At 63.4% G+C, this 115,343-nt stretch carries 99 protein-coding genes, 2 pseudogenes and 1 riboswitch (2 of these 102 cut by a window edge); of the genes and pseudogenes, 55 read left to right on the top strand and 46 right to left on the bottom strand.

All coding sequences use genetic code 11. The annotated features are described in order from the left end of the window. Window positions 1–1,755, bottom strand: partial view of a DUF2339 domain-containing protein gene (locus tag GV002_RS14390; RefSeq protein ID WP_160019069.1) — the start only. The gene continues 1,839 nt to the left of window position 1, outside the view; only the first 1,755 of its 3,594 coding nucleotides appear in the window; the start codon lies at window positions 1,753–1,755; its stop codon lies beyond the left edge, outside the window. 232 nt (window positions 1,756–1,987) lie between these two features. Here GV002_RS14390 and GV002_RS14385 point away from each other — a divergent pair, with 232 nt between their 5' ends. Then, entirely contained in the window at window positions 1,988–2,383 is a 396-nt protein-coding gene (locus GV002_RS14385; protein ID WP_160019068.1) for a YkgJ family cysteine cluster protein, read from the top strand. 31 nt (window positions 2,384–2,414) lie between these two features. Here the strand turns inward: GV002_RS14385 and GV002_RS14380 are convergent, their stop codons facing one another. From GV002_RS14380 to choX, 4 genes are all read right to left on the bottom strand, one after another. Then, entirely contained in the window at window positions 2,415–2,897 is a 483-nt protein-coding gene (locus GV002_RS14380; protein ID WP_160019067.1) for a thioesterase family protein, read from the bottom strand. A gap of 63 nt (window positions 2,898–2,960) precedes the next feature. Continuing rightward, entirely contained in the window at window positions 2,961–3,926 is a 966-nt protein-coding gene (locus GV002_RS14375; protein WP_160019066.1) for an L-carnitine dehydrogenase, read from the bottom strand. 148 nt (window positions 3,927–4,074) lie between these two features. Continuing rightward, window positions 4,075–4,962, bottom strand: a complete 888-nt coding sequence (locus GV002_RS14370; protein WP_160019065.1) for a 3-keto-5-aminohexanoate cleavage protein — start codon at window positions 4,960–4,962, stop codon at window positions 4,075–4,077. Window positions 4,963–5,061: 99 nt separating this feature from the next. Beyond that, entirely contained in the window at window positions 5,062–5,994 is a 933-nt protein-coding gene (choX, locus tag GV002_RS14365; RefSeq protein ID WP_160019064.1) for a choline ABC transporter substrate-binding protein, read from the bottom strand. Window positions 5,995–6,291: 297 nt separating this feature from the next. Here choX and GV002_RS14360 point away from each other — a divergent pair, with 297 nt between their 5' ends. The 8 genes from GV002_RS14360 to GV002_RS14320 all read left to right on the top strand — a co-directional run bounded on the left by GV002_RS14360 (window position 6,292) and on the right by GV002_RS14320 (window position 16,067). Then, entirely contained in the window at window positions 6,292–7,239 is a 948-nt protein-coding gene (locus GV002_RS14360) for a GlxA family transcriptional regulator (protein WP_160019063.1), read from the top strand. Window positions 7,240–7,627: 388 nt separating this feature from the next. Further along, on the top strand, window positions 7,628–8,605 hold the full coding sequence (locus tag GV002_RS14355) for a dipeptidase (protein WP_160019062.1): 978 nt from the start codon (window positions 7,628–7,630) through the stop codon (window positions 8,603–8,605). 152 nt (window positions 8,606–8,757) lie between these two features. Then, window positions 8,758–9,288: a DUF5943 domain-containing protein gene (locus tag GV002_RS14345; RefSeq protein ID WP_160019061.1), complete on the top strand. Its 531-nt coding sequence runs from the start codon at window positions 8,758–8,760 to the stop codon at window positions 9,286–9,288. Between the two features lie 74 nt (window positions 9,289–9,362). Continuing rightward, on the top strand, window positions 9,363–11,423 hold the full coding sequence (dgcA, locus tag GV002_RS14340; protein ID WP_160019060.1) for a dimethylglycine demethylation protein DgcA: 2,061 nt from the start codon (window positions 9,363–9,365) through the stop codon (window positions 11,421–11,423). A 158-nt stretch (window positions 11,424–11,581) separates the two neighbouring features. Beyond that, window positions 11,582–13,543, top strand: coding sequence for a dimethylglycine demethylation protein DgcB (gene dgcB, locus GV002_RS14335; protein ID WP_160019059.1), 1,962 nt, complete (start codon window positions 11,582–11,584; stop codon window positions 13,541–13,543). A 139-nt stretch (window positions 13,544–13,682) separates the two neighbouring features. Next, entirely contained in the window at window positions 13,683–14,915 is a 1,233-nt protein-coding gene (locus GV002_RS14330; RefSeq protein ID WP_160019058.1) for an electron transfer flavoprotein subunit alpha/FixB family protein, read from the top strand. A 101-nt stretch (window positions 14,916–15,016) separates the two neighbouring features. After that, window positions 15,017–15,790, top strand: coding sequence for an electron transfer flavoprotein subunit beta (locus GV002_RS14325; RefSeq protein ID WP_160019057.1), 774 nt, complete (start codon window positions 15,017–15,019; stop codon window positions 15,788–15,790). Between the two features lie 25 nt (window positions 15,791–15,815). Beyond that, complete coding sequence (locus GV002_RS14320) at window positions 15,816–16,067, top strand: hypothetical protein (protein WP_160019056.1); 252 nt, start codon at window positions 15,816–15,818, stop codon at window positions 16,065–16,067. A 194-nt stretch (window positions 16,068–16,261) separates the two neighbouring features. On the opposite strand, the gene GV002_RS14315 is transcribed toward GV002_RS14320, so the two are convergent. Beyond that, a complete protein-coding gene (locus GV002_RS14315; protein ID WP_100547499.1) occupies window positions 16,262–17,356 on the bottom strand; it encodes a GlxA family transcriptional regulator in 1,095 nt (364 codons plus the stop codon). A 667-nt stretch (window positions 17,357–18,023) separates the two neighbouring features. Here GV002_RS14315 and GV002_RS24340 point away from each other — a divergent pair. The 10 genes from GV002_RS24340 to betA all read left to right on the top strand — a co-directional run bounded on the left by GV002_RS24340 (window position 18,024) and on the right by betA (window position 28,503). After that, window positions 18,024–18,197 carry a glycine betaine ABC transporter substrate-binding protein gene (locus GV002_RS24340; protein WP_256667095.1) on the top strand — a complete coding sequence of 58 codons (174 nt, stop codon included), beginning with the start codon at window positions 18,024–18,026 and terminating at the stop codon, window positions 18,195–18,197. Further along, window positions 18,197–18,358: a hypothetical protein gene (locus GV002_RS24335; protein WP_256667094.1), complete on the top strand. Its 162-nt coding sequence runs from the start codon at window positions 18,197–18,199 to the stop codon at window positions 18,356–18,358. Before GV002_RS24340 ends, GV002_RS24335 begins: the two co-directional genes overlap by 1 nt. 959 nt (window positions 18,359–19,317) lie before the next feature. Continuing rightward, window positions 19,318–20,523, top strand: coding sequence for a quaternary amine ABC transporter ATP-binding protein (locus GV002_RS14305; RefSeq protein WP_160019055.1), 1,206 nt, complete (start codon window positions 19,318–19,320; stop codon window positions 20,521–20,523). Then, complete coding sequence (locus tag GV002_RS14300) at window positions 20,516–21,394, top strand: ABC transporter permease (protein ID WP_100547501.1); 879 nt, start codon at window positions 20,516–20,518, stop codon at window positions 21,392–21,394. The genes GV002_RS14305 and GV002_RS14300 overlap by 8 nt, the downstream gene beginning before the upstream one ends. A gap of 29 nt (window positions 21,395–21,423) precedes the next feature. Then, entirely contained in the window at window positions 21,424–22,368 is a 945-nt protein-coding gene (locus tag GV002_RS14295; protein WP_160019054.1) for a choline ABC transporter substrate-binding protein, read from the top strand. A gap of 208 nt (window positions 22,369–22,576) precedes the next feature. Then, entirely contained in the window at window positions 22,577–23,428 is an 852-nt protein-coding gene (locus GV002_RS14290) for a glycine betaine ABC transporter substrate-binding protein (protein WP_160019053.1), read from the top strand. 146 nt (window positions 23,429–23,574) lie between these two features. Further along, a complete protein-coding gene (locus GV002_RS14285; RefSeq protein ID WP_160019052.1) occupies window positions 23,575–24,045 on the top strand; it encodes a hypothetical protein in 471 nt (156 codons plus the stop codon). Between the two features lie 130 nt (window positions 24,046–24,175). Continuing rightward, window positions 24,176–24,766, top strand: coding sequence for a transcriptional regulator BetI (gene betI / locus GV002_RS14280; protein WP_160019051.1), 591 nt, complete (start codon window positions 24,176–24,178; stop codon window positions 24,764–24,766). Window positions 24,767–25,158: 392 nt separating this feature from the next. After that, window positions 25,159–26,631 carry a betaine-aldehyde dehydrogenase gene (gene betB, locus GV002_RS14275; protein ID WP_160019050.1) on the top strand — a complete coding sequence of 491 codons (1,473 nt, stop codon included), beginning with the start codon at window positions 25,159–25,161 and terminating at the stop codon, window positions 26,629–26,631. 165 nt (window positions 26,632–26,796) lie between these two features. Beyond that, window positions 26,797–28,503 carry a choline dehydrogenase gene (betA, locus tag GV002_RS14270; protein WP_160019049.1) on the top strand — a complete coding sequence of 569 codons (1,707 nt, stop codon included), beginning with the start codon at window positions 26,797–26,799 and terminating at the stop codon, window positions 28,501–28,503. Here the strand turns inward: betA and torT are convergent. Continuing rightward, window positions 28,492–29,511 carry a TMAO reductase system periplasmic protein TorT gene (torT, locus tag GV002_RS14265; RefSeq protein ID WP_160019048.1) on the bottom strand — a complete coding sequence of 340 codons (1,020 nt, stop codon included), beginning with the start codon at window positions 29,509–29,511 and terminating at the stop codon, window positions 28,492–28,494. The two genes, betA and torT, sit on opposite strands and share 12 nt — an antisense overlap. A gap of 144 nt (window positions 29,512–29,655) precedes the next feature. Here torT and mdtD point away from each other — a divergent pair, with 144 nt between their 5' ends. The 3 genes from mdtD (at window position 29,656) to GV002_RS14250 (ending at window position 33,951) form a co-directional block, all read left to right on the top strand. Continuing rightward, a complete protein-coding gene (gene mdtD, locus GV002_RS14260) occupies window positions 29,656–31,077 on the top strand; it encodes a multidrug transporter subunit MdtD (protein ID WP_160019047.1) in 1,422 nt (473 codons plus the stop codon). Window positions 31,078–31,126: 49 nt separating this feature from the next. Further along, window positions 31,127–32,503: an ATP-dependent RNA helicase DbpA gene (gene dbpA, locus GV002_RS14255; RefSeq protein ID WP_160019046.1), complete on the top strand. Its 1,377-nt coding sequence runs from the start codon at window positions 31,127–31,129 to the stop codon at window positions 32,501–32,503. 212 nt (window positions 32,504–32,715) lie between these two features. After that, window positions 32,716–33,951, top strand: a complete 1,236-nt coding sequence (locus GV002_RS14250; protein WP_160019045.1) for a diguanylate cyclase domain-containing protein — start codon at window positions 32,716–32,718, stop codon at window positions 33,949–33,951. Here the strand turns inward: GV002_RS14250 and GV002_RS14245 are convergent, their stop codons facing one another. Further along, window positions 33,952–34,683 carry a substrate-binding periplasmic protein gene (locus GV002_RS14245; protein ID WP_160019044.1) on the bottom strand — a complete coding sequence of 244 codons (732 nt, stop codon included), beginning with the start codon at window positions 34,681–34,683 and terminating at the stop codon, window positions 33,952–33,954. It lies immediately after the preceding gene. 206 nt (window positions 34,684–34,889) lie between these two features. On the opposite strand from GV002_RS14245, the gene GV002_RS14240 reads away from it, so the two are divergent. Both GV002_RS14240 and GV002_RS14235 read left to right on the top strand, forming a co-directional pair. Continuing rightward, entirely contained in the window at window positions 34,890–36,074 is a 1,185-nt protein-coding gene (locus tag GV002_RS14240; RefSeq protein ID WP_160019043.1) for an NAD(P)/FAD-dependent oxidoreductase, read from the top strand. A gap of 111 nt (window positions 36,075–36,185) precedes the next feature. Beyond that, window positions 36,186–37,997 (top strand): SLC13 family permease, encoded by a 1,812-nt coding sequence (locus GV002_RS14235; RefSeq protein ID WP_160019042.1) that lies wholly within the window; start codon window positions 36,186–36,188, stop codon window positions 37,995–37,997. Between the two features lie 8 nt (window positions 37,998–38,005). Here the strand turns inward: GV002_RS14235 and GV002_RS14230 are convergent, their stop codons facing one another. From GV002_RS14230 to GV002_RS14200, 7 genes are all read right to left on the bottom strand, one after another. After that, entirely contained in the window at window positions 38,006–38,641 is a 636-nt protein-coding gene (locus GV002_RS14230) for a protocatechuate 3,4-dioxygenase (protein WP_160019041.1), read from the bottom strand. Between the two features lie 36 nt (window positions 38,642–38,677). Continuing rightward, window positions 38,678–39,802, bottom strand: a complete 1,125-nt coding sequence (gene ald / locus GV002_RS14225) for an alanine dehydrogenase (protein WP_160019040.1) — start codon at window positions 39,800–39,802, stop codon at window positions 38,678–38,680. A 91-nt stretch (window positions 39,803–39,893) separates the two neighbouring features. Then, on the bottom strand, window positions 39,894–40,577 hold the full coding sequence (locus GV002_RS14220) for a glutathione S-transferase N-terminal domain-containing protein (RefSeq protein ID WP_160019039.1): 684 nt from the start codon (window positions 40,575–40,577) through the stop codon (window positions 39,894–39,896). Then, window positions 40,574–41,275, bottom strand: coding sequence for a glutathione S-transferase N-terminal domain-containing protein (locus tag GV002_RS14215; RefSeq protein ID WP_160019038.1), 702 nt, complete (start codon window positions 41,273–41,275; stop codon window positions 40,574–40,576). Before GV002_RS14215 ends, GV002_RS14220 begins: the two co-directional genes overlap by 4 nt. A 63-nt stretch (window positions 41,276–41,338) precedes the next feature. Then, a complete protein-coding gene (locus GV002_RS14210) occupies window positions 41,339–41,878 on the bottom strand; it encodes a TetR/AcrR family transcriptional regulator (RefSeq protein ID WP_160019037.1) in 540 nt (179 codons plus the stop codon). Window positions 41,879–41,966: 88 nt separating this feature from the next. Next, the gene (locus GV002_RS14205; RefSeq protein WP_160019036.1) at window positions 41,967–42,728 is read right to left on the bottom strand and encodes a slipin family protein; all 762 of its coding nucleotides are present in this window, start codon (window positions 42,726–42,728) and stop codon (window positions 41,967–41,969) included. Next, window positions 42,728–44,173 carry an NfeD family protein gene (locus GV002_RS14200; protein WP_256667093.1) on the bottom strand — a complete coding sequence of 482 codons (1,446 nt, stop codon included), beginning with the start codon at window positions 44,171–44,173 and terminating at the stop codon, window positions 42,728–42,730. Before GV002_RS14200 ends, GV002_RS14205 begins: the two co-directional genes overlap by 1 nt. A 217-nt stretch (window positions 44,174–44,390) precedes the next feature. Between GV002_RS14200 and yccS the strand changes: the two genes are divergently transcribed. The 4 genes from yccS to GV002_RS14180 all read left to right on the top strand — a co-directional run bounded on the left by yccS (window position 44,391) and on the right by GV002_RS14180 (window position 49,252). Next, a complete protein-coding gene (yccS, locus tag GV002_RS14195; protein WP_160019034.1) occupies window positions 44,391–46,562 on the top strand; it encodes a YccS family putative transporter in 2,172 nt (723 codons plus the stop codon). A gap of 57 nt (window positions 46,563–46,619) precedes the next feature. Continuing rightward, window positions 46,620–48,419: a diguanylate cyclase gene (locus GV002_RS14190; RefSeq protein ID WP_160019033.1), complete on the top strand. Its 1,800-nt coding sequence runs from the start codon at window positions 46,620–46,622 to the stop codon at window positions 48,417–48,419. A 51-nt stretch (window positions 48,420–48,470) separates the two neighbouring features. Next, entirely contained in the window at window positions 48,471–48,953 is a 483-nt protein-coding gene (locus tag GV002_RS14185) for a GreA/GreB family elongation factor (RefSeq protein ID WP_160019032.1), read from the top strand. A 65-nt stretch (window positions 48,954–49,018) separates the two neighbouring features. Then, window positions 49,019–49,252, top strand: a complete 234-nt coding sequence (locus GV002_RS14180) for a DUF2789 domain-containing protein (RefSeq protein WP_160019031.1) — start codon at window positions 49,019–49,021, stop codon at window positions 49,250–49,252. A gap of 66 nt (window positions 49,253–49,318) precedes the next feature. Here the strand turns inward: GV002_RS14180 and GV002_RS14175 are convergent, their stop codons facing one another. Genes GV002_RS14175 through GV002_RS14165 form a run of 3 tightly spaced genes read right to left on the bottom strand, consistent with a single transcriptional unit; the run spans window position 49,319 to window position 51,449 of the window. Beyond that, complete coding sequence (locus GV002_RS14175; protein ID WP_178094749.1) at window positions 49,319–49,819, bottom strand: YgjP-like metallopeptidase domain-containing protein; 501 nt, start codon at window positions 49,817–49,819, stop codon at window positions 49,319–49,321. A gap of 39 nt (window positions 49,820–49,858) precedes the next feature. Then, window positions 49,859–50,959, bottom strand: a complete 1,101-nt coding sequence (locus GV002_RS14170; RefSeq protein WP_160019029.1) for a PQQ-dependent sugar dehydrogenase — start codon at window positions 50,957–50,959, stop codon at window positions 49,859–49,861. A gap of 13 nt (window positions 50,960–50,972) precedes the next feature. Continuing rightward, window positions 50,973–51,449, bottom strand: coding sequence for a hypothetical protein (locus tag GV002_RS14165; protein WP_160019028.1), 477 nt, complete (start codon window positions 51,447–51,449; stop codon window positions 50,973–50,975). Window positions 51,450–51,813: 364 nt separating this feature from the next. On the opposite strand from GV002_RS14165, the gene GV002_RS14160 reads away from it, so the two are divergent. Continuing rightward, the gene (locus GV002_RS14160; protein ID WP_160019027.1) at window positions 51,814–52,497 is read left to right on the top strand and encodes a polysaccharide lyase family 7 protein; all 684 of its coding nucleotides are present in this window, start codon (window positions 51,814–51,816) and stop codon (window positions 52,495–52,497) included. An 89-nt stretch (window positions 52,498–52,586) separates the two neighbouring features. Here the strand turns inward: GV002_RS14160 and fba are convergent, their stop codons facing one another. The 7 genes from fba to GV002_RS14125 form a co-directional block, all read right to left on the bottom strand. Continuing rightward, window positions 52,587–53,651, bottom strand: coding sequence for a class II fructose-bisphosphate aldolase (gene fba / locus GV002_RS14155; protein WP_160019026.1), 1,065 nt, complete (start codon window positions 53,649–53,651; stop codon window positions 52,587–52,589). Between the two features lie 123 nt (window positions 53,652–53,774). Next, window positions 53,775–54,101: an MliC family protein gene (locus GV002_RS14150; RefSeq protein ID WP_160019025.1), complete on the bottom strand. Its 327-nt coding sequence runs from the start codon at window positions 54,099–54,101 to the stop codon at window positions 53,775–53,777. Window positions 54,102–54,113: 12 nt separating this feature from the next. Continuing rightward, complete coding sequence (locus GV002_RS14145; protein WP_160019024.1) at window positions 54,114–54,299, bottom strand: hypothetical protein; 186 nt, start codon at window positions 54,297–54,299, stop codon at window positions 54,114–54,116. A gap of 103 nt (window positions 54,300–54,402) precedes the next feature. Further along, window positions 54,403–55,563 (bottom strand): phosphoglycerate kinase, encoded by a 1,161-nt coding sequence (locus GV002_RS14140; protein WP_160019023.1) that lies wholly within the window; start codon window positions 55,561–55,563, stop codon window positions 54,403–54,405. Between the two features lie 3 nt (window positions 55,564–55,566). Continuing rightward, window positions 55,567–56,634, bottom strand: coding sequence for an erythrose-4-phosphate dehydrogenase (gene epd, locus GV002_RS14135; RefSeq protein ID WP_160019022.1), 1,068 nt, complete (start codon window positions 56,632–56,634; stop codon window positions 55,567–55,569). A 119-nt stretch (window positions 56,635–56,753) separates the two neighbouring features. Beyond that, window positions 56,754–58,754 (bottom strand): transketolase, encoded by a 2,001-nt coding sequence (gene tkt / locus GV002_RS14130; RefSeq protein ID WP_160019021.1) that lies wholly within the window; start codon window positions 58,752–58,754, stop codon window positions 56,754–56,756. Window positions 58,755–58,863: 109 nt separating this feature from the next. Beyond that, window positions 58,864–60,018, bottom strand: a complete 1,155-nt coding sequence (locus tag GV002_RS14125) for a TDT family transporter (RefSeq protein ID WP_160019020.1) — start codon at window positions 60,016–60,018, stop codon at window positions 58,864–58,866. 110 nt (window positions 60,019–60,128) lie between these two features. Between GV002_RS14125 and GV002_RS14120 the strand changes: the two genes are divergently transcribed. The 3 genes from GV002_RS14120 (at window position 60,129) to metK (ending at window position 63,276) form a co-directional block, all read left to right on the top strand. Then, window positions 60,129–61,010 carry a LysR family transcriptional regulator gene (locus GV002_RS14120; protein ID WP_160019019.1) on the top strand — a complete coding sequence of 294 codons (882 nt, stop codon included), beginning with the start codon at window positions 60,129–60,131 and terminating at the stop codon, window positions 61,008–61,010. 73 nt (window positions 61,011–61,083) lie between these two features. Next, complete coding sequence (locus GV002_RS14115; RefSeq protein ID WP_160019018.1) at window positions 61,084–62,085, top strand: ArsR/SmtB family transcription factor; 1,002 nt, start codon at window positions 61,084–61,086, stop codon at window positions 62,083–62,085. Beyond that, a complete protein-coding gene (metK, locus tag GV002_RS14110; protein ID WP_160019017.1) occupies window positions 62,086–63,276 on the top strand; it encodes a methionine adenosyltransferase in 1,191 nt (396 codons plus the stop codon). A gap of 62 nt (window positions 63,277–63,338) precedes the next feature. On the opposite strand, the gene GV002_RS14105 is transcribed toward metK, so the two are convergent. Next, a complete protein-coding gene (locus GV002_RS14105; RefSeq protein ID WP_160019016.1) occupies window positions 63,339–63,650 on the bottom strand; it encodes a hypothetical protein in 312 nt (103 codons plus the stop codon). A 215-nt stretch (window positions 63,651–63,865) separates the two neighbouring features. Between GV002_RS14105 and ligB the strand changes: the two genes are divergently transcribed. Together ligB and GV002_RS14095 are read left to right on the top strand one after the other, a co-directional pair. Further along, window positions 63,866–65,557, top strand: coding sequence for an NAD-dependent DNA ligase LigB (gene ligB / locus GV002_RS14100; RefSeq protein ID WP_160019015.1), 1,692 nt, complete (start codon window positions 63,866–63,868; stop codon window positions 65,555–65,557). Between the two features lie 84 nt (window positions 65,558–65,641). Continuing rightward, window positions 65,642–66,037 carry a DUF1090 domain-containing protein gene (locus GV002_RS14095; protein WP_160019014.1) on the top strand — a complete coding sequence of 132 codons (396 nt, stop codon included), beginning with the start codon at window positions 65,642–65,644 and terminating at the stop codon, window positions 66,035–66,037. Here GV002_RS14095 and GV002_RS14090 read toward each other — a convergent pair. The 6 genes and pseudogenes from GV002_RS14090 to GV002_RS14070 all read right to left on the bottom strand — a co-directional run bounded on the left by GV002_RS14090 (window position 66,031) and on the right by GV002_RS14070 (window position 71,697). Then, entirely contained in the window at window positions 66,031–66,480 is a 450-nt protein-coding gene (locus GV002_RS14090; RefSeq protein ID WP_160019013.1) for a c-type cytochrome, read from the bottom strand. The two genes, GV002_RS14095 and GV002_RS14090, sit on opposite strands and share 7 nt — an antisense overlap. A 110-nt stretch (window positions 66,481–66,590) precedes the next feature. Beyond that, window positions 66,591–67,187 (bottom strand): annotated as a pseudogene (locus tag GV002_RS24630) (methyl-accepting chemotaxis protein); the annotation flags it as partial. A gap of 261 nt (window positions 67,188–67,448) precedes the next feature. After that, window positions 67,449–68,048, bottom strand: a pseudogene (locus tag GV002_RS24625) (type IV pili methyl-accepting chemotaxis transducer N-terminal domain-containing protein); the annotation flags it as partial. Window positions 68,049–68,360: 312 nt separating this feature from the next. Then, window positions 68,361–68,747, bottom strand: coding sequence for an MAPEG family protein (locus GV002_RS14080; RefSeq protein WP_160019011.1), 387 nt, complete (start codon window positions 68,745–68,747; stop codon window positions 68,361–68,363). Between the two features lie 97 nt (window positions 68,748–68,844). Then, a complete protein-coding gene (locus GV002_RS14075) occupies window positions 68,845–70,128 on the bottom strand; it encodes a Zn-dependent hydrolase (RefSeq protein WP_160019010.1) in 1,284 nt (427 codons plus the stop codon). 81 nt (window positions 70,129–70,209) lie between these two features. Beyond that, window positions 70,210–71,697 (bottom strand): NCS1 family nucleobase:cation symporter-1, encoded by a 1,488-nt coding sequence (locus GV002_RS14070; RefSeq protein WP_160019009.1) that lies wholly within the window; start codon window positions 71,695–71,697, stop codon window positions 70,210–70,212. Between the two features lie 576 nt (window positions 71,698–72,273). Here GV002_RS14070 and hydA point away from each other — a divergent pair. The 3 genes from hydA (at window position 72,274) to preA (ending at window position 76,557) form a co-directional block, all read left to right on the top strand. Continuing rightward, window positions 72,274–73,713: a dihydropyrimidinase gene (hydA, locus tag GV002_RS14065; RefSeq protein ID WP_160019008.1), complete on the top strand. Its 1,440-nt coding sequence runs from the start codon at window positions 72,274–72,276 to the stop codon at window positions 73,711–73,713. A gap of 201 nt (window positions 73,714–73,914) precedes the next feature. Beyond that, complete coding sequence (locus tag GV002_RS14060) at window positions 73,915–75,282, top strand: NAD(P)-dependent oxidoreductase (RefSeq protein ID WP_160019007.1); 1,368 nt, start codon at window positions 73,915–73,917, stop codon at window positions 75,280–75,282. After that, the gene (gene preA / locus GV002_RS14055; protein WP_160019006.1) at window positions 75,283–76,557 is read left to right on the top strand and encodes an NAD-dependent dihydropyrimidine dehydrogenase subunit PreA; all 1,275 of its coding nucleotides are present in this window, start codon (window positions 75,283–75,285) and stop codon (window positions 76,555–76,557) included. It begins immediately after the preceding gene. Between the two features lie 173 nt (window positions 76,558–76,730). Here preA and GV002_RS14050 read toward each other — a convergent pair whose 3' ends face one another. Beyond that, entirely contained in the window at window positions 76,731–77,351 is a 621-nt protein-coding gene (locus tag GV002_RS14050; RefSeq protein ID WP_160019005.1) for a TetR/AcrR family transcriptional regulator, read from the bottom strand. A 141-nt stretch (window positions 77,352–77,492) separates the two neighbouring features. Further along, window positions 77,493–77,584, top strand: a riboswitch (S-adenosyl-L-homocysteine riboswitch). A 21-nt stretch (window positions 77,585–77,605) separates the two neighbouring features. Here GV002_RS14050 and ahcY point away from each other — a divergent pair. The 5 genes from ahcY (at window position 77,606) to GV002_RS14025 (ending at window position 84,292) form a co-directional block, all read left to right on the top strand. Continuing rightward, complete coding sequence (gene ahcY, locus GV002_RS14045; protein ID WP_160019004.1) at window positions 77,606–79,000, top strand: adenosylhomocysteinase; 1,395 nt, start codon at window positions 77,606–77,608, stop codon at window positions 78,998–79,000. A gap of 99 nt (window positions 79,001–79,099) precedes the next feature. Further along, complete coding sequence (gene metF, locus GV002_RS14040; protein ID WP_160019003.1) at window positions 79,100–79,945, top strand: methylenetetrahydrofolate reductase [NAD(P)H]; 846 nt, start codon at window positions 79,100–79,102, stop codon at window positions 79,943–79,945. Between the two features lie 82 nt (window positions 79,946–80,027). Then, a complete protein-coding gene (gene ppnN, locus GV002_RS14035) occupies window positions 80,028–81,401 on the top strand; it encodes a nucleotide 5'-monophosphate nucleosidase PpnN (RefSeq protein ID WP_160019002.1) in 1,374 nt (457 codons plus the stop codon). 52 nt (window positions 81,402–81,453) lie between these two features. After that, window positions 81,454–82,212 (top strand): substrate-binding periplasmic protein, encoded by a 759-nt coding sequence (locus GV002_RS14030; protein ID WP_160019001.1) that lies wholly within the window; start codon window positions 81,454–81,456, stop codon window positions 82,210–82,212. 187 nt (window positions 82,213–82,399) lie between these two features. Further along, entirely contained in the window at window positions 82,400–84,292 is a 1,893-nt protein-coding gene (locus GV002_RS14025) for a DEAD/DEAH box helicase (protein ID WP_160019000.1), read from the top strand. A 112-nt stretch (window positions 84,293–84,404) separates the two neighbouring features. On the opposite strand, the gene GV002_RS14020 is transcribed toward GV002_RS14025, so the two are convergent. Together GV002_RS14020 and GV002_RS14015 are read right to left on the bottom strand one after the other, a co-directional pair. Next, on the bottom strand, window positions 84,405–84,980 hold the full coding sequence (locus tag GV002_RS14020) for a YceI family protein (RefSeq protein WP_090336017.1): 576 nt from the start codon (window positions 84,978–84,980) through the stop codon (window positions 84,405–84,407). Window positions 84,981–85,040: 60 nt separating this feature from the next. After that, complete coding sequence (locus tag GV002_RS14015) at window positions 85,041–85,586, bottom strand: cytochrome b (protein WP_160018999.1); 546 nt, start codon at window positions 85,584–85,586, stop codon at window positions 85,041–85,043. Between the two features lie 259 nt (window positions 85,587–85,845). Here GV002_RS14015 and GV002_RS14010 point away from each other — a divergent pair, with 259 nt between their 5' ends. The 3 genes from GV002_RS14010 (at window position 85,846) to GV002_RS14000 (ending at window position 89,792) form a co-directional block, all read left to right on the top strand. Next, window positions 85,846–87,249, top strand: a complete 1,404-nt coding sequence (locus tag GV002_RS14010; RefSeq protein WP_160018998.1) for an adenosylmethionine--8-amino-7-oxononanoate transaminase — start codon at window positions 85,846–85,848, stop codon at window positions 87,247–87,249. A gap of 129 nt (window positions 87,250–87,378) precedes the next feature. Continuing rightward, window positions 87,379–88,104, top strand: coding sequence for a 16S rRNA (uracil(1498)-N(3))-methyltransferase (locus GV002_RS14005; RefSeq protein WP_160018997.1), 726 nt, complete (start codon window positions 87,379–87,381; stop codon window positions 88,102–88,104). Between the two features lie 206 nt (window positions 88,105–88,310). Then, window positions 88,311–89,792, top strand: coding sequence for an alanine/glycine:cation symporter family protein (locus tag GV002_RS14000; protein WP_160018996.1), 1,482 nt, complete (start codon window positions 88,311–88,313; stop codon window positions 89,790–89,792). A 78-nt stretch (window positions 89,793–89,870) separates the two neighbouring features. Here GV002_RS14000 and GV002_RS13995 read toward each other — a convergent pair whose 3' ends face one another. From GV002_RS13995 to pilG, 8 genes are all read right to left on the bottom strand, one after another. Further along, complete coding sequence (locus GV002_RS13995) at window positions 89,871–90,341, bottom strand: chemotaxis protein CheW (protein ID WP_160018995.1); 471 nt, start codon at window positions 90,339–90,341, stop codon at window positions 89,871–89,873. 10 nt (window positions 90,342–90,351) lie between these two features. After that, window positions 90,352–91,371, bottom strand: a complete 1,020-nt coding sequence (locus GV002_RS13990; RefSeq protein ID WP_160018994.1) for a chemotaxis protein CheB — start codon at window positions 91,369–91,371, stop codon at window positions 90,352–90,354. Then, window positions 91,368–98,609 (bottom strand): Hpt domain-containing protein, encoded by a 7,242-nt coding sequence (locus GV002_RS13985; RefSeq protein WP_160018993.1) that lies wholly within the window; start codon window positions 98,607–98,609, stop codon window positions 91,368–91,370. Before GV002_RS13985 ends, GV002_RS13990 begins: the two co-directional genes overlap by 4 nt. A gap of 25 nt (window positions 98,610–98,634) precedes the next feature. After that, window positions 98,635–99,495 carry a protein-glutamate O-methyltransferase gene (locus GV002_RS13980; protein ID WP_160018992.1) on the bottom strand — a complete coding sequence of 287 codons (861 nt, stop codon included), beginning with the start codon at window positions 99,493–99,495 and terminating at the stop codon, window positions 98,635–98,637. Between the two features lie 60 nt (window positions 99,496–99,555). Next, window positions 99,556–101,592 carry a methyl-accepting chemotaxis protein gene (locus GV002_RS13975; protein ID WP_160018991.1) on the bottom strand — a complete coding sequence of 679 codons (2,037 nt, stop codon included), beginning with the start codon at window positions 101,590–101,592 and terminating at the stop codon, window positions 99,556–99,558. A 272-nt stretch (window positions 101,593–101,864) separates the two neighbouring features. After that, complete coding sequence (locus GV002_RS13970) at window positions 101,865–102,398, bottom strand: chemotaxis protein CheW (protein WP_160018990.1); 534 nt, start codon at window positions 102,396–102,398, stop codon at window positions 101,865–101,867. 45 nt (window positions 102,399–102,443) lie between these two features. Further along, entirely contained in the window at window positions 102,444–102,809 is a 366-nt protein-coding gene (gene pilH / locus GV002_RS13965) for a twitching motility response regulator PilH (RefSeq protein ID WP_160018989.1), read from the bottom strand. A 46-nt stretch (window positions 102,810–102,855) separates the two neighbouring features. Then, window positions 102,856–103,263, bottom strand: coding sequence for a twitching motility response regulator PilG (pilG, locus tag GV002_RS13960; protein WP_017678433.1), 408 nt, complete (start codon window positions 103,261–103,263; stop codon window positions 102,856–102,858). A gap of 241 nt (window positions 103,264–103,504) precedes the next feature. Between pilG and gshB the strand changes: the two genes are divergently transcribed. From gshB to GV002_RS13920, 8 genes are all read left to right on the top strand, one after another. After that, window positions 103,505–104,461 (top strand): glutathione synthase, encoded by a 957-nt coding sequence (gshB, locus tag GV002_RS13955; RefSeq protein ID WP_160018988.1) that lies wholly within the window; start codon window positions 103,505–103,507, stop codon window positions 104,459–104,461. 88 nt (window positions 104,462–104,549) lie between these two features. Next, on the top strand, window positions 104,550–105,446 hold the full coding sequence (locus GV002_RS13950; protein WP_160018987.1) for an energy transducer TonB: 897 nt from the start codon (window positions 104,550–104,552) through the stop codon (window positions 105,444–105,446). A gap of 188 nt (window positions 105,447–105,634) precedes the next feature. Continuing rightward, window positions 105,635–106,204, top strand: a complete 570-nt coding sequence (locus GV002_RS13945; RefSeq protein WP_160018986.1) for a YqgE/AlgH family protein — start codon at window positions 105,635–105,637, stop codon at window positions 106,202–106,204. Beyond that, a complete protein-coding gene (gene ruvX, locus GV002_RS13940) occupies window positions 106,201–106,638 on the top strand; it encodes a Holliday junction resolvase RuvX (RefSeq protein WP_026088722.1) in 438 nt (145 codons plus the stop codon). The genes GV002_RS13945 and ruvX overlap by 4 nt, the downstream gene beginning before the upstream one ends. A gap of 30 nt (window positions 106,639–106,668) precedes the next feature. Continuing rightward, window positions 106,669–107,172, top strand: coding sequence for a bifunctional pyr operon transcriptional regulator/uracil phosphoribosyltransferase PyrR (gene pyrR, locus GV002_RS13935; RefSeq protein ID WP_160018985.1), 504 nt, complete (start codon window positions 106,669–106,671; stop codon window positions 107,170–107,172). Window positions 107,173–107,183: 11 nt separating this feature from the next. Then, complete coding sequence (locus GV002_RS13930; RefSeq protein WP_017678427.1) at window positions 107,184–108,191, top strand: aspartate carbamoyltransferase catalytic subunit; 1,008 nt, start codon at window positions 107,184–107,186, stop codon at window positions 108,189–108,191. Beyond that, window positions 108,191–109,462, top strand: coding sequence for a dihydroorotase (locus GV002_RS13925; RefSeq protein ID WP_160018984.1), 1,272 nt, complete (start codon window positions 108,191–108,193; stop codon window positions 109,460–109,462). Before GV002_RS13930 ends, GV002_RS13925 begins: the two co-directional genes overlap by 1 nt. A 286-nt stretch (window positions 109,463–109,748) precedes the next feature. Then, window positions 109,749–111,656: a beta-ketoacyl synthase gene (locus tag GV002_RS13920; protein WP_160018983.1), complete on the top strand. Its 1,908-nt coding sequence runs from the start codon at window positions 109,749–109,751 to the stop codon at window positions 111,654–111,656. A gap of 58 nt (window positions 111,657–111,714) precedes the next feature. Here GV002_RS13920 and cysQ read toward each other — a convergent pair whose 3' ends face one another. Both cysQ and nudE read right to left on the bottom strand, forming a co-directional pair. Further along, entirely contained in the window at window positions 111,715–112,539 is an 825-nt protein-coding gene (gene cysQ / locus GV002_RS13915; protein WP_160018982.1) for a 3'(2'),5'-bisphosphate nucleotidase CysQ, read from the bottom strand. Beyond that, the gene (nudE, locus tag GV002_RS13910; protein ID WP_160018981.1) at window positions 112,536–113,102 is read right to left on the bottom strand and encodes an ADP compounds hydrolase NudE; all 567 of its coding nucleotides are present in this window, start codon (window positions 113,100–113,102) and stop codon (window positions 112,536–112,538) included. The genes cysQ and nudE overlap by 4 nt, the downstream gene beginning before the upstream one ends. Before the next feature lie 312 nt (window positions 113,103–113,414). On the opposite strand from nudE, the gene yrfG reads away from it, so the two are divergent. Further along, window positions 113,415–114,095: a GMP/IMP nucleotidase gene (gene yrfG / locus GV002_RS13905; protein WP_160018980.1), complete on the top strand. Its 681-nt coding sequence runs from the start codon at window positions 113,415–113,417 to the stop codon at window positions 114,093–114,095. Window positions 114,096–114,172: 77 nt separating this feature from the next. Here the strand turns inward: yrfG and lysM are convergent, their stop codons facing one another. Next, the gene (gene lysM, locus GV002_RS13900; protein WP_160018979.1) at window positions 114,173–114,610 is read right to left on the bottom strand and encodes a peptidoglycan-binding protein LysM; all 438 of its coding nucleotides are present in this window, start codon (window positions 114,608–114,610) and stop codon (window positions 114,173–114,175) included. A 119-nt stretch (window positions 114,611–114,729) separates the two neighbouring features. Between lysM and GV002_RS13895 the strand changes: the two genes are divergently transcribed. Beyond that, window positions 114,730–115,343, top strand: partial view of a LysR family transcriptional regulator gene (locus tag GV002_RS13895; protein ID WP_160018978.1) — the 5' portion only. Its footprint extends 274 nt past the window's final position; the window shows 614 of its 888 coding nt (coding positions 1–614); the start codon lies at window positions 114,730–114,732; its stop codon lies off the right edge, out of view.

The raw sequence follows: 115,343 nt of genomic DNA, 5'->3' as shown, positions 1-115,343 counted from the left end.
GAATGCCAACCCGGCCAGGCCCAGCCAGGGCAGCAGACGATTTTCCCAGGCATTGGCCGCCTGCGGCGCCTGGCGCAGCTGCCAGTAACTGAACAGCAGCGCCGCACCGAGCATCAGCGCGCCCAGCGGCGAGCCGTCGAGCAGGCTTTCGTAACCATGATCCAGGCCACTGACGAACGCCATTGCCGCGCCCACCTGCAACAACAGCGCGAACGCACGCGCCAGCGGCCGCCCCTGACGCAGGCCCAACCAGAAGATGCCGGCGCCTTCCACGGCCCAGGCCGCTGCCGTCCAGCGCGCATCCAGCCCGAGCGGGATGGCCAGGCTGGCGAAGACCACGCCGAGCGCCAGGCAGGTTTCCACCAGCAACAGTGCGCGGTCGCCAGCACGCGCCTTGAGCACCCGTGCCAGTAATAGATAGAACAGGCCCAGACCCAGGGCGCTGAAGGCCGCAGCGAACTCGATATGTCGCACCAATGCGACTTGCAGACCGAAGCCGATCAACGGCGGGCCGAACAACGTGGTGGCATCGACGTAGTCGCCACGGCGCAGCGACCAGCGCAGCAATTCGTCACGCGCCTCAGGCGCATCCGCTGCATCGCGCAGGGTGCGGCGGGCGAACAGCAGGCCGATGGCCACGTACATCAGGAAGAACAGGATCAGGAATGGCTGAGTGCTGCCCAGCAGTTCGGGCGTGTAGGAACGCAGCCCCCAGGCGAAACCGATGCCGAAGGTGCCGACGAAGCCGATCAGATTGAGCAGGCGCCAGGCCTTGAACCAGGCGATGGCGAAGATGCCGGCATTGAGCAGGGCGAAGTAGGAAAACAGCGCGATATGATTGCCGCTACCGGTGGAAGTCAGGATTGGCGCAGCGAAGCCGCCCAGCGCCGCAGCAGCCGCCAGGCCAAGCGCGTTCTGCTGCACGGCAAGGATGGCCGAGAACAGCGTCACCGCCACCAGCAGGCCGAGGGCCAGGCCAGGGTCCAGCAGGGGGTGCAGGCGCATGGCAGCGAATACCGTCAGATACAGCACGGCGATGCCGGTGCCCTGCAGCACCAGGGCGTAATTGCGATTGCGTCGGCGCAACCACCAGCCCAGGCCGAGCAGCGCCAGTGCACTGGCCGCAACGCCTATGTAGCGCAGCTCTACCGGCACCTCGACACCTTCGGTGGCGTAACGCAGGAGGAAGGCCAAGCCGAGGAACAGCAGCACCACGCCAACCCGCAGCACGGTGTTACCGCCAAACAGCCAGGCCTTGGCGGCAGCGATACCACGCTCGATCAGATTCGGCTCGCGCGGCGGTTGCTCGCGCCAGGGGCTTTGTTGCGGTGCCGGTTGGGGCTGGTGGGCGACCTGCGCGGCCAGTGGCACAGGTTCCTCGACAGGCTGCGATGTTTCGACTTCCGGCAGCGGATCAAGCGTCCAGTCCAGTTCGGGCTGCGGCTGCTGTTCTTCGGCAGCAGCCGGCTCGGGCACTGGGCTGGAGAGGGGTTCGACGGAGGCCGGCTCCGGCTCGCTGCGCTCACCCTGCTCGACCTTGACCAGGCGCTCGTGGATGGCGCGAGTTCCGTGATCGAAGCGTTCAGCGAAGTCCTTGAGCTGCGCAGCCAGTTGCGCATTGTGCGTCTCCAGCCCCTGCAGACGCAGCGCCTGGCCCAGACTGAGGCCGATCAGACCGCCCAGAAGCGCACCCGTGACCGATTCGCTAGCGCCCACACCGAGCACCAAACCGACCAGCATGAAGATCCATTGCATGCGTTATGTCCCAACCCTGAGAAAGAGGTCGCCTCGCGTTCCTAGCAGGCCGCCCGAGACGAGCCACAGTATAGAAGTCGCGCCGACCCACACCCATAGAGACGACTGCCAAGCTGTTCACAGGCACAACGGAAAACGATCAGCCGCCAGCCGGTGCTTCACAAACGCCCCGCGCCCGCTATTATCGCCGCCCCGTGACAGCAGCGGCGCAGACCGCACGATAGCCAAAACCATGATAAAGCCCCGCCTGATAGCCGCTGCAGAAATCGACCGCCTGGAAACCTGGGCCAAATACACCAGCGACATGTGCCACAGCTGCATGTCCACCTGCTGCACCATGCCGGTTGAGGTGCGCCTGAACGACCTGATCCGCCTGGAGCTGGTGGACGAGTTCGAGCGCAGCGAGCCGCCGAAGAATATCGCCAAGCGCTTGCAGAAGGACGGCATCGTCGAGCGCTTCAACCAGAAGTCGGGCATCTTCACCCTGATCCGCATGTCCAACAACGACTGCCTGTTCCTCGACCGCAAGACACGCCTATGCACGGTCTACGAGAAGCGCCCGGACACCTGCCGCCATCACCCCAAGGTCGGCCCACGGCCTGGGTATTGCGCGTACAAGCCGAAGTAAGGCTGGTCACGCGGGCACTGCACAGCGCACCCTACGAAACCCGGCGCAGGCCGATAACACGCCCGACGCAGGCTGGGCGTTGCAGGTTCTGCTGTTCGGCTGCCAGGTGCGCCACCCGCTCGGCCACCTGTTCGTCGAACAGCGCCGCACGGCCAACGGCACTGTCGATATTCATCAGCATCTGCTCGCTTTCCGCCAGGCTGGCGTCTTCGCCCGGCCGATAAAGGCCATGGTGGATATGCAGGCGCTTGGCGTCGTGCGCCAGCAGTTGCGTGCGCACCTCGACCTCTTCGCCCTCCTTCACCTCCGCCAGGAAGTTGAGATGGCACTCCAGGGTGTACAGGGTGTGCCCGGTGCGGGCGCGACCCGCTTCGTCGAGGCCCAGCACGTCCATCAGCGCATCGGTGGCGTGGCTGAAGATCAGCAGATAGAAGGCATCGCGCAGGTGGCCGTTGTAGTCGACCCAGTCGGGGGAAATGATGGTTTGGTAGCTGGTCAGCGGCTTGGCGGACATGACACTACTCCAGAAGTGGCCCCGGTGCGTAGGGTGCGCCGTGCGCACCGGGAAGGACTCGGTTTACTCGGCGAACGCGAACCCATGCTTGGCCTTGGTCTGGCGGATCGCCTCCAGCACCGCCAGCAGGCAATCATCGCGATAGCGCTCCAGGGCATCCAGGCTGCGTTCGCCTTGCTGCTCGGCGGTGCCTTCGACCACGGCATCGATCAACCCCTCGGTCAGTTCCGGCGCCTCCAGATAGGTCCAGGGCAGCTTCAGCGCCGGGCCGAACTGAGCCATGAAGTGGCGCATACCGGCCGGGCCGCCGGCCAGGGTGTAGGTCAGAAAGCTACCCATGAACGACCAGCGCAGGCCGGCACCGAAGCGGATCGCGTCGTCGATTTCGCCGGTAGTGGCCACCCCGTCGTTGACCAGGTGCAGCGCCTCGCGCCATAGCGCTTCGAGCAGACGGTCGGCGATAAATCCTGGGACTTCCTTGCGCACGTGCAGCGGGCGCATACCCAGCGACTCGTACACGCCGATCGCCGCCTGTACTGCCTCGGGCGCCGTCTTCGCACCGCCCACCACTTCCACCAACGGCAGCAGATAAACCGGGTTGAAGGGGTGACCGACCACGCAGCGCTCAGGATGTGCGGCGTCTGCATAGAACTCACTGGGCAGCAGACCCGAGGTGCTGGAACCGATCAGTACATCCGGACGCGCCGCAGCGCTGATCTTCGCGTGCAGCTCGCACTTGAGGTCGAGGCGTTCGGGCGCACTTTCCTGGATGAAATCGGCATCGCACACGCAGTCTTCGATGCTGTCGACGAAACGCAGACGATTCAGCGAAGCGCCAGGTGCCAGGCCCTGCTTTTCCAGCGCCGGCCAGGCGTTGGCCAGACGCGTGCGCAGTACCGCCTCGGCGCCAGGCGCCGGGTCCCAGGCGATCACGTCGAGGCCGTGGGCCAGGGCGCGGGCGATCCAGCCGGCGCCGATCACACCGGTGCCCAGGGCGGCGAAGGTCTTGATGTCGGTGACGAAGGTCATGGTTGAACTCCGGTAGCCCGGATGCAATCCGGGAAATTGGCGTTAGGGAATGCTCCCGGGTTGAATCCGGGCTACGGGACTGTCGCGGCTAAAGCCCCTCCCACAAGAGCAGCGCAAACCTGTGGGACGGGGCGGGCGGCGTTGCGCTTTAGCCGCGACGCTTGAGCTTCATCTTCTCGCGGCCTTCGCCCGGGGTCAGGGCGCGGCCGCCGAGGCGTTCGATGATCTCGATGGCGCGCTCGACCAGTTGGCCGTTGCTCGCATGCACGCCACGGTCCAGCCAGATGTTGTCCTCCAGCCCTACCCGCACGTGGCCGCCGAGCAGCATGGCCTGGGCGACCATGGGCATCTGCATGCGGCCGATGCCAAAGCCGGCCCAGGTGATGCCCGGCGGCAGGTTGTCGGCCATGGCCTTCATGGTCGTGGTGTCGGCCGGCGCGCCCCAGGGAATGCCCAGGCACAGCTGGATCAGCGGGTCGTCCAGCAGCCCTTCCTTGATCATCTGCTTGGCGAACCACAGGTGGCCGGTGTCGAAGATTTCCAGCTCGGCCTTCACGCCCAGTTCGGTGATGCGCTTGGCGCCGGCACGCAGTTGCGCCGGAGTGGAGACGTAGATGAAGTCGCCGTCGCCGAAATTCAGGGTGCCGCAGTCCAGGGTGCAGATTTCCGGCAGCAACTCCTCCACATGCGCCAGGCGGGTGATCGGCCCGACCAGATCGGTACCGGCACCGAACTCCAGCGGCTGCTCGCCCCGGCCGATCTCCAGATCACCGCCCATGCCAGCGGTGAGGTTGATGATCACATCGGTGTCGCTTTCGCGGATGCGCTCGACCAACTCGCGGTACAGCGCCACGTCGCGGCTTGGCTTGCCGGTCTGCGGGTCGCGCACATGGCAATGGGCGACGGTGGCGCCGGCCTTGGCCGCCTCGATGGCGGCGGCAGCGATCTCCTTGGGGGTGACCGGGATCGCCGGGTGCTTGCCGACGGTGTCGCCAGCGCCGGTCACCGCGCAGGTGACGATAACCTCGTAGTTCATTTTCGACTGTCCTTTCCAGGGGCGAACGAGTGCCGACGGCAGGGCCGCAGACGTTTTGCAATAAGGGGAATCGGCGCCGGCTCACCCGGCGCCTCGGTATCAGTTGCCGGCGACCAGCGCGGCGTTGGCGGGTTTGCCGTCCAGCGTGGTGACGCCCTCGAGCCAGGCCTCGACCACCTGCGGATTGGCCTTGATCCAGTCACGCGCCACCTGCGCCGGCGCCTTGCGATCCATGATCGGCTGCATCAGTGCCGCCTCCTGTTCGCTGGTGAAACGCAGACTGGTGAGCAAGCGGTTGGCGTTGGGGCAACGTTCGGCGTAATCCGGCGCGGTAACGGTGGACACCGTAGCGGCACCGTCATTGGGGCCGAACACGTCCTCGGTGCCGGTGAGATAGGTGATCTGCATCGACAGGTTCATCGGGTGCGGTTTCCAGCCGAAGAACACCACCGGTTTCTCGTTACGCGCAGCGCGGCCGACGGCAGCGAGCATGCCAGCCTCGCTGGACTCCACCAGCTTGAAGCCGCCCAGGCCGAACTGGTTGGAGTCGATCATCTTCTGGATCGCCGTATTGGCGCCGGAGCCGGCCTCGATGCCGTAGATCTTGCCGTCCAGCTCGTCCTTGAATTTGGCAATGTCAGCCAGGGTCTTGAGGCCCTTGTCAGCGGTGTAGCTGGGTACGGCGAGCACAGCCACGGCGTCATCCAGCGACGGCTCTGCCGCGACCTTGACCGCACCGGCATCGAGGAAGGGTTTGATGTTGTCGTCCATGATCGGCTTCCAGTAGCCAAGGAAGGCGTCGATCTGCCCTTTCTGGATACCGGCAAAGATGATTTGTTGCGACGCCTGGGTCTGCTTGGTTTCGTAGCCAAGGCCCTGCAGCAGTTCGCTGGCGACGGCCGTGGTAGCGACCACGTCGGTCCAGCCGACGGCACCGATTCGAACGTTCTTGCAACTGGCATCGTCGGCCAGCAGGGAGGTACTGAACAGGCTCAGGGTGCAGCACGCGGCCAGCGCGGTAAGACCTTTCATCTGGGTGCTCCTCATCGTGTCACAGCGGTTCTATTTCGTTTTTCTAGAGGTCTGCCAACGGACAGAGCCCCCACCGTGCTCGGGGAATCTCGTCTCCCGATGAAAGCACCTTACGCTTCGGCTTCACGCATAACTCGCACTTTAGCGACTATTCATTGACCTATACCGACTTATGCTTGTATGAAAGCCATGCTGGCCCATTAATCTTTCGCCATGTCCGTAGCCCGGATGCAATCTGGAATTCCCCCCGGATTGCATCCGGGCTACCAGCCACCCTGCACCTGCACCATGATTTGTATGCCTCAAACATTCTGCTTCCTGCTGCTGCCCGGCTTTTCCATGATGGGCCTGATGTCCGCCATCGAGCCGCTGCGCGTGGCCAATCGCTTTCGCGGCGAGCTGTATCGCTGGCGCCTGCTCAGCCAGAACGGCAATGCCGTGCAGGCCAGCAACGGCATGTCGCTCAACGTCGACGGCGGCCTGGAACTGCCAGAGGAAAGTCGAGCACTGTTCGTGGTCGCCGGCTTCGAGCCGCTGGCCCATTACGACCACACTCTGGCGCATTGGCTGCAACGCCACGAACCCGAGCTGGCCGTGCTCGGCGGTATCGACACCGGCAGCTTCGTGCTGGCCGAGGCCGGGCTATTCCAACACCAGCGCCTGACCCTGCACTGGGAAGCCATCGACGCCTTTCGCGAGCGCTACCCGGCATTGCGGGTCACCCAGGAGCTGTTCGAGATCGATGGCAAACGCATCACCAGCGCCGGCGGCACCAGCAGCCTCGATCTGATGCTCGGCCTGATCGGCCAGGAACACGGCGAGCCGTTGGCGATGCAGGTATCCGAACAGTTCGTGGTCAGCCGCATTCGCACTCGCCTGGATCACCAGCGCATGCAGGTGGCCAGTCGCTACGACCTGCACAACAAGAAGCTGGTGCGGGTTATCGGCGAAATGGAGCGCCAGTGCGAGCAGCCCCTGCCCAGCGAAGCGCTGGCCGAGCGGGTCGGCATCACCGTGCGTCAGTTGGAGCGGCTGTTCCGTCATCATCTGGCGAGTACGCCGTCGGCCTTCTATCTGGGCCTGCGCCTGGACAAGGCGCGCCAACTGCTGCGCCAGAGCGACCTCAGCGTGCTGGAGGTGAGCCTGGCGTGCGGCTTCGATTCGGCCTCGTACTTCTCGCGCTGTTACCGCAAGCGCTTCGCCGCCAGCCCCAGCCAGGATCGCCACGAGCGACCAGGCAGCTAGCAGGCTGTTGAAAAACTACCTGCGTTGCCATTGCTGCGTTAAAAACAGGCTCGTGCGCGAGTCCGATCAAAATGCTCATTTACAACTCGTAAACTCCGCTTTTTCGCCTGTTTTTGCCTTGCACTGGCTGCCTCGCCTACGTTTTTCAACGGCCTGCTACGCCAACCGTAGCCCGGATGCAATCCGGGGCCAGGCGCCACAGATTCCCCGGCTTGCATCCGGGCTACGCGCAATAGGCGAAACGATGACATATCCGTTCGCGACCTCGGCTTGACGCTTTCGGCAAACCCCCAGTCGTTTTTGCATCGGGTCGCCCTGCCCCCCAGGGATAAGCTCTCCCCAAAGCGCCGACGACCGACTCGGCGCATACGTTTAGGGGACAAGCCTGATGAGCCCAGCCGAATTGCACGCCGACAGCATCGTCATCGACGGTCTGATCATCGCCAAGTGGAACCGCGACCTGTTCGAGGACATGCGCAAGGGCGGCCTGACTGCGGCCAACTGCACCGTGTCCGTGTGGGAGGGTTTCCAGGCCACGGTGAACAATATCGTTGCCAGCAGCAATCTGATTCGTGACAACAGCGACCTGGTCATGCCGGTGCGCACCACCGCCGACATCCGCAAGGCCAAGGAACAGGGCAAGACCGGCATCCTATACGGCTTCCAGAACGCCCATGCCTTCGAGGACCAGATCGGCTACGTCGAGGTGTTCAAGCAGCTCGGCGTGGGCATCGTGCAGCTGTGCTACAACACCCAGAATCTGGTCGGCACCGGCTGCTACGAGCGCGACGGTGGCCTGTCCGGCTTCGGCCGCGAGATCGTCGCCGAGATGAACCGCGTCGGCATCATGTGCGACCTGTCCCACGTCGGCTCCAAGACCAGCGAGGAAGTCATCCTCGAATCGAAGAAACCAGTCTGCTACTCCCACTGCCTGCCTTCCGGCCTGAAAGAACACCCACGCAACAAGTCCGATGAAGAGCTGAAGTTCATCGCCAACCACGGCGGCTTCGTCGGCGTGACCATGTTCGCGCCGTTCCTGGCCAAGGGCATCGACTCGACCATCGACGACTACGCCGAAGCCATCGAGTACGTGATGAACCTGGTCGGCGAAGACGCCATCGGCATCGGCACCGACTTCACTCAGGGCCACGGCCAGGACTTCTTCGAGTACCTGACTCACGACAAGGGCTACGCACGGCGCCTGACCAACTTCGGCAAGATCGTCAACCCGCTGGGCATCCGCACCGTCGGCGAGTTCCCCAATCTGACTGAAACGCTACTCAAGCGAGGCATGTCCGAGCGCGTGGTGCGCAAGGTCATGGGCGAGAACTGGGTGCGCGTATTGAAGGACGTCTGGGGCGAGTAAGCCCCTCCCTATCCCATGATCATTCCCACGCTCAGCGTGGGAATGCAGCCCGTGACGCTCTGCGTCACAGAAGCGGACGCAGAGCGTCCAATGAGGCGTTACCACGCAAAGCGTGGGAACGATCAGACAACGAATTCTGGAGCTGAAAACACATGGCCACCCACGCCCCCGAAATGCCCATCGCCGTAGACGACGAAACCGGCGTCTGGACCACAGACGCCCTGCCGATGCTCTACGTGCCGCGCCATTTCTTCGTCAACAACCACATGGGCATCGAGGAAGTGCTCGGCGCCGACAAATACGCCGAGATTCTCTACAAGGCCGGCTACAAGTCCGCCTGGCACTGGTGCGAGAAGGAAGCCGAGTGCCACAGCATCTCAGGCGCTGCGGTGTTCGAGCACTACATGAAACGCCTGTCGCAGCGCGGCTGGGGCCTGTTCGAAACGCAGAAGCTCGACCTGGAAACCGGCCATGCCGAGGTCAAGCTCAAGCATTCGGCCTTCGTCTACGTGTACGGCAAGGTCAATCGAAAAGTCGACTACATGTTCACCGGCTGGTTCTCCGGTGCCATCGACCAGATCCTGGCCGCCAAGGGCAGCCCGATCCGCACGGTCACCGTGCAGGAATACAGCGGCGCCGAAGACGACCACGACGACGGCCTGTTCGTCACCCGGCCACTCTGAGTCACCCATAAGAAATCCGTGGGGGCGGCCAGCGCCTCCCACAACGCTAGAGCGCTTACCGTGAGGATGCCGTAATGGCCTTCGAAGCAATGTTCCAGCCGATCCAGATCGGCAAGCTGACCATCCGCAACCGTGTGCTCAGCACCGCGCACGCCGAGGTCTACGCCACCGACGGCGGCATGACCACCGAGCGCTACGTGAAGTACTACGAAGAGAAGGCCAAGGGCGGCATCGGCCTGGCCATCTGTGGCGGCTCCTCGGTGGTGGCCATCGACAGCCCGCAGCAGTGGTGGAGTTCGGTCAACCTGTCAACCGACCGTATCATCCCGCACTTCCAGAATCTCGCCGACGCCATGCACAAGCACGGCGCCAAGATCATGATCCAGATTACCCACATGGGCCGCCGCTCGCGCTGGGATGGTTTCCACTGGCCGACCCTGATGTCGCCGTCCGGCATCCGCGAGCCGGTGCACCGCGCCACCTGCAAGACCATCGAGGTCGAGGAGATCTGGCGCGTCATCGGCAACTACGCCCAGGCCGCGCGCCGCGCCAAGGAAGGTGGCCTGGATGGCGTCGAGCTGTCCGCCGTGCACCAGCACATGATCGACCAGTTCTGGTCGCCGCGCGTCAACAAGCGTACCGACGAATGGGGCGGAACCTTCGAGGGCCGCATGAAATTCGGCCTGGAAGTATTGAAGGCAGTGCGCGCCGAGGTCGGTGACGACTTCTGCGTCGGCATGCGCATCTGCGGCGACGAATTCCACCCGGACGGCCTGTCCCACGAGGACATGAAGCAGATTGCTGCCTATTACGACGCCACCGGCATGCTCGACTTCATCGGCGTCGTCGGCTCGGGCTGCGACACCCACAACACCCTGGCCAACGTCATTCCGAACATGAGCTACCCGCCGGAGCCCTTCCTGCACCTGGCGGCTGGCATCAAGGAAGTGGTCAAGGTGCCGGTGCTGCACGCGCAGAACATCAAGGACCCGAACCAGGCCACGCGCATCCTCGAAGGCGGTTACGTGGACATGGTCGGCATGACCCGCGCGCACATCGCCGACCCGCACCTGATCGCCAAGATCAAAATGGGCCAGATCGACCAGATCAAACAGTGCGTCGGTGCCAACTACTGCATCGACCGTCAGTACCAGGGCCTGGACGTGTTGTGCATCCAGAACGCCGCGACCAGCCGCGAATACATGGGCGTGCCGCACATCATCGAGAAGACCACCGGCGTCAAACGCAAGGTAGTGATCGTCGGCGGCGGCCCGGCTGGCATGGAAGCAGCGCGCGTAGCCGCTGAGCGTGGTCACGATGTCACCCTGTTCGAAAAGCAGGAACAACTGGGCGGGCAGATCACCTTGGCGTCGAAAGCGCCGCAGCGTGACCAGATCGCCGGTATCACCCGCTGGTATCAACTGGAGCTGGCGCGCTTGGGCATCGACCTGCGTCTGGGCACCGGCGCCGACGCAGCGAGCATCCTCGACCTGCGTCCGGACATCGTGGTGCTGGCCAACGGCGGCCATCCGTTCCTCGAACAGAACGAGCACTGGGGCGCTGCCGAAGGGCTGGTGGTGAGCAGTTGGGACGTGCTCGCAGGCAAGGTCGCACCGGGCAAGAACGTGCTGGTGTACGACACCATCTGCGAATTCACCGGCATGTCGGTGGCCGATTTCCTCGCCGACAAGGGTGCGCAGGTGGAGATCGTCACCGACGACATCAAGCCGGGCGTGGCCATCGGCGGCACCAGCTTCCCGACCTATTACCGCAGCCTGTACCCCAAGGAAGTGATCATGACCGGCGACATGATGCTGGAAAAGGTCTACCGCGAGGGCGACAAGCTGGTGGCCGTGCTGGAGAACGAATACACCGGCGCCAAGGAAGAGCGGGTGATCGACCAGGTGGTGGTGGAGAACGGCGTACGGCCGGACGAGTCGCTGTACTACGCGCTGAAGGAAGGCTCGCGCAACAAGGGCCAGATCGACGTCGAAGCACTGTTCGCGATCAAGCCGCAACCCTGTTTATCCGAGTCGGGCGAAGGCTACCTGCTATTTCGCATCGGCGACTGCGTGGCCCAGCGTAACACCCACGCGGCGATCTACGACGCCTTGCGCCTGTGCAAGGACTTTTAAGCTTGTCTCCCCTCTCCCTCCGGGAGAGGGGCCGGGGGTGAGGGATTGTTGGCGCGACTGGATTACCCGTCGCCGGACATCCCCCTCACCCCAGCCCTCTCCCAAAGGGAGAGGGGGCTGACCGGATCGCCTTGAGGTCCCCCTAAGGAGACCAACGAATGTTGAATACCCTACTCCCCATTCTGCTCTTCGCTGCGCTCAGCCTCGCTGTGCTGGGCGCGTTGAAGCGCTTCTTCATGTGGCGCCGTGGTCGACCATCGAAGGTCGACTGGCTTGGCGGTCTGCTGCAGATGCCGCGCCGCTATCTGGTAGATCTGCACCACGTGGTCGAGCGCGACAAGTACATGTCCAGGACCCACGTGGCCACTGCCGGTGGCTTCGTTCTGGCAGCGGTGCTGGCCATCGTCGTGCACGGTTTCGGCCTGCACAACCGCATCCTCGGCTTCGCCCTGCTGGGCGCCACGTTGCTGATGTTCGTCGGCGCTCTGTTCGTCGCCAAGCGCCGCCTCGACCCACCATCGCGCCTGTCAAAAGGCCCATGGATGCGCCTGCCAAAAAGCCTGCTGATGTTCGCCGCCAGCTTCTTTATCGCCACGCTGCCGGTGGCCGGTATCCTCCCCGAAAACTTCGGTGGCTGGATTCTGGCTGTCATCCTCGCCGTCGGCGTTGCCTGGGGCGTGTCCGAGCTGTTCTTCGGCATGACCTGGGGCGGGCCAATGAAGCACGCCTTCGCCGGCGCCTTGCATCTGGCCTGGCACCGCCGTGCCGAGCGCTTCGGCGGCGGTCGTTCCACCGGCCTGAAAGCCCTGGATCTGGACGACCCGAAAGCCCCGCTGGGCGTGGAGAAACCCACAGACTTCACCTGGAACCAGTTGCTCGGTTTCGACGCCTGTGTGCAGTGCGGCAAGTGCGAAGCCATGTGCCCGGCCTTCGCCGCCGGCCAGCCGCTGAACCCGAAGAAGCTGATTCAGGACATGGTCATCGGCCTCGCCGGTGGCAACGACGCCAAGTTCGCTGGCAGCCCCTACCCTGGCATACCACTGGGCGAACACAGCGGGGGCCCGCATCAGCCGATCGTGAACCTCAACGGCAAGGCGCTGGTGGATGCCGAGACCCTGTGGTCGTGCACCACCTGCCGCGCCTGCGTCGAGGAATGCCCGATGATGATCGAGCACGTCGATGCCATCGTCGACATGCGCCGTCATCTGACCCTCGAGAAGGGGGCGACCCCGAACAAGGGTGCCGAGGTGCTGGACAACCTGATCGCCACCGACAACCCGGGCGGTTTCAATCCGGGTGGGCGCCTGAACTGGGCGGCCGACCTGAACCTGCCACTGCTCGCCGACAAGGGTGAAACCGACGTGCTGTTCTGGGTCGGTGATGGTGCCTTCGACATGCGCAATCAACGCACCCTGCGTGCCTTCGTGAAGATCCTCAAGGCTGCCGCCGTCGACTTCGCCGTGCTCGGCCTGGAAGAGCGCGACAGCGGCGACATAGCCCGCCGCCTGGGCGATGAAGCGACCTTCCAGCACCTGGCCAAACGCAACATCGCCACAATGGCCAAGTACCGCTTCAAGCGCATCGTCAGCTGCGACCCGCACAGCTTCCACGTACTGAAGAACGAATACGGCGCACTCGGCGGCAACTATCAGGTACTGCACCACAGCACCTTCATCGACGAACTGCTGCGCAAGGGCTCGCTGAATCTCGGCCAGAGCAAGGCCACCAGCGTGACCTACCACGACCCCTGCTACCTCGGCCGCTATAACGGCGAGTACGAGGCACCGCGCGCCGTGCTCAAGGCCATCGGCATCGAGGTCAGGGAAATGGAGCGTTCGGGCTTTCGCTCGCGCTGCTGCGGTGGTGGTGGCGGCGCACCGATCACCGACATCCCCGGCAAGCAGCGCATCCCCGACATGCGCATGATCGACATCAAGGAAACGGGCGCAGAACTGGTGGCTGTCGGTTGCCCGCAATGCACCGCGATGCTCGAAGGCGTGGTCGCGCCGCGCCCGGAAATCAAGGACATCGCCGAGCTGGTGGCCGAGGTGCTGATCGAAGCCACCGAAGTGGCGGCAAAAAAGCCGCTCGCCAAGCGTGAACTGGTAGAGGTGCAGTGATGAAGCAACTGGCGCTCCCCTCTCCCTCCGGGAGAGGGGCTGGGGGTGAGGGTCTGAACCCGAGCCGCCCATCCCACCCTCACCCCAACCCTCTCCCAAGGGGAGAGGGGGTTGTCCGTGCAGCCCAGGAGATCACCTTATGAGCGACATCATCCGCCGCGACCCTCGCGCCGAGTGGATCGCCCGCAACCGCCTGCACCCGCTGCATGCGGCCATGCAGAGTCAGAACCAAACCAGCTGGATGGGCCCCAACGGCATCATCCGCAAGAACCCACATGCCATCGCCGCCGGTTTCGTCGGCCCGGCCGGGCTCAAGCGGATCGATCGCAGCGGCGCCCAGCACGGCACCGCCGGCAAGCGCAGCAGCGCCAGCGTCGAGGTGCAATTGCCACTGCATGTCATCGAGCAACCGGCCTTCCACATCTGCGTGGTGCCGGACATGGTCGGCGGCCGCCTGTCCAGCCACGACAAGGACCTGCTCGGCCTGGCCCGCAAGCTGGCCGGTGACAGCGGTGCGGTGGTCGCCGTAGTGTTCGGCGAGGACAAGGAAAACGCATTCGACACGGCCGGAGTCGACCGCCTGCTGCGCGTCCAGGGTGACACCTTCGACGGCTATGCACCGGAAACCCGCGTGCTCGCCCTGAGCGCCGTGGAAAGCCAACTGGCGCCGCGCCACTGGCTGCTGCCCGACAGTCGCACCGGTGGCGGCGAGCTGGGTCGGCGCCTGGCCGCCAAGCTCGGCGAACGTCCGGCCACGCGCGTCTGGCAAGTCGCTGGCGAACAGGCCATCGGCCGTGCCGGCAGTGGCCAGCAGGACATCCAGCGCGCGCTGCCACGGCTGATTCTGGCCGCCGCCGAATGCGCCGAGCCGGTCAGCGAAACCCGCCATGAAGCTCGTCCGCTGGAACTGGCTGAAAAGGTCGCCCACAGCCTGCCGCGCATCGCAGATCTCGGCGCGGTGGCCGTGGACCCGGCGCAAATCCCCATGGCCGAAGCCGAGTTCATCCTCTCCGGCGGCAACGGCGTGAAAGACTGGAATCTGTTCCACCAGGCCGCCATCGCCATCGGCGCCACCGAAGGCGCTTCGCGCGTGGCGGTGGACGACGGCTTCATGCCGCGCAACCGCCAGGTCGGCGCCACCGGTACCTGGGTCACTGCCCGCGTCTACCTGGCCGTGGGTATCTCCGGCGCCATCCAGCACCTACAGGGCATCGGTGCCTGCGACAAGGTGGTGGCGGTGAACATGGACCCCGGCTGCGACATGATCAAACGCGCCGACCTGTCGGTGATCGGCGATTCGGCGGCGATCCTCCAGGCCCTGATAGCACGCGTCGCCGCCTGGCGTCAGGAGGGCAAACGTGATGCGGCCTGATCCTCACGAATACGCCCTCGTGGGAGGGGCTTCAGCCGCGACAGATTGCGCGTATGGCCATATCGCGGCTAAAGCCGCTCCCACGGTTCGAGGTTGCCCAAATGACTGACCTGAATATCATCGCCCTGGTCTCGGTCGGCGCCCACCCCACCTCCGGTCGCCCACGCCGCGCCGAGCAGGACGCCCGCGCGGTGGAACTGGGCTTGCGCCTGGCTGGGCAGAATCTGCAACTGCTGCATGCTGGCGACCCACAAGCCGAAGCCCTGCGCGGCTACCTGGGCATGGGCCTGGAACAGCTCGATGTACTGGAACAGCCCGAAAGCGCCGACGCCCTGCCGCTGCTGGTCGATTACCTGCAAGGCAGCCGAACCCAGCTGGTGCTCACTGGCAGTCAGGCGGAAACAGGCGAAGGCTCGGGCATGCTGCCGTTCCTGCTGGCCGAGCGCCTGGGCTGGCCGATGGTGGTCGGCCTGGCCGAAGTGGAAAAGGTCGAGAACGGCGTGGCCCAGGTGCTGCAAGCGCTGCCACGTGGTCAGCGGCGTCGCCTCAAGGTACGCCTGCCGTGCGTGGCCAGCGTCGATAACGCGGCCCCGGTCGCGCGCCAGAGCGCCTTCGGCCCGGCCCGACGCGGGCAGATCGAAGCGCATGAGGTCACGGTGATAGACGATCCGTTACTGGCCGAGGCCAGCCTGCAGCCAGCCAAACCACGGCCCAAACGTCTCAAGGTGATCAAGGCCAAAACTGGCGCCGAACGGATGAAGGCGGCGACTGCCAAAGCCAGCGGAGGTGGCGGCCAGGTGCTCAAGGATGTCTCGCCACAAGACGGCGCGGAGGCTATCTTCAAGCTGTTGATCGAAGAAGGCGTCCTGCGTTGACGCCCCAAGCCAAGGAGCCACGACCATGATGCATGCCGATCTGATCGACCAGGAAGACTTCCGTGAGCGCCTGATCGCGCTGGGCCTGAGCATTCCACCAGGCGTCACGCCCGAGCAGGCTTGCGAACTGGCCGTCAGCGGCCTCAGCGCCGACCGCGCCGTGGCCCTGCGTCATCTGGTGGAGGAATTGCTCGGCGGCAGCGCCACCCTGCTGCCCAACGTGCGCGAAGCCATCAGCCGGCATCTGCTGCCGGCGCTGGTGCCGAAGCCGGCCTGATTTCCGGTGCGCACGGCGCACCCTACGGACGGGCGCCATTGGCGTAGGGTGGGCTTTAGCCCACCAAAAGCAGACAGGGATGGGGTCAACCTAAAATTGGACCACTGACAGAGTGGTGGGCTAAAGCCCACCCTACAGCAACGACACAATGAAAACGGGGCGCCACTGGCGCCCCGTTTTCATTGCGGCTCGACTCAGATCCGCACGCTAGCGAAGGTCGACTCGCCTTGCGCACGGTTGAGCGCCAGCACCGCGCTGGAGTTGACCTGATGCTCGGGAATCGGCAACAGCATCACCAGGTTGTTGCCCTGCTGACCGGCACGTTCATCGCGCGGCGGAATGCCGAAGTATTCGCGGTAGCACTTGGAGAAATGCGGGGTGGAGACGAAACCACAGACCGAGGCCACTTCGATGATCGACATGCTGGTCTGCTTGAGCAACTGCCGCGCGCGGATCAGGCGCAGCTTCAGGTAGTAGCGCGACGGCGAGCAGTGCAGGTACTTCTGGAACAGGCGCTCGAGCTGACGACGGGAGATGTCGACGAAACAGGCCAGCTCGTCGAGGTCGATCGGCTCCTCCAGGTTGGCTTCCATCAGCGCGACGATTTCCTGCAGCTTCGGCTGGTTGCTGCCAAGCATGTGCTTGAGCGGCACACGCTGGTGATCCTGCTCGTTGCGGATGCGCTCGTAGATGAACATTTCGGAGATGCCGGCGGCCAGTTCGCGGCCGTGCTGCTGGCCAATCAGGTGCAGCATCATGTCCATCGGCGCGGTACCGCCGGAGGAGGTGTGGCGATTGCGGTCGATGGAGAACAGGCGAGTGGTGATGGCCGCACGCGGGAAGGCTTCCTGCATTGAGGCCAGGCACTCCCAATGCACGCTGCAATCGTAGCCGTCGAGCAGACCAGCCTTGGCCAGCGCCCAACTGCCGGTGCACACCGCACCGAGCAAGCGCCCCTGGCGCGCCTGCAGTTGCAGCCAACTGACATGTTCACGCTTGACGCTGTGCTGAATATCCACACCGCCACAGACGATCACCGCATCCAACGCCGGGGCGCTTTGCATGGTGGCGTCCGGAGTGATCTTCAAACCGTCGCTGGCGCAGACCGGCAGGCCATCATGAGTCAGGGTATGCCAGCGAAACAGCTCCTTGCCGGAAAGCTGGTTGGCCATGCGCAGGGGCTCTACCGCCGAAGCGAGAGAAATCAGGGTGAAGTTATCCAGGAGCAGGAAGCCGATGGACTGGGCGACACGGTTCTGGGGTTGCGCCCCTTGGCTGAACTGCGACATTGATGGAACCCTCTCACGCTAAGCACGGTATGAGCCCAATTGAAGTGGGCCTCTGTTTTATCCTGGCCAGGTTTGAAAACCGGGCGGCTATGCATCTCTACGCAAAGGCCATGCCTAAATTGATCAAGCGTTCAATAAAAACTGAAACGTTGATGAATGGCGCGCTGGACGGGCTTCCTGACCCTGTTTTCAGAGTTTACGAAATGCTCTCAAAGCCTCTTTCTACAAGGCTTTGAGCATTTTGGTAGCACGGCCTGAGTGACCTGCTACGGCATCTCTGGCTGCCAGTAACGGACAGACGGTAACAACATCGACCGACCGGTCACGCTTGATGGCATCGACGCCGGCAAGCGTCGCACCAAAAGCTCGCGAAACGCGGGCTTCTGCCAGAATCGCTGCACCAGCAAAGGTCAACGCTCGCCGGCGTGTCATCCGCCGGGACCTCCATGGAGAGGTGCATCCTGATGAATCTGCAACGGGTTCGCGATGATCCAACTTTCGCCAGCGCACCCAGATACCCAACCGACTCACGCATATCCAATCGCGCCGCGGCGGCCGTCCGTGTCTGAGTCTTTTCTCGGCATGCCAGCGCGGCTTCTCCCCCGAAGAGCGGCCCACCTCCTTAACGCCCGGGCAAATGGACTTTCTCGGCTGGGAACCGCATCCGATGAACGAGCGTCTGAAGATGAGCTATCTGGCCGGTGGCGATGAATATTTCGGTGCCAATCACGGAGCGGCACAGGTCAACACGGTGGCACGCGGCGGGTTGAGCGAGCAGTGTCCCAACCTGGCTCGGCTTTTGCGCAATATGACCTTCACCATCAGCGCAAAAACCAGTTGATGAGTGCCGTACCGGAAGACAATACCAACCGCCGCCGCGTGGCCAAGCAGTGGATCGAAGACAACCCGCAGATGATTACGACCTGGCTGGAAGGCGTGACCCGCTATCAAGGTGGCCCTGCCAGCAAGGTCCTCGACGTATCACTGACAGTAAATGACTGATAAATTCGACGAAATGGCCGAGAAAAACCAATAAAATGGCAAAAAGCAAAGGTCGCCTCACAGTCCGAAAGGGCCTTCCCTCATCTCGCAGAGAATCACGCTCAGGCGCGCGACCTGCACTAGGCGCGACCAATTGGTCACATTGCGCCGCCTTTCGCTTTTCCAGCGATTTTCGGCACTACACCACCCTTCTCTGTAAATTTTTTTCAACATCGCCACAGCCCCCGCGCTACGCCGCCTGCGCCTCGCTTGAAGAGCTGAAAACCAGCACCGGCGCGGCTTTCAGCCTTGGCCAAGGGACGAAAAAGTCTGTTAAGGTTTTTAAAGCACGTTCTCGAAAGCGCTTCTCGATGCTTACATCGAGCGCTATTCAAAACGGCATCACGCAGTGCTTTCAGGAGCCCGGAAAACGGCGAAAACATGGAAAAATACAGGGTGTGACGGGCCATGTCGTCGCCCAACACGTCAGGGTCGCAAACCGATAATTGCGCAGAGCCCAAGACTATATCGTTGAGTCAGCCGATGACGTCGCTGCCGCCTCCCAAGGGGAACGGCAGACTGGGGCCCACCGCCCCGGACCGAAGAACATACAAGCGCTGGCCCACCATCGACAGGGCGCCAGCCCAACAAGAAATTTCGGATGTACGCATGCGCCAGGACGACGCATGAACCCCCAAGGGAATGGGCTTCGAAACACTGCCAGAGGGTTTGGAAAGCGGTTTGCAGCACGGCAAGACAGTGGTCACTCATCAACAGGTTGCAACTACGATGCGGTCAGGCGTGCGCTGCAGCGTGCCCGAGCGCCACAGTCGATGCCCGCAGCGAAACGCTCGCCAACCTCGAAACTCAGCAAACACCCACACAGGTATCAGAGGCCTGACACAGCTGATCTACGCTTCGACGATGCGTGCCCAGCCGTGCCAGCGTGAACTGGATGCCGATTGAAGGGGAAACGTCCCATGCAGTCTGGAAAGATCGTGGTCGAACACCTGTACAAGGTGTTCGGCTCCAACCCACAAGAAGCCATCGACCTGCTCAAGGAAGGCTGGAGCAAGGAGAGGATTCTGGCCGAGAAAGGCGCCGTGATCGGCGTCAGCGATGTGTCATTCAGTGTCGAAGAGGGCGAGATTTTCGTTCTCATGGGCCTGTCCGGCTCCGGCAAGTCCACCCTGATCCGTCTGATCAATCGCCTGGTCGAACCCAGCGCCGGTGATGTCTACATCGATGGCCAGAACGTGGCCAAGCTGCCGCAATCGCAACTGATCGACCTGCGCCGGCGCGACATGAGCATGGTCTTCCAGTCCTTCGCCCTGATGCCTTCGCGCAGCGTGCTGGACAACGCCGCCTTCGGTCTGGAAGTTGCCGGCACCGGCCGTAAGGAGCGCGAGAAACGCGCCATGGAAGTGCTCAAGCAGGTCGGCCTGGACACCTTCGCCCACAAGTACCCGCACGAGCTCTCCGGCGGCATGCAGCAGCGCGTCGGCCTGGCTCGCGCGCTGACGGTGAACCCGTCGATGATCATCATGGACGAGGCCTTCTCCGCCCTCGACCCGCTCAAGCGCCGTGAGATGCAGGACGTGCTGCTGGAGCTGCAGAAGACCCACCGGCGCACCATCATCTTCGTCTCCCACGACATCGAAGAAGCCATGCGCATCGGCACCCGCATCGGCATCATGGAAGGTGGCAAGCTGATCCAGGTCGGTACCCCGCAGGAGCTGATCGAAAAGCCGGCCAACGAGTACGTGCGCAACTTCTTCGACACCGTCGACACCAGCCGCTACCTCACCGCCGGCCAGCTCAAGGCCGACAGCGTGCCGACCTATGTCTACAACGGCAGGGCACCGGATGCGGCAATGATCTGCAAGGAGTTGCAGGCGCTGGACAAACACTACGCCTTCATCGTCGACGAGCAGAACAACTTCCAGGGCTCCATCAGCCTGGAAAAGATCGCCCTGATGGTCGACGGCGACGAACCCAGGCCACTCGAGGCGGATGCGCTCAAGCACGTGGTACCGGTACCCGAAGACATGCCGCTGGAACACGTCATCACGCGCCTGGTGGATAACGAAGGTCCGATCCCTGTGGTGGACGCCGAAGGCCACTACTGCGGTGCCATCAGCAAGGGCCGTCTGCTGACCCGACTGCAGGGGGAATCCCATGAGTGACAAGAAACTCGACCTGGGTAGCTGGGTCAACGACGTCGTCCAGCACCTGCTGGACAACTACAGCGGTGCCTTCGACAGCATTGGCAAGGTGGTCAGCGGTTTCTCCGAAGGCATCGAAGCCTTGCTGATGCTGCCGCCGGCCTGGCTGCTGATCGCCATCTTCGTCGCCCTCGGCCTGTGGCGCATCGGCGCACGTTTCGCGGTATTCACCGCAGTGGCCTTCATCCTCATCGTCATGACCGGCTTCTGGGAACAGACCGTGGTAACCCTGGGCCTGACCTTCTCCTCGACGCTGATCAGCCTGCTGCTGGGTATTCCGCTGGGCATCTGGGCCGCCAAGAGCGAGCGCGTGGCGACCATCATCCGGCCGATCCTCGACTTCATGCAGACCATGCCGGCGTTCGTCTACCTGATTCCGGCAGCGATGCTCTTTGGCCTCGGCCGCGTGCCCGGCATCATCGCCACGGTGATCTTCGCCATGCCGCCGGCGGTGCGCCTGACCAGCCTGGGCATTCGCCAGGTGAACAAGGAAATCGTCGAGGCCGGCCAGTCCTTCGGCTGCACCAGCCGCCAGCTGTTGTTCAAGGTACAACTGCCCAACGCCATGCCGTCGATCATGGCCGGGGTCAACCAGACCATCATGATGGCCCTGTCGATGGTAATCATCGCCTCGATGGTCGGCGCTGGTGGCCTGGGCAACGATGTGCTGGCGAGTATCCAGCGCCTGGACATCGGGCTAGGCTTCGAAAGCGGCATGGCCGTGGTGCTGCTGGCAATCATTCTCGACCGCATCACTGAAAGCTTCGGCACCAAGCAGACCGCCCGCGGCGGCATCTTTGCCTGGTTCAGCGGCAAGCTGCAGCGCCAGTAAACATTTTTTCACTTCACAGGGAACCGCAGATGAAAATGATCAAGACCACTGCCGCCATCGGCCTGCTGTCCTGCGCACTGATGCAGGGCGCCATGGCCGCAGAGCCGGCGAGCTGCAAGCAGGTGCGTTTCGCCGAGATTGGCTGGGCCGACATCGCCGCCACCACGGGTGTGGCCATGACCCTGGTCGAAGGTCTGGGCTATCAGCCGCGCAAGATCATGGCTTCGGTACCCATCGCCTTCACCGGCGTGAAGAGCGGCCAGGTCGATGTCTTCCTTGGCTATTGGGCGCCGTCAATGGACTCGGTGATCGAGCCGTTCCTCAAGGACGATGGCGTCAAGGTACTGCCCAAGGCCAACCTCGAGGGTGCCAAGTACACCCTGGCCGTGCCGACCTACGCGGCCGAAGCCGGCCTGAAGAGCTTCCAGGACATCGCCAAGTTCAAGGACCAGCTGGGCGGCAAGATCTACGGCATCGAGCCGGGTAACGACGGCAACCTGCTGATCGACGGCATGATCAAGAACAACCAGTTCGACCTCGGCGACTTCCGCATGGTCGAGTCCAGCGAAGCCGGCATGCTGGTGCAGGTATCGCGCGCCATCAAGAAGAAAGAGCCGGTGGTCTTCCTCGGCTGGGCGCCGCACCCGATGAATACCCAGCACGACATCACCTATCTTTCCGGCGGTGACGACGTGTTCGGCCCCGATTACGGCGCGGCCAAGGTTTACACCGTTGTGCCGCCGGATTACGAGGCGCGCTGCGAGAACGTCGGCAAGCTGCTGAACAACCTGCAGTTCACCGTCGATATCGAAAGCCAACTGATGGAAAAGGTCCTGGAAAAGGAAAACCCGCAGAACGTCGCCAAGGAGTGGATCAAGGCCAACCCTGCGATCCTCGATCAGTGGCTGAGCGGCGTGACCACCTTTGACGGTCAGGACGGCGTTGCCGCCGTGAAGAAATACGTAGGGCTGTAACAAGCCACAACCTGATTCGGGCTCGAACCTCAGGGGTCGAGCCCGGAAACCTCCTCGTAAACCACTAGCGGCTGCTTTCTGGCCGTGATGGGGAGGCTTTGCCCGCGAACCGGCAATCTGCTGCGCAACACGGATTCGCAAGGCCCGCAATGAGAACGAGCCAGTCAACGATCTTGCAACTGCCACTCACTGATGGAGCACAACAAACATGCGCGTAATCAAGCACCTCTGCCTCGGCGCTGCCGCCCTGGCCATCGGCATGGGCAGCGCCCTGGCCGCCGACAAGCCCACTCTGAAGATCGGCTACGTCAACGGCTGGGATGACAGCGTCGCCGTCACCCATGTCGCCGGTGAAATCCTGCAAAGCAAACTCGGCTACACGGTCGAACTGAAGCCGGTCGAACCCGCCATCATGTGGCAGGGTGTGGCCCGTGGCGACCTCGATGCCACCCTCTCTGCCTGGCTGCCAGCCACCCACGGCGAGTACTTCGAGAAGCTCAAGGACAAGGTGGAAATCCTCGGCACCAATTACTCCGGCGCCAAGATCGGCCTGATCGTACCGGACTATGTACAAGCCAAGAGCATCGAGGACCTGGAGAAATACGCCAAGGACTTCGACGGCAAGATCACTGGCATCGACGCTGGCGCCGGCGTGATGCGTCGCACCGAAGACGCCATCAAGGAATACAACCTGGCCAGCATCAAGCTGATGCCGAGCTCGGGCCCGGCCATGGCCACCGCCCTGACCCGCGCCGAGAAAGCGCAGAAGCCGATCGTGGTCACCGGCTGGATTCCGCACTGGATGTTCGCCAAGTGGAAACTGCGCTTCCTCGAAGATCCGAAGAAAGTCTTTGGTGACGACGAGCGCGTCGATACCGTGGCCAACCCGGAACTGAAGGGCAAGGCTGCCGACGCTGCCGCCTTCCTCAGCAAGATTTCCTGGAGCGGTGAAGAAGTCGGCGCGGTGATGCTGGCCATCCGCGAAGGCGCCAAGCCGGACCAGGCCGCCAAGGACTGGATCGCCGCCAACCCGGAGCGCGTGGAGAGTTGGTTGAAGTAAGCCCTCCTCCAGTCACATCACAAAGCGGGCTTCGGCCCGCTTTTTTCTCTCCGCTACAAAGTCGACTTTACCTTCTGAAATCCTGAGTGCTTTCTGCAGATCACCTCGATAAGCTGGAGATCAATTCAAGTTCAAGGACGACCTGCATGCGCCTGCTATCCCTAGCCATCATTCCGCTGCTTGCCGGATGCGCAACCCAGTCAGTTCCAGCCAATCGCGCAATACCGGTGTCCCCCGAACGATTGTTTAATTATCAGGAAATACCATCCGAGCCCTTTCAATACCTGGTGATCAACCGGGATAAAGGATTTAGCGGAAGTAGCTGTGATGTCGCAATTTACATTGATGGCCAGCTGAGCGTGCGGCTCAAACCTGAAGAATCAGCCATATTCAAACTGCCCTTGGGCGACTACGCCTTATCCGTAGATGCTGGTGATTGCGGGAAGGATCAGTTGCAGGCTTCAGTATTGAGTACTGCAGCTGCGAGATTCCGCATCGCCTTCGACTCGAAAGCCCAAGCAAGTATTCAACCGACAGAAGCAGGCCTCAATCGACTCTGCTCCATCGGAATGTGCGGCCAGTCTCCAGGAACGCCTGTTCCATGGTGGCTCTACTAATCAAAGGCGATATGCACAGTGCACTCTAGGCTCATCCTTGTGCCACACGGCATCTCGTTGTTCCATGTAATTGATCGAACGATCAAAATCCGCCTAGACTCCGGCCCAACTTCACCCGCTGGAGATCCCCATGCCCAAGGTCGGCATGCAGCCCATTCGTCGTTCGCAGTTGATTGCCGCCACCCTGGAAGCCGTCGACCAGGTCGGTATGGCCGATGCCAGCATCGCCTATATCGCCCGCCTGGCCGGGGTATCCAATGGCATCATCAGCCACTACTTCAGTGACAAGAACGGCCTGCTCGACGCCACCATGCGTCACCTGATGCAGGCGCTCAGCAATGCAGTGGGACAACGCCGTCGTGCATTGCGCGAGGACAGCCCACGCGCGCATTTGAAGGCAATGATCGATGGCAACTTCGATGAAAGTCAGGTCAGCGGCCCGGCGATGAAAACCTGGCTGGCGTTCTGGGCCAGCAGCATGCATCAGCCGGCCCTGCGCCGCTTGCAGCGGGTCAATGATCACCGCCTGTACTCAAATCTGTGCGGTCAATTCCATCGCGCGCTGCCGAAGGATCAGGCCCGCTTCGCAGCTCGCGGCCTGGCCTCGCTGATCGATGGCCTGTGGCTGCGCGGCGCGCTTTCCGGCGAAGCCTTCGACACCGAACAGGCACGCCGCATTGCCTACGACTATCTCGACCTGCAGTTGGCCAAGGCTTCGTAGGGTGCGCTGTGCGCACCGCGTACTACCCCTTTCTCTGATCATTTGGGTCGCTCGGTGCGCACGGCGCACCCTACGCCCTGTGGCTGGCAACACCCCGTAGGGTGTCGCGGGACCACCTTGGCTGTGCGCACCAGTCTCAAGCGAATACCAAAGCGTCCCGAACAGCTTCGTAGGGTGCGCTGTGCGCACCGCGTACAACCCCTTTCTCTGATCATTTGGATCGCTCGGTGCGCACGGCGCACCCTACGCCCTGCGGCTGGCAGTATCCAACCTCCACGCACCTGACAAGCATGTCGCGTTTGGCTGCGCCTTGTCGTTTTTATTGATTGATCGTTCAATTTAAATAAAATAGGCTGTTCTCCAAGCAGATTGCCAAGTGCAGAGGACAGCCCATGCCCCGTTTCGCCGAACAGCAGCTCTACATCGGTGGTCAGTACGTCGCCGCCAGCAGTGGAGAAACCTTCGACAGCATCAACCCGGCCACCGGCGAGGTGCTGGCCAAGGTGCAGCGCGCCAGCCAGGCCGACGTCGACCGTGCTGTGGCCAGCGCAGCCGAAGGGCAGAAGGTGTGGGCGGCGATGACCGCCATGCAGCGTTCGCGCATTCTGCGCAAGGCCGTGGACATCCTGCGTGAGCGCAACGATGAACTAGCCGAGCTGGAAACCCTCGACACCGGCAAGCCACTGTCCGAAACCCGCTACGTCGACATCGTCACCGGTGCCGACGTGCTGGAGTACTACGCCGGCCTGATCCCGGCGATAGAAGGCGAGCAGATCCCGCTGCGCGAAACCTCCTTCGTCTACACCCGCCGCGAGCCGCTGGGCGTGGTCGCCGGCATCGGCGCGTGGAACTACCCGATCCAGATCGCCCTGTGGAAGTCCGCACCAGCCCTGGCCGCCGGCAACGCGATGATTTTCAAGCCCAGCGAAGTAACCTCGCTGACCGCGCTGAAACTGGCCGAGATCTACACCGAGGCCGGCCTGCCCGCCGGCGTGTTCAACGTGCTTACCGGCAGCGGCCGCGAAGTCGGCCAATGGCTGACCGAGCACCCAGGCATCGAGAAGATTTCCTTCACTGGCGGCACCGTCACCGGCAAGAAGGTGATGGCCAGCGCCTCCAGTTCCAGCCTCAAGGAAGTGACCATGGAGCTGGGCGGCAAGTCGCCGCTGATCGTATTCGAGGACGCCGACCTGGACCGCGCCGCCGACATCGCGGTGATGGCCAACTTCTACAGCTCCGGCCAGGTGTGCACCAACGGCACCCGCGTGTTCGTGCCGCGCATGCTGCAGGCGTGCTTCGAGGCCAAGGTGCTGGAGCGGGTGGGGCGTATCCGTCTCGGCGATCCGCTCAGCGACACCACCAACTTCGGCCCGCTGGTGAGCTACGCGCACATGGAAAGCGTGCTCGGCTACATCGAGCAAGGCCGCCGTGAGGGCGCACGCCTGCTGATCGGTGGTTCGCGCGTCACCGATGGCGACTATGCCAAGGGCGCCTACGTCGCCCCCACCGTATTCACCGACTGCCGGGACGACATGACCATCGTGCGCGAGGAAATCTTCGGCCCGGTGATGAGCATCCTCATCTACGACAGCGAAGAGGAAGTGATCCGCCGCGCCAACGACACCGACTACGGCCTGGCTGCCGGCGTGGTGACCCGCGACCTCAATCGCGCACACCGAGTGATCCACAAGCTGGAAGCTGGCATCTGCTGGATCAACACCTGGGGCGAGTCGCCGGCCGAGATGCCGGTGGGCGGCTACAAGCAGTCCGGTGTCGGCCGCGAGAACGGCCTGGTCACCCTTGGCCACTACACCCGTATCAAGTCGGTGCAACTGGAAATGGGCGATTACACCTCGGTGTTCTGAACCCCATCGCAGCGTAGGAGCGGCCGGGCGGCGCACCGCTTCAGCCGCGAAAAACATCGCGGATAAATCCGCTCCTACCCAAAAGCCGCCGCCCCGTAGCCCGGATGCCATCCGGGGACATTCATCCAGGTTTTCCCGGATCACAGCCGGGCAACAGGAGGAGCCATGACCCAGGAATTCGACTACATCATCATCGGCGCCGGTTCGGCCGGTAACGTGCTGGCCACCCGTCTGACCGAGGACGCCGACGTCAGCGTGCTGCTGCTGGAAGCCGGCGGGCCGGACTATCGCCTCGACTTTCGTACCCAGATGCCCGCCGCCCTGGCCTTCCCGCTGCAGGGCCGGCGCTACAACTGGGCCTACGAGACCGACCCCGAGCCGTACATGAACAACCGCCGCATGGAATGCGGACGCGGCAAGGGCCTGGGCGGCTCATCGCTGATCAACGGCATGTGCTACATCCGCGGCAACGCGTTGGACTTCGACAACTGGGCCACGGCCAAAGGCCTGGAAGACTGGAGCTATCTCGACTGCCTGCCGTACTTCCGCAAGGCAGAAACCCGCGACATCGGCCCCAACGATTACCACGGCGGTGACGGCCCGGTCAGCGTGACCACGCCCAAGGCCGGCAACAACCCGTTGTTCCACGCCATGGTCGAGGCCGGCGTGCAGGCCGGCTATCCGCGCACCGATGATCTCAACGGCTATCAGCAGGAAGGCTTCGGCCCGATGGATCGCACCGTGACCCCGGAAGGTCGCCGCGCCAGCACTGCGCGCGGCTACCTGGACCAGGCACGGGCGCGTCCCAACCTGACCATCGTCACCCACGCCACCACCGACCGCATTCTGTTCGACGGCAAGCGTGCCAGCGGCGTCAACTATCTGATCGGCAACTCGAACAACGCCACCGAAGCCCGTGCACGTCGTGAAGTGCTGCTGTGCGCCGGTGCCATCGCCTCGCCGCAGATTCTGCAACGCTCTGGCGTCGGCCCCGCCGCGCTGCTGCGCGAGCTGGATATCCCGCTGGTACATGAACTGCCCGGCGTCGGCCAGAACCTGCAGGATCACCTGGAGATGTACCTGCAGTACGCATGCACCGAACCGGTGTCGCTGTACCCGGCGCTCAAGCTGCTCAACCAGCCTGGCATCGGCGCGCAATGGCTGTTCGCCGGCAACGGCATCGGCGCCAGCAACCAGTTCGAGGCCGGCGGTTTCATCCGCACGCGCCCGGAGTTCGCCTGGCCCAACATCCAGTTCCATTTTCTGCCGGTGGCGATCAACTACAACGGCAGCAACGCGGTGAACGAGCACGGTTTCCAGGCTCACGTCGGCTCGATGCGCTCGCCCAGCCGTGGACGCATCCAGCTCAAGTCGAAGGACCCGCGCCAGCACCCGAGCATCCTCTTCAACTACATGAGCGCCGATCAGGACTGGCAGGAGTTTCGCGACGGCATACGCCTTACCCGCGAGATCATGGCGCAGCCAGCGCTCGATCCTTACCGTGGGCGTGAAATCAGCCCTGGCGCGCATGTGCAGAGCGACGCCGAGCTGGATGCCTTCATTCGCGAGCATGCCGAAACCGCCTTCCATCCCTCCTGCTCGTGCAAGATGGGCGAGGACGACATGGCGGTGGTCGATGGTCAGGGCCGCGTGCATGGCCTGCAGGGCTTGCGCGTGGTGGATGCGTCGATCATGCCGGAGATCATCACCGGCAACCTCAACGCCACCACCATCATGATCGCCGAGAAGATCGCGGACCGGATTCGCGGGCGCCAGCCATTACCGCGCAGCAACGCACCCTATTTCGTCGCGGGCGAACGCCCGGTGCGTGGTACGCCGCTGCGCAGGCAGGAAGACAGATTAGTCGGGTAATTCCTGGCGGATCATCCAGTGCCCCTCGGGCGGCATCAGCCGGCCGAGGTCGAAACGATCCAGGGACCCGGCGTCGAGCATCTCGATCTGCGGGCTCACCAGTTGCGGCAGTTTTTCGCCCTGCAGGCCACGAACGGCCAGGTCCAGGGCGATGCGCGCCTGAATCACCGGTGAATCGGTGGGCGCAGCCAATACCTGTCCCTCGCGAATCTGCTCCAGTACCCGCTCGGTGGCGTAAAGCGACAGCACCTGCGCCTCGGAGCCGATGTTGCGCACCAGTTGCGCGGCGAAGGCCGCTGCTTCGGCATTGGCGATCAGGTAATCGAGATGCGGATGCTGCTTGAACAGCTCGCGCGCCAGTTGCGCCTGCCGACTGCGATCCACCGGGGCATAGCCACCATGGATCAGGTTCACCCGGGTTCCAGGCAAGGCATCACGCAGACCGCGCTCGGCATCCTGCACCCAGCCAGCATCGGCCGGGCCGGGTAGCCAGCCGACCTGAATCGGCCGCCCCTCACTGACACGTACCAGATACTTGAGCGTGGCACGCGTCATGTCGGCGAAGTCGACGCGCGAATGCGCGCTGAGCCCCGGGCATTCCAGGCGATTGACCAGATCGATTACCGGCCGACCGGCCTTGATCTGCACGTCTGCTGCGCTGCACAGGTCATAGGTGTTGATACTGGCCACGACGAAGGCATCGGCGCCCTCGGCTACACAATGCTCGAACTGCTCCACCTGCACCTCGGCATACTCGTAGCCACCGGCTTCGTAGATACCCAGCCGCACGCCAAGACGTCTGGCTTCCTGATCCAGCCCCCAGGCCACGCCCCACCAGTAGCGGTCCTTGCCATGGGGCAGCAGCGCGCAGATACGCCAGGGCTGGCTGGCCACTGGCAAAGGCCGGTAGTCCAGCATGCGGCCATCGGCACGTACCGGATAAGGGAACCACTCGGCCGCCAGCAGCGACTGGCAAGCCAGCGAAAGCCACAGAGTCAACCAGCGCATGACGCCGTCCTTAGCCCTTGCGGGGCGATGTGCCAGTAACCCCAGCGTAGCACCACCTCGGACACCTGCTTGCACATCGGCAACCCACAGTTGCCCGGGCTCGGTCGGCGGCCTAGAGTGGAGCGCACAGACCATGAGAACAGCATGACCAACCCCACCCTGCTCGACCCCAGAACCGCCCGCCTGCTGCCCTGGATAGTAGCCATCGCCTTCTTCATGCAGACGCTGGATGGCACCATCCTCAACACCGCATTACCGGCCATGGCCGCCGATCTCGGCGAAAATCCATTGCGCATGCAGTCGGTGGTGATCGCCTACATGCTTACGGTGGCCCTGCTGATCCCGGCCTCGGGCTGGGTCGCCGACCGCTTCGGCACGCGACGCATCTTCTTCGGCGCCATCGCCATGTTCAGCCTCGGCTCGCTGCTCTGCGCACTGTCGGAGTCGCTGAGCATGCTGATCGGTGCACGCGTCATCCAGGGCCTGGGCGGCGCACTGATGATGCCGGTCGGGCGCCTGGTGGTGCTGCGCGCCTATCCGCGTTCTGAGCTGGTACGGATCATGAGCTTCATCACCCTGCCCGGCCTGCTCGGCCCGCTGATCGGCCCGAGCCTGGGCGGCTGGCTGGTGGAGGTGGCCAGCTGGCACTGGATCTTCCTGATCAACCTGCCGGTGGGGCTGCTCGGCTGCTGGGCGGCATTGCGCCATATGCCCGACCTGCGCGGCCCTGAGCGCAGCCGCTTCGACACCGCCGGCTTTCTGCTGTTCGGCGCCGCCATGCTGCTGATCACCGTAGCCCTGGAGGGGCTCGGCGAATTGCACCTGCCGACCATGCGCGTGGTGCTGCTGTTGCTCGGCGGCATGGCCTGCCTGGCCGCCTATTGGCTCCGCGCCGGGCGCATCGAGCAACCATTGTTCGCACCCAAGCTGTTCCACACCCGCAGCTTCGCCGTGGGCATCATCGGTAACCTGTTCGCCCGCCTCGGCAGCGGCGCGCTGCCTTTCCTCACGCCGCTGCTGCTGCAACTGGCGATGGGCTATTCGCCGGCCCAGGCCGGCATGAGCCTGATCCCGCTGGCACTGGCGGCCATGGCAGCCAAGCCCCTGGCCAGGCCGCTGATCGAGCGCCTCGGCTACCGCAACATCCTCACCAGCAACACCTTGCTGCTCGGCGCCCTGATCGCCAGCCTGGCCCTGGTCGATGCACAAACCTCGACCTTGCAGCTGATCATCCAGTTGAGCCTGATCGGCGCCTGCAACTCGCTGCAGTTCACCGCGATGAACACGGTAACGCTGATCGACCTGGACAACCGCGACGCCAGCAGCGGTAACAGCCTGCTGTCGGTAGTAGTACAGCTGGCAATGGGCCTTGGCGTTGCGTCGGCGGCGGCGCTGCTCAGCGGTTTCAGCCGCGAGCTGGGCGACAACGGCCATGTGCTGGAGGCGTTCCAGGCGACCTATCTGTGCGTGGGCTTGCTGTCGATGCTGGCGGCGGCGATCTTCCTGCAACTGGACACGAAAGATGGCCGTAGCGGGCGCAATATCGAGGTTTCAGCGGACGAATGAGCGGGCCTGCTACACTGCCGGCCTGTTTCATCACCCCCGAGCTCTTGCCGTGACCGCTACTGCCTTCGCCAGCCTGCCCATTTCTGCCGCCATGCAGGCCAATCTCGCCGCCATCGGCTATGCCGAGATGACGCCCATCCAGGCCGCCAGCCTGCCGCTGATTCTCAAGGGCCGCGACCTGATCGCCCAGGCCAAGACCGGCAGCGGCAAGACCGCAGCCTTCGGCATCGGCCTGCTGCACCCGCTCAACCCGCGCTACTTCGGCTGCCAGGCCATGGTGCTGTGCCCAACGCGCGAACTGGCCGATCAGGTGGCCAAGGAGATCCGTCGCCTGGCCCGTGCTGCCGACAACATCAAGGTGCTTACCCTCTGCGGCGGCGTACCCTTCGGCCCGCAGATCGGCTCGCTCGAGCACGGTGCGCACGTTATCGTCGGCACGCCGGGACGCGTGCAGGAGCACCTGCGCAAGGGCACACTGAAAGTCGATGGGCTCAATACCCTGGTACTCGACGAAGCCGACCGCATGCTCGACATGGGTTTCATCGACAGCATCAGCGAAATCATCGAGCAGACCCCGGCACGGCGCCAGACCCTGCTGTTCTCCGCCACCTACCCGCCCGCCATCGAGCAGCTTGCCGCGCGTTTTTTGCGTAGCCCGGAGCGGGTCGAAGTGGAGGCACAGCACGACGACGGGCAGATCGAGCAGCGCTTCTACGAAATAGCGCCGAGCCAGCGCATGGAGGCGGTCAGCACCCTGCTGCGGCATTTCCGCAAACAACCGACCGTGGCCTTCTGCGCCACGCGCCAACAGTGTGACGAACTGGCCGCACAGCTGGAGGCCGAGAAGATTTCCGCCGCCGCCCTGCATGGCGATCTGGAACAGCGTGATCGCGATCAGATTCTCGCGCTGTTCGCCAATCGCAGCCTCAGCGTGCTGGTGGCCACCGACGTCGCAGCGCGCGGCCTGGATATCGCCGGGCTGGAAATGGTGATCAACGTCGAGCTGTCGCGTGATGCCGGGGTGCATATCCACCGCATCGGCCGCAGTGGTCGCGCTGGCGAGAAAGGCCTGGCACTCAGCCTGGTGGCGCCCGCCGAAGCCGGTCGTGCCCAAGCCATCGAAACCCTGCAGGGCAAGGAACTGGCCTGGTACCCGCTGCCTGCAGCCAAGGCGACGGGTGAGCCGCTGCTGCCGCCGATGCACACGATCTGCATCGGCGCCGGACGCAAGGACAAGCTACGCCCGGGCGATATCCTCGGTGCCCTGACCGGCGACGCCGGGCTGCCCGGTAACCAGGTCGGCAAGATCGCCCTCTTCGACTACCAGGCCTATGTCGCAGTCGAACGCGACGTCGCTCGCCAGGCGCTCAAGCGCCTCACCGAAGGCAAGATCAAGGGCAGAACGCTGCGTGTGCGTCTATTGTAAGAACCTGCTCGCGACCTGCTGCGCGTCGGCGCTACTGCGTTAAAAACAAGCTCGGATGCTCATTTACCGCTCGTAAAGTCGAACGCGACTCCGACCGCTCCTCGCTTGTTTTTGCGGGGCCGCCATCGGTTTTGTATCGCTCTAGCTCGCAAGATCGCGAACAGGCTCTTAGGCTGATATAAAGAGTCAAACGGCCTGGGCCGGAGTCACCCATGCGCAATATTCTGGTCATTGAAGACAGCCCACTGGTACTGAAGATCCTCGAGCATCTGTTTCGTCAGGAAACCGATCTGGAGCCGATCTTCTGCGCGTCACTGGCAGAAGCGGAAGTCATGCTGGAGACCTCGGCAGCACTGTTCTTCGCTGCCATCGTCGATCTGCACCTGCCGGATGCACCGGATGGCGAGAGCGTCGATCTGGTGATGCGCTATCACCTGCCGTGCATCGTGCTCAGTGGCAGCTACAACGAACAGCGCCGCGACGAATTGCTGATGAAAGGCGTGGTCGACTACGTGCTCAAGGAGAGCCAGCACTCCTACGAGTACGCCTTCCGTCTGCTGCACCGGCTCGACCACAACAGCCATATCAAGATTCTCATCGCCGACGACTCCACGGCGCAGCGCCATTACATCCGCCATATCCTCGAGCCGCACCACTATCAGATCATCGAGGCCAGCGACGGCAAAGAGACCCTGCGCCAGCTGGGCGAGCACCCGGATATCGACCTGCTGGTGCTGGACCATGCCATGCCCGGTGTCAGCGGTTTCGAGCTGGTCAAGCTGCTGCGACAGAAGCTGCGCCTCAATGACCTGATCATCATCGGCGTATCCGCCGACCCGAAGGGGTCGCTCAGTGCGCAGTTCATCAAGCACGGTGCCGACGACTTCCTGCGCAAACCCTTCTGCCCTGAAGAGCTGAACTGCCGGGTAATGTCGACCCTGGAGCGACGCGACCTGTTGCGCGCACTGAAAAAGGCCGCGCAGTTCGATGCCCTGACCGGTCTGAACAACCGCCGCGCCTTCTACGAACAAGGCATGCAGATACTGCAGAAGGCACAACGGGAAAGTCGCGAGGTCAGCGTGGCCATGCTCGATCTCGACCACTTCAAGCAGATCAACGACGGCTTCGGCCATGCCAGCGGCGACAGCGCCCTGGTGGTGTTCGCCCGGGCGATGAGCAATGCCTTCCCCGACATGCTGCTGGGCCGCCTGGGCGGTGAGGAATTTGCCCTGCTGACCCTGCATGGCGCAGATCATGTGGCTCAGGCACTGGATAAACTGCGCCGCCAGTGCGCCAGCTTGCACTATGCCGTCGGTGCGCCCGCGCTATCGTTCAGCGCGGGCCTCTATCAGGGTGAACCCGAGGATCTGGAAAGCCTGCTGCATGAAGCCGACATTCGCCTGTATCGGGCCAAGCAGCAGGGCCGTGCCCGCACCGTACTGGCCTGATCAGGGGCTGTGGCGCTGCAGCGTCGCGGCATAACTACCGTCGTCGCTCATGGCCTGAATCGCCGCATCGAAACGCCTGGCAATGTCGCGATGCTGCGCATGGCTACGGCGTATCAGGATATGCAGGCCGTTCTCGCTCAAGGGCTGCGGCAGGAACTCCAGTTCATCGCGGATGGCGCTCAGCTTGCGACCCAGCAGGTGGCGCGCCACCAACTCGTCCTCCAGCGCCAGTTGCACGCGCCCGGCATGCAGCATCCGCGCGGCGATCTCGAAGCTGCCGACGCCGACCTTGAGCAACTGCGGATCACTGTCGAACTCCCTGGAATAGGCATAGCCCCTGACCACCGCGATGCTGTGCGGGTAGAGATCGGCCAGGGTCTCGAACCGAATATCGCTCCCTTTGCGCCGCATGAAGCGGATGCGATTGACCAGATAGGGCTGGGAGAAATAGCCGTACTCGGTACGATCGGCGCTGTACCAGGCGTTGATCAGTACATCGTAATCGCCACGCTTGAGCCCCAGCACCGCACGCTCCCAGGGCACCTCCACGTAGCGGGTGGTGTAGCCGGCACGGGCGAGCGCCTGCTCCACCAGATCACTGGCCAGACCTTTGCCGGGCAGCCGTTGATCATTGAACGGCGGCCAGGGGTCGGCCACCAGGCGCAGCAGCTCGGCCGAGGCCAATACCGGCGACAGCAGCAACAGCAATAGCCAGGCACGCACTGCGAGCATGGGTGGTGGTCCATCCGAAATGATCAGTTCTAGTGATAGCAGGCACGAGGCCACTCGTCACTGTCTCATATCTGAGACAGTCAATCGGGCGTTACACACTTGCCAGCCGCACGGCGACAGAAACGTCGGCCCAGAGCGGCTTCGGGTAAACTTCAGCGGTTTCCGCGCAGCGCTGGCTGCGTCAGCGATTCACCTGAGGACATTTCGTGTTGCAAACCGACGTACTGATCATCGGCGCAGGCGCCGCCGGGCTGATGTGTGCTGCCACTGCCGCAGCCCGTGGCCGCAGCGTGCTGGTGTTCGACCATGCCAACAAGGCCGGAAAGAAAATCCTCATGTCCGGTGGTGGCCGCTGCAACTTCACCAACCTGTACTGTGAGCCGAACAACTTCCTTTCCGGCAACCCGCACTTCTGCAAGTCCGCCCTGGCACGCTTCACCCAGTGGGACTTCATCGGCCTGGTGGCCAAGCACGGCGTGCCTTACCACGAGAAGAAGCTTGGCCAGCTGTTTTGCGACAACAAATCCAGCGACATCCTCGAACTGCTGCTGGCCGAATGCGCCGAGGCTGGCGCACAGATTCGCCTGAGTACGGCGGTACACAGTATCGAAAAGACCGAAGGCGGCTTCCTTCTGCAAAGCGACCTCGGCGAAGTGGTCTGCCAGTCACTGGTGATCGCCAGCGGCGGGCTGTCGATTCCGACCCTCGGCGCCACTGGCTTCGGTTATCAGGTGGCCAGGCAATTCGGCCACGATTTGCTGCCGACCCGCGCCGGGCTGGTACCTTTCACCCTCACCGACCCGCAGCTCAAGACGCTGTGCACGGAGCTTTCCGGCACCTCGGTGGAGGACTGCCGGGTGAGCTGCAATGGGCAGAGTTTCGTCGAAAACATCCTCTTCACCCACCGTGGCCTGTCCGGCCCGGCGATCCTGCAGATATCCTCTTACTGGCAGCCGGGCGATACCGTGCATATCGACCTGCTGCCGCATATCGATCTGCCCGAATGGCTGGCCACCCAGCAGCGCGAGCGTGGCAACAGCGAGCTGAAAACCCTGCTGGCCGAGCTGTTCACCAAAAAGATGGCGACCCTGCTGGTCGACAGCTGGTTCACCAACAAACCGCTCAAGCAGTACACGCCCGGCGAGCTCAAGACGATTGCCGAGCGCCTGTCCGACTGGCAATTGGTACCGGCTGGCACCGAAGGCTACCGCACTGCAGAAGTGACCCTGGGCGGGGTGAATACCGACGAGGTGTCATCCAAGACGCTGGAATCGCTCAAGGTGCCTGGCCTGTATTTCATCGGCGAAGTGCTCGACGTCACCGGCCACCTGGGCGGCTTCAACTTCCAGTGGGCCTGGGCGTCGGGCTACGCCGCCGCGCAATACGTCTGAGGCTGAAATATTGCGCCCCAATCGACGGCGCAGCGGGAACTGCCGATGCAGCGCAGACTCTGCTATGAACGGCAGACTCGAAGCTACGCATAACAGGGACGGTACCGCCTCATGACGTTCGAACAAGGCCTGATTTTCGTCATTCTCGTTGCCAGCATGGGCTTGTTCATCTGGGGTCGCTGGCGCCATGACGTGGTAGCGCTGGGTGCGCTGCTGGCCTGTGTAATCGTTGGCCTGGTGCCCGAGCGAGAAGCCTTTGCAGGCTTCGGTCACCCAGCGGTGATCACCGTCGCCTGCGTGCTGGTACTCAGCCATGGTTTGCAGCGCACGGGGGCAGTCAGCCGACTGGCCCAACGTCTGCTGCCCAGCGGCGCAGGCGTGCTGCTTTCCATCGCCGCATTGACCGGCCTGGGCGCGCTGCTCTCGGCATTCATGAACAACGTCGGCGCCCTCGCCCTGCTGATGCCGATCGCCCTGCAGATTTCTGCACGCCTGGAACTGCCGCCGGGGCGCGTGCTGATGCCACTGGCCTTCGGCACCATCCTCGGCGGCATGACCACGCTGATCGGTACACCGCCGAACCTGATCGTCTCCAGTTTTCGCGCCCAGAATGGCAGCGGTCCCTTCGCCATGTTCGATTTCAGCCCGGTCGGTGTCGCCGTGGCAGTGGCCGGCGTGCTGTTCATCACCCTGCTCGGCTGGCGCCTGGTGCCCAAGCGCGAAGTAGGTAACGCCGCCAGCTTCGACACTGGCCATTACCTGACCGAGGCGCGAGTCAAGGAAGGCGGCAAGGCCCAGGGCAAGACCCTGCGCGAGATCGAACAGTTGCTCGACGAGGCCGACGCCCAGGTGGTGGCCATGGTGCGCAACAAGCTGCGCCTGACTGCGCCCAACCCTCGGCGCGTACTGCAGGCCGACGACGTACTGGTGATCGAAGCGGAACCGGAGGAGCTGGGCGAGGTGCTCGGCCAGCTGGACCTGTTGCTGGAGGCCGAGCGCGAAGCCGAGGAAGCCGAGCAGCAGCAGGCCAAGGACGGCGAAGCAGACAAGAAAGCCAGCAACGGCGAAGACCGTGCCATGCAGGAACTGCTGGTCAAGCCCGACTCATCACTGATTGGCCGTTCTGCCAGCAGCACACGTTTGCGCAGCCGCTATTCCATCAACCTGCTGGCCATTTCCAGGCAGAGCCATCGCTCGATCAAGCGTCTGCGCTCGACCCTGATCCAGGGCGGTGACGTGTTGCTGATGCAGGGCAGCGCCGAGGATATCGGCGAGTTCGCCAGCGACTATGACTGCGTACCGTTGGCCGCACGCGCCATCAACATTCCCGATCCACGACAGGCCAACCTCGCGCTCGGCATCATGCTGCTGGCCATCGCTGCCGCCGCCTTCGGCCTGCTCTCGGCTGCGATTGCCTTCGCCAGCGGTGTACTGGCCTACATGCTGCTGCGTCTGGTGCCGCTGCGCGCCGTCTACGAGTCTATCGACTGGCCGGTGATCGTGTTGCTCGGGGCTTTGATCCCGGTGGCCGGTGCGATGTCCGCGACGGGCGCAGCCGATCTGCTGGCACGCCTGCTGATGGAGAACCTGGCACAGGGCAACGCCATCATCACCCTGACCCTGTTGCTGGTGGTGACCATGACCCTGTCGGATTTCATGAACAACGCGGCGACTGCAGCGGTGATGTGCCCCATCGCGCTGAGCGCCGCCAGCCAGCTCGGCGTCAGCCCGGACTCGCTGCTGATGGCCGTGGCTATCGGCGCCTCCTGCTCGTTCCTCACGCCCATTGGCCACCAGAACAACACCCTGATCCTCAGCCCCGGTGGTTTCCGTTTTGGCGACTACTGGCGCCTGGGCCTGCCACTGGAAATCCTCGTGGTGCTGATCAGTGTGCCCATGCTGCTGTGGATCTGGCCGTTGTAATCATCCACTCAAGCGCTCGGGGTGATGCCGAGCACCACGTCGAAGCGGGCGACCTGCTCGTCGGTCTGCCCGCTCACCGGCACGAAGGGCACGACCAACAGTTCGCGCAAGCGTGAGTCGCGGATCGCGTTGAGCAGGCCATCGCGCTGATTGAGCGGTTCGCCTTGGACATAGCACTGCGTGGCGAAACGCGGCAGGCCGGGCAGGCTCACCGCCAGATGGATATGCGGGGTGCGGCCGGGATAGGGCACCGGGCGGATGGTACGAAAGCGGTAGCGTCCATCGGCCGCGGTGATGAAACGGCCATAGCCCTGGAACCCGAGATCGAGCTTCTGGCGGTCACCGCCGCGACTGTGCAGGTAGATACCGTTGGCATCCACTTGCCAGATTTCCACCCGTGCCCCCGCCAGTGGCCGACCACCCGCATCGAGGATCGAGCCGTGCAGTTGCACGCGAATCCCGCGCGCCTCTGCGGCCTGGCCGTCGACTCGCACCAGGTCGTTGTCGTTATCCAGCGGTAGTTGGTCGGGGTAGAAGGGGCCGAGCGTCTGCCGTGGCGTCAGCAGGCGCTCTGCCAGCGCCAGTGCCGGGCTGGCCAGCAACGCGCCGCCAGCTGCGAAGAGGAGATGACGACGGCTGGACATGGTCTTTTCCTCCGTAGCGCGCAACCCGGGTGGCCCTTATGACAGATGCTCCAGCACCCCGGCGGCCGATTGAAAAGGCAGTCCATGGGCCTCGGCCACGCTGCCGCAGGTGATTGCACCCCTGGCCACGTTGAGCCCATTCAGCAGATGCGGGTCGTCTTGCAAGGCGCGGCGAGTGCCCTTCTGGGCGAGCGCCACGACGAACGGCAGGGTGGCGTTGTTCAGTGCCAGGGTCGAGGTACGTGCCACCGCGCCGGGCATGTTGGCCACGCAGTAGTGCACCACATCATCGACCACATAGGTGGGCTCGGCATGGGTCGTGGCGCGGGAGGTCTCGGCGCACCCACCCTGATCGATGGCGACATCCACCAGCACTGCACCGGCCTTCATCTGCCGCACCATGTCCGCAGTGATCAGCTTGGGCGCGGCAGCTCCGGGAATCAGCACCCCGCCAATCACCAGATCGGCCGCCAGCACCTGCTCGCGCACCGCCGCGCGAGTGGAGTAGAGCGTGGTGATGCGATTGCCGTAATGGGCATCGAGCCGGCGCAGCGCGTCGACGCTCTTGTCCAGCACCGTGACATCGGCGCCCAGGCCGACCGCCATCGCCAGGGCATGACTGCCGACCACGCCGCCACCGAGAATCACCACCTTTCCCGGCGCCACGCCTGGTACGCCTCCCAGCAATACACCACGCCCGCCGCGGGCCTTTTCCAGGCAGCCGGCGCCGGCCTGGATCGACATGCGCCCGGCCACTTCCGACATCGGCGCCAGCAACGGTAGCCGGCCCTGTGCATCGGTCACCGTCTCGTAGGCGATGCAGGTGGCACCGCCGGCCATCAGCTCTTCGGTCTGTGCCCGATCCGGCGCCAGGTGCAGGTAGGTGAACAGCGTGTGGTGGGCTCGCAACCTGGCGCGTTCCACCGCCAGAGGCTCCTTGACCTTGATGATCAACTGCCCCTGCTGGAACACCTCGCACGAATTACGGGCGATCTGTGCGCCCGCCTCGAGGTAATCCTCGTCGGCGAAACCGACAGCGGCACCGGCATGGGTTTCGATCCAGACCTCATGACCGAGCGCCGTCAGCTCGGCCACCGACTGTGGCGTGAGGCCGACTCGGTACTCGTGGTTCTTGATTTCCTTGGGTACGCCGATTCGCATAACCATCTCCAACCATTGCGGGCCAACAGTTGCAGTCTAGGAAAGCGTGAGCCAGCTCACAGGAAAATCCGCGAGAAATTTCGTCCGTCCGTCACTGCCCGAACAACAGGCGCCGCGCCTCTGCGGTGAGCAAGGCCTGCGGATCGGCATTCACCTGCTCTACCAGCGCGTAGGCACGCTGTACTGCGGGGCGTGCATCGATGCGTTCGAGCCAGGCGGCCATGTTGGGGAAGTCCTCCAGTTTCTGTTGCTGCATCTTCCACAGCTTGGCCCAGGGATAGATGGCCATGTCGGCGATGGAGTAGTCGCCCGCCACGTAGTCGCGCCCGGCCAGTTGACGGTCCAGCACGCCGTAGAGACGGGCGGTTTCCTTCACATAGCGGTCGATGGCATAGGGAATCGGCTCCGGCGCGTAGCGCACGAAGTGGTGGTTCTGCCCGGCCATCGGTCCAACGCCGCCCATCTGCCAGTACAGCCACTGCAGCACCGTGAAACGCGCGCGTGTCTCGCGCGGCAGGAACTGCCCGCTCTTGTCGGCCAGGTATTCGAGAATCGCCCCGGACTCGAAAAGGGCGATGGGCTCACCGCCATCGGCCGGCGCATGATCGACGATGGCGGGAATGCGGTTGTTCGGCGCGATCTGGAGAAACTCGGGTGCGAACTGCTCGCCCTTGCCGATATGCACCGGGACGACGCGGTAGTCCAGCCCGGCTTCCTCGAGAAAGATGCTGACCTTGTGGCCGTTGGGAGTGGTCCAGTAGTACAGGTCTATCATTGGTTTTCCTCCACGTGGATCGCGGCCCGCTTGACCGGGCCGTGAGTCGCTTCATACGTCTGCAGGATGCGCGCGAACCAGGCGCCCAGCGCCGAATCGTCGGCCCAGGGTTGCGCGCCCAGGCACCAGGCCCAGAGCAGCATGCCGGCCAGCAGGTAGTCACAGCCTCCAGGGGCCTGACCGTCGAGGAAGGGCTGATCACGCAGCCACATCTCCAGCGACGCCACGCCTTCACGGAACAACCGCTCACCGCCCTGCGGATCGGCGAACGCCTCCAGACTCATGCCCAGCGCCTTCTCCCGGCTACTGCGGAAATACTCGCGGTCGGCCGGGTCGATCACCTGCCAGACCCTCGGGATCAGAGTCTTCAACAGCGGCACACGCACCATATGAAAGCTCAGGCGCTCGATCAGGCGGGCGCGCTCGGCAGCCAGCGCGTCACCGAGCAAGGGACGTTGTGGATAACGCTGATCGAGGTAGGCGAAGATCGCCAGGCTGTCATGCACCGTTTCACCTTCGTCGATCAGCACCGGCACCAGCTTCTGCCCGGAAAAAGCGATCAACTCCTTGTCGGTGAAACGTGTCGGTCGGCTCTGCCAGTCCAGCCCCTTGTGCGCCAACGCCAGACGTACGCGCCAGCAGTAAGGCGAAAACACCAGCTCAGGATCGGCACCGCATAACTCGAACAATTCCCGCATACCACCCCCATTCAAAACCAATCAGTCCAAAAATCAAGCGAACAAAAACCAGCACAGGACGACTCAGGCGCAATCCAGGCTGGCCATCACCACTGCCACGGTGGCGCGGATCGAATCCGCCGGCACCGCGGATTTCACCTGGGTACGCAAGCCACTCATCACACATTGCAGATAACTGGCGCGAGCCGCGAGGTCCTGAGCGTTGCTCAGCTCGCCGCAGGCCACGGCGCGTTCGAGCGCCTGTTCGAAGACCTGGCAGATACCTGCCGTGGCCCGTTGCAGAACCGGCACCAGCGCTGGCTCCGACAGGGAGAATTCATTGGCGACATTGACCAGCATGCAGCCACGCGGCACGCCGTCAGGGCCGTCGTCTTCGAGCACACTGAGCAATCGCTCGCGGATGAAAGCGAGCGGCGAGGTGCTGGCAGCAAGCTGTTCCAGCAACAAGGCACGACGCTGCGCTACGTAGCGGCTGAAGGCAGCGACGAACCAGGCCTGCTTGCTCGGGTAAGTCTGATACAGGCTGCTCTTGGACAGCCCGGTGGCCGCCTGCAGGTCCTGCAGCGACGCGGCTTCATAACCGCGTTGCCAGAACAGCTGCATGGCGTTTTCCAGGGCCCGGTCCGGGCAGAAGCTCTTGGGGCGTCCACGTGTCGTCATGCACGCAATTTAGAACCGATCGGTTCTAAATTCAAGCCTTGGGCTCCTTCAGATCGACGATGCCGCGCAACAACTCCACCGGTAGTGGAAAGACGATGGTCGAGCTCTTGTCACTGGCGATATTGCTCAGCGTCTGCATATAACGCAGCTGCATGGCGCCGGACTGGCGGCCGAGCATCTCGGCGGCCTGCATGAGTTTTTCCGAGGCCTGCAGCTCGCCTTCGGCGTGAATCACCTTGGCCCGCCGCTCGCGCTCGGCCTCGGCCTGCTTGGCGATGGCGCGGATCATCGACTCGTCGAGGTCGACGTGCTTGATCTCGACGTTGGCCACCTTGATGCCCCAGGCGTCGGTCTGCGCGTCGAGCACCTGCTGGATGTCGAGGTTGAGCCGCTCGCGCTCGGCGAGCATCTCGTCCAGCTCGTGCTTGCCGAGCACTGCACGCAAGGTGGTCTGCGCCAGCTGGCTGGTGGCGACGTGGTAATCCTCGACCTGGATGATCGCCTTCTGCGCGTCGAGCACGCGGAAGTAGACCACCGCGTTGACCTTGACCGAGACGTTGTCGCGGGAGATCACATCCTGGGTCGGAACGTCCAGCACGATAGTGCGCAGGTCAACCCGCACCATCTGTTGCAGCCCGGGGATGACCAGCACCAGGCCCGGCCCCTTGACCCGCCAGAAACGGCCGAGCTGGAACACCACGCCACGTTCGTATTCGCGCAGGATGCGAAACGATGAGACGAGCAGTGCCAGGACGATGATTACCAACGAAAGAAAACTCAGTTCGAAGCCCATCAGTGACCTCCTTGGGGCGGGGATTCATCCACCGCGCTGACCTGCAGATGCACGCCATCGCGCGCCGTGACTCGTACCTGCTGCCCGGGCCTTAACGCAGAGGCGCCCTGCACCTGCCAACGTTCGCCCTGCAGCGCCACCCAAGCGACGCGCGGATCGTCGTCGCGCACCGCGACTATCGCCACCAGGCTGCCGACCAGACCGCTGTCACCGGCCACCTGCTGACGCCGCCTGGCCCGAAGCGCCATACCGACTATGGCCAGGATCAGCGCGGCACTGATCAGTGCGAGGGTGAAGATCAGCGCCAGCGGGATGCCGAAGCCCGGCACGTCGGTGTCGATCAGGATCAACCCGCCGAAGACGAACGCAACCACCCCGCCGATACCGAGCACGCCGAAGCTGGGCAAGAAGGCCTCGGCGGTGATGAAGGCAATACCGAGCAGGATCAACGCGACCCCGGCGTAGTTCACCGGTAACAGCTGCAGGGCATAGAGCGCGAGCACCAGGCTGATGCCACCGAGCACACCGCCGACGCCGCTGCCGGGATTGGAGAATTCGAAGAACAGGCCGTAGACACCGATCATCATCAGGATCAGCGCCACGCTGGGGTTGGTGATCACCGCCAGCAGCCGGGTGCGCCAGTCCGGCGCATGGCTGATCAGCGTCGCACCGGCGGTGGTCAGGGTGACTTCGACGCCTGCAGCTTGCAGGGACTTGCCATCAAGCTGGCGCAGCAGATCGCTCAGGTCCCTGGCCAGATAGTCGATCACCTTCTGCTCCAGCGCCTCCTCGGCGGACAAGCTGACAGCCTCGCGCACCGCCTGTTCGGCCCACTCGGCATTGCGCCCGCGCATATTCGCCAGACCGCGGATGTAGGCGGCCGCATCGTTGACCTGCTTGGCGGTCATGGCATCAGCCGGCATCTTGTCGGCTTCGCCCTTCTTCTGCGTGTTCTCCTTGTCCTCGCCCGTCGGTTTGCTCGGCGCCCCCGGCATGCCAATGGCCACCGGCGTGGCTGCGCCGAGATTGGTGCCCGGCGCCATGGCGGCGACATGACTGGCGTAGAGGATATAGGTGCCGGCGCTGGCTGCCCTCGCGCCACCCGGGGCGACATAGCTGGCCACTGGAATCTGGCTGGCGAGAATCGCCTTGATGATGGCGCGCATGGAGCTATCCAGGCCGCCCGGCGTGTCGATTTCGATCACCACCAGTTGCGCACCTTCATCCACCGCCTTGGCCAAGCCGCGCACCAGGTAGTCGGCACTGGCCGGGCCGATCACCCCGTCCACCTGCAGCTGCACCACCGCGCCCGGCGCCGCACTCGCCCCCACCGAACCGCAGAGGATCAGGGCACACAGACACAGACGCAACCAGCCAGGAAACACGTTCGACTCCCAGGCCCCGCAGTGATACCAGGCAGCTGGCGGAGGGCCTCTGTTGAGCATAGTTCATGCCTCCAGCGGCTCCCGCGACAGGACCGGCGGATGTGCTACAGGGGATGTACGGGTGCGCCAGCAGTTGCTCGCTGTAGAAGCAGACTTATCCGCGAGACGGACGACGAAATTGCAAAAGGCACCAGGCCAAACAGATTGCCGGCAGACAGATACCCAGTGACTGGCCAGTTCCGGTAGGCTGCTCAGATCGTTTCCGACCAGACTTCCTATGCCCCGCCCTCGCCTTCGTCAATCACTGCGCCGCCTCTGGGCGCTGGACAAGTTCAGCGCCAGCCTGCGGGTATTCATCGCCCTGGCCGGAGCCCTGGCGCTATGCGGGTGGCAGGGCTGGATGCATGGGCTGATCCCACTGTTTCTCGGCATCATCGCCAGCGCCCTGACCGAGACCGACGACAGCTGGAAAGGCCGCCTCGGCGCAGTGCTGGTCACCCTGGCCTGCTTCAGCGCGGCGGCCTATGCGGTGGAATTTCTCTTTCCCTATCCCTGGCTGTTCGTCATCGCCCTGGCCTTTTCCGCCTTTTGTCTGACCATGCTCGGCGCACTCGGTGAACGCTTCGCCACCCTGGGTTCCGGCACGCTGATCCTCGCGGTGTACAGCATGATCGGCGTCGAGCAGCGCGGCGGCGTCGCCGGCCTGTGGCTGGAACCGTTGCTGCTGGTGGCTGGTGCCGCCTGGTACGGCCTGCTGTCGGTGATCTGGCATGGCCTGTTCGCCCATCAGCCGGTACAGCTCGCCCTGGCCCGACTGTTTCGCGAGCTGGGCAAGTACCTCAAGCTCAAAGCAGCGCTGTTCGAACCCGTGCGCCAGCTGGATGTGGAGCAACGCCGTCTGGAGTTGGCCCAGCAGAATGGCCGCGTAGTCTCCGCACTCAACGCGGCCAAGGAGATCATCCTGCACCGGGTCGGAGGCGGTCGCCCAGGCCCCAAGGTCAATCGTTATCTGAAGCTGTACTTCCTTGCCCAGGACATCCACGAGCGCGCCAGCTCGTCGCACTACCCTTACAACGAACTGGCCGAAGCCTTCTTCCACAGCGATGTGCTGTTTCGCTGCCAGCGCCTGCTGCGTCTGCACGGCGAAGCCTGCCAGCGCCTGGGCAGTGCCATCGAGTTGCGCCAGCCGTTCGAATACCGCGAGCTGTGCAGCCAGGCTCTGGAAGACCTGCATGCCTCCCTCGACCACCTGCACCTGCAAAGCAACCCGGCCTGGCGCCGCCTGCTGCGCTCGCTCGGCGCTCTGGCCGGCAACCTGGCCAGCCTCGACCTGCTGCTCGGCAGTGCCAGCAACCCCGACGCCCTGGCCGATGAGCAGGACAGCAGCCTGCTGGATCGCGAACCGCATTCGTTGCGCGAGGTCATCGAGCGTATCGGCCAGCAACTGACACCCACCTCGCTGCTGTTTCGCCACTCGCTGCGCCTGTCCATTGCTCTGGCTGCCGGTTATGGCCTGCTGCACCTGATTCATCCGACCCAGGGCTACTGGATTCTGCTGACCACCCTGTTCGTCTGCCAGCCGAACTACGGCGCCACGCGTCTAAAGCTGGTGCAGCGCATCGTCGGCACCCTGATTGGCTTGGGGTTAGGCTGGGCATTGATCGATCTGTTCCCCGACCCACGCATCCAGGCCCTGTTCGCCGTGGTCGCCGGCGTCGCCTTCTTCGCCACACGCAGCACGCGCTACACCCTGGCCACGGCGGCGATCACCCTGCTGGTGCTGTTCTGCTTCAACCAGATCGGCGATGGCTATGGCCTGTTCCTGCCGCGCCTGGTCGACACCCTGCTCGGCGGCATGCTGGCCGGGCTGGCGGTGTTCCTGATCCTGCCGGACTGGCAGGGCCGTCGCCTGGGGCGCATGTTGGCCAGCACGCTGAGCTGCAACAGCGCCTATCTGCGGCAGATCATCGCCCAGTACGCACACGGCAAGCGTGACGACCTCGGCTACCGCCTGGCTCGACGTAACGCGCACAACGCCGATGCAGCTCTGTCCACCACACTCGGCAACATGCTGATGGAGCCAGGGTACTTCCGTAAGGACGCCGACCTCGGTTTTCGCTTCCTGGTGCTGTCGCACACCCTGCTCAGTTACCTCTCCGGGCTCGGCGCCCATCGTGGCGAGCAGTTGCCGCAGACGGCCCAGGCACAATTACTGGAACAGGCCGAAGCGCTGGCGAGCAGCCTCGATGAAATCGCCACCGGCCTGCGCGGCGAGCAGCCGTTAGCCATTCACAGCGACGAGGAACAGGCACTGGCGCAGAGCCTGGAGCAGATCGCCGACGACGTCGACGAGCGCCAGCGCCTGGTGCAGACGCAACTGGCGCTGATCTGCCGCCAGCTCGCGCCCCTGCGCACGCTGGCCGCGCATCTGCAGAAGGATCGCCACTAGCAGGCTCACGGGGCTTTCTGCCACTATCTGACGACGCCTAGTTCCCAGGCCTTGCCCATGCCAGCCAACCGACACACCACCCTCACCTACCTGGCCTCGCTGCCGGGTCTGCTGCTGGTGTGCAGCCTGCTGTTGGCGTGCCAGGTCACTCTCGCCAGCACGCGCCTGGACGACAGCAGCGCAGCACAGGATCTCTATGGACGGGTCGACTTTCTCGTCGATCCCCAGAGCGCGCTGAGCCTGGACGACGTTCGCGCTGTCGATGCCCCTTTCCAACCCTCGTTGAACCGCCGTGACCTCAACTTCGGCTACGTGCCGGGAGTGATCTGGCTGCGCCTGGCGCTGCAATCGGATGCCCAGCAAACACGCGTCTGGCGCCTGGAGCTGAATTACGCCTCGCTGGACGAGGTGCGCCTGTACGACATCGGCGCCGATGGCGTGCGCGAGTCGCGCAGCGGCGACACCGTGCCCTACGCGCAGCGCAGCGTCGGCCATCGCAACCCGGTATTCGAGATCGCGCTGCAGCCCGGCGAGCAACGCACGCTGTACCTGCGCGTCGACTCGCGCGGCAGCATGACCCTCAGCGGCACCCTGATGCCTGCGCGCGATTTCGAGCAGCACAGTCAGAATGGTTATCTGGTGCATGCCATCTACTTCGGCGTGCTGATCGCACTGGGGCTGTACAACCTGCTGCTGTTTCTCGCCCTGCGCGAACGGCCTTTCCTCAACTATGTGCTGTTCATGTTCGCCTTCGCCCTCAGCGTGCTCTCGCTCAATGGTCTTGGCGCGCAGTATTTGTGGTCCGAAGCTGCGCCCTGGAGCAACCGCATGCTGCCGGTCAGCCTGACGTCGGCGGCGCTGCTGTCGGTGGTTTTTGCGCGCAGCTTTCTCGATACCCGCCAGTGGCTGCCGCGCTGGGACAAGGGCCTGCTGATGCTGTCCATCGCCATCGGCGTGGCCGTCTTGGCCAGTGTGCTGCTGCCGCTGCAGCGCGCGCTGCAGCTGATGTCGCTGACCGGCCTGATCGCCACCCTGACACTACTGCTCACCAGCTTCGTCTGCGTTGGCTACCGGGTGCCCGGCGCTCGCCTGTTCGCTCTGGCCTGGCTGATGCTGCTGACCGGCGCGGTGCTGCTGGCGTTGCGCAACTTCGCCCTGATCCCGTCGAATTTCCTTACCCTGTACGCCATGCAGATCGGCTCGGGGCTTGAGATGATCCTGTTGTCCTTTGCCCTGGCAGCACGTTTCAACGAACTCAAGCGCCAGCGCGAGGCCGCGCTGCAGCTCAACGAACAGATCCTCGCCAAGCGCGTCACCGAACGCACCCAGGCCCTGGAACAGGCCAATCAGCGCCTCAGTGAGCTGGCCCTGCAGGACCCACTGACCGGCCTGGCCAACCGTACCGCCCTGCAGCAACACCTGGAGCAGGCACTGGCGCGCAGCCTGCGGCGCAACGAACTACTGGCCGTGATGCTGATCGACCTGGACGGTTTCAAGCCGATCAACGACCAGCACGGCCATGGCTATGGCGACCTGGTACTGGCCGAAATAGCGCGGCGCCTGCGGCAGTACGTGCGCGATACCGATCTGCCTGCCCGCCTCGGCGGTGACGAGTTCGTGGTGATCTGCGAGAGCGTGCAATCAGCCGAACATGCGCATGACCTGGCCAAGCGCCTGCTGGAAGGACTGGACACGCCGATGCACCTGGAAGATCGTGCCGTGCGCGTCGGTGCCAGCATCGGCATCGCCCTGAGCTGCGGCGCCGACGATGCCACCATGCTGATTCGCCTGGCCGATGCCGCCATGTACCGCGCCAAGGCCAAAGGTCGCAACCGCGTTCAACTGGCCACCCAATAGCTTTGAAGAGGGGCCGCCGTCCCTTTCACCAACCCGAATCCGAAACGCACCATGGACAAGAATCTGCTGCTGCAAGACGTGCTCACCCATCTGCAGACCGACCTCGAACAGGCCAGCCTCGCCGCCCTCAGCGCCCACGAAGCGGCTACCCACGAAGAGAACGTCGCCGAGAACAAGTACGACACCCTGGGCCTGGAGGCCGCCTACCTGGCCAGTGGTCAGGCGCGCCGCGTCGAAGAACTGCGCCAGACCCTGATCACCTGGCGCCAGTTGCGCCCGCGCCCCTTCGATATCGAGCAGGGTATCCAGCTCGGCGCACTGGTGCAGCTTGCGGCCGAGGATGGCCACGAACAATGGCTGTTCCTTGGCCCACCAGGCGCCAGTATGAAACTGCAACTGGCCAACCAGACCATCCAGGTGCTCGGCCATACCGCACCGCTCGGTAGGTTGCTGCTCGGCAAGAAGCCCGGCGACGAGATAAGCCTGCCAGTAGGGAACCGCCAGCAGGTTTTCGAGGTGCTGGCAGCCACGTAAGAGGAACTATCTGGGCTAGGGTTGGTAATGAGCGATGAACACCACGCCTTGCGAGAGCCCATACCATGGAAAATCCAATCCACAGCTTGCCAGCCCTGTTCAAGCAGCTCGGTCTGCCCGACGACGCCGCCAGCATCAGCGCCTTCATCAGTACCCATTCGCCGCTGCCAGCTGCTTGTTCGCTGGCCGACGCCCCGTTCTGGAGCCCGGCGCAGGCTGCGCTGCTGCGCGAGGAAATCCTCGAAGACGCCGACTGGGCAGAGGTAGTCGACCAGCTCAACGTGCGCCTGCATAGCTAAGACGTCCAGGGTGCGCCACCGGTGCGCACGGCGCACCCTATGATCGAGCCAGCCGCGCCCTGTGGCTCAGCCTGTGCCGGTCATTTCGCGCCAGGTCAGGTACATGCGCAGGTCGAACTCGATCTGCGCATAGCCTGGCAACATGTGATCGCACAGCTTGTAGAAAGCCTTGTTGTGATCGGCCTCCTTCAGGTGCGCGAGCTCATGCACCACGATCATCTGCAAGAAGGCCGGCGCCGCATCGCGAAACAGCGAGGCGACGCGAATCTCCTTCTTCGCCTTGAGCTTGCCGCCCTGCACCCGCGAGATCGCCGTGTGCAGGCCCAGGGCGCGGTGCGTGAGGTCGAGGCGATTGTCGTAGAGCACCTTGTCGATGGCCGGCGCATTCTTCAGGTGTTCCTGCTTGAGCGCCATCACGTAGCCGTAGAGCGCCTTGTCGCTCTGCACCTCATGCCGGCCCGGATAGCGCTGCGCCAGGTAGTCGCCCAACCGGTCATCGGCGATCAGTTGGCGAACCTGCTGCTGCAAGGCAACCGGATAACCCTGTAGATACTTCAACGATACGATTCCACATACATCAGGACCGCCAGTGTAACGGATGCCGCATTACTCGCTGGGCACCACACGCAGTAGGCGCCCCTCTGGGTTATCGGTGAGCAGATAAAGCGCGCCGTCCGGCCCGCTGCGCACATCGCGAATGCGCTCGCCCAGCTCCTCAAAGAGGATTTCCTCACCGGCCAGCATGCCGTCGCGCACGCGAATGCGTCGTACGCTGCGCTCGGCCAGGGTGGCGGCGAACAAGTCGCCCTGCCACTCGGGGAAACGCTCACCGCGATACAGGGTCAGGCTCGACGGCGCCACCGAGGGCGTCCAGTGCAGCAATGGCGAGGTCAACCCCGGCAGCTCGGTGTAGGGGCTCACGCGCGCACCGGTGTAATCGATACCGAAGGTCGCCAGCGGCCAGCCGTAGTTGTTGCCGGCCTCGATCAGGTTGAGCTCGTCCCCTCCGCGCGGGCCGTGCTCGTGGCTATACAGCCGGTTGTGCTCGGCGTCGTAGAAGATGCCCTGGACGTTGCGGTGGCCGAGGCTGTAGATCTCCGGCGCAGCGCCTTCCTGCCCCACCAGCGGGTTGTCCTGCGGCACGCTGCCGTCGCGGTTCAGGCGCACGATCTTGCCCAGGTGGTTGGCCGGGTTCTGCGCCTGCTCGCGCCAGTCGAAGCCGTCGCCCAGCGTCAGCACCAGGGTCTTGTCGGCGAGAAAGGCGATACGCCCGCCGTAATGCGCGGCGCCAGCCTTGAGCGGCTGGGCGGTGAACAACACTTCGAAGTCGTGCAGCTCGTCATCCACCAGGCGGGCGCGAGCCAGACGCGTGTTGTTGGCCTCCAGCGAGCCGTGCGCATAGGTCAGGTACAGCCAGCGGTTGTCACTGTAGTCGGGATCCAGCGCCACTTCCATCAACCCGGCCTGGGCAGCGATGAAGGCTTCGGGCAAACCCGCCACCGGCTCGGGATCGACACTGCCGTCGGCTTCGATGATGCGCAGCCGCCCGACACGTTCGGTAACCAGCATGCGACCGTCCGGCAGGAAAGCCACGGCCCAGGGGTTCTCCAGGCCTTCGCTGAAGATTTCGACACGGTAGTCCTGGGCCAGCAGCGGCGTGCTGACGAACAGGGCGCCGAGCATCAGCGCGCGGGTGCTTCTCAACATGGGCAACGCCTTGTCACAGAGAATCGGAGGAAGTCGGCTGCGTCCGGTAGCGCACTTGTCGGCCGAGCAGGCCGAACAGCAGCGCACCGACGCTACCGCAGGCCATCAGCCCGAGCGTGCCGAAAGGGCTGCGGTCAGCGGCAATCAGAGTCGGCATCGGCGCCAGCGCATTGGCCAGTGCCAGTGCCGTCCAGATGGCTGCAGCACCGGCCAGCACGAAGATCAGCCACCGCAGCGGCGGCATGCGCCGCGCCAGCCAGTTAGCCAGCGGCAGGGCGATGAGAAACCCCAGGGTACTGAGCAGAGCGAAGGTCGGGGCGAAGCCGAGTAGATCGAGGCAGGTGGTGCCGACGCGCACATCCAGCGGCATCGGCGCGCCGAGCGCCTGCAGCGCGGCGAGATTGGTCTGGGTCTGGAAGATCGAGGCGAGCAGCGAGGCCAGCAACACGGCAAGAAGGAAAGCGAGCAACAGACGTGGCTTGCTGGACATGGGTGGCAGGTTCCCGGAACGACAGTGCAGGGATTATGGCGTACCCCATCAGCCGTTATGCCCTGGGTGTTTTACAGGGTTTTACCTGCACCGAGCCGAGCGCAGCACGACAGGATTCCAGAGTGAATCGAAACGCCACCGATCACAACCTTATATTGACGCCAACAATGCGACGTACGGCCCTCTCGCTTTCCCACCGGCGGCCGTTACAACGCCTGCCACGAGCGCACTCGCTGCTCGCGACAGGCAGCCCTGCCGCCCTTCTAGCTCGCGCGTCACCGGCTGGAACGCCAAGTAAGCCGTTACTGACTCCTGGATGAGATGTGCCACCGACTGAAGTTTCCGTTTTTCAGGAGCGTTGAACATGATCGAACTCGCCATGTGGAATCTCAGCATTCCAGTCGGCGTCCCGGCGACTACCATCGAAACCCGCGTGCTGGCCGGTGGATATCAGGATCACTATTTCCAGTCCAAAGATGGCGCCATCTTCTTCTGGTCACCGGTCAACGGCACCACCACCGAGAGCGCCAAGTACCCCCGCAGCGAGCTACGCGAGACCTACGCCGACGGCAGCCTGCGCAACTGGACTTATCCGGGAGCCGACCATTTCCTGCGCGCCGCGCTGAGCGTTAGCCAGGTGCCGTCGACCGGCAAGATCGTCATCGGTCAGATCCACGCCTACAAGAGCTCGATGCCGCTGCTCAAGCTGGAATACCAGTACAAGACCAACACCGCCAGCGGCAATATCGTCGCCAAGGTACGCCTGAGCCCCGAGGCCGAGATTCAGACCGTTACCCTGGCTACTGACATTGCCCTGAGCCAGCGCTTCACCTATGTGGTTCACCTGACACCCAAAGGCACGCTGGTAATCAATCTCAACGCCAGCAAATGGAGCACTCGACTTCACTCGAGCTGGGCTCAGAAGCCGCTGTATTTCAAGGCCGGCGTTTACACCCAGGACAACACTGGCTACGAGACCGAGGCGGGAGCCGCGCGCTTCGACAAGCTGCTTATCGAGCACCGCGCCCTGCTCAGCGCAGCACCCTGAAGCCCGAACGCCAGGCATGAAAAAGCCGCGATGCTTGCGCAGTCGCGGCTTTCGGCTGAACCAGGCGGCGGGCTTGCGCCCGCACAGGCTCAGTTGACCTTGGCGTTCAACTCGCCGCTGGCGTAGCGCTGGAACATGCCTTCCAGGGAGATCGGCTTGATCTTGGAGGCGTTGCCGGCGGTGCCGAAGGCTTCGTAGCGGGCGATGCAGATGTCGCGCATGGCGACAATGGTCTTGGCGAAGAACTTGCGCGGGTCGAACTCGCTCGGGTGCTCGGCCATCATGCGGCGGATGGCGCCCGTGGAAGCCAGACGCAGGTCGGTGTCGATGTTGACCTTGCGCACGCCGTGCTTGATGCCTTCGACGATTTCTTCGACCGGCACACCGTAGGTTTCCTTGATGTCGCCGCCGAATTCGTTGATCACCTTCAGCCATTCCTGCGGAACGGAGGAGGAACCGTGCATCACCAGGTGGGTGTTGGGGATGCGCTTGTGGATTTCCTTGATGCGCTCGATGGAGAGCACGTCGCCGGTTGGCGGCTTGGTGAACTTGTAGGCGCCGTGACTGGTGCCGATGGCGATGGCCAGGGCATCGACCTGGGTAGCCTTGACGAAAGCGGCGGCTTCTTCCGGGTCAGTCAGCAGTTGGCTGTGATCCAGCACGCCCTCGGCGCCGACGCCGTCTTCTTCACCGGCCATACCGGTTTCCAGGCTACCCAGGCAGCCCAGTTCGCCTTCCACGGACACGCCACAGGCGTGGGCGAACGCAACGGTCTGCTGGGTCACACGCACGTTGTAGTCGTAGTCGGCCGGAGTCTTGCCGTCTTCCTTGAGCGAGCCGTCCATCATCACCGAGGAAAAACCCAGCTGGATGGAGCGCTGGCAGACATCAGGGCTGGTGCCGTGATCCTGGTGCATGCACACCGGGATGTGCGGGAACTCCTCGATGGCAGCCAGGATCAGGTGGCGCAGGAAAGGCGCGCCTGCGTACTTGCGGGCACCAGCGGAGGCCTGGACGATGACCGGCGAATCGGTCTTGTCGGCGGCTTCCATGATGGCGCGCATCTGCTCGAGGTTGTTGACGTTGAAGGCCGGCACGCCGTAGCCGAATTCGGCGGCGTGGTCGAGCATCTGGCGCATGCTGATAAGTGCCATGGTGTTTCTGTCTCCCGGTTTGGAGGTCGTTAATCGTGCAAGCCTGCCGCAGGGGCAGGCGTTGTTCAAGTTTCCTGAAGCTCGGGCATGCCCGCAGTTCTCGCCTCGGCGTCGCCGAGGATGTTACGGGGCCTTGCAGCCGCGGCCTATCAGGTCATCGGTCGCCGTCCAGTAGACCAGGCCTTCCTCACCCTTGGTGTGGAAGGACAAACGCCCGTCACTGTACAGGGCGCCAGATCCTGCCGGCTCCTGAGTCAGACGGTAAACGATGTCGTCACCGCCCAGGCGCAGATCCACCTGGTCGACGCTGTCGTTGGCGAAGCGCCACAGTACTTCGGTCTGGCTGTCGCATACCCAACGATTCCATTGATCCGGTGCCTCTGGCTGACTGCTGCAGGCCACAAGCAGCAGGGTGGCGGCAGCAAGCCCCACCAGTCTGATTCCGATCATTGCCTCTCCTCGTCAGCAACGCTGTTCCGGTGTCGAACCCGTGGGCTGACCACTGCTCTGCTCGACACGCTGATCATCCTGAGTGGTTGGAGTTTCGATCTGCGCCGGGCTGAACACCTCGCAGGCCGCTTCTCGACCACCGCCAGCGCAACCCGCCAGCAATATACCCATGACACTCAAGACGGCTAACTTGCCCATGACATGACTCCTTGTTCGATGATCCGGTTTTCTACAGACCACCCGTTCACGTCAGGGTTTAATCCGCGGCGGGTGAAGGACGCCCCTTCACCCTAGCCGGTGTTTATTGCGCGCGTTGCTCCAGCACTTCCACAGCTGGCAGCACCTTGCCTTCGACGAACTCGAGGAACGCGCCGCCGCCAGTGGAAATGTAGGAGATCTTGTCGGCTACGCCATATTTGTCGATGGCTGCCAGGGTGTCGCCACCGCCAGCGATGGAGAACGCAGGACTTTCGGCGATGGCCAGGGCCAGGGCCTTGGTGCCGTTGCCGAACTGATCGAACTCGAACACACCGACCGGGCCGTTCCACAGGATGGTCTGCGAAGCCTTGAGCATCTCGGCGAACATCACCGCAGTCTGCGGGCCGATGTCGAGGATCATGTCGTCTTCAGCCACATCCTTGACCGCCTTGACGGTGGCTTCGGCATCCTCGGCGAAGGCCTTGGCGACCACCACGTCGACCGGCAGCGGTACGCTGACCTTGGCCGCAATGGCCTTGGCGGTGTCGACCAGATCGGCCTCGTACAACGATTTGCCTACCGGCAGGCCGGCAGCAGCGAGGAAGGTGTTGGCGATGCCGCCGCCGACGATCAGCGAGTCGCAGATATCGGCCAGGGAGTTGAGCACGTCCAGCTTGGTCGACACCTTGGAGCCGGCGACGATGGCCAGCATCGGTCGGGCCGGTTTGTCCAGGGCCTGGCCCAGGGCGTCCAGCTCGGCAGCCAGCAGCGGGCCGGCGCAGGCGACCTTGGCGAACTTGGCCACACCGTGGGTCGAGCCCTGAGCGCGGTGAGCAGTACCGAAGGCGTCCATCACGAACACGTCGCACAGGGCAGCGTACTGCTGGGCCAGCTCGTCGGTGTTCTTCTTCTCGCCCTTGTTGAAGCGTACGTTCTCCAGCAGCACCAGCTCGCCGGCCTTGACCTCGACACCGCCGAGATAGTCCTTGACCAGCGGCACGTCGCGGCCGAGCGCCTTGCTCAGGTAGGCGGCGACCGGTGCCAGGCTGTCTTCTTCGCTGTAGATGCCCTCTTCCGGGCGCCCCAGGTGCGAGCAGACCAGCACGGCAGCGCCCTTCTCCAGCGCCAGCTTGATGGTCGGCAAGGAGGCGAGGATGCGCGCGTCGCTCTTGACCACACCGTCCTTCACCGGGACGTTGAGGTCTTCGCGGATCAACACGCGCTTACCGGCGAGGTCGAGGTCGGTCATCTTCAGAACGGTCATGGATCAGTCCTTCACAAAGGCTGGTTGTACGGAGGAAGTGGATGCAGCGAGAAAATGTTCGGCGACATCGAGCATGCGGTTGGCAAACCCCCACTCGTTGTCGAACCAGGCCAGCAGGTTGACCAGGCGCGGGCCGGACACACGGGTCTGGCTGCCGTCGACGATGGCCGAATGCGGGTCGTGGTTGAAATCGCAGCTGGCGTGCGGCAGTTCGGTGTAGGCCAGCAGCCCCTTTAGCGGGCCACTTTCCGCCGCCTGGCGCAGCACGCGGTTGATCTCTTCTGCAGACGTATCGCGCGCGGTCTGCAGGGTGATGTCCAGACAGGAGACGTTGACCGTCGGCACACGGATGGCCTTGGCCTGGATACGCCCAGCCAGCTCCGGCAGCAAGCGCTCTATGCCACGCGCCAGGCCGGTGGACACCGGGATCACCGACTGAAAGGCCGAGCGCGTGCGGCGCAGGTCTTCGTGGTGGTAGGCATCGATCACCGGTTGGTCGTTCATCGCCGAGTGGATGGTGGTAATGGAGACGTACTCCAGACCCACCACCTCATCGAGAAGTTTCAGCAACGGCACACCGCAGTTGGTGGTGCAGGATGCATTCGATACCAGTCGCTCGGCGCCGCTCAGGCACTGCTGATTGACTCCGTAGACCACGGTGGCATCGATATCCGCCTCGCTGGCCATCGGCTGCGACAGCAGTACGCGCGGCGCGCCGGCGTCGATGAAGCGTTGCGCCTGGTCACGGGTGACGTACTGGCCGGAGCACTCCAGCAGCAGATCGATATCCAACGCCGCCCAGTCGATGGCCTCGGGCTCGCTCTGGCGCAGCACCTTCACGCAATCGCCGTTGATGTGCAGACAGTCTCCATCGACCTTCACCTCGCCGGGAAAGCGCCCGTGGGTGGAGTCGAAGCGGGTCAGGTATTCGATGCTGGCCTGATCGGCCAGGTCGTTCAGCGCGACGATTTCCAGACTCGCCGAATTGCCACGCTCATGCAGCGCGCGCAGCACGCAACGGCCGATGCGGCCATAACCGTTGAGGGCGACACGATAGGGACGATTGGACATAGGATATCTCGGATGAACGTAGGGTGGATCGCGCTTTATTGATCCACCGGGCGGTGTAACGGTGGATCAACAGAACGTCAGCTACGCGCCCTGATCCACCGCTACAGCGTCGTTCTCGCTCAGGCGTCCAGCAGTTCTTCGGCAGTGGCGACGATGTTGTCGACAGTGAAGCCGAAGTGCTCGAACAGTGCGGGAGCCGGGGCCGACTCACCGAAGCTGGTCATGCCGATGATGCGACCTTCCAGGCCCACGTACTTGTACCAGTAGTCGGCGTGCGAGGCCTCGATGGCGATGCGCGCACTTACCTGCAGCGGCAGCACGTCCTGCTTGTAGCCGGCGTCCTGAGCGTCGAACACGCTGGTGGAGGGCATCGACACCACGCGCACCTTGCGGCCGGCGGCGGTCAGCTTGTCGTAGGCCGCCACGGCCAGACCGACTTCCGAACCGGTGGCGATCAGAATCAGCTCCGGCTCGCCGCCGCTGTCTTTCAGTACGTAGCCACCGCGAGCGACATCGGCCAGTTGCTGGGCGTCGCGTGCTTGGTGCGGCAGATTCTGGCGGCTGAACACCAGGGCGCTCGGGCCGTCGGCGCGCTCGATGGCGTACTTCCAGGCCACGGCGGACTCCACGGCATCGGCCGGGCGCCAGGTATCGAGGTTTGGCGTGCCACGCAGGCTGGCCAGTTGCTCGATCGGCTGGTGGGTCGGGCCATCTTCGCCAAGGCCGATGGAGTCGTGGGTGAACACGTACAGCACACGCTTCTTCATCAGCGCGGACATGCGCACGGCGTTGCGCGCATATTCCATGAAGATCAGGAAGGTCGCACCGTAAGGCACGAAACCGCCATGCAGGGCGATACCGTTCATGATGGCGCTCATGCCGAACTCGCGAACGCCGTAGAACATGTAGTTGCCGGACGCATCTTCGGCAGATACGCCCTTGCAGCCCTTCCACAGGGTCAGGTTGGAGCCGGCCAGGTCGGCCGAACCGCCGAGAAATTCCGGCAGCAGCGGGCCGAAGGCATTCAGCGCGTTCTGGCTGGCCTTGCGGCTGGCGATGGTCTCGCCCTTCTCGGCGACGTCCTTGATGTAGGCCGCGGCCTTCTCGGCAAAATCGGCCGGCAGTTCACCGGCAATGCGGCGCTTGAACTCGGCGGCCAGTTCAGGATGGGCAGCGGCGTAGGCGGCAAACTTATCGTTCCAGGCGGCTTCGGCGGCAGCACCAGCGGCCTTGGCGTCCCACTCGGCATAGATCTCGGCCGGGATTTCGAACGGGCCATGGTTCCAGCCCAGCGCGGCGCGGGTCAGGGCGATTTCGTCGTTGCCCAGCGGGGCACCGTGGCACTCTTCCTTGCCCTGCTTGTTCGGCGAACCGAAGCCGATGGTGGTCTTGCAGCAGATCAGGGTCGGCTGGTCCACGCTCTTGCGCGCGGTCTCGATGGCCATCTTGATCTCTTCGGCGTCATGGCCGTCGACGTTGCGGATCACCTGCCAGCCGTAGGCTTCGAAGCGCTTTGGCGTGTCGTCGGTGAACCAGCCCTCGACTTCACCGTCGATGGAGATGCCGTTGTCGTCGTAGAAGGCGATCAGCTTGCCCAGGCCCAGGGTACCGGCCAGCGAGCAGACTTCGTGGCTGATGCCTTCCATCATGCAGCCGTCACCGAGAAACACGTAGGTGTTGTGGTCGACGATGTTGTGACCTTCGCGGTTGAACTGCGCGCCCAGCACCTTCTCGGCGATGGCGAAGCCGACGGCGTTGGCAATGCCCTGGCCGAGCGGGCCGGTGGTGGTCTCGACACCCGGGGTGTAACCGTATTCCGGGTGGCCCGGGGTACGACTGTGCAGCTGGCGGAACTGCTTGAGGTCTTCGATGCCGAGGTCGTAGCCAGTCAGGTGCAGCAGCGAATAGATCAGCATCGAGCCATGACCGTTGGACAGCACGAAGCGGTCACGATCAGCGAAGTTCGGGTTGCTCGGGTTGTGCTTGAGGTAGTCGCGCCACAGCACTTCGGCGATGTCCGCCATACCCATGGGGGCACCGGGGTGGCCGCTGTTGGCTTTCTGCACGGCATCCATGCTCAGGGCACGAATGGCATTGGCTCGCTCACGACGGCTGGGCATCGCTGAATCTCCTACGGGGGCTGCTTCTGAATGAAGGGGGCGAAAAAAGACGCCTATTTTCGCCCAGCCGACCCCCATGGGGCAATGACAGATGGTCGTAGAGACCAAATCAGCCCGCCTGTTCGCTCAGAACGCTCACCGCCGGGCTGCCCGGCCCACCCAGGCAGGGCGCCTGAAACAACTCGCCATGCCAGACGCCGGCGAGCGTGCGACTGAACACCAGCGTCCAGACCGCCGCCAGTTGCACCGCCAGCAGCAGACCGATGAAGGCGAACAGGCTCAAACCGGTCGCGGCCTGCAGCTCGAAGGTGGCCAGGGCGAATACACCCAGCGGAAAGGTAAAACCCCACCAGCCGAGGTTGAACGGCATGTTGTCGCGAATGTAGTGACGGGTGAACAGCGTAGCGATCACCAGCCACCACAGCCCAGCGCCCCACAAGGCCAGGCCGCCGATCAGACCGAGATCCCGCGCCAGCTCGGCGGCGCTGACCAGTGGCGTACCGGCAAAAGCCAGCGGCGCCGCCTGCCCCATGCTCAGAAGCCCCAGACAACCGGTAGCCAGCGGCCCCAGCGGCAGCCAGCTGGTGGCGGCGAAATCGGTATCCGGCAATTTGTGCAGGGCCAGGCGCAGCAGCACCAGAGTGATCAGCGAGAACGCCAGCGACAGCGACAATCCCCAGAGCACGAAACCGGCCACCAGCAACTGTTGCGCCGCCTCGGCCGCCAGATGCGGCGCCAGCGCCCCTGCCGTGCTGGCGGCGACCTCCGGTGCGACGATAGGTAGCAGCCAGACCGCGGTGAGCTTCTCCAGCGCATGATGCTGGCGGGTGAACATCAGATAAGGAACCAACAAGGCGCCGAGCAGCGCCAGCGCCGCGTCCAGCCACCACAGTGCATGGGCCAGCACGTAGATCCCTTCGCCCCAGCGCGGCACACCGAACAGCAGCAAGCCCTTGATCAGCACCGCCAACCCCATGGGAATGGCGCCAAGGAACATCGATTGCACCGGATGCAGCAGCATCGGCCAGACGGTGTCGCGAAACAGCACCAGACGCAGCAGAAACAACAGGCTGAACAGAGCGAACAGGCCGACTGCGACAAACCACAGCCCCTCGGCGAGCATCGACATTCCCGGCAGATGCCAGGGCAGATGAGCGATCACCAGCGCCAGCACACCGGTGCCCATGGTCATGGCGAACCAGCTGGGGGTGAAATGACGAATGAAAGCCAGGGGCTCGGGTAGACGACTGAAGGGGCGCGGCATGAATCGGGTGGTCCCGTGACATGAGTGATGGCGCAAGGGTAAGAATTGGCTTGCCATATGAAAAATACATATTCAGCATTCAATCCATACTTTTCTTTTATGCATAAACCATGAATCTCCATCACCTGAAGGTTTTTCTGGCCGTGGCAGAAGCCGGCAGCATCAGCGCCGGCGCCGAACGCCTGCACATCAGTCAGCCTGCCGTAACGCGGGAAATTCGCGATCTCGAAGCCAGCCTCGACCTGCGCCTGTTCGATCGCCAGCCACGCGGCGTGCGACTGACCGAAGGCGGCCTGCGCCTGCATGACTACGCGCGACGCATTTTCGCCCTGGAGCGCGCTGCCGAACGCGATCTGCGCGACTTTGCCCAACTGGAACAGGGCGAGCTGCACCTGGGCGCCAGCGCCACGCTCGGCTCCTACCTGCTGCCGCCACTCCTCACGCGCTTCCGCGCCCTGCATCCACAGATATTCGTCAGCCTGGAAGTAAGCAACACCGACGTCGTGACCCGGCAACTGGACGAAGGCCGCATCAGCCTGGGCTTCGTCGAAGGCCCGTTCGCACAGGCCGACTACGCGCATCACCTGTTGGCACGCGATGCCCTGCTTCCGGTGGTATCGCCGCTGCACCCGCTGGCCAGGGCCGAGCGCCTTGAGGCCCGCGACCTGCAGACGTACCCGCTGTACATGCGCGAACCCGGCTCAGGTGCTCGCGCCAGCATCGAGCAGGCCTATCGCGACCACGGATTGGAGCCAGAGGCCGGCATGGCCATCGGCAGCACCGAGGCGCTCAAGCGCCTTCTCACCGACGGCAAGGGCATCGCCTGGCTGTCGCAGCGGGTGGTCGAACGTGAACTGGCCAGCGGCGAACTGCAGCGTTTGGCAGTGCAGGACCTGCAGATCGAGCGTGAACTGCATGTACTGTGGCGACTCGGCACCAGCCTGAGCCCGGCCCCCGCAGCCTTTCTGCAGTTGAGCCAGGCTCCAGGCTAGCCACGAATCCAATATCAAAACTTTTTGATATTGGTATTGCTGTATGAAAAATGACCGACTAGACTGCGCCACCATGACCCTGCGCGCACCCCAGTTGGAATTCGACCCCTGCGACGAGCTCGCCGCCCTGTGCAAGGCCGGCGGAGATCCGCTGCGCCTGAGCGTGCTGCGCACCCTGAGCAACGATTCATTTGGCGTCCTGGAACTGGCGCAGATCTTCGCCATTGGTCAGTCAGGCATGAGCCATCACCTCAAGGTCCTGGCCCAGGCCGGCCTGGTGGCCACGCGTCGTGAAGGCAATGCGATCTTCTACCGCCGCGCCCTGCCCAATAGCCGCTTGCACGCCGCCCTGCTGGACGATATCGACGAACTGCCATTGCCCGGCGATGTGCAAACGCGCATTGCCGCCGTGCATCAGCAACGCGCCACCGTCAGCCGCGACTTCTTCGCGCGCATGGCCACCAGCTTCCAGGCACAGCAGGATCTGATCGCAGGTTTGCCGCAGTACCGCGACAGCCTGCTGGCACTGCTCGACGCCCTGCATTTCGCGCCGGACGCCACGGCGCTGGAAATCGGGCCTGGCGATGGTGCCTTCCTGCCCGAACTGGCGCGGCGCTTCGCCCAGGTCACCGCACTGGACAACAGCCCGGCGATGCTCGAACTGGCCAGCCAACGCTGCGCCGCCGAGGGCCTGGATAACGTCGAGCTGAAACTGGCCGATGCGCTGCAGGACGCGCCAGTCACGGCCGATTGCGTGGTGCTGAACATGGTTCTGCACCACTTCGCCACGCCGGCCGAAGCCTTTCGCAAGCTGGCCGCCTTGGTCGCCCCCGGCGGCAGCCTGCTGCTCAGCGAACTGTGCAGCCACGACCAGAGCTGGGCGCGCGAAGCCTGCGGCGACCTGTGGCTCGGTTTCGAACAGGAAGACCTGGCGCGCTGGGCGACGGCCGCCGGCCTGACACCCGGCGAAAGCCTCTACATAGGCCTGAAAAACGGCTTTCAGATTCAATTACGGCACTTTGCCAAACCCGATGCGCACAGCGCCTTCAGCCTCCGGCAAGAAAGGAACCGATAGATGAGCGAATATTCCCTGTTTACCTCCGAGTCCGTGTCCGAAGGGCATCCGGACAAGATCGCCGACCAGATCTCCGATGCGGTGCTCGACGCCATCATCACCCAGGACAAACACGCCCGCGTGGCCGTGGAAACCCTGGTCAAGACGGGTGTGGCCATCGTTGCCGGTGAAGTCACCACCAGCGCCTGGGTCGACCTGGAGCAGATCGTTCGCGACGTGATCTGCGACATCGGCTACACCAGCTCCGACGTTGGCTTCGATGGCGCCACCTGCGGCGTGCTCAATATCATCGGCAAGCAGTCTCCGGACATCAACCAGGGCGTCGACCGCGCCAAGCCAGAAGATCAGGGTGCTGGCGACCAGGGCCTGATGTTCGGCTACGCCAGCAACGAAACCGACGTGCTGATGCCAGCGCCGATCTGCTTCTCGCACCGCCTGGTCGAGCGTCAGTCCGAAGCGCGCAAGTCCGGCCTGCTGCCATGGCTGCGCCCGGACGCCAAATCCCAGGTCACCTGCCGTTACGAGAACGGCAAAGTCGTTGCCATCGACGCAGTGGTGCTGTCCACCCAGCACAACCCGGAAGTGAAATACGACGACCTGCGCGAAGGTGTGATGGAGCTGATCGTCAAGCACGTACTGCCGGCCGAGCTGCTGCACAAGGACACCCAGTTCCACATCAACCCGACCGGCCAGTTCATCATCGGCGGCCCGGTGGGTGACTGCGGCCTGACCGGGCGCAAGATCATCGTCGACAGCTACGGCGGCATGGCCCGCCACGGCGGCGGCGCCTTCTCCGGCAAGGACCCGTCCAAGGTCGATCGCAGCGCTGCCTATGCAGGCCGCTACGTGGCCAAGAACATCGTCGCTGCCGGCCTGGCCGAGCGCTGCGAGATCCAGGTGTCCTACGCCATCGGCGTGGCCCAGCCGACCTCCATCTCGATCAACACCTTCGGCACCCACAAGATCGCCGAAGAGAAGATCATCAAACTGGTGCGTGACGTGTTCGACCTGCGCCCCTACGCCATCACCAAGATGCTCGACCTGCTGCACCCGATGTATCAGGACACCGCAGCTTACGGCCACTTCGGCCGCACGCCGCAATCCAAGATCGTCGGCGACGACAGCTTCACCACCTTTACCTGGGAACGCACCGACAAGGCTGCCGACCTGCGCGCCGCTGCCGGCCTGTAAGCCCCTGAAAATGAAAAAGCCCCGCCAGAGCGATCTGGCGGGGCTTTTTCGTGCCTGAGGGCTTATTTGCCGAACATCGAACTCAGGCCCTTGAGTGCATCCTTGGTGGCATTAAGCTGATCAGGTGCAGCAGCCTGAGTGGAGGCGTCGGATTCAGCACTGAGACGCTCACAGCCACCATCAAGCGAAGCCAGGGTTTCGCTGGCCTTGTCGTTGCCAGCCAGTGCCGCCAACTGTTTGATCTGAGCCAGACCGTCCTGATTGGCAGCCATCTGCTCCTGACATTTAGCCTGGATCGCGGCGACCTCGGCAGCATGAGCAGGCAGAACGGCGAAGGCCAGAGCGGCGAAACAGGCAACGGAAACAATACGCATCGGTGAAGACCTCTGAGGGTTGAGGCCCGGCTGTCCATGCGCCCCCGCCGGGCAAATCCATTTGTTTGGGGGTAGAAAAGGTGCGCGAATCTATCACCCACATAGCCAGGCAACAAGAAAAACCGAACAATATCCGTGGCTTAGCTGCAGAGGCTCAGCGAATACCCATACAGCCTGCTAGGCTCAGTGAATACCTTGAGCAAGGAAGCTCCGCGATGAAACGTGCCCTGCTGCTGCTACTCCTTCCACTGGTCGCCCAGGCCACCCCTTGCCCCGACTGGCCAGCCAGTCGGGGCACGTCCGAACTTGCTGCACTCAGTCAGCAGATCGCCGAGTGGGACGACGCCTACCATAATCACGGTAGCTCGCCGGTGGCCGACGAAATCTACGACCAAGCACGCGAGCGCCTGCAAACCTGGCATCAGTGCTTTGCGACTGCCCGCACGGCATTGCCAGACCCACTGGCTGGCAGCACTGGAACGATCACGCACCCGGTGCCGCAGACCGGACTGCGCAAACTGAACGAAGCGGCCGTGTTCGAATGGGTCAACAAGCGCAGCGATCTGTGGATTCAGCCCAAGGTCGACGGCGTCGCGGTCACCCTGGTCTACCGTGGCGGCGTACTGCAACAAGCCATCAGCCGTGGCGACGGGAGCCGCGGCCAGGACTGGACAGCCCGCGCGCGGCAACTGTCGGCCATTCCCGCGCGCCTGCAGAGGCCACTCGATGCCGTGCTGCAGGGCGAGCTTTACTGGCGTCTGGACAATCACGTGCAAGGCATCGACGGAGGTGCAGGCGCCCGTGGCAAGGCAGCTGGATCGATGGCGCGACAGACGCTCGATGAGCAGCAGGCCAATGCCATCGGCCTGTTCGTCTGGGATTGGCCGGACGGCCCGGCGAACATGCCCGAGCGCCTGCAAGCCCTGCAGGAGTTGGGCTTCAGCGACAGCCTGCGCTACACCCAGCCGCTCAAAAGCGCCGAGGATGCCCGCCGCTGGCGCCAGCACTGGTTCGATGAGCCGCTACCGTTCGCCAGCGACGGCGTGGTGCTACGCCAAGGCATACGGCCACCCGGAGAACGCTGGCGGGCAGAAGCGCCGCACTGGGCGGTCGCCTGGAAGTACCCGGTCAGCCAGGCACTGGCCGTGGTGCAGGCTGTGGAGTTCAACATCGGCCGCAGTGGTCGTATCACGCCGGTTCTGCGCCTGCAGCCGGTTGACCTCGACGAGCGGCGGATCAGCCGGATTGCCCTCGGCTCGCTGCAGATCTGGGAGAAACTGGACATACGCCCTGGTGATCAGGTTGCGATACGCCTGGCCGGCCTGACCATTCCGCGTCTCGACCAGGTGATCTGGCGCAGCCCGGAGCGCGCAGCAGTGTACGCACCGGACCCCAATCGATACCACGCCCTGAGTTGCTGGCGCTTCAACGACGAATGTCAGCAACAGTTCCAGGCACGCTTGAACTGGCTCGCCGGCAAGCAGGGACTGAACCTGACCGGTGTAGGACCCGGCACCTGGAGCACGCTATTGGCGGGGCAGAAACTGGATGGTCTGCTCGATTGGCTGGAACTCGATAGCGAACACCTGCAACAGCTGCCAGGTATCGGCCCACGACGCGCCTCACAGCTGCTGCAGGCCTTCGCCCAGGCCCGACAGCGCCCACTGCAACAATGGCTGCAGGCACTCGGCGCACCGTCTGGTTTCAAGCTCGGCGCGGAGGATGACTGGGCCACGCTACTGACTCGCAGCCACGCCGAATGGATGCAGCAACCCGGCGTGAACCAGAAGAGTGCTGAGCGCCTGGTGGCGTTCTTCAGCCACCCGGAGGTTCAGCGCCTGGGCGAGCGTCTGCAGCAAGCCGGCACTGTCGGTTTCAGGCCGCAGGAAAATTCACCGCGCGGCTGACCCAGATCAACCAATGGTCCAATCGGGTCGAACCTCGCGCAACAACCAGGGTCACTTCGAAGTAGACCCTCACGAGGAGAGACCATGATTCGTCAAACCGCTTTGCTCGGCCTGCTGCTGGCCGCCAACCTGAACGCCACACCGATTCTGGCCGCCGAAGGCGACAGCGGCTGCGCCGCCAAACGCCAGGTGCTCCAGGAGAAGATCGACGCAGCGCACAAGAGTGGCAACTCGCGAGAATTGGATGGACTGCAAAGAGCACTGGGTAATGTCGATGCCCATTGCGATGACGCTTCACTGCACAAGGAGCGCCTGGCCACCGTCAAGGAAGCCCGAGAGGCGGTGCAGGAGCGCGAGATGGATCTGCGCGAGGCGATGGGCAAGGGTGATCAGGAGAAGATCGCCAAGCGTCAGGCCAAACTGGCCGAGGCACGCGCCGAGCTGCAGCAGGCCGAGGCCGAAGCGCGCGCCGATCAGTAAGCGCGGAACGCCTTGTGGCATGCCTCGCAACTATCCTCGATGGTCTGCATCGCCGGCTCCAGCTCGGAGCGGCGTAGCGGCGGAGTGGTCGCGGCCTGCACCAGCGCGGCGGTGGCCTGCTCCAGATCGCGTGCCATCGACTGGAACTGCTCCTGGCGCTGCCAGACTTCAGGGTTGGCCTTGCTGCGCTCGTCGTCGCGGACCTGTGGAAAGTGCTGCCAAGGCTCGCGCGACAGGCGCTCCAGCTTGCCGGCGCCAGTGATGAAAGCAGACTCGTCGTAGGGAATGCGGCCGCGCAGCATCCCACCGAGGTCTTCGCTGACCTTGAGCATCTCCTTGAACGCTGTCTGGCGCTTGCCCAACGGTGAATTGGGGTCGACCCCACCACAGGCGGCCAGGGTCAGGCAGACGCAGGTGAGCAGCAGGCGTTTCTTCAGGGGCATCGACACGACTTCCGGGCGACAAGGGGGCGCCAGTATCGCGGCTCGCCCCGGTCGGGCCAAGCGACCTCATGTCACAACAGCTGTCGTTTGTATGCGCTGGTCAGCCAGGGTCAGGTACGGAAGCGCCCCAGTTGGCTGTTGAGCTGCTGCACCTCGCCCTGAATCTGCGCACTGACTTGCACCACACTCTCGGTCTCGCCCTGGCTGCGCTCGGCCAGGCTGGAGATGTGCGTTACCCGCTGGTCGATCTCCTGCGCCACCTGGCTCTGCTGTTCTGCGGCCGTGGCGATCTGCGCGTTCAGGGCATTGATGCCATCCACCGCCCCGACGATGGTCTCCAGTGACTCGCTGGCCTGACGAATATGCTGAAGGTTGCCGTCGGCCAGAGCTGCGCTGCGTTGCATCGCCAGAACCGCATCGCGCGCACCACCCTGTAAACGCTGGATGATCGCCTGGATTTCGCCGGTGGACTTCTGGGTACGGCTGGCCAAGGTGCGCACCTCGTCGGCGACCACAGCAAAGCCACGCCCTGCCTCGCCGGCGCGCGCGGCCTCGATGGCTGCGTTGAGCGCCAGCAGGTTGGTCTGCTCGGCGATGCCAGTGATCACTTCGAGCACCTTGCCGACACCACCGGTTTCGGCCTCCAGGCGTTGTACCTGCTCGCCACTGCGCTGCAGCTGTTCCACCAGCTCGGCGATCTGCTCCGCACTGCGCTGCACCACCTGCTTGCCACTCTGCGCACAATCATCGGCACTGTGCGCCGACTCGGCAGCATGAGCAGCGTGACGCGCGACCTCGGCCACGGTGGCGCTCATCTCGTTCATCGCGGTGGCTACCTGATCGAGATCCTCGTATTGGCGCCGCACGCCATCGCCTGCCGATTGCGCGGCACCGACCACATTGCCGACATGCTCCCCGGTACGCTCACCGCTGCGCTTGACCTCCGCCAGCAAGCCACGCACCTGCTCCTGCATGCGGTTGTAGCCCGCGAAGATGCGGCCGATCTCGTTGTCACCCTGACGACCGTCCAGGCTACGCGTGAAGTCGCCGGAGCCAACCCGGGTCAGCGCCCCCTCCACCGCATTGAGGTTGTGCATCAGCGGGCGCAGGCCGAACTGACGGCCCAGCACCACCAGCGCCAGAATGCCCAGCACGCAACCGAACGCCAGCCACATCTGGCGGCGCTGGCTGCCTTCAGCGTGCGCCGCCATCAAGCCGACGGCCTGGTTCATCTCGCGCAGCAGCTCGACCGACTGCTGCTCGAGGGCCTTGAGATCGACTGCCACATCGCCTGCAACAACGCGCTGCAGCTGAGAACGAAAGCCCTGCCAGAGGCCACCGACCTTGTTCATCTGCGCCTGGACGCTGGGCTCGGCGATGGCGCTGATATTGCGCGCCGCGTTGCCACTCAACAGGTCGCGATGGGCGGCATCGAACTGCGCCATGGTGGCTTCCAGCGTCGCTGCAGGCAGGACGCCTTCGCGCAGCAACAGCGCCTCCTTGGTCATCTTCTGGCTGAGCATGCGCTGCGCGCCGGCGACATTGATGGTCTCCGGTGACACCGACATGCTCAGGTACAGCGCCACCGAGGCGACCACCGCAAGCAGAAACATCAGCGCATAGGAAAACAGAAACTGCTGATTCAGCGTGCGCAGGCCGATGGCGCAGAGCAGGCGGTCGAAAAAGGCGGTGGCGGACATGAGAGGCTCCCTGGCAGACGGCGGGAAACCCCGCCAAATAACCAGGAGCAAGCAAGAATGTGGCCAGCGGCCAGCCGCCCTACAGGCTGATTGACCTCATAAAACGCACCAGAACGGCGCAATGACTGATAGGTCACGCGCCTTTTCAGCTCCTCCTTCAGAGTCGACAGCAAGCGTCGACTATGCGGACACCACGAACAACGCCGCGATCAGCCCCATCCCGGCGAACCACACCAGCGAGCGCACCGGACCCCAGTCAGCCAGATAGCAGATGAAATACAGCACGCGGCTGACGATGAAGGCCACGGCCAACTGGTCGAGCAGCCCCTGCTCGGCACCGCCGGCCTGGTGGGCGATGATCACCGCGGCAGCGAACGCCGGGGTTACCTCAAAGCCGTTGAGCTGGGCGTTGTTGGCGCGCTTGCGCCAGCCCTCCAGGGTACTCAGGAACGCCCGCGGATCCTGATTGGCGCGCGGTCCGTAGCCGGGGCCAAGGAACTTGGCTGAAGCAGTACCCAGGTAGGGCAGAAAGATGGCAATCAGCACGCACCAGTAGGCAAGGGTCATGGAGGCTCCGCAGCTCGGTAATGGAGTGTGCAGCTTGTCCCGACCAGGAACGGGCGTCCATGACTGCCACCGCCCAAGTCGATGGCGATTCGGCCAATCATGCCGCCAGCTTGCCCTCTGCCAGTGCCACGGAGGCAGCGAGCATGGCGCGCAGCAACACCGCGCAGCCGGCGGACAGGTCCGCTGGCGCGGCGTTCTCGATTTCGTTGTGGCTGATACCACCCTCGCACGGCACGAAGATCATCCCGGCCGGGCCCAACTCGGCGAGGAAGATCGCGTCATGCCCGGCGCCGCTGACGATATCCATATGCGATAACCCCAACCCGGCTGCCGCGCCGCGCACCGCCTCGACGCAGCCCAGGTCGAAATACAGCGGCGGGAAGTCCGCGGTCGGCGTCAGCTCGAAACTCAGGCCATGCTTGGCACAGGTTGCCTCGATCACCCCACGCACCGCCTCGATCATCGAATCCAGGCGTTCCGGCTGCAGATGGCGGAAGTCCAGGGTCATGCGTACCTCACCGGGAATCACATTGCGCGAACCGGGGTAGGCCTGCAGACAACCGACCGTGCCGCAGGCATGCGGTTGATGCTCCAGCGCCACCCGGTTGACCGCTGCGACCACGGCCGCAGCGCCGACCAGAGCGTCCTTGCGCAGGTGCATCGGCGTCGGCCCGGCGTGGGCTTCGACGCCCCTGAGCGTAAGGTCGAACCACTTCTGCCCGAGCGCACCGAGCACCACGCCAATGGTCTTGCCCTGATCCTCGAGAATCGGCCCCTGCTCGATATGCGCCTCGAAATAGGCGCCCACCGCATGGCCGCTCACCGCCCGTGACCCGGCGTAGCCGATGGCGTTCAGCGCCTCGCCGACACTGATGTCTTCGGCGTCGCGCTTGGCCAGGGTTTCCTCCAGGGTGAACTTCTCGGCGAACACCCCGGAGCCCATCATGCAGGGGGCGAAGCGCGAGCCTTCCTCGTTGGTCCACACCACCACTTCCAGCGGCGCTTCGGTCTGTATGCCCAGGTCGTTGAGAGTACGCAGCACCTCTACACCAGCCAATACGCCGAAGCAGCCGTCGAACTTGCCGCCAGTGGGCTGGGTGTCGATATGGCTGCCGGTCATCACCGGAGCCAGAGCTGCGTTGCGTCCGGGACGTCGAGCGAAGATGTTGCCGACGCCATCGACCGTGACGGTGCAGCCAGCCTCCTCGCACCAGCGCACGAACAGGTCGCGCGCCTGGCGGTCGAGGTCGGTCAGGGCCAGGCGACAGACCCCGCCCTTGGCGGTGGCGCCGAGCTGCGCCAACTCCATCAGCGATTGCCACAGGCGGTCGCCGTTGACGTGCGGCTGGCTGGATTGCAGAACCTCGGTGGCAGTTTTCATGGTTATTTCCTCGGCCTCTCTGGTTGTCTGTGACGCGCCCGCCGCAGCGAGGCGCGTGTGCTGAGTCATGCTGCTGTTGCCTTAAACCGGCGCCTTGGCCACCACCGGCTGTGCGCTACGCAGGCTGCACAAACCGAAGTAGATCAAGCCGCCCAGGAAGGAGCCGGTAAACCAGCCGTAGTCGTAGAACCAGCTGAAGGCGTTACTGCCCAGCGACAGCAGGGTCAGCGCTACAGGTACGGCGAAGGCGGCGAAGCCGATCCAGTTCCACGCCGGGTAGACGTCATCGCGGTACAGCCCGGCCAGGTCCAGTTGCTGTTTCTTGATCAGGAAGTAGTCGACCACCATGATCCCGGCAATCGGCCCGAGCAGGCTGGAGTAACCCAGCAACCAGTTGGAATACACGCTCTCCAGGCTCAGCTCTGAGACCAGCAGACCGAGCTTCTTCAACAGCTCGTGGCCCATCAGGCCGAGACCGATCAGGCCGGTGAGGATCACCGCCTTGGTGCGGTCGATCAGCTTGGGCGCGATGTTCTGGAAATCATTGGTCGGCGAAACGATGTTCGCCGCCGTGTTGGTCGACAGCGTGGCGACGATGATCAACGCCATGGCCAGAGCGACCCACCCGGGGCTCTGGATATGGCCGATCAGGCTGACCGGGTCGGCCACCGTCTGCCCCACCAGACCTTCCGAGGCGGCGGTCATCACCACGCCGAGAGCGGCGAAGAGGAACATGGTCAGCGGCAGACCGAAGATCTGCCCGAGAATCTGGTCCTTCTGGCTCTTCGCGTAGCGGCTGAAGTCGGGGATATTCAACGACAGGGTGGCCCAGAAGCCGACCATGGCGGTCAGCCCGGCGAGAAAGTAACCGGTGACGCTGGCACCCTCGGGACGATTGGCCGGCTGCGCCAGCAGTTCGCTCATCGACACGTTGGGCAATGCCCACACCAGCAGACCGGCGCCAACCAACACCAGCAGCGGTGCGGACAGGGTTTCCAGCCACTTGATCGACTCGGCGCCGCGCAGCACGATCCACAGGTTGAGTACCCAGAAGATCATGAAACCGATCACCTCGCCGGTGCCGCCGAGCGCCTTCCAACTCTCGAAAATCGAACCCAGCAGCAGGTGGATCGCCAGGCCACCGAACAGAGTCTGAATACCGAACCAGCCGCAGGCCACCACGGCGCGAATCAGGCAGGGCACGTTGGAACCGAGTATGCCGAACGAGGAGCGCAACAATACCGGGAAGGGGATGCCGTACTTGGTGCCGGCAAAGGCGTTGAGTGTCAGCGGGATCAGCACCACGACGTTGGCCAGCAGGATCGCCAGCAGTGCCTCGCCCACCGACAGGCCGAAGTAGGCGGTGAGTACACCGCCCAGGGTGTAGGTGGGCACGCAGATCGACATGCCGACCCACAGCGCGGTGATGTGCCACTTGTTCCAGGTTCGCTGATGCACCTTGGTCGGGGCGATGTCATGGTTGTAGCGCGCGCTGTCGAGTACGTCGCTGCCAGCGTTCAGCTCATACAAGCCCTCCCGCTCGGTCACTTCCGATCTGCTCTGTTGCATGGGCCTCTCCAGTATTTTTCTGATTGTTAGCGCATCGGGCTAATTCGATGGCCGGAGTTCAGTAGCCGGCCAGCACGGGGGCAGCGCCACTCAATAAGCGTGCCGCATTCCCCGGCGGGACCTGCATCCTGCCTGCTTGAACACATTAAGCATCTGATCTGAAAACGTTTTATCTGAATCCAAAGGCGCCGCCAGCACACGCCACCGACATCCTCGGGGCGGCTTGTCCTGTCAGTCAGGATTCAAACTGGTGCAAGCGAATTTTTTTCGCCGCCCAAGGCCGCGCAATGCCAAGACACAAGCGGCTGATTTTCCATGAGAAATCTTGACCATATTGTCATTCTGTCAAGTGCGTCAAAATGGTGAGAGCCCTCACCATTTTGGTGATTTTTAGTTTTTATCTTTAATTTTCAAATACTTAAATAAATAAAATCTGATCAAAAAATAATCTTGCCCAATCCGATTACTGCAACTAGATTCTGTTCTTGTCACAGCTGACAGGAATGGACATTGCCCCTCGTCAGCACCAGAAAGCCAAGAGCCGACACGCATCGGCCAGCCTGCGAGGAACCCACCATGTCGCTGTTGATCCGTGGCGCCACCCTGGTCACCCATGAGCAAAGCTACCGCGCCGATGTGCTGTGCGCAGACGGCCTGATCCAGGCCATTGGCGACAACCTCGACGCCCCCGCGGGCTGCCAGGTACTCGACGGCAGCGGCCAGTACCTGATGCCCGGCGGCATCGACCCGCATACCCATATGCAATTGCCCTTCATGGGTACGGTGGCCAGCGAGGACTTCTTCAGCGGTACCGCTGCAGGCCTGGCCGGTGGCACCACCTCGATCATCGATTTCGTGATTCCCAATCCGCAGCAATCCTTGCTGGACGCCTTCCACACCTGGCGCGACTGGGCGAAGAAATCCGCGTCTGACTACGGTTTCCACGTCGCCATCACCTGGTGGAGCGAGCAGGTCGCCGCCGAGATGGGCGAGCTGGTGACGAAGTTCGGGGTCAACAGCTTCAAGCACTTCATGGCCTACAAGAACGCCATCATGGCCGCCGACGACACCCTGGTGGCGAGCTTCGAGCGCTGCCTCGAACTGGGCGCAGTGCCCACCGTGCATGCGGAGAACGGCGAACTGGTCTATCACCTGCAGCAGAAGCTGCTCGCGCAGGGACTGACCGGTCCGGAAGCTCACCCGCTGTCGCGGCCCTCGCAGGTCGAAGGCGAAGCCGCCAGTCGCGCCATCCGCATCGCCGAGACCCTGGGTACACCGCTTTATCTGGTGCATGTCTCGACCCAGGAAGCCCTGGATGAAATCACCTACGCCCGCGCCAAGGGCCAGCCTGTGTACGGCGAGGTGCTCGCCGGCCACCTGCTGCTGGACGACAGCGTGTACCGCCACCCCGACTGGCAGACCGCTGCCGGCTATGTGATGAGTCCACCGTTCCGCCCGCGCGGCCATCAGCAGGCCCTGTGGCGTGGCCTGCAGTCGGGCAACCTGCACACCACCGCCACCGACCACTGCTGCTTCTGCGCCGAACAGAAAGCCGCCGGGCGTGATGACTTCAGCAAGATCCCCAACGGCACCGCCGGCATCGAGGACCGTATGGCGGTGCTCTGGGATGAAGGGGTGGGCAGCGGCAAGCTGTCGATCAATGACTTCGTCGCGCTGACCAGCACCAACACCGCGAAGATCTTCAACATTTACCCGCGCAAGGGCGCGCTGCAGGTCGGTGCCGATGCCGACCTGGTCCTATGGGACCCGCAAGGCACACGGACCATCTCGGCGAAAACCCATCACCAGCAGGTCGACTTCAACATCTTCGAAGGCAAGACCGTGCGCGGCGTACCCAGTCACACCATCAGCGCCGGCAAACTGGTCTGGGTCGATGGCGAGCTGCGCGCCGAACGTGGCGCCGGCCGCTATGTCGAGCGACCGGCCTACCCGGCGGTGTTCGACCTGCTGAGCAAGCGCGCCGAACAGAACCGTCCGACTGCCGTCGAGCGCTAAGTCAGGGACACAGAAGAACCTGTGGGAGGGGCTTCATCTGGATAGCTCAGGAGCTGTCGCGGCTAAAGCGGAACGCTGCCCGGCCCCTCCCACAAAAAAACAACTGCGACCCATTCCGCCACACCGGCCCGCAGAGGCTGGACGGCCACTTATCCGCTGTTAACTGCCCAATAAAAGCCACAAAACCGTGAGGCAATAACCGTGATAGACACCCTCAGCCATTTGCCGCGACCGGATGCCGGGGCGGCCGAACTGGCCGATCGTTTCAGCGATCTGGCCCCGCCGCTCACCGCTCGCCAGGCCGCCCTGGAAAGTGCGCGCTGCCTGTATTGCTACGACGCGCCGTGCGTCAACGCCTGCCCCAGCGAGATCGACATCCCCTCGTTCATCCGCAATATCAGCCACGAGAACGTTCAGGGCGCGGCCGAGAAGATTCTCTCGGCGAATATCCTCGGCGGCAGCTGCGCCCGCGTCTGCCCCACTGAAATCCTTTGCCAGCAGGCCTGCGTGCGTAACAACGCCCAGGAATGCGCGCCAGTGCTGATCGGCTTGTTGCAGCGCTACGCCATCGATAATGCGCAGTTCACTGAGCACCCATTCCAGCGCGCCCCGGCCAGCGGCAAACGCATTGCCGTGGTCGGCGCGGGGCCGGCGGGTTTGTCCTGCGCCCATCGCCTGGCCATACACGGCCATGAGGTGGTGATCTTCGAGGCCCGCGAGAAAGCCGGCGGTCTCAACGAATACGGCATCGCCAAGTACAAGCTGGTTGACGACTTCGCCCAGCGCGAAGTGGAGTTCCTCCTGCAGATCGGCGGTATCGAGATTCGCCACGGCCACACACTCGGTGAAAACCTCAGCCTGAGTGCGCTGCACCAGCAGTTCGACGCCGTGTTTCTCGGCATCGGCCTGGCTGCCAGCAAGCGCCTCGGCCTGCCAGACGAAGAGGCGCCAGGCCTGCTCGCTGCCACCGACTACATTCGTGAACTGCGTCAGAGCGACGACCTGACCCAGTTGCCCGTGGCCGAGCGCTGCATCGTCCTCGGTGCCGGCAATACTGCCATCGACATGGCCGTGCAGATGAGCAAGCTCGGCGCGCGCGACGTCAACCTGGTCTATCGCCGCGGCTTCGAGGAAATGGGTGCCACCGAGCATGAGCAGGACATCGCCAAGGCCAATCAGGTGCGCCTGCTGACCTGGGCGCAACCGGACGCCGTGCTGCTCAATGAGCAAGGCCAGGTACGCGGTATGCGCTTCGCCCGCACCCGCGTGGAGAACGGCCGGTTGCAGAGCACCGGGCAGACCTTCGAGCTGGCCGCCGACGCCATCTTCACTGCCATCGGTCAGGCCTTCGATGGCCAGGCCCTGAACGATCCGCTGGCCCGCGAGCTGAAGCGCGAGGGCGAACGCATCTGGGTCGACGCCCAGCTGCAAACCAGCGTGCCCGGCATCTACGCCGGCGGCGACTGCACCGCCTTGGGCCAGGACCTCACCGTCCAGGCCGTGCAGCACGGCAAGCTGGCCGCCGAGGCCATCCACTCTCACCTGACGCTTAATGTGGAGGCCGCATAAATGGCCGATCTATCCATCGAATTCGCCGGTATCAAGGCCCCCAATCCGTTCTGGCTGGCCAGCGCGCCGCCCACCGACAAGGCCTACAACGTGGTCCGCGCCTTCGAGGCCGGCTGGGGCGGCGTGGTCTGGAAGACCCTCGGCGAAGACCCGGCCGCGGTCAACGTGTCGTCACGCTACTCGGCGCACTTCGGCCCGAACCGCCAGGTGCAGGGCATCAACAATATTGAACTGATCACCGACCGCTCGCTGGAGATCAACCTGCGCGAAATCACCCAGGTGAAGAAGGACTGGCCGGACCGCGCGCTGATCGTTTCCTTGATGGTGCCCTGCGTCGAAGAGTCCTGGAAAGCCATCCTGCCATTGGTGGAAGCCACAGGCTGCGACGGCATCGAACTGAACTTCGGCTGCCCCCACGGCATGCCCGAGCGCGGCATGGGCGCGGCGGTCGGCCAGGTGCCGGAGTACGTGGAGATGGTCACCCGCTGGTGCAAGACGTACAGCTCGCTGCCGGTGATCGTCAAACTGACGCCGAACATCACCGACATTCGCACCTCGGCGCGCGCTGCCCATCGCGGCGGCGCCGATGCGGTGTCGCTGATCAACACCATCAACTCGATCACCAGCATCGACCTGGAGCGCATGGTCGCTCTCCCCATCGTCGGCACGCAGAGCACCCACGGCGGCTACTGCGGTTCAGCGGTCAAACCCATTGCATTGAACATGGTTGCCGAGATCGCCCGCGATCCGGAAACCCGTGGCCTGCCGATCTGCGGCATCGGTGGCATCGGCAGCTGGCGCGATGCGGCAGAGTTCGTCGCACTGGGCTGCGGCGCGGTGCAGGTGTGTACGGCGGCCATGCTGCATGGCTTTCGCATCGTCGAGGAGATGAAAGACGGCCTGTCGCGCTGGATGGACAGTCAGGGTTACGCCAGTCTGCAGGATTTCTCCGGGCGCGCGGTGGGCAATACCACCGACTGGAAGTACCTGGATATCAACTATCAGGTGATAGCCAGGATCGACCAGGACGCCTGCATCGGTTGCGGCCGCTGCCATATCGCCTGCGAAGACACCTCACACCAGGCCATCGCCAGCCTGCCCCAGGACGACGGCACGCATAAATACGAGGTGATCGACGCGGAATGCGTGGGCTGCAACCTGTGCCAGATCACCTGTCCGGTGGAAAACTGCATCGAGATGGCGCCCCAGGACAGCGGCAAACCCTTCCTCGACTGGAACCACGACCCGCGCAATCCGTACCGCGTGGCCAGTTGAAAATAGCTCGCGGCTAAAACAGTTCGCGGCTAAAGCCCCTCGCACGGGATAGTAGTGCTCTTGTGGGAGGGGCCGAGCGACGCAATGCTTTAGCCGATGGGGTGAGCAAAGACAAAGACCGTGGGAGGGGCCGGGCGGCGATCCGTTTTAGCCGCGACAAGCAGCGACTGCGATTACGGCTCCAGCCCGATCCCACGCAAGATCACACTGGTCACAGTCTGCACCGCTCGCTCGAATTGCGGCTCGGACAGCGCCTGGTGCTCGTTGAGCACGCTCACCTGATGACTGAAATCGGCATAGTGCTGGGTCGAAGCCCAGATCATGTAGAGCAAGGCCGACGGCTCGACGGCCAGGATGCGCTTGTCCTCGACCCACTTACGGATCTTCGCCTCTTTCATCTTCGCCCAGTCGTACAGGCCCTCGTCGAGAGTGACGCCGAGCACCGGCGCACCATGAATGATCTCGTTGGCCCAGACTTTCGAGCCATGCGGCCGACTGCGCGAGTGGTTCATCTTGGCGCGAATGTAGCTGCTCAGCACCACCCGCGGGTCATCGAACACCTCGAAGCACTGGGCATCCTGTTTCCAGACTTCGAGCAGATCGAGCAGCACAGCGCGATACAGCTCGTCCTTGGTGCTGAAGTAATAGTGCAGGTTCGAGCGCGGCAATTCGGCCAGTTCGGCAATATCGGCCATGGCAGTACCGCCGTAGCCCTTCTCGGCGAAGACCTTTTCGGCGGCCAGGAGAATCTTCTTGACGTTGCGACGGCGAATTTCAATTTTGTGGTTGGCCATGGCCGATCCGTTACGACTAGACGTGCCAAGGCTAACACTGGCGATGCCGACGGAGCGACGGAAAGCCTTGGGCTGCACGCCGCACGCAGCTATAATCCGCCAGCTTCAAACGACCGGCACAGCTCCGGTCGCTCCCGCCACCTGTCCGAGGGGCGCTGCAGCAGGCCGGTCGACACCGGTTTGTCAGGCTCGGATGGGGCGTTAACCATACGCATCAACGGCGCCCATTCGCAGACAACGAATGGAGAGCTTTCATGAGCGCTGCTTTTAACGATTTCAAAGTCGCCGACATTTCCCTGGCCGATTGGGGCCGCAAAGAGCTGATCATCGCCGAATCCGAGATGCCGGCACTGATGGGCCTGCGCCGCAAGTACGCCGCCAGCCAGCCGCTGAAAGGCGCCAAGATCCTCGGCTGCATCCACATGACCATCCAGACCGGCGTGCTGATCGAGACGCTGACCGCTCTGGGCGCCGAAGTACGCTGGTCGTCGTGCAACATCTTCTCCACCCAGGATCAGGCCGCTGCCGCCATCGCCGCTGCCGGCATCCCGGTGTTCGCCTGGAAGGGCGAGACCGAAGAAGAGTACGAGTGGTGCATCGAGCAGACCATCCTCAAGGACGGCCAGCCGTGGGACGCCAACATGGTGCTGGACGACGGTGGTGACCTGACCGAGATCCTGCACAAGAAATACCCGCAGATGCTCGAGCGCATCCACGGCGTCACCGAAGAGACCACCACTGGTGTGCACCGCCTGCTCGACATGCTCAAGGCCGGCACCCTGAAAGTCCCGGCGATCAACGTCAACGACGCCGTGACCAAGAGCAAGAACGACAACAAGTACGGCTGCCGCCACAGCCTCAACGACGCCATCAAGCGCGGCACCGACCACCTGCTGTCGGGCAAGCAGGCGCTGGTCATCGGCTACGGCGACGTAGGCAAGGGCTCGGCTCAGTCGCTGCGTCAGGAAGGCATGATCGTCAAGGTTTCCGAGATCGATCCGATCTGCGCCATGCAGGCCTGCATGGACGGCTTCGAGCTGGTCTCGCCGTACAAGAACGGCCTCAACGACGGCACCGAGGCGAGCGTCGACGCTGCGCTGCTGGGCAAGATCGACCTGATCGTCACCACCACCGGTAATGTCAACGTCTGTGATGCCGGCATGCTCAAGGCCCTGAAGAAGCGTGCCGTGGTGTGCAACATCGGCCACTTCGACAACGAGATCGACACCGCCTTCATGCGCAAGAACTGGGCGTGGGAAGAGGTCAAGCCGCAGGTGCACAAGATCCACCGCACCGGTGCCGGTACCTTCGATCCGACCAACGACGACTACCTGATCCTGCTGGCCGAAGGTCGTCTGGTGAACCTGGGCAACGCCACTGGCCATCCGAGCCGGATCATGGACGGTTCGTTCGCCAACCAGGTGCTGGCGCAGATCTTCCTGTTCGAGCAGAAGTTCGCCGACCTCTCCGCCGAGAAGAAGGCCGAGCGCCTGACCGTCGAAGTACTGCCGAAGAAGCTCGACGAAGAAGTGGCGCTGGAAATGGTCAAGGGCTTCGGCGGCGTGGTCACCCAACTGACCAAGCAGCAGGCCGAGTACATCGGCGTGACCGTGGAAGGCCCGTTCAAGCCGGACGCTTACCGTTACTAATGCGTAGGGTGGGTAAGCCCCTGGCTTATCCACCGCCGACTTCCCGCAAGGTGGATGGAAGAACGCCATCCACCCTACGCCTCCAAGGCTAGAAACCCTATGAGCCAAGAACGCCGCTACAGCTTCGAGTTCTTCCCTACCAAGACCGAAGCCGGGCATGAAAAACTGATGGACGTGGCGCGCCAGCTGGCGACCTACAAACCCGATTTCTTCTCTTGCACTTACGGCGCCGGCGGCTCGACACGCGACCGCACCCTCAACACCGTGCTGCAGCTCGATGGCGAGATCAAGGTGCCCACCGCCCCGCACCTGTCCTGCGTGGGTGACAGCAAGGCCGAACTGCGCGAGCTGCTGAATCTGTACAAGAATGCCGGCATCAAGCGCATCGTTGCCCTGCGTGGTGACCTGCCATCCGGCATGGGCATGGCCAGCGGCGAGCTGCGCTACGCCAATGAGCTGGTCGAGTTCATTCGTACCGAAACTGGTGATCACTTCCATATCGAAATCGCCGCCTACCCGGAGATGCATCCGCAGGCGCGCAACTTCGAGGACGATATCGCCAACTTCGTGCGCAAGGCCAAGGCCGGTGCCGACAGCGCCATCACCCAGTACTTCTTCAACGCCGACAGCTACTTCTACTTCGTCGAGCGCGTACAGAAACTGGGCGTGGATATTCCGGTGGTGCCGGGCATCATGCCGATCACCAACTACAGCAAGCTGGCGCGCTTCTCCGATGCCTGTGGCGCAGAAATCCCACGCTGGGTACGCAAGCAACTGGAAGCCTACGGTGATGACGCCGACAGCATTCGCGTCTTCGGCGAACAGGTCATCAGCGAGATGTGCGAACGCCTGCTGCAAGGCGGCGCGCCCGGCCTGCACTTCTACAGCATGAACCTGGCTGGCCCCAGCCTGGCCATCTGGAACAATCTCAAGCTGCCGCGTTAACAGGCTGCTTACTCACAGGCTGCCCATCTTGGGCAGCCTGCTCGCTTCACCCTCCCGCCTTGCCGCCGAAGGATCGCCCCTCATGCACAAACGCACCAAGATCAACGCCTCAGTCAGCCCCAAGGGCAGCCTGGAAACCCTCTCGCAGCGCGAAGTACAGCAGCTGCGCGAAACCGGCTCCGGCAGCGTTTATCGCCTGTTCCGCCAGTGCGCACTGGCGATCCTCAATACCGGCTCGCACAGCGACAACGCCAAGACCATCCTCGAGGCCTACCCGGACTTCGAAGTGAAGATTCACCAGCAGGATCGCGGCATCCGCCTGGAGTTGATCAACGCTCCGGCTGACGCCTTCGTCGATGGTGAGATGATTGCCAGCACCCGCGAGATGCTGTTCAGCGCCCTACGCGACATCGTCTACACGCAGAGTGAGCTGGAGAACAAGCGCATCGACCTGGACAGCTCCGAAGGCATCACCGATTACGTCTTCCATCTGTTGCGCAACGCCCAGACCCTGCGCAGCGGCGTCGAACCGAAGATGGTGGTGTGCTGGGGCGGCCACTCGATCAGCACCGAGGAATACAAGTACACCAAGAAGGTCGGTCACGAACTCGGTCTGCGCGGCCTGGACATCTGCACCGGCTGCGGCCCGGGCGTGATGAAGGGGCCGATGAAGGGCGCCACCATCAGCCACGCCAAGCAACGCAACCTCAAAGGCCGCTATCTGGGCCTGACCGAGCCCGGCATCATCGCTGCCGAAGCGCCGAATCCGATCGTCAACGAACTGGTGATCCTGCCGGACATCGAGAAGCGCCTGGAAGCCTTCGTCCGCGTCGGCCACGGCATCATCATTTTCCCCGGCGGCGCCGGTACTGCCGAAGAGTTCCTCTACCTGCTGGGCATCCTCACCCACCCGGACAACCAGGATCTGCCCTTCCCGGTCATCCTTACCGGCCCGAAGAGCGCCGGCCCGTACCTGCAGCAGCTGCATGATTTCATCGGGGCGACCCTCGGCGAGGCCGCGCAGCAGCGCTATCGCATGATCGTCAACGACCCGACCGAAGTCGCCCGTGAGATGGCCGTCGGTATCAAGGCCGTGCGCCAGTTCCGCCGCGAGCGAAATGACGCATTCCACTTCAACTGGTTGCTGAAGATCGACGAAAGCTTCCAGCACCCGTTCGAGCCGAGCCACGAAGCCATGGCCAGCCTCAACCTGACCCGTGAACAACCGCTGCATCACCTGGCCGCCAACCTGCGTCGTGCGTTCTCCGGCATCGTCGCGGGCAACGTCAAGGAGAACGGCATCCGCCTGATCGAGGAGCACGGCCCCTACGAGATTCGCGGAGAAACCACCATCATGCGCCCGCTGGATCGCCTGCTGCAGGCCTTCGTCGAGCAGCACCGCATGAAGCTGCCGGGTGGCAGTGCCTATGAACCCTGCTATCGGGTAGTCGACTGAGGCTGCGCAAGACGCACTTTCAAGGCACCGGCAAAATCGATAATCTGGCGCAATGCCATTATTCCAGCGCCAGATTATCGCCACCCTCTTGCTATGCTGTTGCGCTTTCTCCGCCCGCGGTGAAACGCTGCGCCTGGTCACTGATGCCTGGGCGCCCTACGTCTACGAGGAAAACGGCCAGGCCGCAGGCCTCGACTACGAGATCACCCGCGAGGTGCTACAGCGCCTGGGGGTAAAACTGGACCTGCAATTTCTGCCCTGGAAGCGCTGTCTGCTGGAGCTGGAACTGGGCCATGCAGACGGCATCCTGGATATTTTCCATCTGCCCGAGCGCGAGGCGAGCATGCTCTTCGTCGAAGAGCCGCTGAGTGATGTCGAACTCGTGCTGTTCTACGCACGTAACCGCCCCTACCCCTATGAGAGTCTGGAAGACTTGCGTGACCTGGTGATCGGCATCTCGCCGGGCTACTGGTACAACGACGAAACCTTCCGCAACTCGCCCTTGTTCAGTCGCGAAGAGGCTCCGACTCACGAGGCCAATCTGGGCAAGCTGATCCGCCATCGCGTCGATCTGGTCATCAACGACCGTCGCGCCGGCCTCTATCTGACCACTCAGCTGGGCTTGCAACCGCAGGTCGACTACAACCGCAAGGCAGTCGGCCATGACCGCATGTACCTCGCACTGCGCCACGACCCTGCCCTGGCACACCTGGCCAAGGACTTCGCTGACGAGCTGCGCCGCTTCAAGCGCGAGCCTGCCTATGCCCAATTGCAGCAGCGCTACGCCAACCCTGAACGGCTCAAGCCGTGAACCAACCGACAGGCTGGTAGCTGCGCAAGGCCTCAGCTCTGTTATACTCGGGACTTGCCGCCAGGCTTGCGCCCGGATGCTAGCTCCCAGAAGCCAGCAGTACCGGACGGGATCACTCGCCCCACGTGTGATTCAAGCCAGGCTCTATACCCCCAGGGCCACGCCCTCACTTAGTACAGGATTGCTCATGTCCTTTGCCTCCCTCGGTCTCTCCGAGGCTCTAGTCCGTGCGGTCGAATCCGCCGGCTACACCCAACCCACTCCGGTGCAACAGCGGGCCATTCCCGCCGTGTTGCAAGGTCGCGATCTCATGGTGGCGGCCCAGACGGGTACAGGTAAGACGGGCGGTTTCGCCCTGCCGATCCTCGAACGCCTGTTTCCGGGCGGTCATCCGGATCGCGAACAACGTCACGGCCCGAAACAACCTCGCGTGCTGGTGCTGACACCCACTCGCGAACTGGCCGCCCAGGTGCATGACAGCTTCAAGGTCTATGCCCGCGATTTGAAATTCGTCAGCGCCTGCATTTTCGGCGGCGTTGGCATGAACCCGCAGGTCCAGGCCCTGGCCAAGGGCGTCGACGTACTGGTGGCCTGCCCCGGTCGCCTGCTCGACCTGGCCAATCAGAAAGCCATCGACCTGTCTCATGTCGAAATCCTCGTGCTCGATGAAGCCGACCGCATGCTCGACATGGGCTTCATTCATGACGTCAAGAAGGTGCTGGCCAAACTGCCGACACAGCGCCAGAACCTGCTGTTCTCGGCGACCTTCTCCAAGGACATCACTGACCTCGCCGGCAAGCTGCTGCACAACCCCGAGCGCATCGAGGTCACGCCGCCAAACACCACGGTCGAGCGCATCGAACAGCGCGTGTTCCGCCTGGCTTCCAGCCACAAGCGCGCCCTGCTCGCCCACCTGATCACCCAGGGCGCCTGGGAACAGGTGCTGGTGTTCACCCGCACCAAGCACGGCGCCAACCGCCTGGCCGAGTACCTCGACAAGCATGGTCTGCCGGCTGCCGCGATCCATGGCAACAAGAGCCAGAACGCGCGCACCAAGGCCCTGGCCGATTTCAAGGCCAACCAGGTACGCATCCTGGTGGCCACCGATATCGCCGCACGCGGCCTGGATATCGACCAACTGCCGCACGTGGTCAACTTCGAGCTGCCCAACGTCGAGGAAGACTACGTCCACCGCATCGGCCGTACTGGCCGTGCTGGCCGTAGCGGCGAGGCCATCTCGCTGGTCGCTCCGGACGAAGAGAAGCTGCTGAAAAGCATCGAGCGCATGACCAAGCAGAAGATCCCCGACGGCGACCTGCTGGGCTTCGATGCCAGCACCGTCGAGGCCGAGCGCCCGGAAACCCGCGAACCGCGCCAGCCGCGCGGGCAGAAGCCGGCCAAGGCGCAGAACGCCCAGGGCGGCGACAAGCCCAAGGGCGAGCGCAACAACGGTGGCCGCAGAGACAAGGGCAAGGACAGCGGCAAGGACCAGAAAGCCAAGCCGCAGCAGCAAGGCCAGGGCCAGAATCGCCGTGGTCAGCAGCCGCGCAACCAGAGTCGTGGCGCTGCGCCGGCTGTTCCACCATTGCCTCCGGACCGCGACCCGGAAGAGTTCCTCGACGACGAAATCGATAATTTCGGCAATCGTGCCGATTACGTACCGGTGCAGAACAAGCCGCAAGGTCGCGGCCGTCGCACAGGCGGCGGGACGGCTGGTAATGGCGCGGCTCCAGGCCAGGGCCAGAAAGCCAACAGCAACAACAGGCAGCCCCGCAGCAACGCAGGCGGCAACCCAGGCACCCCCGGTAAGAATCGCCGTCAAGGTGGCCAGGGTGGTCAAGGCCGTAACGGCGGTGGTCGTGGCCGACCGGCGGACGGTCGTATCACCTCACTGGATCGCGACGAGCTGCCACGCGCCGAAGCGGCCGTGCGCAACCCGCGCGAAAAGCAGCCAATCATCGTGCACAAGGGCTCGCGCCTGGATCGTTTCCCCAGCGCTGAGCAACTCGACGAGCTGAGCAACAGCAGCCGGCCGCGCAGCGAAAAACCAGCACTGCTGACGCGTAACCGCGAAGAGTAAGCTGCCGCGCTAACGAAAACGCCGCCCATTGGGCGGCGTTTTTCATGGTGCGCTGGCTTGTCCGTTACGTAGGGTGCGCCGTGCGCACCGATGACCCGCCTCGCCCCTTTTATTACTGACGAACACCTTCGACCGAAATGATCAGCTCGACGGTTTGCGAAGCCGGGCCGAGATCCATGGAAATGTCGAAGTCCTTCAGCGTCAGGGTGGTGGTGCCTTCGAAGCCTGCGCGGTAGCCGCCCCACGGGTCCTTGCCTTCGCCAATGAACTTGGCAGCGATCACCACCGGCTTGGTCACGCCGTTCAGGGTCAGGTTGCCGGTCACGTCGGCAGTGCCTTCGCCAGTGGACTTGACCGAAGTGGATTCAAAGGTGGCAGTAGCGTGCTTGCTCGCATTGAGGAAGTCGGCACTGCGGATGTGCTTGTCACGCTCGGCGTGATTGGTGTCGACGCTGGCGGTCTTCAGGGTCACGTTGACCTTGCTCGCCTCGGGGTTGGCGGCATCGAAGCTGAACGTGCCGTCGAAGTCCTTGAAGGTGCCGTACAGCCAGCTGTAGCCCAGGTGGCTGATCTTGAAGTTGACGAAGGCGTGCTGGCCTTGCTTGTCGATGGCGTAATCAGCCGCCACGGCCTGGCCGCCGATAAGAGCGGAGCCCAGAACCAGTGCAGCGAGGGCATTCTTCAACATGGGGTGTTCTCCTTGCGAGGTTGTCGATCTAGATGGGCATGAGCCCGGTTATGAATTGCTTCAGCGCCCGAACATCCGCAGCAGGGTGCTGTCGCGGTCGATGAAATGGTGCTTGAGTGCGGCCAGACCATGCAGACCGGCGAAAATCACCAGCCCCCAGGCCAGGTATTCGTGAATCGCCCCAGCAATGTCTTCCTGTTGCGAGATACCCGTCAGGGTCGCCGGCACACTGAACAAGCCAAACACCTCGATACCACGGCCATCGGCGGTGGAAATCAGGTAGCCGGAAATCATCACACCGAAAAGACCGAGATAGAGGACGCCATGACCCAGCTTGGAAGCCAGGCGCGTGAGCCGGCCATGGCTGGCAAGGGCTGCCGGCGCAGGATTGAGCAGGCGCCACAGAGCACGCAGCAACATCACGGCAAACAGCAGGATGCCGATGCTCTTGTGCAGATCAGGCGCACTCTGGCGCCATGGGTCGTAGTAGCTGAGCCCCACCATCCAGAAACCGAGGGCGAACAGACCGAACACGACCAAGGCCACCAGCCAGTGCAGCACGACGCTGACCAGACCATAACGAGCAGAGGTATTGCGCCATTGCATGGGGGGCTTTCCTAATTCAGTGTCCGAGCAAGACTAACGACAAATATATCGATTTAAAGCGGAAAAATTCGCTATGAAACATCGAGAAATGCGATATTTCATGTCGACTATCTTTAAGCCGATCAGTTTAGTTCAACGCGTCCATTGCAGAGTTCATAAGCAGCTGTACGGACGGTGCATTGCACCAGACCAGCGGCAACGACCACGTCTCAGTGGTGGCTTCTGGTAGGCTGTGCCGCCGAACACTGGGAGATTCCTCATGAGCCTGAACGACCACTGGATGCAACGCGACCTCGACGTGTTGTGGCACCCCTGCACCCAGATGAAGGATCACGAGCGCCTGCCGCTGGTGGCGATTCGCAAGGCCTCTGGTGTATGGCTGGAGGACTTCGACGGCAAGCGCTACCTGGACGCCGTCAGCTCCTGGTGGGTCAACGTGTTCGGCCACGCCAACCCGCGCATCAATGCGCGCATTCGCGATCAGCTGGACAGTCTCGAGCACGTGATGCTCGCCGGCTTCACCCACCAACCGGTCATCGAGCTGTCCGAGCGCCTGGTGCAGATCACCCCGGCCGGCCTGAACAAGGTGTTTTACGCCGACAACGGTTCATCGGGCATCGAAGTGGCGCTGAAAATGAGCTTCCACTACTGGCTCAACAGCGGCCAGGCGAGCAAGAAGCGCTTCGTCACCCTGAGCAACAGCTACCACGGTGAAACGGTCGCAGCGATGTCGGTGGGCGACGTGTCGCTGTTCACCGACACCTATAAACCCCTGCTGCTGGACACCCTCAAGGTCCCCAGCCCAGACTGCTACCTGCGCGCCGAGGGCGTGAGCTGGGAGGCGCACTCACGCGCCATGTTCGCCCATATGGAACGGACGCTGGCCGAGCATCATCATGAGGTCGCAGCAGTGATCGTCGAGCCGCTGATCCAGGGCGCTGGCGGTATGCGCATGTATCACCCGGTCTACCTCAAGCTGCTGCGCGAGGCCTGCAACCGCTACGGCGTGCATCTGATTCACGACGAGATTGCCGTCGGCTTCGGCCGCACCGGCACGATGTTCGCCTGCGAGCAGGCCGGCATCACCCCGGATTTCCTGGTGCTGTCCAAGGCACTGACCGGTGGTTACCTGCCGATGGCCGCGGTACTGACCACCGATGAGGTCTACAGCGCGTTCTACGACGACTACGCCACCCTGCGCGCCTTCCTTCACTCGCACACCTACACCGGTAACCCGCTGGCCTGCGCCGCCGCGCTGGCGACCCTGGACATCTTCCGTGATGACCATGTGATCGAGCGCAACAAGGCCCTTGCTGCGCGCATGGCCAGTGCTACCGCACACCTGGCCGAGCACCCGCAAGTTGCCGACGTGCGCCAGACCGGCATGGCCCTGGCCATCGAGATGGTGCAGGACAAAGCCAGCAAAACAGCCTACCCCTGGCAGGAACGGCGTGGACTGCGCGTCTACCAGCACGCACTGGAGCGAGGTGCGCTGCTGCGCCCATTGGGTAGCGTGGTGTATTTCCTGCCGCCCTACGTCATCACACCCGAGGAGATCGATTTCCTCGCCGATGTGGCCAGCGAAGGCATCGATATCGCCACACGCGAATCAGTCAGCGTGGCGGTGGATAACCGTTTTCCCGATCATCGCGATCCAGGTTGAGTGAGCCAATAGCGAAACCCGGTGCGCACGGCGCACCCTACGGCAAGGGCAGCGCTTTTCCGTAGGGTGCGCTGCGCGCACCAGCGCTTTAAACTCGCCGCTTCGAACTTGCCGCCTGTAGCTGTCTTTATGCGCCTATCCCGTTTCTTCATCGATGCCCCACTCTCCCTCGGCCAACACGACCTGCCCGAGGCGCAGGCCCATTACATCGGCCGCGTGCTGCGCCACGCGGCGGGTGACGCTGTGCAGTTGTTCGACGGCAGTGGCCAGGAATACCTCGGCGAGCTGATCGAAGTGGGCAAGAAAAGCGTACGCGTCGAACTGCGCGAAGCCATCGCCGGACTCAGCGAATCCCCTCTGCGCATTCATCTCGGCCAAGGCCTGTCGCGCGGCGAACGCATGGACTGGGCCATCCAGAAAGCCACCGAACTGGGCGCTAACGAGATCACCCCGATCATCTCGGCTCGCTGCGAGGTGCGCCTGAAGGACGAACGCACCGACAAGCGCATGACACATTGGCGCCAGGTGGCGATCAGTGCCTGCGAACAATGCGGCCGCTCGGTGCTGCCGGTGATCAACCCGCCGCTGGAACTGGCCGCCTGGTTGCAAAGAACCGAAGCGGACCTGAAGCTGGTGCTGCACCCTGTCGCAGCGCCCCTGCAAAGCCACGAAAAACCGAACAGCCTGGCCTTTCTGATCGGTCCGGAAGGCGGTTTGAGCGATGCCGAAGTGGATCAGGCTAAAGTCTCTGGCTTCCATGCAGCCCGCCTCGGCCCCCGCGTTCTACGCACGGAAACGGCTCCCGTGGTGGCGCTGAGCGTCGCCCAACAGCTCTGGGGCGACCTCCAGGCGTAAAATGTCGCCTTGGCGTAACAAAATGTGACCTCAAGAGATTGCAAGACTGACAGTCTTTGTCATGCTCTGCGCGCCGCTCGCGCGACCCGCTCACCAGCAATCCGCGCGCGGCCGAGGCCGGCGCCCCGCAGCACCGTCCCTCTTCCAATAACAAACAACGGGCTTCGGCCCCGCCCAAAAGGCGGCCGCATGCCCAGGAGCATTGCATGAACGAACTGGTCTCGACCCTAAACGGTCTGGTCTGGAGCCCGGCGCTGATCTATCTATGTCTTGGCGTTGGTCTCTACTTCTCCCTGCGCGGCCGCTTTCTCCAGGTCCGCCACTTCAAAGAAATGATTCGCCTGATGTTCACCGGCAAGACCGATGAGCATGGCATCACCTCCTTCCAGGCCCTGACCATGACCCTCGCCGGTCGCGTCGGTACCGGCAACATTGCTGGAGTGGCTACCGCCATCACCTTCGGTGGTCCGGGTGCCGTGTTCTGGATGTGGATGGTGGCCTTCCTGGGTGCCAGCTCGGCATTCGTCGAGTCCACCCTCGGCCAGGTGTACAAGGAAAAGCTCAACGGTGAATACCGCGGCGGCCCGGCCTTCTACATCGAGCGCGGCCTGGGTCTGAAGTGGTACGCCTGGCTGTTCGCCATCGTTACCGTGTTCGCCTGCGGCCTGTTGCTGCCAGGCGTACAGGCCAACTCCATCGCCTCCAGCGTCAACACCGCCTTCGGTATCGACCCGAACGTCACCGCCGCTGTACTGGCCGTGCTGATCGGTCTGATCATCTTCGGCGGCGTCAAGCGTATCGCCCACTTCACCCAGGTGGTCGTACCGTTCATGGCGCTGGGCTACATCCTGGTGGCGATGGTCATCATCCTGCTGAACATCGAGAAGCTGCCGGAAGTCATCGCACTGATCGTCAAGAGCGCATTCGGCCTCGAGGCCGGTTTCGGCGCCATCGTCGGTATGGCCATCCAGTGGGGCGTCAAGCGCGGCGTCTACTCCAACGAAGCTGGCCAGGGTACTGGTCCGCACGCTTCGTCGGCCGCCGCTGTCAGCCATCCGGCCAAGCAGGGTCTGGTTCAGGGCTTCTCGGTTTACATCGACACCCTGTTCGTCTGCTCCGCCACCGCCTTCATGCTGCTGATCACCGGTCAGTACAACGTACAGGCCCCGGATGGCAGCGCGATGTTCACCGGTATCGCTGGCGTAGCAGCAGGTCCGGGCTACGTGCAGACCGCGATGGAGAACATGATGCCCGGCTTCGGCAACGCCTTCGTCGCCATCGCCCTGTTCTTCTTCGCCTTCACCACCATCCTGGCGTACTACTACATCGCCGAAACCAACATTGCCTACATCAACCGCAAGGTGAATCGTCCCATCCTCACCCTGCTGCTGAAGTTCGGCATCATCGCGGCTACCGTGTACGGCACCGTGCACACTGCCACCTTCGCCTGGGATCTCGGTGATCTCGGCGTCGGCCTGATGGCCTGGCTGAACATCATCGCCATCCTGCTCATGCACAAGGTCGCCTACAAGTGCCTGAAGGACTACGAGCAGCAGCTGGACGAGGGCAAGGACCCGGTCTTCCACCCGGAAAAGCTCGGCATCAAGAATGCCGACTACTGGAGCACCAGCACCTCGGAAGAGAACCTGACTGCCGAGAAGGGCGAGGCGCAGCAACCGCAGCGCTGATAGCCGCACAGCAGTAACGAAAAAGCCCCGGCCAGTGCCGGGGCTTTTTCATGGGCGACGTGGTCGCGCCGGGTCGGTTCAGATCAGGCCAGCATCGGCGAGCAGTTGCTCCAGTGCAGCCAGATCAGGAATACGCATCACCTCCTCACCGACGCGCGCTGCACCCAGCTCCAGGGGCGCCAGCTCGACATCGGCGCCTTGCAGCTCGCTACCGACCTTCAGCGAGCGCGGAATACCCTGCACCAGCAGCGCGATGAACTTGACCTTGGGGCGACCGCCCAGGGCATTGATCACCGCAACACGGGCACCACTGGCGACATGCGCCTGGCCGCCGCTGGCCGCCTCGAAGGAGAGCAGCGGCAAGCGCAGATCACGCCAGGCGATCTGGCCGAGAAACCAGTCAGGAGTGCCTTCAGTGACCTGCGGCGCGCGATAGGGAATCAGCTCCGCCACCGCCACGTTGGGCAGCAACAGGGTGCGGTCGGCCAGAGGCACCAGCAAGCCGGTAAGACTGGCGGCGCTGTTCTGGGTGGCGACGGCTTGGCTCATTGAAATGTCCTCAACTGCAATGTTCGGCGAGGTGATTGACCAGGGCCACGGCGAGCTCACGCGGATCGGCGCTGAAGCTACTGTAACCCCCCTCGCGCAGGCTGTCGGGCATGCTCGGACTGGCGCAGCTGTCAGCGCGCTGAGTCCAGATCGCGCCACCCTGGCGTTTGACGTAGGCGGCGGCGGCGCTGCCATCGCTGCCCATGCCGCTGAACGCGATCACGCCGCACTCGGCACCGAACTGCTGCGCCAGGTTGAGCATCATCTGATCGATGGAAGGACTATAGGGCTCCGGCCAGCCGCGTTCGGCGATCTGCATCGCACCGTCTTCGGCAAAGCCCAGCTCGTTGCTGATCGGCACCACCACCACTTCACCGCAACGCACCGGGTCGCCCTGGCGCGCCGGATTGACATGCCACTGGCTGTGCCGGCCGACCGCCTGTGGCAGCGCGGCCTCGAAGCTGGCGTCGATATGCTGGGCGTAGATGAACCCGATGGGCAGGCCGCCCGGCAGGGCATCGAGAAATGCCTTGACCGCCGCCGGACCACCCAGCGAGGCAGCCAGCAGCCATACCTGACGGGCGGGCTCGCCAGCTTTCAGCGGCGTGTTGGCCAGTGATTGCGGCAGCTCCAGACGCGCCGGACGCTGTGCTTCGTCGAGCAGTGCCTGCAGACTCGGCCCGACCGCCTGGGTCGGATCGCCGACCAGGCGCTTGAGCTTGCCGAACAAGCTACGCTCCCAACGCGGGTAGTTCTCCGAATGGCGCTCGGGGGCATGTCCCTCGCCGAACAACACCGGGGCGCTGACGCGCTCGAGCAGACTGTCGACCAGCGGAGAATCTTCCGACTGGGCCAGATCCACCAACCACAGGTCGGTCTCGCAGGCTGCCAGCTGCTCCTCGTCGAGCCGCGCCGGATCGCTGTTGAGCACCACCTGATAACCACCACCCGCCAATGCCTGCTGTAACACATGACGCTGCAGTGAGGTGTCGGCGATTACTGCGATACGCGCGGAGGTTTTGTCTGTCATGTCCGTTTGACCCGATGGCTATCCACTAACTGAGCGATGGTGTCGAGCAGCAAGGACTCCTGATAGGGCTTGCCGAGGTACTGATTGACGCCGATGGACATGGCACGCTCGCGGTGCTTCTCACCGGTACGCGACGTGATCATGATGATCGGCAGATCCTTGAGGCGCTCGTCGTGACGCACCAGCGTGGCCACCTCGAAGCCGTCCATGCGCGGCATCTCGATGTCCAGCAGCATGATGTCAGGCTTGTGATCCTGCAGCTGGGCGATGGCATCGACCCCATCCTTGGCGGTAACCACGTTCATGCCATTACGCTCAAGCAGACGGCTGGTGACCTTGCGCACGGTGACCGAGTCGTCCACCACCATGACCAGCGGCGGCCGGTCGGCCTCGACCTCTTCATTGGCCGCAGCCTGACGCGAAGCCAGGCGCGGCATCAGCTGATTCTGCAGATGTGCATGCAACACACGAATGGTCGCCAGCAGATCGAGAATCACCACCACACGACCGTCACCGAGGATCGTCGCACCGGAGATCCCGTGCACCCCGGCGAACTGCGGGCCGAGACTCTTGACCACGATCTCGCGCGAACCGGCCAGGCTGTCTACCTGCACCGCCACGGCGTGCTCGCTGGAACGCACCAGAATCACCGGCAGCGGCAGGCTCTGGCCTACCAGCTTGGGCTGCTGACCGTTGTTCAGCAGATCGCCCAGGTACTTCAGTTCGTAGGCCTGTCCGGCGTACTCGAAGCGCGGTGCATCCGGCGCGTAGTAGGCCTCCAGCTCGAACGGCGAGACCCGCACGATACCTTCGATGGTGTTCAGCGGGATGGCGTAGAGGTCTTCGCCGGAGTACACCATCAGTGCACGGTTGACCGACACGGTGAACGGCAGGCGAATGGTGAAGCGCGTACCCTGACCCAGCGTCGAGTCGATGCTCATCGAGCCGCCAAGCTGCTTGACCTCGGAGTGCACCACGTCCATGCCGACGCCACGACCGGAAATCTGCGTGACCTTCTCGGCAGTGGAAAAACCCGCCTCGAGGATGAACTGCAGGATTTCGTGATCACTCAGATCGCTGTCGGCGTCCATCAGCCCACGCTCGATAGCCTTGCGCCGCACGGCCTCCAGGCGAATACCACCGCCGTCATCGTCCAGGGTAAGAACGATGTCGCCGCCCTCACGACCGAGATTGAGACGAATGGTGCCGGTTTCCGGCTTGCCGACATCGCGGCGCACGGCAGTAGGCTCGATGCCGTGATCGACGGCGTTACGCAGCATATGCTCCAGAGGCGCGACAATGCGCTCGAGCACGGTACGGTCCATTTCCCCCTCGGCGTTGCCGACGACGAATTCCACCTGCTTGCCCAGCTCACCCGCCACCTGACGCACGATGCGGCGCAGACGCGGTACCAGACGATCGAACGGCACCATGCGGGTGCGCATCAGACCTTCCTGCAGCTCGGTGTTGACCCGCGCCTGTTGCAACAGCAGGGTCTCGGCGTCGCGGTTCTTCGCCGCCAGGGTTTCCTTCAGATCGAGCAAGTCGGAGGCAGACTCGAACAGCGCACGGGACAGCTGTTGCAGCTGCGAGTGGCGGTCCATCTCCAGTGGGTCGAAATCTTCATAGCCGGCGCGCTCGGCCTCGGCCTGATAGCGACTGAGGATCTGCGCCTGGGTCTCGGTATCGAGACGGCGCAGTTGGTCACGCACGCGGTCGATGGTCGCTTCCATCTCGCTCAGGGTGAAGCCGACATCGCTCACCTGCTGCTCGACACGGCCACGGAAGATCGATGTTTCACCGGCCAGGTTGACCAGACCCTCGAGTAGCTCGGCTGGCACCTTGACCAGCTCCTGAGGCGCGCGACGGGATGCCGCCTCCAGCGCTGCCTCCTGCGCACGCTGGACGAACGGCAGCACCTTCGGCGCCTGCAACTGGCTCGGCACGTCACTGGCAGCGATGATCGGGTTGAGCAGATTGCTCACAGGCGCTGCCGCTGGCTCAGCCTCGGCCACCACCGGCTCATCGCCGAGGCTGGCACTGAGGCGCTGACGCAGCACGTCGAGCTCGTTCTGCAGCCCTTCGAAACCGGACTGCACGTCGAGCAGCAGACTCTCCGGCCAGGGTGCACCCTGCTGCAGCGCCTCGCTGAGGTGCTGCTCCAGGTCATGGCTCAGATCGCCCAGGCGCTTCTGCCCAGCCAGGCGTGCGCCACCCTTGAGGGTGTGCAGCGTGCGCAACATTTCGTCGATGGCGCGGCCATCATCAGGTTGTTCTTCCCAACGCCCAATCGCTGCCTCCATCGCTTCGAGCAGGTCATCGCCTTCTTCGAGGAAGATATCGAGGATGTCACTGTCAGCCTCTTCGGCTTCGTCGCTCTCGACCACGGCCCTGAGCTGGACCGCCGACGGGATGCTCAGCTGCTCGTCAGGATTGGCGCGAAAGCGCTTGATCGTCTCGATCAGGGCATGGCCCTGCGGCACCGCTCGTTTACCACGCACAGCTTCGAGCATCTCGGCCAGTCGGTCGTGACAGGCCTGCAGCAGAGTGAACAACTCCTGGCTGGCTCGCAGGCGACCGCCACCGAGACCTTCGTAAAGGAACTCCAGCTCGTGGGCCAGATCGCCGATCTCGCGAATTTCGGCCATGCGCGCACCACCCTTGAGGGTGTGCAGGTCACGCTGCAGGGCTTCCAGTTCCAGGCTGTTGTCGACATCGCCCATCCAACGCTGCAGAGCAGCGCCAGCACTGTCGATGATATCGAAACCTTCCTCGAGGAAGATTTCCACCAATTCGGGATCGCGCTCTTCATGCCAGTTGGCCAGCGTCGCGCCTTGTGGCTCTGGCTCGACAATAGCCTCAGCCTGAGCTGGCAGTTCGTCTTCGGGCAATACCAGCTCGACTTCGTCGATCAGCGGCAACTCTGCCTCAGGCTCTGCCTGTGGCGCTTCGTCGAGCACGATTTCGTCTTCGACCAGTGCCAGAGGTGGTAGCTCGACGCTATCCGGCTCCAGCGCTTCGATCGGCTCGACAAGATCGTCGTCCAGCGCCGGTTCAACCTGAGCGACAGCGGCCGACAGGCTCTGCGGCGTACCGCCCTGGCGGAATTGACGAATTGCCTGAATCAGGTCGTCACCAGAAACCAGCGGCTGGCGGGCCTGCAACTGATCGAGCATCTGTGCCAGGCGATCATGGCTTTGCTGCAGCAGGTTGCCCAGCGCCGGCGAATAGTTGTAACGGCGGTCGACCAAGCCCTCGTAGAGCGACTCCAGTTCGTGGCCAAGATCACCAATCGGGCGAATAGCGGCCATGCGTGCACCGCCCTTGAGGGTGTGCAGATCGCGCTGCAGCGACGACAACGGCATGGTGTTGTCAGGCTCACCGAGCCAGCGTTCCAGCGCCTGACCGGCGCTGTCGAGAATATCCACAGCCTCTTCGAGAAAGATCTCGACCATTTCTTCATCGAGGTCGGAGTCGACAGGGGTGAAACCCAGCTCGGCCTCGGTCTGCTGCTCCAGACCAGCGGCCTCGACGATTTCCGGCTCGACGGGCGACTCTTGCCACTGCAGTGGATCTGCCTCGGCTTGCTCCAGCTCGGCAGTGGCCTGGTCCAGCTCGATGATTTCCAGACCCTCGGCGCCAGGCGCCAGCAAGGCCAGGGTATGCGGATCGATGGCTTCGCTCAGCAGGTCACGCAGCGCCTGTACGCGCTCGGGTTGCGGGCTGACCTGCAAGGCAGCAGCGACCTGATCCATCATGCCGATCAGCACTTCGTGGGCCTTTTCCGCCTCGTCGAAGAAGCGTTCGCTGACGGCCAGGCTGCCTTCCTCGACAGCGCCATAGAGATCCAGCAGGGCTTCACAGAGTTCGTCGATCTGCGGCAGCTCGGCCATCTCAGCGCCACGACCGAGCGTGGTCAGCTCTTCCAGCAGCGCAGACAGCTCCTGACGCTCGGACGGATGCTCGCGCCATTTACGCAGCAGGTCCTCGGCATCCAGCAAGATGTCCATACCCTCGGCGAGGAAGATGCTGATCATCTGTGGATCGCGGCTTTCGCCGCTCTGAGCCATCCGCTCGCCTTCGGCGTTTGCGAGATGCTCCTGATGCAGCGCCTGGACGCGGGCAAGGAATGCCTCGGCGCCAGGAATAGGTGCAAGAGGCTTGCTCTCGAGGTTATCGAGACCGATACGGAACACGCCCTCGGCGCTACTCAACAACTCGGCAGCCGCCAGATCCACCTGGATCAGGTTGGTCTTGAACTCCTTGACCAGCTTCTCCAGCGGCGCAGCGATTTCCGCCACCGGCAGGATGCCGGCCATATAGGCACTGCCTTTGAGGGTGTGCAGGGCGCGCTGCAGGTCGTCGGTGACTGGCTGCGGCAGCTCCTGCGCGCAATCGGCGAGAAAGCCCACCAGAGTATCCAGATGGGTTTCCGCCTCGTTACGGAAGATTTCCAGCAACTGGGGGTCGAGGGGCTCGCCATCGAGCGGTTGGTCGGTGACCGACTCCACCTGCTCGACGACCTCGGTAGCGTCGTCAACGCCCGCGGGCTCGGCTACCTGCTGGGTGGCCGGGGCGTCAGATTTTGGGGGCGTCAGCCCCTTGGCCAGGGCATGCGCGGTGGCCGCCAGCAGATCGACATCGTCGCGCTGACGCTGAGCCTTGGCGGCGAATTCGTCGACCAACGCCGGCATCAGAGCCACTACGTCGAGCACCACCTGCTGCACCGGTGCACTCGGTTCGATGCTGCGGTCCAGCACGCGGTTGAGCAAATTCTCGATGGACCAGCCCAGTTCGCCAATGATCAGCGCGCGAACCATGCGACCGCTGCCCTTAAGGGTATGGAAGGCCCGGCGCACTTCGATCAGCGCGTCCTTGTTCTCGGTATCGGCCTGCCACTGCGGCAGGTACTCGCCGATGGTTTCCAGCACCTCACCGACTTCTTCGATAAAGACTTCCAGCAACTCTTCATCCACCGGCTCTTCATCGGCAGGCGGCGGCAACAGGCTCGGAGGTACATCGGCGGCAGGCGGATTGATAGCCTGTACCGGTGCGGCCATCACGTCAGCCATTGACAGCGGCTTCTCTGCCACTGGCTCCTCGACCTGGATTTGCGGCGCGCTGGGCAGCTCGACTTCCGGCAGCTCCAGATCGGCCAGTTCCAGCTCGTCCCACTGGTTAGCTTCGGCCAGTTGCTCCAGGCTCAATTCTTCGAGTTCCAACGCCGACTCGTCTTGGGCGTCGAACAATGGCGCAGCAATGATCTCTTCATTCTGCGCAGCGGGCAGCTCTTCGAGCTCGCCCAGCTCGAAGATGAAGGTCTCGGCACTCTCGCTCACTGTCGGCAAGTCAGGCTCGACGTCCGCCAGTGCCAGCTCGGCAACGGCTTCGTCAGGTACATCGAGCGAATCGAAGGTCAGCGGCTCGACCTCGGCGAGGGGCTCCTCGAGCTGTTCGTCCTCGGCGCCCAGCAGTTCGATTTCCTGCAGCGGGTCGGCCAGCGGCGCCAGGCTTTCCTCCAGCGGTTCGACGCGGTCGAGAATCGACGGCTTTTCCTTGAGCGGATAACCCAGTGCTTCCAGGCTTTCCTCGGCGACGTCAAGAATCAGATCGCCCTGCGTGCCATGGTCCTCGGCCAGACGCTCGAGGTAATACTCGACGCTGGTGATGGCATCAGCCAAGGTGTCCAGGCTCTGCCAGTTAGGCACGGCCTTGCGTGCCAGCAACTGCTCCTGAATGTAGCGGTTGCAAGCATTGAGCAGATCGGCGGCGCGCTGCAGCGGAATCATCGCCAGGCCGCCACGAACCTGGGTCAGCAGGCCAGGGACACGTGCCAGGTGTTCGTGATTCCATTGCGAGGCGATGAACTCGATGATCGCGTCCTTGGCCTGCTCCAGACCGTTGCGCGCCTCTTTGATCACCACCTGATGAATCTGCGCCACATCGGTGGTGGGCAGGTGGCTCTGCTCGTTCTTGCTGTCATCGCTCGGCCCGACCATGCCGGCCAGTGTCGCCTCAACGTAGAGCAACGCACCAGCCACATCCATCAGCACAGCATCGTTGGGCTCGCGCTGGCCGAGGGACAGGCCGTGAATGACGTCGATCTGGTCGAGAATGACCTTGCGCGGCTGGCCGAAACCGAGCACTGCGAGGGTATCGGCGATCTGCTTGAGCGGCGCCAGCAGGGCGTCCAGCTCACTGGGTTGACTGCGATCACTGCGCACGAACAGGTCCAGGCTGTCCTTGACCCGCACCAACTCTTCGCAGAGAGCAGCCACCACAGAACGCATGGCATCGCGGTCAGGACCGGCCAGACGGGCACGCTCCTCATCCACCACTTCGGTGTCGGGCAGCGCTTCGTCGAGACGATACTGCTCCTTCAGCGCGCGAATACGCGGCGATTGCGCCGGCGCCTTGGCCACGTAGAACAACAGGTTCTTGGTCAGCTCATCGGCAGCGGGCTGATTGATGCCATCGGCCCCCTGCTCGACCAGGCGCTTGAGTTCCTTGTCGACCTGACGCAGCAAGGTGCGCACCGAGGTACCGTTGACCACGCTGCCGTTGGCCAGACCTTCGACCATGCCGGAAGCGATCTGCCACAGGCCGCCCAGCGGGGCGTCCTTGCACAGCGTTTCCAGACGGGCGAAAACACGTGCCATGTAACCGAGATTGGTCGCCAGATCCTGATTGCGGATCACGCCGACAAGGGCCATTTGCAGCATCTGCCGCAGTTTGCGCAGCAGCACCGGAAGCTCGGCAGTACGCAGCCGCGCCAGGCTATCGGACGGTAGCGCCGGCAGACGCGCGGACATGTCCGGGGAGAACAGGCTGGTTTCCGACAGCAGCTTTTCGCCACGGGCGGCACGCAGATCGTTGAGCAGCGGCAGCACGACCATGGGCAGGTCGCGGCGAGCAGTCTGGATACGGTCGAGGTACACCGGCAGTTGCAGGATGGCCTGCATCAGCACTTCCAGGGCTTCGCCCTGGTTGGCCACGCGACCTTCCATCAGAGCCTTGGCCAACTGTTCCATTTCCTCGGCAAGCAGAGCAGCGCCGTAGAACTCGACCATCTGCAAGGTGCCGTGAACCTGGTGCACGTAGGTCAGGCAGAAGCGCATGCGCGTAGGGTCCTGCGGGTTCTCGACGAACGCCTCCAGGGCTTGCCGCGCCTGCTTCAGGGTTTCCCCGATCTCGCCTTTGACCCACTCCAGGGCGACATAATCATGCCGATCACCCATAGCCACTCCACTCATAAACTTGGCCTTATCCCTTGCGGGTAAACGCCAGAACTCGCTCGTCGGCCACCGGCACCAGTTGCGGGTGCTGCCAACCGGCTACCTCGCCCACACCCACGACCAGCAGGCCACCCGGCGCCAGGCTTTCGGCCAGGCGATTGAGGATGTCGCGGCGACGCCAGCGGCGGAAATAGATCAGCAAGTTCTGACAGAAAATCACATCCATGCCGGACATCGGCGCCTTGGCCAGTTCCAACACATTGAGCTTGGCGCAGCACACACGTGCTGCCAGGCTCGGTACTACCTTGAAGCGTCCATCGGCCTGGGCGAGAAAATAGCGCTCGCGCAGCTCGTCATTCACCTGCTCCAGGCGTCGCGCCGAGTAGCACGCCTCGCGTGCCTTGCCCAGTGCGCCCTGGCTGATATCCGTACCGGTCACCGCGAAATGCTCGGGCAACTCGCTGCCTTGAAGAACCTCCGCAGCCTGAATCGCCAGCGAATAAGGCTCCTCACCACTGGAGCAACCCACGCTCCACAATTCCCAGGGCTTACCCAGGCCAGCCGCCAGACGCTCCTGCAGATACTGCGAGAGCACCTCGAAGGAAGGCAGGTGACGGAAGAAGCGGGTTTCCTGCACGGTCAGACGATCCAGCAGGGTCGACCACTCCACCGCGCCACGCGGGCCATCGGTGACCTGACGGTAATAGCTGGCGTAATCCGTGACGCCCAGTTCGCGCATGCGCGCACTCAGGTTGGTCTGCAAAAAAGCGCGCCGCTGCTCGCTGATCACCACACCGGTACGCGCTTCGAGCAGCGTCTGCCAGTCGTGAAAATCGGCTTGCGACATATCGGCCACCGGGCGCAATGCCCAAACGCCCGCTGACTGCATACCTTCGCCCTGAGTCATGGCTGTGTAGCGAAGGCTGCCGCCAGCCTCCGCACTCCTTTATCAGGCGTCTGGCAGGGTGAAGCCGGACACCGACTTGCGCATCTCGCTGGCCATCTTGGCCAGGTTACCAATGCTCTTGGCGGTGGCGGTGGTACCCGAGGACGTCTGCGAAGTGATCTCCTGGATCACGTTCATGGTGTTGGAAATGTGGCCGGCTGAAGAGGCCTGCTGACGGGCGGCGTTGGAAATGTTCTGGATGAGGGCCGCGAGGGTTTTCGATACCTTCTCGATCTCTTCCAGTGCCACACCGGCGTCCTGCGCCAGGCGAGCACCGCGCACAACTTCGGAAGTCGTCTGCTCCATGGAGATAACGGCTTCGTTGGTGTCGGTCTGAATGGTTTTCACCAGCGCCTCGATCTGCTTGGTCGCCGCCGAAGAACGTTCTGCGAGGCGTTGTACCTCGTCCGCTACCACGGCGAAGCCACGGCCAGCATCACCAGCCATGGAGGCCTGGATCGCCGCGTTCAGTGCGAGGATGTTGGTCTGGTCGGCAATGTCGTTGATCAGACTAACGATGTCACCGATCTCCTGGGACGATTCACCGAGGCGTTTGATCCGCTTCGAGGTGTCCTGGATCTGCTCACGGATGTTATCCATGCCGGTGATGGTGTTGTGTACGACTTCGTTGCCCTTGTTGGCGATGGCTACGGAACGTTCCGCTACCGCGGAGGATTCCGAGGCGTTCGCCGATACCTGGTCAATCGACACGGCCATCTCGTTGATCGCTGCGGAGGCGCCAGCAATTTCCTGCGCCTGGTGCTCGGACGCTTCGGCCAGGTGCATCGCCGTGGCCTGGGTTTCCTGGGCAGCACCGGCTACCTGAACGGCGGTCAGGTTGATGGTGGCTACCAGGTCACGCAGCTGGTCGATGGAGTAGTTGATGGAGTCGGCGATGGCACCGGTGAAGTCTTCGGTTACCGTCGCGGCCACGGTCAGGTCACCGTCTGCGAGGTCGGCGATTTCGTCGAGCAGACGCAGAATCGCCGCCTGGTTACGTTCGTTCTTCTCGGCAGTCTCGGCCAGACGACGGTTGGTCTCACGCACCATCACCAGACCGATGAGGATGATCGAGCCCAGTGCCAGGGCACCCAGCACGTAACCGAACAGAGTGTTGATGGCACGGCCCGAGGCCAGGTCTTCGAAGCCGCCAGCCAGCTCGGAGGCCTTGTCCAGCAGGGTCTGCGACACGGTGAAGATGGAGTTCGCCGACTCACGCACCTGGAACAGTTCCGGCGAGGTCTCGAGAATCTCGTCCACCGAGCCGGATACGAATTCGAACAGTTCGGAAATCTCGGCCAGACGCTCGAGGGCTTCCTCGTCGGTTACCTGGCTGATTTCCATCGCTGCGTTGCCCTCGAGCATCGCCGCCAGTACACGACCGAACAGGCTGGCGTCACGACCGAACATGTCGGCGGCCTGCACCGAGTCTTCGTCACCCGCCAGCACCTTGTTCACCGAACCAAGGATACGTTCGGCCAGCAGCGACTGACGCTGGGCCACAGAAACCTGGGCAGCCGGTGCACCGCTTTCCAGCAGGATGTCGACCACTTCCTCGTACTCGACCTGCAGCTGCGGGATGGTTTCCGCCAGGGTGGCGGCTACCTGGTGCAGCGACAGTACCGTCTGCTCACTGGCGAGAATGGCGTCGGTGTTTTGCCGCAGGCCGTCCCAGTCCTGCTGCACCGCAGCCATCTGTGCCTGCACCGCCTCGGGCGCCGGCGGCAAACCGCTGCTGGCATCACCATCGGTCAGGTAACCCCAGCGCTGCTGGAAGTCGTTGCGCGCATCACGCAACAGACCGAAGGCTTCGGCAGTACCTGCCGCCGCTTCCGTGGCGTTCTTGGCGATACGCTGGGACAGTACGCGCAGTTCACCGGAGTGACTGATGTACTCGGTATCGTAGTTGGACTGGGTATTGATGTAGGCGAAGTTCGCGAACAACAGCACGATGGAGACGATGAGCACGACGAACAGCGACGCGATCAGCGTGCTGCTGCGTGCTCCGACCAACAAATTACCTGCATTGAATTTTTTCATTTTCTGGCCCCCGCCTGGACCGACCGCACTACGGTTCCCATGTAACGCCAAAGGGTCGGAAGAACCGACCCAACCGAAAATCCACAGGCTCTTTAAAAACTACCTGCGTTGGCAACACTGCGTTGAAAGCGTCCTCGAAATGCTCATTTACAGTCGTAAATTACGCTTTTCGACCGCTTTCGCCTTGTCTTGCCTGCATCGACTCGGGCTTCCTGCTTCACCCTACCTTCTGCATCCATGCAGTCGTTGCCTACACTTTTTTCAACGGCCTGCTAATAAGCGACATCGAGAAAGACCTGATCGATTGCCAGCGCATGAGGGCTGAACACCAACCAGGGTTGTTCTCGTTGAAAGACTCCGTGGATAAACGGCGCAATGCTCGCCTCGAGAGGCGGCAGTTGTTCTGAAAATGCATCCACCGGAAAATGTTGCATACCGAAAACCTCGTCGACCGTAAGGCCAGCGAAGATTTCCTGGTGGTCGACCACCAGCACTCGCCGCAGCTTGCGCAGCGGCGACAGTTCATTACCGAAGAACCCGCACAGGTCCATGATCGGCAGCAGGCGGCCACGCACGTTGGCCACCCCTTTGACCCAACCCTTCACACCCGGCAGCAGGGTGTAGCGCGGCTCGTGCAGCACCTCTCCCACTTCCCCCATCGGCGCTACGAAGAATCGCTCGCCCATGCGAAAGCCGATACCGCTCCAACTCTGTACCGCCGCCTGCTGCGACGGCAGGCCAGCCGCCAAGACCCGGCAACGCTGATCAATCTCAAGGAGAATCTGGAAAGGAGTCTGCACGGACATGCCAGCCTTGGCCTTCTTTTTATCTAGTAAGCGGACAGCACGGCATCAGCCGGCCAGTACCGCATTGAGAGTCTTCAGCAAGGTTTCTTCGTCGATCGGCTTGGTCAGGTAATCCTTGGCGCCCTGGCGCTTGCCCCAGACCTTGTCGGTTTCCTGATCCTTGGTGGTGACGATGATCACCGGGATATGGCTGGTCTCGGCGTCTTTGGTCAGCTGACGGGTCGCCTGAAAGCCATTGAGGCCTGGCATGACGATATCCATCAGCACCGCGTCGGGTTTTTCCTGGCGAGCCAGAGCCACGCCATCGGCGCCGTTTTCCGCCTTCAGTACCTGATGCCCATGTTTTTCCAGCATGGCGGTCAGCTTGTACATCTCGGTCGGGGAGTCATCAACAATCAGAATTCGAGCCATGGTGTTTCCCAATACAGAAGTGGCGTGCGGCGCTCAGGCCGGAACGTCAGGAGGCTTGTTCCACTGGGGTGAAGTCGGGCACGTGAGCCTTGATGGCACCGAGCAGCTCTTCCTTGCTGAAAGGCTTGGTCAGGTACTGATCGGAACCGACGATACGCCCCTTGGCCTTGTCGAACAGACCGTCCTTGGAGGACAGCATGATCACTGGCGTGGACTTGAAAGCACTGTTGTTCTTGATCAGGGCACAGGTCTGATACCCATCGAGACGCGGCATCATGATGTCGACAAAGATAATGCTGGGATGCGTGTCGGCAATCTTGGCCAGGGCATCGAAGCCATCGACCGCAGTGATGACATCACAACCCACTTTTTTCAGCAGAGTTTCAGCGGTGCGACGAATCGTTTTCGAATCGTCGATCACCATCACTTTCAAACCCTCGGTATGCTGTTCCATGTTCGCCCTACCATCGCCTCGGTGAGTCGTTATATTCGTGTTATCAGTATGCCTGAGGCCCAGTCTTCGATGGGGCTTGACCCAATCGTCGGGCCTTTTTAGCACACTCTCCAGATGCAATCTATAAGCCTGCCGGGGCAGCTCCGCCCTTGACCACGCGGCCCGGCCGGCGCCACCCTGATAGCCATCGTTCGGCGCGGCCAACCCGGCCTTCGCCCTTATCTCACGGAGTTTACCCCCCATGAGCCTTCGTCTCGGGATCGTCATGGATCCTATTGCCGGCATCTCCTTCAAGAAGGACAGCTCGCTGGCCATGTTGCTGGCCGCTCAAGCACGCGGCTGGTCGCTGTTCTACATGGAGCAGCAGGATCTCTATCAGGTTCGCGGCCAGGCCCGTGCCCGCCTGCGTTCTCTGGAAGTGTTCAACGATCCACAGCGCTGGTTCACCCTTGGTACGGAACAGGACACGCCGCTCGCCGAGCTGGACGTCATCCTGATGCGCAAGGACCCGCCCTTCGATAACGAATTCGTCTACTCCACCTACCTGCTCGAGCAAGCGGAGCGAGACGGCGTACTGGTGGTCAATCGGCCGCAGAGTCTGCGCGACTGCAATGAAAAGTTTTTCGCCACCCAGTTTCCCCAATACACACCAGCGACTCTGGTAAGCCGGCGTCCCGACATTGTGCGCCAGTTTGCCCATGAGCACCGTGACATCATTCTCAAACCCCTTGATGGCATGGGCGGATCGCAGATATTTCGCCACCGCGAGGGTGACCCCAATCTCTCGGTGATTCTGGAAACCCTCACCTTGCATGGCCACCAGCAGATCATGGCGCAGGCCTACCTGCCGGCGATCAAGGACGGCGACAAACGCATCCTGATGATAGACGGGGAACCGGTGCCCTATTGCCTGGCGCGTATTCCGGCGGCCGGAGAGACCCGCGGCAACCTGGCCGCAGGCGGCCGTGGCGAGGCGCGACCACTGACCGAACGTGATCGCGAAATTGCCGCAGCAGTCGGGCCTACCCTGCGCGAAAAAGGACTGATCTTCGTCGGACTCGACGTGATTGGTGATCATCTGACAGAAATCAATGTCACCAGCCCGACCTGCATCCGCGAGATAGATGCCGCGTTCGACACTCGTATCGGCGAACAGCTGATGGACTGCATTGCACGCAAACGCGGGTTAAAAGCTTGACGCAGGTGGCAGCCTGGCGCCCGCAACTTGCAGGCGCCTACTGCTACCCGGCAGACTGCGCGACATTCGAAAGCAGACCCGAAACGCGATGAACGCAGCAGCCTCCCCACCGACCACTTCCTCCGCCAACGCCCGACCGGCGGACCGCCTGGGATTCACCCTGTTTCTCGCGGCAGCACTGCACGCGGCACTGATCCTCGGCGTCGGTTTCACCCTTGAGTCGCCGCCGGAAATCAGCAAGACGCTGGAAATCACCCTGTCCACATTCAAGAGTGAAGAGAAGCCCAAGGAAGCGGATTTCCTGGCGCAGGACAACCAGCAGGGCAGCGGCACGCTGGAACACGCCGCAGCACCCAAGACCACCGAGCAGGCGCCCTTCCAGGACAGCGAGGTGCGCAAGGTCACACCACCCGCCACCCCGCAGCAGCCCGCCACCAGGCAGGAAGCGCCCAAGGCCGCGGTTGCCACACGCGCGCCGCAGCAGCAGAAAACCCCGGTCAAACGCGAAGAGACCAAACCGGTTCCGCAAACCCGGCCTGCCCCCGTGTTCGACTCCGCTCAGCTGTCTGCCGAGATCGCCAGCCTGGAAGCCGAATTGGCCCAGGAAGTTCAGCAGTACGCCAAGCGCCCGAAGATCCACCGCCTCAATGCCGCCTCGACCATGCGCGACAAGGGTGCCTGGTACAAGGACGAATGGCGCAAGAAGGTCGAACGCATCGGCAACCTCAATTACCCCGACGATGCCCGTCGTCAACGTATATACGGCAGCCTGCGCCTCCTGGTATCAATCAACCGTGATGGCTCGCTGTACGAGGTACAGGTGCTGGAATCTTCCGGCCATGCCGTGCTGGACCAGGCCGCACAACGCATCGTGCGCCTGGCCGCGCCCTATGCGCCCTTCACCGGCGACCTGGCCGACATCGACCGCCTTGAAATCATCCGCACCTGGCGCTTCGAGCGCGGTGACCGGCTGTCGAGCAACTAGCCCGGCAACATCGCTTTTTACCGTAGCCCGGATGAAATCCGGGAGTTTCACCACCGCTCCCGGATTTCATCCGGGCTACGTGCTGGTCGGTACGCACGGCGCACCCTACAGGATGACGCATAACCAGCAGCCATCCTCCCACGTCTTGCGGCTTGTAGCCTGAGGCTTGTGGCTCCAAACTAGACGCCATGAAGATTTCAGCCCCCACCTCGCTCAAGCACCACTTCCTGATTGCCATGCCGCACATGGCCGATCCGCACTTTGCACAGACCGTCACCTACCTGGTCGAACACAACGAGCAGGGCGCAATGGGCCTGGTGATCAACAAACCTAACGGCCTGAATCTGGCGGATGTGCTCGAACAACTGCGCCCCGACGAAGAACCTGCGGCGCTGTGCCACAGCCTGCCGATCTTCGCCGGCGGCCCGGTACAGACTGATCGCGGCTTCGTCCTGCACCCCGCTGGCCCGCAGTTCCAGGCAACCCTGGAGCTGGGCGAGCTGGGCCTTTCCACCTCGCAGGACGTATTGTTCGCCATTGCCGACGGCAGCGGCCCGGATCGCTACCTGATCACCCTCGGCTACGCCGGCTGGGATGCCGGGCAACTGGAGGCCGAACTGACCGACAACGCCTGGCTGACCTGCCCCGCCGACAGCAGCATTCTGTTCGACCTGCCGTTCGACCAGCGGCTAAACGCCGCAGCCGCACGCCTCGGTGTCAACCTCAGTCTGCTGACCTCGCAGGTCGGGCACGCCTGATGAGCGACAAGCCACTGCGCCTGCTACTGGGTTTCGACTATGGCACCAAGCAGATCGGCGTCGCCGTCGGCCAGGTGATCACCGGCCAGGCCCGTGAGCTGTGCGTGCTAAAGGCGCAGAACGGCGTACCGGACTGGAACCGCGTCGAAGCGCTGATCAAGGAGTGGCAGCCGGACGCCGTGGTGGTCGGCCTGCCGCTGAACATGGACGGCACGCCCAGCGAAATGAGCGCCCGCGCCGAGAAATTCGCCCGCCGCCTCAACGGCCGCTTCAACCTGCCGGCCTACACCCACGACGAACGCCTGACCACCTTCGAGGCCAAAGGCCAACGCCTGCGCGAAGGCCAGAGTGGCGGCTATCGCGAGCGCCCGGTCGATGCCATTGCCGCAGCTCTGCTCCTTCAGGGCTGGCTAGAGGAAAACTGTCCGGGCTGAGCGACTCAGCCCGCATCAAGGAGTTTCGCCATGCTACCCAACCCCAACGACCTGCTACCGGCCATGGCCAGCGCCCTGACCCAGCATCTGAACCAACGCCAGATCAGCGAGCCGCGCTTCATCGGCATCCGTACCGGCGGCGTCTGGGTTGCCCAAGCCCTGCTGCAAGCCCTGGGGCGCGATGACGCACTGGGCATCCTCGACGTGTCTTTCTACCGCGACGATTTCACGCAGAACGGCCTGCATCCTCAAGTGCAACCCTCCGAACTGCCGTTCGAGATCGAAGGCCAGCACCTGGTGCTGATCGACGACGTGCTGATGAGCGGGCGCACCATTCGCGCCGCGCTGAACGAACTGTTCGATTACGGCCGCCCGGCCAGTGTGACCCTGGTCAGCCTGCTCGACCTCAACGCCCGCGAACTGCCGATCCGCCCCGACGTGGTCGGTGCCACCCTGTCGCTGGCGACCAACGAGCGGGTAAAATTGTCCGGCCCCACGCCGCTGACCCTTGAACTCCAGACGCTCGACAACTGAGACTCTCCGCGATGACGCCACTCGCCGCCAAGCGCCCGCTGCAACTGAACGACCAAGGTCAGCTGCGCCACTTCCTCTCACTCGACGGCCTGCCCCGCGAGCTGTTGACCGAAATCCTCGACACCGCCGACTCCTTCCTCGAAGTCGGCGCGCGCGCGGTGAAGAAAGTCCCGCTGCTGCGCGGCAAAACCGTGTGCAACGTGTTCTTCGAGAACTCCACGCGCACCCGCACCACCTTCGAGTTGGCCGCCCAGCGCCTGTCGGCCGACGTCATCAGCCTCAACGTCTCGACCAGCTCCACCAGCAAGGGCGAGACGCTGTTCGACACCCTGCGCAACCTCGAGGCCATGGCCGCCGACATCTTCGTCGTGCGCCATGCCGACTCCGGCGCCGCGCACTTCATCGCCGAGCACGTGTGTCCGAACCTGGCGATCATCAACGGCGGCGACGGCCGTCACGCGCACCCGACCCAGGGCATGCTCGACATGCTCACCATTCGCCGGCACAAGGGCGACTTCGAGAATCTGTCGGTGGCCATCGTCGGCGACATCCTGCACTCGCGGGTGGCGCGCTCGAACATGCTGGCGCTGAAAACCCTGGGCTGCCCGGATATCCGCGTGATCGCACCGAAGACCCTGCTGCCCATCGGCCTGGAACAAAGCTACGGCGTGCGCGTGTTCAGCGACGCCAACGAAGGCCTCAAGGACGTCGACGTGGTGATCATGCTACGCCTGCAACGCGAGCGCATGCAGGGCGGCCTGCTGCCCAGCGAGGGCGAGTTCTACCGCCTGTTCGGCCTCACCGAGCAACGCCTCAAGCTGGCCAAGCCGGATGCCCTGGTGATGCACCCGGGCCCGATCAACCGTGGCGTGGAGATCGAGTCGGCGGTCGCCGATGGCCCGCAGTCGGTAATCCTCAACCAGGTCACCTACGGCATCGCCATCCGCATGGCCGTGCTCTCGATGGCCATGAGCGGGCAGAACGCCCAACGTCAACTCAACGCCGAGGAGGCCAACTGATGCGTACTGCAATCCTCGGTGCCCGGGTGATCGACCCGGCCAGCGGTCTGGATCAGGTCACCGACCTCTATATAGATGGCGGCAAGCTGGTCGCCACTGGTCAGGCGCCCACTGGCTACGTCAGCGAAAAGAGCCTCGACGCTCAAGGCCTGATCGCTGCGCCCGGCCTGGTCGACCTGTCGGTGGCCCTGCGCGAGCCCGGCTATAGCCGCAAAGGCAGCATCGCCACGGAAACCCTGGCCGCAGCAGCCGGAGGTGTCACCAGCCTGTGCTGCCCGCCGTTCACCAAGCCAGTACTGGATACCTCGGCCGTGGCCGAGCTGATCCTCGACCGTGCTCGTGAAGCCGGGCACACCAAGGTCTTCCCCATTGGCGCACTGAGCAAAGGCCTGGCCGGCGAGCAGCTCGCCGAACTTGTCGCCCTGCGCGACGCCGGTTGCGTGGCCTTCGGCAACGGCCTGGACAACTTCCGCAGCAGCCGCACCCTGCGCCGCGCGCTGGAATATGCGGCCACCTTCGACCTGCAGGTGATCTTCCACTCGCAGGACTTTGATCTGGCCGAAGGCGGCCTGGCCCATGAAGGCCCGACCGCCAGCTTCCTCGGCCTGGCCGGCATACCGGAAACCGCCGAAACCGTGGCCCTGGCCCGAGACCTGCTGCTGGTGGAACAGAGCGGCGTGCGCGCGCACTTCAGCCAGATCACCAGCGCCCGCGGCGCCGAACTGATCGCCAATGCCCAGGCCCGTGGTCTGCCAGTGACGGCCGATGTGGCGCTGTACCAGCTGATCCTCACCGACGAGGCGCTGATCGACTTCTCCAGCCTCTATCACGTGCAACCGCCGCTGCGCTCGCGTGCCGACCGCGACGGCCTGCGCGACGCGGTAAAGGCCGGGGTGATCTCGGCCATCGCCAGCCACCACCAGCCGCACGAGCGCGACGCCAAGCTGGCGCCCTTCGCCGCGACCGAGCCGGGTATCAGCAGCGTGCAGTTGCTGCTGCCGCTGGCCCTGAGCCTGGTGCAGGACGGCCTGCTCGATCTGCCGACGCTGCTGGCGCGCCTGACCAATGGCCCGGCTGCCGCACTGCGCCTACCGGCCGGCAGCCTGAGCGTCGGCAGCGCTGCCGATATCGTGCTGTTCGATGCAGGGGCCTCGACCGTCGCCGGTGAGCAGTGGTACTCCAAGGGCAGCAACTGCCCCTTCCTCGGCCATTGCCTGCCCGGCGCGGTGCGCTACACACTGGTGGATGGTTATATCAGCTACCAGGGCTGAACCATCACGAGCTCGCCACCCGGCGGGCTCGCTTTCCTGTATGCCACGCGCACCACGGTCTTCAACAGCTGGTGCGCACGGCGCACCCTACGTCCCAACGACGACCTTCCCACCCACGACACGCCTTGCGCTCGCCACGACATTGGACGAATGAGTGACTCGACGGTCATGATCCACGTCAGGTTAAGCAGCCGAAATTTTCCAAACGCCACCGCCCTATGACCCTGCTCGCGCCCAGAGGCGCCGGCCTGGCGTCGCGCTGGCCTTGTTCAGGAGCTTTTGATTTATGTCGCGCTTACCTGTGATCGTGGGTTTTGGGGGTTACAACGCAGCCGGGCGCAGCTCCTTCCATCATGGTTTCCGTCGCACCGTGCAGGAGTCGCTGGAACCCCAGGCGCGTCAGGAAACCCTGGCCGGGCTGGCGCAGATGATGAAGCTGGTGCGCGTGGTCAATGGCCAGTACCAGGATCAGGACGGCCAGGCGCTGAGCCTCGCCGACATCGAAAGCCGCTACGCCAAGGAAATCCTGGCTGGCACCCTGGTGCGCCGTCTCGAGAAGCAGCACCTGGACCCGGACGCTGCCCACTGGCAGAAGAACATCAGCGTCGCCCCCACCGATGGCGCCAGCCTGAGCTTCATCACCCTGCGCAAGCAACTGCCCGAGCCGCTGCCGGCGAACTGGTCGTTGGAAGAACTCGAAGGCAATGAAGTACGCGTCACCCTGCACGACAGTTGCGAATTCAAGGTCGACAGCTACCGTCCGCTGGCGGTGAAATCCGCCGGCCAGTTGCCCACCGGCTTCGAGCCGAGCGAGCTGTACAACGCACGCTTCCACCCGCGCGGCCTGGCCATGACCGTCGTCGGCGTCACTGACGCCCTGCGTTCGGTGGGCATCGACTGGCAGCGCATCGTTCAACATGTCGCACCAGACGAGATCGCCGTGTTCGCCAGCTGCATCATGAGCCAGCTCGACGAGAACGGCTTCGGTGGCATGATGCAGTCGCGCCTGAAGGGTGGCCGCGTCACCGCCAAGCAACTGGCCCTGGGCCTGAACACCATGCCAGCCGACTTCATCAATGCCTACGTGCTCGGCAGCGTCGGCACCACCGGCAGTATCACCGGCGCCTGCGCCACCTTCCTCTACAACCTGCAGAAGGGCATCGAGCAGATCACCTCGGGCAAGGCCCGCGTGGTGATCGTCGGCAGCAGCGAAGCGCCGATCAACCAGGAGTGCATCGAGGGTTACGGCGCCATGGGCGCGCTGGCCACCGAAGAAGGCCTGCGCCAGATCGAGGGCAAGAGCGAAGTGGACTTCCGCCGCGCCAGCCGCCCGTTCGGCGACAACTGCGGCTTCACCTTGGCCGAAGCCTGCCAGTTCGTGGTGCTGATGGACGACGAACTGGCCCTGGAACTGGGCGCCGACATCCATGGCGCAGTGCCGGACGTGTTCATCAACGCCGATGGTTTCAAGAAATCCATTTCCGCTCCCGGCCCGGGCAACTACCTGACCGTGGCCAAGGCCGTGGCCAGCGCCGTACAACTGCTCGGCCTGGACGCCGTACGCAACCGCAGTTTCGTCCATGCCCACGGTTCCAGCACGCCGGCCAACCGCGTCACAGAGTCGGAGATTCTAGACCGAGTCGCGGCGGCCTTCGGCATCGAACAATGGCCGATCACAGCGGTGAAGGCCTTCGTCGGCCATTCCCTGGCCACCGCCAGTGGCGACCAGGTGATTGCTGCCCTCGGCGCCTTCAAGTACGGCATCGTGCCGGGCCTGAAGACCATCGACGCAGTCGCCGGCGACGTACACCAGGATCACCTGAGCCTGTCCACCGAAGACCGTAAAGTGGGTGAGCAGGCGCTGGACGTGGCCTTCATCAACTCCAAGGGTTTCGGCGGCAACAACGCCAGCGCTCTGGTGCTGGCCCCGCACGTCACCGAGCGCATGCTGCGTAAGCGTCATGGCCAGGCCGCCTTCGACGCCTACCTGGCGCGCCGTGAAGGCACCCGTGTCGCCGCTGCTGCCTACGACCAGCAGGCGCTGCAGGGCAAGCTGGACATCATCTACAACTTCGGCAACGACATGATCGACGACCAGGCGATCTCCATCACCACCGAAGAAGTGAAGGTGCCGGGTTTCGAGCAGCCACTGGTGTTCAAGAAGGACTCGCGCTACAGCGATATGCTCGATTGAGCCTGTTGCGCTGTAGGGCGGGTGCAACCCGCCAATGTCGAGGCGGGTTTCACCCGCCCTACGATTGAAGCGCCCGCGCCAGCTCGATCAGCTCGCCACGCCATTCGGCTGCAGCCGGCAAGGCCAGGAAAGAAGGGTTGAGGAAGGATTCGCGCGCCTCGTAGGTGAGCGCTGCGCCGGCCAGATCCAGCACCTCGCCCCCAGCGCCTTCCAGCACACCCTGCGCTGCGGCGGTATCCCACTGCGAGGTGGGCGCCAGACGCGGATAGCAGTCGGCATTGCCTTCGGCCAACAGGCAGAACTTCAGCGAACTGCCGATATTGGCCAGCGCCGGCTCACCAAAACGGGCGGCCAAACCCGCTATCAAGGTTTCCTGCGCCGGGCTTGAATGACGCTTGCTGGCCACCAGGGTGAAGCCCTGCGCGGGCACCAGACGTACGCTGATCGACTGCTCATCGCTTGGTACTTCGCTGCGCCAGGCGCCGAGGCCGGCGCCGCCGTAATAGCAGCGCCCATTAGCCGGAATGCCGACCACGCCGAAGACCACGCGGCCACGCTCGATCAAGGCGACGTTGACCGTGAACTCTTCGGAACCAGCGATGAATTCCTTGGTGCCATCGAGCGGATCGACCAGCCACCAGCGCGTCCAGCCAGCGCGCTCGGCCAGCGGGATATTGGCGGCCTCTTCCGACAGCACCGGCACCTCCGGCGCCAGCGCCTGCAGGCCATCGAGCAGGATATGGTGCGCGGCCAGGTCGGCAGCGGTCACCGGCGAGGCATCGGCCTTCTCCGTCACCGCCACACCGCTGCGCCAGTAAGGCAGGGTCGCTGCGCCAGCCGCGCGTACCAGCTCGATCACCTGAGGAATAAAAGGATGACTCACGGGCAGAACTCCCCGCGCTCGGTCAGCAGGTCGCGCACCAGGTACAGCGCCGCCAGGGCACGCCCTTCACTGAACTGCTCGTGCTGGACCAGGCTGGACAACTCGCGCAGGCTGATGCGGTCGACCCGCATCGGCTCGGGTTCATCACCGGGCAGGCGTTCCTCGTACAGATTGCGCGCCAGCACCACCTGAATCTTCTGGCTCATGTAACCGGGCGACAGGCTCAGCTCGGTGATGTACTCCAGCTCGTGCGCGCCAAAACCGGCTTCTTCCTTGAGCTCGCGATTGGCCGCCACCAGTACGTCTTCACCCGGCTCGATCAGCCCCTTCGGCAACGACAGCTGATAGTCGTCGGTGCCTCCGCAATACTCCTCGATCAGCACCGCGTGCTCGGCATCGAGCATCGCCACCACCATCACCGCGCCGTAGCCGGAGCCGCTGCCAACCAGTCGCTCATAGGTGCGCTCCGTGCCATTGGAGAAGCGCAACTGCACTTCCTCGACACGAAACAGACGGCTGCTGGCGACAATTTCGCGGGCGAGGACCGTGGGTTTTTGGCGCATGAGGCAACTCCTTGGCGGGACCGAGCGGGTTATCATACAGCGGCTTTTCACATTATCCCTGACCGAGATTGCATCAAGGCAAAACAACCTACAGATTCACAGGACCCTCTAAAAACGTAGGCGAGGCAGTCAGCGCAAGGCGCAACGACCAACGGGAGTAACAGCCGAAGGCTGGCCCGAAGGGTGAGCGCCAGCGAATCAAACAGGCGAGAAAGCGGAGTGTACTTTTGTACATGAGCATTTCGAGCGTGTTTTCAACGCAGCGATGACAACGCAGGTAGTTTTTAAAGGTGTCCTATCAGAGACGCGCGCATGCCCGCATTACCCTGGCACCAGATCGACACCATCCTGCTGGATATGGACGGCACCCTGCTCGATCTGCATTTTGACAACCACTTCTGGCTCACCCACCTGCCGCAGCGTTACGCCGAGCATCATGGCGTCAGCCTGGCGCTGGCCCAGGCCGAACTGCTGCCGCTTTTTCGCGAGCATGCCGGTACGCTGAACTGGTACTGCACCGACTTCTGGAGCCGCGAGCTGAAGTTGTCGATCCGCGAGCTCAAGCGCGAGGTCGCGCACCTGATTGCCTTGCGCACGGATGCCGAACTCTTTCTGCGCGCCCTGCGAGAAGCGGGCAAGCGCGTGGTGCTGATCACCAACGCGCACCGCGATTCACTGTCGCTGAAGATGGAGCGCGTCGAGCTGGCGCCCTGGTTCGAGCGCCTGATCAGCTCCCATGACTATGGCTTCCCCAAGGAAGATCAACAGTTCTGGTTCGCCCTGCGCCAAGACGTCGACTTCGACCCCGCGCGCAGCCTGTTCATCGACGACAGCCTGCCGATCCTGCGCAGCGCCGGCCAGTTCGGTGTCGCCCATCTGCTTGCCGTGCGCCAGCCAGACAGCCAGGCCGGGCCGAAAGACACCGAGGAATTCGCGGCGGTGGAGGATTACCGGGAGTTGGTGCAGGGGCTGTCTGCGACGCACTCGCCGTAGGAGCCGGCTTGGCGACGATCCCGCATGACGATGATCGCCGGCAAGGCCAAGCGCCCCCGCAGCACTTAAGCGCAGGTTTATTCGGGAATGCGCAATACCTGCCCCGGATAGATCTTGTCCGGGTGACTGAGCATCGGCTTGTTGGCCTCGAATATCTTCATGTAGGCATTGGCATTGCCATATTCGGCCTTGGCGATGGCGCTCAGCGTGTCGCCCTTCTTCACCGTGACGAAGCGCGCTGCGGGGGCGGGCGTGGTCACGCTGATCTGGTCCTCGACTTCACCGACACCGGCGACGTTGCCCAGCGCCAGGAGGATCTTTTCCTTCTCTTCCTGGCTGGCCACTTCGCCACGGGCGATGACCTTGTCACCCTCGACACTGACTTCGATGTTCGGGTTACCCAGACCGACCTTGGTAACGTGTTCCTTGAGTGATTCGGCGGCCTGCGCCTCCTGACCCACCAGCGATTCCCAGAGTTTGACCCCGGCGTCTTTGACAAAGGCAAACAGACTCATGGCGATTCCTCTCGTTCCTTGTGAATGGCCGGGCAAACCGCCCGGAGACCAAAGTCTAGTTCAGGAAACACCCCTGATTAGCGTTCGCGCATTAGAATCCGGGCAAACCAGGAGCCCCCATGGATATCAAGCAGCTGAAATTTCTCGTCGCCCTCGACGAAACCCGCCACTTCGGTCAGGCCGCTGCACGCTGCCACGTAACCCAGCCGACGCTGTCCATGCGCCTGCGCCAGCTGGAAGACGAGCTGGGCCTGGAGCTGGTGCGCCGCGGACAGCGTTTCGAGGGCTTCAGCGCCGAAGGTGAGCGCATCCTGGCCTGGGCGCGCAGTCTGCTGGCGGCGCAGGATGGCCTGCTCGCCGAGGCTGCCGCCTGCCGTGGACATCTGGTGGGTACCCTGCGCCTGGGCGTGGTGCCGTTGGCCAGTTTCGACCCGATGCGCCTTATCAGTCTGTTCGCCGAGCGTCACCCCGGGTTGCGCTTTCAGCTGCATGCGTTGAGCAGCGATCAGATTCTTGAGGGACTGGTACGTAATCAGCTCGACCTTGGCCTGTCCTATCTCGACCGACTCGACCGCGAGCACTTCGCCAGCCTGGAGTTGGCCGAAGCACGCATGGGCCTGCTCTATGATCAGCGTCACTTCCACTTCGTCAGCAGCAGCCTGCGCTGGGAGCAGTTGGCCAACCTACCCTTGGGCCTGCTCTCCACCGGCATGCACTTTCGCCAGTCCATCGA

Source organism: Pseudomonas sp. 8O, from assembly GCF_902506495.1.
GTDB lineage: Bacteria > Pseudomonadota > Gammaproteobacteria > Pseudomonadales > Pseudomonadaceae > Aquipseudomonas > Aquipseudomonas chaetocerotis.
Note: the sequence above shows the minus strand (reverse complement) of the source record. Positions and strands in the feature narration are given on the sequence as shown.

What these genes read in the sequence shown, in the direction of transcription:
- GV002_RS13945 (WP_160018986.1), top strand. Translation starts at nt 105,635, where the DNA reads ATGAAGATTTCAGCCCCCACCTCGCTCAAGCACCACTTCCTGATTGCC.
- betI (WP_160019051.1), top strand. Translation starts at nt 24,176, where the DNA reads ATGCCCAAGGTCGGCATGCAGCCCATTCGTCGTTCGCAGTTGATTGCC.
- GV002_RS14160 (WP_160019027.1), top strand. Translation starts at nt 51,814, where the DNA reads ATGATCGAACTCGCCATGTGGAATCTCAGCATTCCAGTCGGCGTCCCG.
- GV002_RS14330 (WP_160019058.1), top strand. Translation starts at nt 13,683, where the DNA reads ATGAGCGACATCATCCGCCGCGACCCTCGCGCCGAGTGGATCGCCCGC.
- GV002_RS14080 (WP_160019011.1), bottom strand. Translation starts at nt 68,747, where the DNA reads ATGACCCTTGCCTACTGGTGCGTGCTGATTGCCATCTTTCTGCCCTAC.
- GV002_RS14120 (WP_160019019.1), top strand. Translation starts at nt 60,129, where the DNA reads ATGAATCTCCATCACCTGAAGGTTTTTCTGGCCGTGGCAGAAGCCGGC.
- GV002_RS14235 (WP_160019042.1), top strand. Translation starts at nt 36,186, where the DNA reads ATGACGTTCGAACAAGGCCTGATTTTCGTCATTCTCGTTGCCAGCATG.
- GV002_RS14025 (WP_160019000.1), top strand. Translation starts at nt 82,400, where the DNA reads ATGTCCTTTGCCTCCCTCGGTCTCTCCGAGGCTCTAGTCCGTGCGGTC.
- dgcA (WP_160019060.1), top strand. Translation starts at nt 9,363, where the DNA reads ATGGCCTTCGAAGCAATGTTCCAGCCGATCCAGATCGGCAAGCTGACC.
- GV002_RS14180 (WP_160019031.1), top strand. Translation starts at nt 49,019, where the DNA reads ATGGAAAATCCAATCCACAGCTTGCCAGCCCTGTTCAAGCAGCTCGGT.
- GV002_RS14375 (WP_160019066.1), bottom strand. Translation starts at nt 3,926, where the DNA reads ATGACCTTCGTCACCGACATCAAGACCTTCGCCGCCCTGGGCACCGGT.
- GV002_RS14140 (WP_160019023.1), bottom strand. Translation starts at nt 55,563, where the DNA reads ATGACCGTTCTGAAGATGACCGACCTCGACCTCGCCGGTAAGCGCGTG.
- GV002_RS14185 (WP_160019032.1), top strand. Translation starts at nt 48,471, where the DNA reads ATGGACAAGAATCTGCTGCTGCAAGACGTGCTCACCCATCTGCAGACC.
- pyrR (WP_160018985.1), top strand. Translation starts at nt 106,669, where the DNA reads ATGCTACCCAACCCCAACGACCTGCTACCGGCCATGGCCAGCGCCCTG.
- GV002_RS14360 (WP_160019063.1), top strand. Translation starts at nt 6,292, where the DNA reads ATGCCTCAAACATTCTGCTTCCTGCTGCTGCCCGGCTTTTCCATGATG.
- preA (WP_160019006.1), top strand. Translation starts at nt 75,283, where the DNA reads ATGGCCGATCTATCCATCGAATTCGCCGGTATCAAGGCCCCCAATCCG.
- ligB (WP_160019015.1), top strand. Translation starts at nt 63,866, where the DNA reads ATGAAACGTGCCCTGCTGCTGCTACTCCTTCCACTGGTCGCCCAGGCC.
- GV002_RS14095 (WP_160019014.1), top strand. Translation starts at nt 65,642, where the DNA reads ATGATTCGTCAAACCGCTTTGCTCGGCCTGCTGCTGGCCGCCAACCTG.
- GV002_RS14220 (WP_160019039.1), bottom strand. Translation starts at nt 40,577, where the DNA reads ATGATAGACCTGTACTACTGGACCACTCCCAACGGCCACAAGGTCAGC.
- choX (WP_160019064.1), bottom strand. Translation starts at nt 5,994, where the DNA reads ATGAAAGGTCTTACCGCGCTGGCCGCGTGCTGCACCCTGAGCCTGTTC.
- GV002_RS13990 (WP_160018994.1), bottom strand. Translation starts at nt 91,371, where the DNA reads ATGACAGACAAAACCTCCGCGCGTATCGCAGTAATCGCCGACACCTCA.
- GV002_RS14320 (WP_160019056.1), top strand. Translation starts at nt 15,816, where the DNA reads ATGATGCATGCCGATCTGATCGACCAGGAAGACTTCCGTGAGCGCCTG.
- hydA (WP_160019008.1), top strand. Translation starts at nt 72,274, where the DNA reads ATGTCGCTGTTGATCCGTGGCGCCACCCTGGTCACCCATGAGCAAAGC.
- tkt (WP_160019021.1), bottom strand. Translation starts at nt 58,754, where the DNA reads ATGCCCAGCCGTCGTGAGCGAGCCAATGCCATTCGTGCCCTGAGCATG.
- GV002_RS14210 (WP_160019037.1), bottom strand. Translation starts at nt 41,878, where the DNA reads ATGCAGCTGTTCTGGCAACGCGGTTATGAAGCCGCGTCGCTGCAGGAC.
- GV002_RS14170 (WP_160019029.1), bottom strand. Translation starts at nt 50,959, where the DNA reads ATGTTGAGAAGCACCCGCGCGCTGATGCTCGGCGCCCTGTTCGTCAGC.
- metF (WP_160019003.1), top strand. Translation starts at nt 79,100, where the DNA reads ATGAGCCAAGAACGCCGCTACAGCTTCGAGTTCTTCCCTACCAAGACC.
- GV002_RS14215 (WP_160019038.1), bottom strand. Translation starts at nt 41,275, where the DNA reads ATGCGGGAATTGTTCGAGTTATGCGGTGCCGATCCTGAGCTGGTGTTT.
- GV002_RS14190 (WP_160019033.1), top strand. Translation starts at nt 46,620, where the DNA reads ATGCCAGCCAACCGACACACCACCCTCACCTACCTGGCCTCGCTGCCG.
- GV002_RS14315 (WP_100547499.1), bottom strand. Translation starts at nt 17,356, where the DNA reads ATGTCGCAGTTCAGCCAAGGGGCGCAACCCCAGAACCGTGTCGCCCAG.
- GV002_RS14380 (WP_160019067.1), bottom strand. Translation starts at nt 2,897, where the DNA reads ATGTCCGCCAAGCCGCTGACCAGCTACCAAACCATCATTTCCCCCGAC.
- GV002_RS14305 (WP_160019055.1), top strand. Translation starts at nt 19,318, where the DNA reads ATGCAGTCTGGAAAGATCGTGGTCGAACACCTGTACAAGGTGTTCGGC.
- mdtD (WP_160019047.1), top strand. Translation starts at nt 29,656, where the DNA reads ATGACCAACCCCACCCTGCTCGACCCCAGAACCGCCCGCCTGCTGCCC.
- GV002_RS14090 (WP_160019013.1), bottom strand. Translation starts at nt 66,480, where the DNA reads ATGCCCCTGAAGAAACGCCTGCTGCTCACCTGCGTCTGCCTGACCCTG.
- GV002_RS13970 (WP_160018990.1), bottom strand. Translation starts at nt 102,398, where the DNA reads ATGTCCGTGCAGACTCCTTTCCAGATTCTCCTTGAGATTGATCAGCGT.
- GV002_RS14165 (WP_160019028.1), bottom strand. Translation starts at nt 51,449, where the DNA reads ATGTCCAGCAAGCCACGTCTGTTGCTCGCTTTCCTTCTTGCCGTGTTG.
- GV002_RS13975 (WP_160018991.1), bottom strand. Translation starts at nt 101,592, where the DNA reads ATGAAAAAATTCAATGCAGGTAATTTGTTGGTCGGAGCACGCAGCAGC.
- GV002_RS14145 (WP_160019024.1), bottom strand. Translation starts at nt 54,299, where the DNA reads ATGGGCAAGTTAGCCGTCTTGAGTGTCATGGGTATATTGCTGGCGGGT.
- GV002_RS13950 (WP_160018987.1), top strand. Translation starts at nt 104,550, where the DNA reads ATGAACGCAGCAGCCTCCCCACCGACCACTTCCTCCGCCAACGCCCGA.
- fba (WP_160019026.1), bottom strand. Translation starts at nt 53,651, where the DNA reads ATGGCACTTATCAGCATGCGCCAGATGCTCGACCACGCCGCCGAATTC.
- yrfG (WP_160018980.1), top strand. Translation starts at nt 113,415, where the DNA reads ATGCCCGCATTACCCTGGCACCAGATCGACACCATCCTGCTGGATATG.
- GV002_RS13925 (WP_160018984.1), top strand. Translation starts at nt 108,191, where the DNA reads ATGCGTACTGCAATCCTCGGTGCCCGGGTGATCGACCCGGCCAGCGGT.
- GV002_RS14290 (WP_160019053.1), top strand. Translation starts at nt 22,577, where the DNA reads ATGCGCGTAATCAAGCACCTCTGCCTCGGCGCTGCCGCCCTGGCCATC.
- GV002_RS14020 (WP_090336017.1), bottom strand. Translation starts at nt 84,980, where the DNA reads ATGTTGAAGAATGCCCTCGCTGCACTGGTTCTGGGCTCCGCTCTTATC.
- GV002_RS13980 (WP_160018992.1), bottom strand. Translation starts at nt 99,495, where the DNA reads ATGCAGTCAGCGGGCGTTTGGGCATTGCGCCCGGTGGCCGATATGTCG.
- metK (WP_160019017.1), top strand. Translation starts at nt 62,086, where the DNA reads ATGAGCGAATATTCCCTGTTTACCTCCGAGTCCGTGTCCGAAGGGCAT.
- GV002_RS24340 (WP_256667095.1), top strand. Translation starts at nt 18,024, where the DNA reads ATGAACGAGCGTCTGAAGATGAGCTATCTGGCCGGTGGCGATGAATAT.
- GV002_RS14030 (WP_160019001.1), top strand. Translation starts at nt 81,454, where the DNA reads ATGCCATTATTCCAGCGCCAGATTATCGCCACCCTCTTGCTATGCTGT.
- pilH (WP_160018989.1), bottom strand. Translation starts at nt 102,809, where the DNA reads ATGGCTCGAATTCTGATTGTTGATGACTCCCCGACCGAGATGTACAAG.
- GV002_RS13985 (WP_160018993.1), bottom strand. Translation starts at nt 98,609, where the DNA reads ATGGGTGATCGGCATGATTATGTCGCCCTGGAGTGGGTCAAAGGCGAG.
- GV002_RS14285 (WP_160019052.1), top strand. Translation starts at nt 23,575, where the DNA reads ATGCGCCTGCTATCCCTAGCCATCATTCCGCTGCTTGCCGGATGCGCA.
- GV002_RS14370 (WP_160019065.1), bottom strand. Translation starts at nt 4,962, where the DNA reads ATGAACTACGAGGTTATCGTCACCTGCGCGGTGACCGGCGCTGGCGAC.
- GV002_RS13930 (WP_017678427.1), top strand. Translation starts at nt 107,184, where the DNA reads ATGACGCCACTCGCCGCCAAGCGCCCGCTGCAACTGAACGACCAAGGT.
- GV002_RS14325 (WP_160019057.1), top strand. Translation starts at nt 15,017, where the DNA reads ATGACTGACCTGAATATCATCGCCCTGGTCTCGGTCGGCGCCCACCCC.
- GV002_RS14105 (WP_160019016.1), bottom strand. Translation starts at nt 63,650, where the DNA reads ATGCGTATTGTTTCCGTTGCCTGTTTCGCCGCTCTGGCCTTCGCCGTT.
- yccS (WP_160019034.1), top strand. Translation starts at nt 44,391, where the DNA reads ATGCCCCGCCCTCGCCTTCGTCAATCACTGCGCCGCCTCTGGGCGCTG.
- ald (WP_160019040.1), bottom strand. Translation starts at nt 39,802, where the DNA reads ATGCGAATCGGCGTACCCAAGGAAATCAAGAACCACGAGTACCGAGTC.
- ahcY (WP_160019004.1), top strand. Translation starts at nt 77,606, where the DNA reads ATGAGCGCTGCTTTTAACGATTTCAAAGTCGCCGACATTTCCCTGGCC.
- GV002_RS14295 (WP_160019054.1), top strand. Translation starts at nt 21,424, where the DNA reads ATGAAAATGATCAAGACCACTGCCGCCATCGGCCTGCTGTCCTGCGCA.
- dgcB (WP_160019059.1), top strand. Translation starts at nt 11,582, where the DNA reads ATGTTGAATACCCTACTCCCCATTCTGCTCTTCGCTGCGCTCAGCCTC.
- pilG (WP_017678433.1), bottom strand. Translation starts at nt 103,263, where the DNA reads ATGGAACAGCATACCGAGGGTTTGAAAGTGATGGTGATCGACGATTCG.
- GV002_RS14355 (WP_160019062.1), top strand. Translation starts at nt 7,628, where the DNA reads ATGAGCCCAGCCGAATTGCACGCCGACAGCATCGTCATCGACGGTCTG.
- betA (WP_160019049.1), top strand. Translation starts at nt 26,797, where the DNA reads ATGACCCAGGAATTCGACTACATCATCATCGGCGCCGGTTCGGCCGGT.
- nudE (WP_160018981.1), bottom strand. Translation starts at nt 113,102, where the DNA reads ATGCGCCAAAAACCCACGGTCCTCGCCCGCGAAATTGTCGCCAGCAGC.
- torT (WP_160019048.1), bottom strand. Translation starts at nt 29,511, where the DNA reads ATGCGCTGGTTGACTCTGTGGCTTTCGCTGGCTTGCCAGTCGCTGCTG.
- GV002_RS14385 (WP_160019068.1), top strand. Translation starts at nt 1,988, where the DNA reads ATGATAAAGCCCCGCCTGATAGCCGCTGCAGAAATCGACCGCCTGGAA.
- GV002_RS14150 (WP_160019025.1), bottom strand. Translation starts at nt 54,101, where the DNA reads ATGATCGGAATCAGACTGGTGGGGCTTGCTGCCGCCACCCTGCTGCTT.
- GV002_RS14005 (WP_160018997.1), top strand. Translation starts at nt 87,379, where the DNA reads ATGCGCCTATCCCGTTTCTTCATCGATGCCCCACTCTCCCTCGGCCAA.
- GV002_RS24335 (WP_256667094.1), top strand. Translation starts at nt 18,197, where the DNA reads ATGAGTGCCGTACCGGAAGACAATACCAACCGCCGCCGCGTGGCCAAG.
- ppnN (WP_160019002.1), top strand. Translation starts at nt 80,028, where the DNA reads ATGCACAAACGCACCAAGATCAACGCCTCAGTCAGCCCCAAGGGCAGC.
- GV002_RS14345 (WP_160019061.1), top strand. Translation starts at nt 8,758, where the DNA reads ATGGCCACCCACGCCCCCGAAATGCCCATCGCCGTAGACGACGAAACC.
- GV002_RS14125 (WP_160019020.1), bottom strand. Translation starts at nt 60,018, where the DNA reads ATGCCGCGCCCCTTCAGTCGTCTACCCGAGCCCCTGGCTTTCATTCGT.
- GV002_RS14010 (WP_160018998.1), top strand. Translation starts at nt 85,846, where the DNA reads ATGAGCCTGAACGACCACTGGATGCAACGCGACCTCGACGTGTTGTGG.
- GV002_RS14070 (WP_160019009.1), bottom strand. Translation starts at nt 71,697, where the DNA reads ATGCAACAGAGCAGATCGGAAGTGACCGAGCGGGAGGGCTTGTATGAG.
- betB (WP_160019050.1), top strand. Translation starts at nt 25,159, where the DNA reads ATGCCCCGTTTCGCCGAACAGCAGCTCTACATCGGTGGTCAGTACGTC.
- GV002_RS14230 (WP_160019041.1), bottom strand. Translation starts at nt 38,641, where the DNA reads ATGTCCAGCCGTCGTCATCTCCTCTTCGCAGCTGGCGGCGCGTTGCTG.
- GV002_RS14015 (WP_160018999.1), bottom strand. Translation starts at nt 85,586, where the DNA reads ATGCAATGGCGCAATACCTCTGCTCGTTATGGTCTGGTCAGCGTCGTG.
- GV002_RS13920 (WP_160018983.1), top strand. Translation starts at nt 109,749, where the DNA reads ATGTCGCGCTTACCTGTGATCGTGGGTTTTGGGGGTTACAACGCAGCC.
- GV002_RS14115 (WP_160019018.1), top strand. Translation starts at nt 61,084, where the DNA reads ATGACCCTGCGCGCACCCCAGTTGGAATTCGACCCCTGCGACGAGCTC.
- gshB (WP_160018988.1), top strand. Translation starts at nt 103,505, where the DNA reads ATGAGCCTTCGTCTCGGGATCGTCATGGATCCTATTGCCGGCATCTCC.
- GV002_RS14075 (WP_160019010.1), bottom strand. Translation starts at nt 70,128, where the DNA reads ATGAAAACTGCCACCGAGGTTCTGCAATCCAGCCAGCCGCACGTCAAC.
- GV002_RS14200 (WP_256667093.1), bottom strand. Translation starts at nt 44,173, where the DNA reads ATGCTCAACAGAGGCCCTCCGCCAGCTGCCTGGTATCACTGCGGGGCC.
- GV002_RS14300 (WP_100547501.1), top strand. Translation starts at nt 20,516, where the DNA reads ATGAGTGACAAGAAACTCGACCTGGGTAGCTGGGTCAACGACGTCGTC.
- GV002_RS14205 (WP_160019036.1), bottom strand. Translation starts at nt 42,728, where the DNA reads ATGGGCTTCGAACTGAGTTTTCTTTCGTTGGTAATCATCGTCCTGGCA.
- GV002_RS14245 (WP_160019044.1), bottom strand. Translation starts at nt 34,683, where the DNA reads ATGCTCGCAGTGCGTGCCTGGCTATTGCTGTTGCTGCTGTCGCCGGTA.
- lysM (WP_160018979.1), bottom strand. Translation starts at nt 114,610, where the DNA reads ATGAGTCTGTTTGCCTTTGTCAAAGACGCCGGGGTCAAACTCTGGGAA.
- GV002_RS14250 (WP_160019045.1), top strand. Translation starts at nt 32,716, where the DNA reads ATGCGCAATATTCTGGTCATTGAAGACAGCCCACTGGTACTGAAGATC.
- GV002_RS14000 (WP_160018996.1), top strand. Translation starts at nt 88,311, where the DNA reads ATGAACGAACTGGTCTCGACCCTAAACGGTCTGGTCTGGAGCCCGGCG.
- GV002_RS13995 (WP_160018995.1), bottom strand. Translation starts at nt 90,341, where the DNA reads ATGAGCCAAGCCGTCGCCACCCAGAACAGCGCCGCCAGTCTTACCGGC.
- GV002_RS14050 (WP_160019005.1), bottom strand. Translation starts at nt 77,351, where the DNA reads ATGGCCAACCACAAAATTGAAATTCGCCGTCGCAACGTCAAGAAGATT.
- epd (WP_160019022.1), bottom strand. Translation starts at nt 56,634, where the DNA reads ATGTCCAATCGTCCCTATCGTGTCGCCCTCAACGGTTATGGCCGCATC.